The 115,343-nt window shown below is 48.1% G+C and carries 118 protein-coding genes and 1 riboswitch (2 of these 119 running past the window's edge); of the genes, 6 read left to right on the plus strand and 112 right to left on the minus strand.

Annotation, left to right across the window (positions count from 1 at the left end; all coding sequences use genetic code 11):
• From KNQ08_RS06695 to smc, 81 genes are all read right to left on the minus strand, one after another.
• On the minus strand, positions 1 to 19 hold the start of the coding sequence (locus tag KNQ08_RS06695) for a GntR family transcriptional regulator (RefSeq protein WP_023468666.1). 701 nt of this gene lie to the left of the window's left edge; only the first 19 of its 720 coding nucleotides appear in the window; the start codon lies at positions 17 to 19; the stop codon falls past the left edge of the window.
• 222 nt (positions 20 to 241) lie between these two features.
• Positions 242 to 1,255 carry a BMP family lipoprotein gene (locus tag KNQ08_RS06700; protein WP_214723578.1) on the minus strand — a complete coding sequence of 338 codons (1,014 nt, stop codon included), beginning with the start codon at positions 1,253 to 1,255 and terminating at the stop codon, positions 242 to 244.
• Between the two features lie 332 nt (positions 1,256 to 1,587).
• A complete protein-coding gene (locus KNQ08_RS06705) occupies positions 1,588 to 3,735 on the minus strand; it encodes a DNA translocase FtsK (RefSeq protein ID WP_214805145.1) in 2,148 nt (715 codons plus the stop codon).
• A 68-nt stretch (positions 3,736 to 3,803) separates the two neighbouring features.
• Positions 3,804 to 5,468, minus strand: a complete 1,665-nt coding sequence (locus KNQ08_RS06710) for a ribonuclease J (protein ID WP_023468670.1) — start codon at positions 5,466 to 5,468, stop codon at positions 3,804 to 3,806.
• Between the two features lie 153 nt (positions 5,469 to 5,621).
• Positions 5,622 to 6,284: a M15 family metallopeptidase gene (locus KNQ08_RS06715; RefSeq protein WP_251133294.1), complete on the minus strand. Its 663-nt coding sequence runs from the start codon at positions 6,282 to 6,284 to the stop codon at positions 5,622 to 5,624.
• Complete coding sequence (locus KNQ08_RS06720; protein WP_214770670.1) at positions 6,284 to 7,543, minus strand: lipid II:glycine glycyltransferase FemX; 1,260 nt, start codon at positions 7,541 to 7,543, stop codon at positions 6,284 to 6,286. The genes KNQ08_RS06715 and KNQ08_RS06720 overlap by 1 nt, the downstream gene beginning before the upstream one ends.
• Positions 7,540 to 8,988: a UDP-N-acetylmuramoyl-L-alanyl-D-glutamate--2,6-diaminopimelate ligase gene (locus KNQ08_RS06725; RefSeq protein ID WP_483299296.1), complete on the minus strand. Its 1,449-nt coding sequence runs from the start codon at positions 8,986 to 8,988 to the stop codon at positions 7,540 to 7,542. The genes KNQ08_RS06720 and KNQ08_RS06725 overlap by 4 nt, the downstream gene beginning before the upstream one ends.
• A gap of 74 nt (positions 8,989 to 9,062) precedes the next feature.
• Entirely contained in the window at positions 9,063 to 10,295 is a 1,233-nt protein-coding gene (locus KNQ08_RS06730; protein WP_214723586.1) for a M16 family metallopeptidase, read from the minus strand.
• Positions 10,296 to 10,369: 74 nt separating this feature from the next.
• On the minus strand, positions 10,370 to 12,589 hold the full coding sequence (pnp, locus tag KNQ08_RS06735; protein WP_214805146.1) for a polyribonucleotide nucleotidyltransferase: 2,220 nt from the start codon (positions 12,587 to 12,589) through the stop codon (positions 10,370 to 10,372).
• A 138-nt stretch (positions 12,590 to 12,727) separates the two neighbouring features.
• Positions 12,728 to 12,997: a 30S ribosomal protein S15 gene (gene rpsO / locus KNQ08_RS06740; protein ID WP_023468676.1), complete on the minus strand. Its 270-nt coding sequence runs from the start codon at positions 12,995 to 12,997 to the stop codon at positions 12,728 to 12,730.
• Between the two features lie 123 nt (positions 12,998 to 13,120).
• The gene (locus KNQ08_RS06745) at positions 13,121 to 14,050 is read right to left on the minus strand and encodes a bifunctional riboflavin kinase/FAD synthetase (protein WP_214805147.1); all 930 of its coding nucleotides are present in this window, start codon (positions 14,048 to 14,050) and stop codon (positions 13,121 to 13,123) included.
• A 16-nt stretch (positions 14,051 to 14,066) separates the two neighbouring features.
• Positions 14,067 to 14,975, minus strand: coding sequence for a tRNA pseudouridine(55) synthase TruB (truB, locus tag KNQ08_RS06750; protein WP_214805148.1), 909 nt, complete (start codon positions 14,973 to 14,975; stop codon positions 14,067 to 14,069).
• Positions 14,976 to 15,025: 50 nt separating this feature from the next.
• Complete coding sequence (rbfA, locus tag KNQ08_RS06755) at positions 15,026 to 15,367, minus strand: 30S ribosome-binding factor RbfA (protein ID WP_023468679.1); 342 nt, start codon at positions 15,365 to 15,367, stop codon at positions 15,026 to 15,028.
• Positions 15,368 to 15,406: 39 nt separating this feature from the next.
• Positions 15,407 to 17,578 carry a translation initiation factor IF-2 gene (gene infB, locus KNQ08_RS06760; protein ID WP_050677459.1) on the minus strand — a complete coding sequence of 724 codons (2,172 nt, stop codon included), beginning with the start codon at positions 17,576 to 17,578 and terminating at the stop codon, positions 15,407 to 15,409.
• A gap of 15 nt (positions 17,579 to 17,593) precedes the next feature.
• On the minus strand, positions 17,594 to 17,896 hold the full coding sequence (locus KNQ08_RS06770; protein WP_023468681.1) for a YlxQ family RNA-binding protein: 303 nt from the start codon (positions 17,894 to 17,896) through the stop codon (positions 17,594 to 17,596).
• Positions 17,889 to 18,158, minus strand: a complete 270-nt coding sequence (rnpM, locus tag KNQ08_RS06775) for an RNase P modulator RnpM (protein ID WP_023468682.1) — start codon at positions 18,156 to 18,158, stop codon at positions 17,889 to 17,891. Before rnpM ends, KNQ08_RS06770 begins: the two co-directional genes overlap by 8 nt.
• 3 nt (positions 18,159 to 18,161) lie before the next feature.
• Positions 18,162 to 19,271, minus strand: coding sequence for a transcription termination factor NusA (gene nusA / locus KNQ08_RS06780; protein ID WP_058713731.1), 1,110 nt, complete (start codon positions 19,269 to 19,271; stop codon positions 18,162 to 18,164).
• Between the two features lie 17 nt (positions 19,272 to 19,288).
• A complete protein-coding gene (gene rimP, locus KNQ08_RS06785; RefSeq protein ID WP_023468684.1) occupies positions 19,289 to 19,756 on the minus strand; it encodes a ribosome maturation factor RimP in 468 nt (155 codons plus the stop codon).
• 129 nt (positions 19,757 to 19,885) lie between these two features.
• Entirely contained in the window at positions 19,886 to 24,175 is a 4,290-nt protein-coding gene (locus KNQ08_RS06790) for a PolC-type DNA polymerase III (protein WP_483299292.1), read from the minus strand.
• Between the two features lie 129 nt (positions 24,176 to 24,304).
• On the minus strand, positions 24,305 to 26,005 hold the full coding sequence (locus KNQ08_RS06795; RefSeq protein WP_023468686.1) for a proline--tRNA ligase: 1,701 nt from the start codon (positions 26,003 to 26,005) through the stop codon (positions 24,305 to 24,307).
• Positions 26,006 to 26,039: 34 nt separating this feature from the next.
• Complete coding sequence (rseP, locus tag KNQ08_RS06800) at positions 26,040 to 27,281, minus strand: RIP metalloprotease RseP (protein WP_023468687.1); 1,242 nt, start codon at positions 27,279 to 27,281, stop codon at positions 26,040 to 26,042.
• A gap of 14 nt (positions 27,282 to 27,295) precedes the next feature.
• Positions 27,296 to 28,450 (minus strand): 1-deoxy-D-xylulose-5-phosphate reductoisomerase, encoded by a 1,155-nt coding sequence (locus tag KNQ08_RS06805; RefSeq protein WP_050677463.1) that lies wholly within the window; start codon positions 28,448 to 28,450, stop codon positions 27,296 to 27,298.
• A gap of 14 nt (positions 28,451 to 28,464) precedes the next feature.
• Positions 28,465 to 29,265, minus strand: coding sequence for a phosphatidate cytidylyltransferase (locus KNQ08_RS06810; protein WP_029342045.1), 801 nt, complete (start codon positions 29,263 to 29,265; stop codon positions 28,465 to 28,467).
• A gap of 19 nt (positions 29,266 to 29,284) precedes the next feature.
• A complete protein-coding gene (locus KNQ08_RS06815) occupies positions 29,285 to 30,025 on the minus strand; it encodes an undecaprenyl pyrophosphate synthase (RefSeq protein WP_029342046.1) in 741 nt (246 codons plus the stop codon).
• Between the two features lie 79 nt (positions 30,026 to 30,104).
• Positions 30,105 to 30,662 carry a ribosome recycling factor gene (gene frr / locus KNQ08_RS06820; RefSeq protein ID WP_023468691.1) on the minus strand — a complete coding sequence of 186 codons (558 nt, stop codon included), beginning with the start codon at positions 30,660 to 30,662 and terminating at the stop codon, positions 30,105 to 30,107.
• Position 30,663: 1 nt separating this feature from the next.
• Positions 30,664 to 31,383 carry a UMP kinase gene (pyrH, locus tag KNQ08_RS06825; protein ID WP_029342047.1) on the minus strand — a complete coding sequence of 240 codons (720 nt, stop codon included), beginning with the start codon at positions 31,381 to 31,383 and terminating at the stop codon, positions 30,664 to 30,666.
• 111 nt (positions 31,384 to 31,494) lie between these two features.
• Entirely contained in the window at positions 31,495 to 32,376 is an 882-nt protein-coding gene (gene tsf, locus KNQ08_RS06830) for a translation elongation factor Ts (protein WP_023468693.1), read from the minus strand.
• 82 nt (positions 32,377 to 32,458) lie between these two features.
• Entirely contained in the window at positions 32,459 to 33,193 is a 735-nt protein-coding gene (gene rpsB, locus KNQ08_RS06835; RefSeq protein WP_012370721.1) for a 30S ribosomal protein S2, read from the minus strand.
• A 129-nt stretch (positions 33,194 to 33,322) separates the two neighbouring features.
• Positions 33,323 to 33,751 (minus strand): hypothetical protein, encoded by a 429-nt coding sequence (locus tag KNQ08_RS06840; protein ID WP_214770683.1) that lies wholly within the window; start codon positions 33,749 to 33,751, stop codon positions 33,323 to 33,325.
• Between the two features lie 11 nt (positions 33,752 to 33,762).
• Positions 33,763 to 34,536, minus strand: a complete 774-nt coding sequence (locus KNQ08_RS06845) for a FliA/WhiG family RNA polymerase sigma factor (protein WP_214805149.1) — start codon at positions 34,534 to 34,536, stop codon at positions 33,763 to 33,765.
• A 13-nt stretch (positions 34,537 to 34,549) separates the two neighbouring features.
• Positions 34,550 to 35,032, minus strand: coding sequence for a chemotaxis protein CheD (locus KNQ08_RS06850; protein WP_214805150.1), 483 nt, complete (start codon positions 35,030 to 35,032; stop codon positions 34,550 to 34,552).
• Entirely contained in the window at positions 35,025 to 35,633 is a 609-nt protein-coding gene (locus KNQ08_RS06855; protein WP_214805152.1) for a chemotaxis protein CheC, read from the minus strand. The genes KNQ08_RS06850 and KNQ08_RS06855 overlap by 8 nt, the downstream gene beginning before the upstream one ends.
• Entirely contained in the window at positions 35,626 to 36,054 is a 429-nt protein-coding gene (locus KNQ08_RS06860; protein ID WP_029342054.1) for a chemotaxis protein CheW, read from the minus strand. The genes KNQ08_RS06855 and KNQ08_RS06860 overlap by 8 nt, the downstream gene beginning before the upstream one ends.
• Before the next feature lie 11 nt (positions 36,055 to 36,065).
• Positions 36,066 to 38,069, minus strand: a complete 2,004-nt coding sequence (locus KNQ08_RS06865) for a chemotaxis protein CheA (RefSeq protein ID WP_214805154.1) — start codon at positions 38,067 to 38,069, stop codon at positions 36,066 to 36,068.
• A gap of 21 nt (positions 38,070 to 38,090) precedes the next feature.
• A complete protein-coding gene (locus KNQ08_RS06870; RefSeq protein WP_050677468.1) occupies positions 38,091 to 38,945 on the minus strand; it encodes a MinD/ParA family protein in 855 nt (284 codons plus the stop codon).
• Positions 38,942 to 39,985: a flagellar biosynthesis protein FlhF gene (locus KNQ08_RS06875; RefSeq protein ID WP_214805156.1), complete on the minus strand. Its 1,044-nt coding sequence runs from the start codon at positions 39,983 to 39,985 to the stop codon at positions 38,942 to 38,944. The genes KNQ08_RS06870 and KNQ08_RS06875 overlap by 4 nt, the downstream gene beginning before the upstream one ends.
• A gap of 3 nt (positions 39,986 to 39,988) precedes the next feature.
• The gene (gene flhA / locus KNQ08_RS06880) at positions 39,989 to 42,013 is read right to left on the minus strand and encodes a flagellar biosynthesis protein FlhA (protein ID WP_214805158.1); all 2,025 of its coding nucleotides are present in this window, start codon (positions 42,011 to 42,013) and stop codon (positions 39,989 to 39,991) included.
• A gap of 14 nt (positions 42,014 to 42,027) precedes the next feature.
• Positions 42,028 to 43,119 carry a flagellar biosynthesis protein FlhB gene (gene flhB, locus KNQ08_RS06885; RefSeq protein ID WP_029342059.1) on the minus strand — a complete coding sequence of 364 codons (1,092 nt, stop codon included), beginning with the start codon at positions 43,117 to 43,119 and terminating at the stop codon, positions 42,028 to 42,030.
• A 4-nt stretch (positions 43,120 to 43,123) separates the two neighbouring features.
• Positions 43,124 to 43,891 carry a flagellar biosynthetic protein FliR gene (gene fliR / locus KNQ08_RS06890; protein ID WP_029342060.1) on the minus strand — a complete coding sequence of 256 codons (768 nt, stop codon included), beginning with the start codon at positions 43,889 to 43,891 and terminating at the stop codon, positions 43,124 to 43,126.
• Positions 43,888 to 44,160, minus strand: coding sequence for a flagellar biosynthesis protein FliQ (gene fliQ, locus KNQ08_RS06895; RefSeq protein WP_023468705.1), 273 nt, complete (start codon positions 44,158 to 44,160; stop codon positions 43,888 to 43,890). The genes fliR and fliQ overlap by 4 nt, the downstream gene beginning before the upstream one ends.
• An 11-nt stretch (positions 44,161 to 44,171) precedes the next feature.
• Positions 44,172 to 44,840: a flagellar type III secretion system pore protein FliP gene (fliP, locus tag KNQ08_RS06900; RefSeq protein WP_029342061.1), complete on the minus strand. Its 669-nt coding sequence runs from the start codon at positions 44,838 to 44,840 to the stop codon at positions 44,172 to 44,174.
• On the minus strand, positions 44,837 to 45,328 hold the full coding sequence (locus tag KNQ08_RS06905; RefSeq protein WP_050677472.1) for a flagellar biosynthetic protein FliO: 492 nt from the start codon (positions 45,326 to 45,328) through the stop codon (positions 44,837 to 44,839). The genes fliP and KNQ08_RS06905 overlap by 4 nt, the downstream gene beginning before the upstream one ends.
• Positions 45,325 to 45,690 carry a response regulator gene (locus KNQ08_RS06910; RefSeq protein ID WP_029342063.1) on the minus strand — a complete coding sequence of 122 codons (366 nt, stop codon included), beginning with the start codon at positions 45,688 to 45,690 and terminating at the stop codon, positions 45,325 to 45,327. Before KNQ08_RS06910 ends, KNQ08_RS06905 begins: the two co-directional genes overlap by 4 nt.
• A gap of 12 nt (positions 45,691 to 45,702) precedes the next feature.
• Positions 45,703 to 46,842 (minus strand): flagellar motor switch phosphatase FliY, encoded by a 1,140-nt coding sequence (fliY, locus tag KNQ08_RS06915; protein ID WP_214805159.1) that lies wholly within the window; start codon positions 46,840 to 46,842, stop codon positions 45,703 to 45,705.
• 1 nt (position 46,843) lies between these two features.
• A complete protein-coding gene (gene fliM / locus KNQ08_RS06920; protein WP_029342065.1) occupies positions 46,844 to 47,827 on the minus strand; it encodes a flagellar motor switch protein FliM in 984 nt (327 codons plus the stop codon).
• 9 nt (positions 47,828 to 47,836) lie between these two features.
• On the minus strand, positions 47,837 to 48,241 hold the full coding sequence (locus tag KNQ08_RS06925) for a flagellar basal body-associated FliL family protein (protein ID WP_231681733.1): 405 nt from the start codon (positions 48,239 to 48,241) through the stop codon (positions 47,837 to 47,839).
• A gap of 19 nt (positions 48,242 to 48,260) precedes the next feature.
• Positions 48,261 to 48,497: a flagellar FlbD family protein gene (locus KNQ08_RS06930; protein ID WP_029342067.1), complete on the minus strand. Its 237-nt coding sequence runs from the start codon at positions 48,495 to 48,497 to the stop codon at positions 48,261 to 48,263.
• Positions 48,494 to 49,348 (minus strand): flagellar basal body rod protein FlgG, encoded by an 855-nt coding sequence (gene flgG / locus KNQ08_RS06935; protein ID WP_029342068.1) that lies wholly within the window; start codon positions 49,346 to 49,348, stop codon positions 48,494 to 48,496. Before flgG ends, KNQ08_RS06930 begins: the two co-directional genes overlap by 4 nt.
• Positions 49,348 to 49,818 carry a flagellar hook capping FlgD N-terminal domain-containing protein gene (locus KNQ08_RS06940; protein ID WP_047393808.1) on the minus strand — a complete coding sequence of 157 codons (471 nt, stop codon included), beginning with the start codon at positions 49,816 to 49,818 and terminating at the stop codon, positions 49,348 to 49,350. Before KNQ08_RS06940 ends, flgG begins: the two co-directional genes overlap by 1 nt.
• Positions 49,811 to 50,929 (minus strand): flagellar hook-length control protein FliK, encoded by a 1,119-nt coding sequence (locus KNQ08_RS06945; protein WP_133207504.1) that lies wholly within the window; start codon positions 50,927 to 50,929, stop codon positions 49,811 to 49,813. The genes KNQ08_RS06940 and KNQ08_RS06945 overlap by 8 nt, the downstream gene beginning before the upstream one ends.
• Before the next feature lie 13 nt (positions 50,930 to 50,942).
• Entirely contained in the window at positions 50,943 to 51,488 is a 546-nt protein-coding gene (locus KNQ08_RS06950) for a MotE family protein (protein WP_050677477.1), read from the minus strand.
• Complete coding sequence (locus KNQ08_RS06955; protein ID WP_214805160.1) at positions 51,485 to 51,919, minus strand: flagellar export protein FliJ; 435 nt, start codon at positions 51,917 to 51,919, stop codon at positions 51,485 to 51,487. Before KNQ08_RS06955 ends, KNQ08_RS06950 begins: the two co-directional genes overlap by 4 nt.
• Before the next feature lie 12 nt (positions 51,920 to 51,931).
• Complete coding sequence (gene fliI / locus KNQ08_RS06960) at positions 51,932 to 53,245, minus strand: flagellar protein export ATPase FliI (RefSeq protein ID WP_214805161.1); 1,314 nt, start codon at positions 53,243 to 53,245, stop codon at positions 51,932 to 51,934.
• Positions 53,238 to 53,975, minus strand: a complete 738-nt coding sequence (locus KNQ08_RS06965; protein WP_214805162.1) for a FliH/SctL family protein — start codon at positions 53,973 to 53,975, stop codon at positions 53,238 to 53,240. The genes fliI and KNQ08_RS06965 overlap by 8 nt, the downstream gene beginning before the upstream one ends.
• On the minus strand, positions 53,959 to 54,966 hold the full coding sequence (gene fliG, locus KNQ08_RS06970; RefSeq protein WP_050677479.1) for a flagellar motor switch protein FliG: 1,008 nt from the start codon (positions 54,964 to 54,966) through the stop codon (positions 53,959 to 53,961). The genes KNQ08_RS06965 and fliG overlap by 17 nt, the downstream gene beginning before the upstream one ends.
• Before the next feature lie 4 nt (positions 54,967 to 54,970).
• On the minus strand, positions 54,971 to 56,506 hold the full coding sequence (gene fliF / locus KNQ08_RS06975; RefSeq protein ID WP_231925634.1) for a flagellar basal-body MS-ring/collar protein FliF: 1,536 nt from the start codon (positions 56,504 to 56,506) through the stop codon (positions 54,971 to 54,973).
• A gap of 61 nt (positions 56,507 to 56,567) precedes the next feature.
• Positions 56,568 to 56,855 (minus strand): flagellar hook-basal body complex protein FliE, encoded by a 288-nt coding sequence (fliE, locus tag KNQ08_RS06980; protein WP_214723610.1) that lies wholly within the window; start codon positions 56,853 to 56,855, stop codon positions 56,568 to 56,570.
• Between the two features lie 17 nt (positions 56,856 to 56,872).
• Positions 56,873 to 57,271 carry a flagellar basal body rod protein FlgC gene (gene flgC / locus KNQ08_RS06985; RefSeq protein WP_029342078.1) on the minus strand — a complete coding sequence of 133 codons (399 nt, stop codon included), beginning with the start codon at positions 57,269 to 57,271 and terminating at the stop codon, positions 56,873 to 56,875.
• Positions 57,272 to 57,274: 3 nt separating this feature from the next.
• Positions 57,275 to 57,637: a flagellar basal body rod protein FlgB gene (gene flgB, locus KNQ08_RS06990; protein WP_214723611.1), complete on the minus strand. Its 363-nt coding sequence runs from the start codon at positions 57,635 to 57,637 to the stop codon at positions 57,275 to 57,277.
• Positions 57,638 to 57,887: 250 nt separating this feature from the next.
• Positions 57,888 to 58,667: a GTP-sensing pleiotropic transcriptional regulator CodY gene (codY, locus tag KNQ08_RS06995; protein ID WP_023468725.1), complete on the minus strand. Its 780-nt coding sequence runs from the start codon at positions 58,665 to 58,667 to the stop codon at positions 57,888 to 57,890.
• 16 nt (positions 58,668 to 58,683) lie between these two features.
• Complete coding sequence (hslU, locus tag KNQ08_RS07000; RefSeq protein WP_058705424.1) at positions 58,684 to 60,057, minus strand: ATP-dependent protease ATPase subunit HslU; 1,374 nt, start codon at positions 60,055 to 60,057, stop codon at positions 58,684 to 58,686.
• A complete protein-coding gene (gene hslV, locus KNQ08_RS07005) occupies positions 60,050 to 60,601 on the minus strand; it encodes an ATP-dependent protease subunit HslV (RefSeq protein ID WP_023468727.1) in 552 nt (183 codons plus the stop codon). Before hslV ends, hslU begins: the two co-directional genes overlap by 8 nt.
• A gap of 14 nt (positions 60,602 to 60,615) precedes the next feature.
• Entirely contained in the window at positions 60,616 to 61,494 is an 879-nt protein-coding gene (locus KNQ08_RS07010; RefSeq protein WP_023468728.1) for a tyrosine recombinase XerC, read from the minus strand.
• Between the two features lie 172 nt (positions 61,495 to 61,666).
• Positions 61,667 to 62,971, minus strand: coding sequence for an FADH(2)-oxidizing methylenetetrahydrofolate--tRNA-(uracil(54)-C(5))-methyltransferase TrmFO (gene trmFO, locus KNQ08_RS07015; RefSeq protein WP_023468729.1), 1,305 nt, complete (start codon positions 62,969 to 62,971; stop codon positions 61,667 to 61,669).
• A 3-nt stretch (positions 62,972 to 62,974) separates the two neighbouring features.
• Positions 62,975 to 65,071 carry a type I DNA topoisomerase gene (gene topA, locus KNQ08_RS07020; RefSeq protein WP_029342082.1) on the minus strand — a complete coding sequence of 699 codons (2,097 nt, stop codon included), beginning with the start codon at positions 65,069 to 65,071 and terminating at the stop codon, positions 62,975 to 62,977.
• 47 nt (positions 65,072 to 65,118) lie between these two features.
• Positions 65,119 to 65,946, minus strand: a complete 828-nt coding sequence (gene dprA / locus KNQ08_RS07025) for a DNA-processing protein DprA (protein WP_214805163.1) — start codon at positions 65,944 to 65,946, stop codon at positions 65,119 to 65,121.
• 83 nt (positions 65,947 to 66,029) lie between these two features.
• Positions 66,030 to 66,947 (minus strand): succinate--CoA ligase subunit alpha, encoded by a 918-nt coding sequence (gene sucD / locus KNQ08_RS07030; RefSeq protein ID WP_023468731.1) that lies wholly within the window; start codon positions 66,945 to 66,947, stop codon positions 66,030 to 66,032.
• 13 nt (positions 66,948 to 66,960) lie between these two features.
• On the minus strand, positions 66,961 to 68,121 hold the full coding sequence (gene sucC / locus KNQ08_RS07035) for an ADP-forming succinate--CoA ligase subunit beta (protein ID WP_023468732.1): 1,161 nt from the start codon (positions 68,119 to 68,121) through the stop codon (positions 66,961 to 66,963).
• An 87-nt stretch (positions 68,122 to 68,208) separates the two neighbouring features.
• The gene (locus KNQ08_RS07040) at positions 68,209 to 68,469 is read right to left on the minus strand and encodes an EscU/YscU/HrcU family type III secretion system export apparatus switch protein (protein ID WP_214723618.1); all 261 of its coding nucleotides are present in this window, start codon (positions 68,467 to 68,469) and stop codon (positions 68,209 to 68,211) included.
• Positions 68,466 to 69,332 (minus strand): flagellar hook-length control protein FliK, encoded by an 867-nt coding sequence (locus tag KNQ08_RS07045; protein ID WP_214805165.1) that lies wholly within the window; start codon positions 69,330 to 69,332, stop codon positions 68,466 to 68,468. The genes KNQ08_RS07040 and KNQ08_RS07045 overlap by 4 nt, the downstream gene beginning before the upstream one ends.
• Before the next feature lie 12 nt (positions 69,333 to 69,344).
• Positions 69,345 to 70,097 carry a ribonuclease HII gene (locus tag KNQ08_RS07050; protein WP_214805166.1) on the minus strand — a complete coding sequence of 251 codons (753 nt, stop codon included), beginning with the start codon at positions 70,095 to 70,097 and terminating at the stop codon, positions 69,345 to 69,347.
• A gap of 51 nt (positions 70,098 to 70,148) precedes the next feature.
• Positions 70,149 to 71,012, minus strand: a complete 864-nt coding sequence (ylqF, locus tag KNQ08_RS07055; RefSeq protein WP_214723623.1) for a ribosome biogenesis GTPase YlqF — start codon at positions 71,010 to 71,012, stop codon at positions 70,149 to 70,151.
• Positions 71,013 to 71,159: 147 nt separating this feature from the next.
• Positions 71,160 to 71,699: a signal peptidase I gene (gene lepB, locus KNQ08_RS07060; RefSeq protein WP_034786034.1), complete on the minus strand. Its 540-nt coding sequence runs from the start codon at positions 71,697 to 71,699 to the stop codon at positions 71,160 to 71,162.
• Between the two features lie 104 nt (positions 71,700 to 71,803).
• Entirely contained in the window at positions 71,804 to 72,157 is a 354-nt protein-coding gene (rplS, locus tag KNQ08_RS07065; RefSeq protein ID WP_023468738.1) for a 50S ribosomal protein L19, read from the minus strand.
• A 112-nt stretch (positions 72,158 to 72,269) separates the two neighbouring features.
• Positions 72,270 to 72,998, minus strand: a complete 729-nt coding sequence (trmD, locus tag KNQ08_RS07070) for a tRNA (guanosine(37)-N1)-methyltransferase TrmD (RefSeq protein WP_023468739.1) — start codon at positions 72,996 to 72,998, stop codon at positions 72,270 to 72,272.
• Positions 72,995 to 73,504 (minus strand): ribosome maturation factor RimM, encoded by a 510-nt coding sequence (gene rimM, locus KNQ08_RS07075; RefSeq protein ID WP_023468740.1) that lies wholly within the window; start codon positions 73,502 to 73,504, stop codon positions 72,995 to 72,997. Before rimM ends, trmD begins: the two co-directional genes overlap by 4 nt.
• Positions 73,505 to 73,566: 62 nt before the next feature.
• Complete coding sequence (gene rpsP / locus KNQ08_RS07080; protein WP_023468741.1) at positions 73,567 to 73,842, minus strand: 30S ribosomal protein S16; 276 nt, start codon at positions 73,840 to 73,842, stop codon at positions 73,567 to 73,569.
• Positions 73,843 to 73,935: 93 nt separating this feature from the next.
• The gene (gene ffh / locus KNQ08_RS07085) at positions 73,936 to 75,285 is read right to left on the minus strand and encodes a signal recognition particle protein (RefSeq protein WP_023468742.1); all 1,350 of its coding nucleotides are present in this window, start codon (positions 75,283 to 75,285) and stop codon (positions 73,936 to 73,938) included.
• A 12-nt stretch (positions 75,286 to 75,297) separates the two neighbouring features.
• Positions 75,298 to 75,618 (minus strand): putative DNA-binding protein, encoded by a 321-nt coding sequence (locus KNQ08_RS07090; RefSeq protein WP_023468743.1) that lies wholly within the window; start codon positions 75,616 to 75,618, stop codon positions 75,298 to 75,300.
• 99 nt (positions 75,619 to 75,717) lie between these two features.
• Complete coding sequence (ftsY, locus tag KNQ08_RS07095) at positions 75,718 to 76,722, minus strand: signal recognition particle-docking protein FtsY (protein ID WP_023468744.1); 1,005 nt, start codon at positions 76,720 to 76,722, stop codon at positions 75,718 to 75,720.
• Positions 76,719 to 80,282, minus strand: coding sequence for a chromosome segregation protein SMC (smc, locus tag KNQ08_RS07100; RefSeq protein WP_214805167.1), 3,564 nt, complete (start codon positions 80,280 to 80,282; stop codon positions 76,719 to 76,721). The genes ftsY and smc overlap by 4 nt, the downstream gene beginning before the upstream one ends.
• Before the next feature lie 126 nt (positions 80,283 to 80,408).
• Here smc and KNQ08_RS07105 point away from each other — a divergent pair, with 126 nt between their 5' ends.
• Positions 80,409 to 80,609, plus strand: a complete 201-nt coding sequence (locus KNQ08_RS07105) for a DUF1128 family protein (protein ID WP_023468746.1) — start codon at positions 80,409 to 80,411, stop codon at positions 80,607 to 80,609.
• A 70-nt stretch (positions 80,610 to 80,679) separates the two neighbouring features.
• Here KNQ08_RS07105 and rnc read toward each other — a convergent pair whose 3' ends face one another.
• The 11 genes from rnc to KNQ08_RS07160 form a co-directional block, all read right to left on the minus strand.
• Positions 80,680 to 81,450 carry a ribonuclease III gene (gene rnc / locus KNQ08_RS07110; protein WP_023468747.1) on the minus strand — a complete coding sequence of 257 codons (771 nt, stop codon included), beginning with the start codon at positions 81,448 to 81,450 and terminating at the stop codon, positions 80,680 to 80,682.
• A 56-nt stretch (positions 81,451 to 81,506) separates the two neighbouring features.
• Positions 81,507 to 81,746 carry an acyl carrier protein gene (acpP, locus tag KNQ08_RS07115; RefSeq protein WP_029342095.1) on the minus strand — a complete coding sequence of 80 codons (240 nt, stop codon included), beginning with the start codon at positions 81,744 to 81,746 and terminating at the stop codon, positions 81,507 to 81,509.
• A gap of 70 nt (positions 81,747 to 81,816) precedes the next feature.
• Positions 81,817 to 82,548 carry a 3-oxoacyl-[acyl-carrier-protein] reductase gene (fabG, locus tag KNQ08_RS07120; protein ID WP_035396763.1) on the minus strand — a complete coding sequence of 244 codons (732 nt, stop codon included), beginning with the start codon at positions 82,546 to 82,548 and terminating at the stop codon, positions 81,817 to 81,819.
• On the minus strand, positions 82,545 to 83,465 hold the full coding sequence (gene fabD / locus KNQ08_RS07125; RefSeq protein ID WP_035396761.1) for an ACP S-malonyltransferase: 921 nt from the start codon (positions 83,463 to 83,465) through the stop codon (positions 82,545 to 82,547). Before fabD ends, fabG begins: the two co-directional genes overlap by 4 nt.
• A gap of 16 nt (positions 83,466 to 83,481) precedes the next feature.
• Positions 83,482 to 84,477 (minus strand): phosphate acyltransferase PlsX, encoded by a 996-nt coding sequence (plsX, locus tag KNQ08_RS07130; protein WP_050677493.1) that lies wholly within the window; start codon positions 84,475 to 84,477, stop codon positions 83,482 to 83,484.
• Entirely contained in the window at positions 84,474 to 85,043 is a 570-nt protein-coding gene (gene fapR, locus KNQ08_RS07135) for a transcription factor FapR (protein WP_023468752.1), read from the minus strand. Before fapR ends, plsX begins: the two co-directional genes overlap by 4 nt.
• An 85-nt stretch (positions 85,044 to 85,128) precedes the next feature.
• Positions 85,129 to 87,159: an ATP-dependent DNA helicase RecG gene (gene recG / locus KNQ08_RS07140; protein WP_214805168.1), complete on the minus strand. Its 2,031-nt coding sequence runs from the start codon at positions 87,157 to 87,159 to the stop codon at positions 85,129 to 85,131.
• Entirely contained in the window at positions 87,143 to 88,039 is an 897-nt protein-coding gene (sdaAA, locus tag KNQ08_RS07145) for an L-serine ammonia-lyase, iron-sulfur-dependent, subunit alpha (protein WP_023468754.1), read from the minus strand. The genes recG and sdaAA overlap by 17 nt, the downstream gene beginning before the upstream one ends.
• 4 nt (positions 88,040 to 88,043) lie before the next feature.
• Entirely contained in the window at positions 88,044 to 88,706 is a 663-nt protein-coding gene (gene sdaAB / locus KNQ08_RS07150) for an L-serine ammonia-lyase, iron-sulfur-dependent subunit beta (RefSeq protein ID WP_214805169.1), read from the minus strand.
• Positions 88,707 to 88,806: 100 nt separating this feature from the next.
• On the minus strand, positions 88,807 to 90,480 hold the full coding sequence (locus tag KNQ08_RS07155) for a DAK2 domain-containing protein (RefSeq protein ID WP_369815311.1): 1,674 nt from the start codon (positions 90,478 to 90,480) through the stop codon (positions 88,807 to 88,809).
• A gap of 25 nt (positions 90,481 to 90,505) precedes the next feature.
• Positions 90,506 to 90,868 (minus strand): Asp23/Gls24 family envelope stress response protein, encoded by a 363-nt coding sequence (locus tag KNQ08_RS07160; RefSeq protein WP_023468757.1) that lies wholly within the window; start codon positions 90,866 to 90,868, stop codon positions 90,506 to 90,508.
• A gap of 283 nt (positions 90,869 to 91,151) precedes the next feature.
• Here KNQ08_RS07160 and rpmB point away from each other — a divergent pair, with 283 nt between their 5' ends.
• Positions 91,152 to 91,340 carry a 50S ribosomal protein L28 gene (gene rpmB, locus KNQ08_RS07165; protein ID WP_023468758.1) on the plus strand — a complete coding sequence of 63 codons (189 nt, stop codon included), beginning with the start codon at positions 91,152 to 91,154 and terminating at the stop codon, positions 91,338 to 91,340.
• Positions 91,341 to 91,480: 140 nt separating this feature from the next.
• Complete coding sequence (locus KNQ08_RS07170; protein ID WP_214805170.1) at positions 91,481 to 92,884, plus strand: amino acid permease; 1,404 nt, start codon at positions 91,481 to 91,483, stop codon at positions 92,882 to 92,884.
• A gap of 54 nt (positions 92,885 to 92,938) precedes the next feature.
• On the opposite strand, the gene KNQ08_RS07175 is transcribed toward KNQ08_RS07170, so the two are convergent.
• The 12 genes from KNQ08_RS07175 to gmk all read right to left on the minus strand — a co-directional run bounded on the left by KNQ08_RS07175 (position 92,939) and on the right by gmk (position 105,687).
• On the minus strand, positions 92,939 to 93,541 hold the full coding sequence (locus tag KNQ08_RS07175) for a thiamine diphosphokinase (protein WP_050677497.1): 603 nt from the start codon (positions 93,539 to 93,541) through the stop codon (positions 92,939 to 92,941).
• A gap of 1 nt (position 93,542) precedes the next feature.
• The gene (gene thiT, locus KNQ08_RS07180; RefSeq protein WP_195864757.1) at positions 93,543 to 94,103 is read right to left on the minus strand and encodes an energy-coupled thiamine transporter ThiT; all 561 of its coding nucleotides are present in this window, start codon (positions 94,101 to 94,103) and stop codon (positions 93,543 to 93,545) included.
• 61 nt (positions 94,104 to 94,164) lie between these two features.
• A riboswitch (TPP riboswitch) is annotated at positions 94,165 to 94,274 on the minus strand.
• A gap of 22 nt (positions 94,275 to 94,296) precedes the next feature.
• Positions 94,297 to 94,953 carry a ribulose-phosphate 3-epimerase gene (gene rpe, locus KNQ08_RS07185; RefSeq protein WP_029342106.1) on the minus strand — a complete coding sequence of 219 codons (657 nt, stop codon included), beginning with the start codon at positions 94,951 to 94,953 and terminating at the stop codon, positions 94,297 to 94,299.
• A gap of 2 nt (positions 94,954 to 94,955) precedes the next feature.
• Complete coding sequence (gene rsgA, locus KNQ08_RS07190) at positions 94,956 to 95,861, minus strand: ribosome small subunit-dependent GTPase A (RefSeq protein WP_029342107.1); 906 nt, start codon at positions 95,859 to 95,861, stop codon at positions 94,956 to 94,958.
• Positions 95,862 to 95,886: 25 nt separating this feature from the next.
• The gene (pknB, locus tag KNQ08_RS07195) at positions 95,887 to 97,821 is read right to left on the minus strand and encodes a Stk1 family PASTA domain-containing Ser/Thr kinase (protein ID WP_149427608.1); all 1,935 of its coding nucleotides are present in this window, start codon (positions 97,819 to 97,821) and stop codon (positions 95,887 to 95,889) included.
• 2 nt (positions 97,822 to 97,823) lie between these two features.
• Entirely contained in the window at positions 97,824 to 98,558 is a 735-nt protein-coding gene (locus KNQ08_RS07200; protein WP_023468765.1) for a Stp1/IreP family PP2C-type Ser/Thr phosphatase, read from the minus strand.
• Positions 98,559 to 98,576: 18 nt separating this feature from the next.
• Entirely contained in the window at positions 98,577 to 99,908 is a 1,332-nt protein-coding gene (rsmB, locus tag KNQ08_RS07205; RefSeq protein ID WP_214805172.1) for a 16S rRNA (cytosine(967)-C(5))-methyltransferase RsmB, read from the minus strand.
• Entirely contained in the window at positions 99,905 to 101,287 is a 1,383-nt protein-coding gene (fmt, locus tag KNQ08_RS07210; protein WP_050677507.1) for a methionyl-tRNA formyltransferase, read from the minus strand. The genes rsmB and fmt overlap by 4 nt, the downstream gene beginning before the upstream one ends.
• A 9-nt stretch (positions 101,288 to 101,296) precedes the next feature.
• Entirely contained in the window at positions 101,297 to 103,621 is a 2,325-nt protein-coding gene (priA, locus tag KNQ08_RS07215) for a primosomal protein N' (protein ID WP_214723633.1), read from the minus strand.
• The gene (gene coaBC, locus KNQ08_RS07220) at positions 103,618 to 104,808 is read right to left on the minus strand and encodes a bifunctional phosphopantothenoylcysteine decarboxylase/phosphopantothenate--cysteine ligase CoaBC (protein WP_133207524.1); all 1,191 of its coding nucleotides are present in this window, start codon (positions 104,806 to 104,808) and stop codon (positions 103,618 to 103,620) included. The genes priA and coaBC overlap by 4 nt, the downstream gene beginning before the upstream one ends.
• 56 nt (positions 104,809 to 104,864) lie before the next feature.
• Positions 104,865 to 105,068, minus strand: coding sequence for a DNA-directed RNA polymerase subunit omega (gene rpoZ, locus KNQ08_RS07225; RefSeq protein WP_149427612.1), 204 nt, complete (start codon positions 105,066 to 105,068; stop codon positions 104,865 to 104,867).
• A 1-nt stretch (position 105,069) separates the two neighbouring features.
• On the minus strand, positions 105,070 to 105,687 hold the full coding sequence (gmk, locus tag KNQ08_RS07230) for a guanylate kinase (protein WP_174316772.1): 618 nt from the start codon (positions 105,685 to 105,687) through the stop codon (positions 105,070 to 105,072).
• Between the two features lie 169 nt (positions 105,688 to 105,856).
• On the opposite strand from gmk, the gene KNQ08_RS07235 reads away from it, so the two are divergent.
• Positions 105,857 to 107,548: an Rqc2 family fibronectin-binding protein gene (locus tag KNQ08_RS07235; protein ID WP_149427613.1), complete on the plus strand. Its 1,692-nt coding sequence runs from the start codon at positions 105,857 to 105,859 to the stop codon at positions 107,546 to 107,548.
• 63 nt (positions 107,549 to 107,611) lie between these two features.
• On the opposite strand, the gene KNQ08_RS07240 is transcribed toward KNQ08_RS07235, so the two are convergent.
• From KNQ08_RS07240 to KNQ08_RS07255, 4 genes are all read right to left on the minus strand, one after another.
• On the minus strand, positions 107,612 to 108,523 hold the full coding sequence (locus tag KNQ08_RS07240) for an FUSC family protein (RefSeq protein ID WP_058704466.1): 912 nt from the start codon (positions 108,521 to 108,523) through the stop codon (positions 107,612 to 107,614).
• Positions 108,520 to 109,398 (minus strand): DUF4097 family beta strand repeat-containing protein, encoded by an 879-nt coding sequence (locus KNQ08_RS07245; protein WP_353049220.1) that lies wholly within the window; start codon positions 109,396 to 109,398, stop codon positions 108,520 to 108,522. The genes KNQ08_RS07240 and KNQ08_RS07245 overlap by 4 nt, the downstream gene beginning before the upstream one ends.
• A gap of 229 nt (positions 109,399 to 109,627) precedes the next feature.
• The gene (locus KNQ08_RS07250; RefSeq protein ID WP_023468776.1) at positions 109,628 to 110,317 is read right to left on the minus strand and encodes a metal-dependent hydrolase; all 690 of its coding nucleotides are present in this window, start codon (positions 110,315 to 110,317) and stop codon (positions 109,628 to 109,630) included.
• A gap of 19 nt (positions 110,318 to 110,336) precedes the next feature.
• Positions 110,337 to 110,651 carry a winged helix-turn-helix transcriptional regulator gene (locus KNQ08_RS07255; RefSeq protein ID WP_023468777.1) on the minus strand — a complete coding sequence of 105 codons (315 nt, stop codon included), beginning with the start codon at positions 110,649 to 110,651 and terminating at the stop codon, positions 110,337 to 110,339.
• A 104-nt stretch (positions 110,652 to 110,755) separates the two neighbouring features.
• Here KNQ08_RS07255 and KNQ08_RS07260 point away from each other — a divergent pair, with 104 nt between their 5' ends.
• Together KNQ08_RS07260 and KNQ08_RS07265 are read left to right on the plus strand one after the other, a co-directional pair.
• Entirely contained in the window at positions 110,756 to 111,247 is a 492-nt protein-coding gene (locus KNQ08_RS07260) for a lactoylglutathione lyase family protein (protein WP_023468778.1), read from the plus strand.
• A 2-nt stretch (positions 111,248 to 111,249) separates the two neighbouring features.
• Positions 111,250 to 112,221, plus strand: coding sequence for a zinc-binding dehydrogenase (locus tag KNQ08_RS07265; RefSeq protein WP_214805174.1), 972 nt, complete (start codon positions 111,250 to 111,252; stop codon positions 112,219 to 112,221).
• 108 nt (positions 112,222 to 112,329) lie between these two features.
• On the opposite strand, the gene KNQ08_RS07270 is transcribed toward KNQ08_RS07265, so the two are convergent.
• The 4 genes from KNQ08_RS07270 to KNQ08_RS07285 all read right to left on the minus strand — a co-directional run.
• Complete coding sequence (locus KNQ08_RS07270) at positions 112,330 to 113,139, minus strand: GNAT family N-acetyltransferase (protein ID WP_214805176.1); 810 nt, start codon at positions 113,137 to 113,139, stop codon at positions 112,330 to 112,332.
• A gap of 80 nt (positions 113,140 to 113,219) precedes the next feature.
• On the minus strand, positions 113,220 to 113,861 hold the full coding sequence (pyrE, locus tag KNQ08_RS07275) for an orotate phosphoribosyltransferase (protein ID WP_432277382.1): 642 nt from the start codon (positions 113,859 to 113,861) through the stop codon (positions 113,220 to 113,222).
• Complete coding sequence (gene pyrF / locus KNQ08_RS07280) at positions 113,849 to 114,550, minus strand: orotidine-5'-phosphate decarboxylase (protein WP_149427618.1); 702 nt, start codon at positions 114,548 to 114,550, stop codon at positions 113,849 to 113,851. Before pyrF ends, pyrE begins: the two co-directional genes overlap by 13 nt.
• Positions 114,525 to 115,343: the 3' portion of a dihydroorotate dehydrogenase gene (locus KNQ08_RS07285; protein ID WP_214805178.1), read on the minus strand. The gene runs 114 nt beyond the window's last position; only the last 819 of its 933 coding nucleotides appear in the window; its start codon lies off the right edge, out of view; its stop codon occupies positions 114,525 to 114,527. Before KNQ08_RS07285 ends, pyrF begins: the two co-directional genes overlap by 26 nt.

The following is a 115,343-nucleotide window of genomic DNA, read 5'->3' on the forward strand; positions in this document are numbered from 1 at the left end:
GATCTAATTTAATCGACATGACGCATCTCCATCCTCTATCTAGTTGTAACCAGTGCTCAGACTTCTGACGTATGAGAACTCCAGCCAAGATAAGTATATGACGCCCAACACAATCCTGCAATCATTTTGTAACAGGTTAGAAGTCTGACTTCTGGCGCTTTTGTAACCCTTTTCATAACGCAATCAATAATGGAAGAAAATAGGGCATTCTACCTAAGAATGCCCCTTCTTTTTTCAACGCTTATTGCTCAGGTACTTCGATTTTTCCAGAAACGACATCTGATTTTGCTTTCTCAAGCGCAGTCAACGTCTTCTTCGAAATCTTTTCAGATGGTACGATATCAACTCCATCTTCTTTCAGACCATAACGAATCGTTTTGCCGCCCTCGAGTTTACCATCCTTCGCTGCGTTTGCTGTATCTTCGACTGCACGGTCGACACGTTTGATGACAGAAGTTAATGTAACGTCTTCCGGCATACCCTCTTCTTTTTGGTCTCGGTCGACACCGATGACTGAGACGTTTTCACCGTTTTTCTTGCGGTTTTTCGCCTCTGTGAAGACACCGTTTCCTGTACCACCTGCTGCTGGGAAGATGATATCTGCGCCTTTACCATACATTCCAGCTGCGATCGCTTGACCTTTTTCTGGAGCTGCGAAGTCTTCCGCATATTGGACATCGATTTTAATCTTCGGATTGACGGACTTAGCACCTGCTTCGAAACCGGCACGGAAACGCTCGATGACGTCCATCTTCATCCCACCAACGAAACCGATATGATCTTTTTTCGTCTCCATTGCAGCAACGATCCCTGCAAGATATGCTCCTTCATTTTCCTTGAATGTGATCGACGTGACGTTCTTTCCTTCAACGACGTTATCGATGATTGCGAATTGTGTGTCTTTGAATTGATCAGCAACTGTTTTGATATCCTCATTGAACGTGTTCCCGATTCCGAAAACTAAATCTTCTCCCCCACGAGCAAGACGCGATAGATTCGGTTGATAATCTTGTTGCGATTTAGATTGTAGATAAGAGAACCCTTCATTCTTTTGAAGTTTGTTGTCTTTACCGTATGCTTGCAGACCTTCCCAAGCGGATTGGTTGAACGATTTATCATCGATACCACCCTTATCGGCTACCATCGCAACAGAGAATTGATCTTTTTGATCGGCTTTCTCACCTGAACCACCACAAGCAGCAAGACCAACCGTCGCTACTGACATCATCGATACGATTACCTGTTTCTTCTTCATTTCATCCATCTCCTCTGCAATTATGAGAGCGCTTTCATTATCTATTTGTGAAAAAGCTGCTCCCAGCCCTCGTGTTGAAGGTCGGTCACTCATATGACTGAGTATGCCAAAAACACTACTGAAAATCAACAGACGTCTGACAACTATTTTCATGAAAGCGATTTTATTTTTGATGCATTCATTAATTTTTCCAGTCATTTCTATTTATACAAAATCATCATGTCTTTTTTTCATGTATCTCTTCTTTTTTCGAGACATCGGTTCTTATCTATACATTTTCCTAGAAAAGAAAAGGAAGCCTTGGAATATTCCACGACTTCCTTTCTACTCGATTAACGTCCCATGACGCGGCGTGGTTTAGATCCTTCAGATGGACCAATCAGACCGTTTTCTTCTAACGCATCAATAAGACGGGCAGCTCGGTTGTAACCGATGCGGTACTTTCGTTGAATCATCGACGTTGATGCCGTCTCTTGTGTCAGAATGAACTGGACGACCTCATCGTAAAGTGGATCGTCGACCTCTGTTTCGCCCTCTGGTACATCTTTTGGAATCATCGCTTCAACATACTGTGCCTTTTGCTGACTGATGACATGATTGACGACCTTCTCGACTTCTTCGTCCGATAAAAAGGCTCCTTGTACGCGGACCGGTTTGTTCATGCCGTTACCAAGTAACAACATATCTCCTCGTCCGAGCAATTTATCAGCGCCTCCCGTATCAAGAATCGTCCGCGAGTCCGTCGCACTCGATACACTGAATGCGATCCGCGACGGGATATTCGCCTTGATGACACCGGTGATGATGTCAACACTCGGACGCTGCGTCGCAATGACCATATGAATTCCTGCAGCTCGCGCCATTTGTGCAAGTCGCATGATCGCATCTTCGACTTCGTTTGACGCAACCATCATCAAGTCAGCTAACTCATCGACGATGACAACGATGTACGGTAATCGTTGATGCACTTTCTCCTCTGCGTTCATCTTATCAATTAGTGCATTGTAGCCTTCGATGTTGCGCGCTCCGTTTTGACTGAAGATCTCATAACGGCGTTCCATTTCCGAGACGACCTGTTTTAATGCCTGTGCCGCTTTTTTAGGATCGGTGACGACGGGCGCTAAGAGGTGCGGAATGCCGTTGTAGACATTCAATTCGACCATTTTCGGGTCAATCATCATCAAGCGGACTTCATCCGGTCGTGCCCGCATCAATATCGAGACAATCATCCCATTGATACAGACCGATTTACCGGAACCCGTCGAACCGGCAACTAAGACGTGTGGCATCTTATTCAACTTCGCTGTCACCGTCTCACCAGAAATGCTTCGTCCGAGTGCAACGAGCAAACGATCGCTGTCGGATTGGACGCTCTCCGCTCCTAGTACTTCTCGAAGTGATACCATGGCGACTTCACGGTTCGGCACCTCGATTCCAACAGCCGCTTTACCCGGAATCGGTGCTTCGATCCGGATATCTTTTGCGGCTAACGCTAGCGCTAAGTCATCGGCGAGTCCCGTGATTCGACTAAGCTTGATTCCTTGTTTTGGTTCAATCTCGTACTTCGTGACACTTGGTCCGAGATGAATCTTTAAGACTTTTGCTCCGATCCCGAACGACTTTAAGGTTGCAATCAATTTCGTGGCATTGTCCTTCAGTCGTTTGTTCTCGCCGGACAAATCTTTTGATGTCGGTTCTGCTAACAAATCAAGCGACGGCAATTGATAACCGTCTGGTGTCTCTGTCATCGTCAACGGCCCTTGTGTCTCCGCTGCTTGGGGTTCAACGTGATCCGTGAAACCGATGATCGGAACGTCTTGAATGTTGACGGACGGATCTTCTGCTTCTTGTTCCGTTTCGATTGGTTCCTCGACAGTTGCTGGTCGCAACGTCTTCGGTTTTTTCTCACGAACCGGTTTCGATTTCAACTCTTTTTCGACACGAGGACGTGGTGTTCGTTCACGATTGCGAAACTCTTCTGCACGTTCCCGGAGCCCAAGCCACAGCTCACCATAAAACGATGGGCGTAGGATATGAACGGCCGTTCCGATGAAGAACAGACCAATCAAGAAGGCACCCGCGCTCGAAATATAATAAGCTGCGTTTTGATAGAGCCATCCATTGAGAATGCCACGCGGTGCTCCGAGCAATAGATCAATCCAGACGACTGAACCCATCAGTAACATCGACCATGCCCATTTCTGAGCACGCGACGCATTCGAGATGAGTAAAAGTAGCACAGCACCGATTCCACCATATAATAAGGAACCGAACTGACCAATTAACCGCTCTCCTCCATCGGCTAGCGTCAGTCCGACTTTCCCGAACTCCCCGAAAGCGAGAACGAAAGCTAGTAATGAGACGATTGCGATGATGGTCGCATATGTACGATACGCAATCGGCTGACGTTGTTTCTTCGCTGCCGGTCGTTTCCGTGGCGGCGTTTTTTTTCGTATAGGTTTTCGTTTCGTCGTCGCCATACGTCATCCCTCCTGATAAAAAAACGGCTCAGTGGACCAGGTATTGGTCAATCTGAGCCGCTCGTTTGTTAAATCTCCATGATGATCGGAAGAATCATCGGGCGGCGTTTCGTCTGTTCATAGAGATAAGCACTCAGTTTATCTCGAATCAACGACTTCATCTCCGTCCAATCCAATTCTCCGTTTAATTTACCTTGTAGTTGTTTCGCAACGATTCGGTTCGCTTCGTTGATCATATCCTCTGATTCACGCATGTAGACGAATCCGCGAGAGATGATTTCCGGTCCCGAGACGATCGTTTTGTTTTTCCGGCTGATCGTAATGACACAAAGGACGACACCGTCTTGCGATAACAAGCGACGATCACGAAGAACGATGTTTCCGACATCACCCACACCGATTCCGTCGATCAAGACGTTTCCAGCGTTCACTTTGCGTGACATCCGTGCTTTGCGCTTCTCGAACTCAACGACATCCCCATTCTCGATGATGAAGATGTTGTTCGCATTGACGCCAACCGTCTGTGCGAGACGACTGTGTGCCTTTTGCATCCGGAATTCTCCGTGAATCGGTAGGAAGAATTTCGGTTTGATCAAGTTGAGCATCAGCTTCAGATCTTCCGCATGACCGTGACCGGAAACGTGTACTTTCCGTTGGTTGTAAATGACATTCGCACCAGCACGGAATAAGAGATCGATCGTTTTCGAAACCGACTTTTCGTTACCTGGAATCGGCGAAGCCGCAACGACGACCGTATCGTTCAAGCGAATATTGACTTGCTTATGTGCGTTACGCGCCATTCGTGTCAAGGCTGCCATCGGCTCACCTTGCGATCCTGTCGTCAAGATGACGACTTGGTTATCGTCGAGGCGGTTGATGTCAGATAGATCAATCAATGTTTTCTGTTTGAAGCGTAAGTAATTCAGACGCTGTGCCACTTCGACGTTATTGACCATGCTACGACCAACGACCGCTACTTTTCGATTGTTCGCTTCTGCTGCCGCAAACACTTGTTGTAGACGATGAATGTTCGAAGCGAATGAAGCGACGATGACACGACCTGGTGCCTCATAGATGACGTCGTTCAGTTCAGAACCGACGATCGATTCTGATCCAGACATCCCTGGTCGCTCTGCATTCGTTGAGTCAGACAGTAAGCAAAGCACTCCCCGTTGACCAATTGCTGCAATCTTCCCGAAATCCGCCTGTTTTCCATCAACTGGTGTGTAATCGAATTTGAAATCCCCTGTATGGACGATCGCACCTTGAGATGTTTGAATACATACCCCGACTGCATCCGGAATCGAGTGGTTGACCCGGAAGAACGTAATAAAATGACCTGCAACGGTTAATTTCGTCTTGGCATCAATTGGACGAAGATCTGCCTTTTTCAATAAACCGGCTTCTTTTAATTTGTGTTCAATCAAACCGAGCGTCAAACGTGTTCCGTAAACCGGTACTTTTAAGTCACGCAAGACGTAACTGAGTGCCCCGATATGATCCTCGTGACCATGGGTAATGAAAATCCCCTGAATCCGCTCTTTGTTTTCTTTTAAATAACTGATGTCTGGAATGACTTTATCGATTCCAAGCATCTCGTCTCCTGGGAACATTAATCCGGCATCGATGACGAAGATGTCCTCGTCGAGTTCGACGACGTACATGTTCTTCCCGATCTCACCGGCGCCACCAAGAGCAAAGACGCTTACTTTTTCCGTCTTCTTCTTTGACACAACATGACCTCCTATAATTCATATTCACTTTTCGTGAGCCGTCCACTTATCACTATCACTATTCTAGCCGAATTTTCACAATCTGCCAACAATCGGACTAGGAAATCTAAAAAAAACGTCATTCCTGCCACATTACTCCAGGAATGACGTTGATCACGTATTCAACAAATCTTCGACCTCTTCCGTTCGTTTCGCTTTTTCCGAACGGCTTGGACGTTCACCAGCCTTCAGTTCGTCGAGCGAATATCCGAACGTCATCTCAAAATGAGGATAGTCGACGAATCGTTTCCAATCGCCTCCCCATTCGAAACCGAGCGCTTTTCCGATATCCGCGACTTCGCGCCAATCACTTTTCCCTGACCGATTCCCGTCATACTCAAGATCATATGAAATCTGGCCATTCACGAGCTGAACGAAATCGACAGCGAGTCCATAATTATGCATCGATTCACCACCACGTGCATTCGTGACGACTTCACCTGCCTTAGAACGTCCTTGTTCATAAAGCGCATTCTGTTGCTGAATCGAGCGGTATCCTTGCGTAATCTTGATATCGATATTGTAGCAAGAATGCGCCACACGGATCAGATCCTTTGCCCCCGCTTCGACAGCTGGGTGGAGACGCTTCAGGTTCGTCTCGCTTGCATTGATTAAGCGATCTTCTCCCGCTACGTCTCGTGGACAACTATCAATCCCGAGCTCCGGTTGATCCATTAAAATCGTCGGCATCCGATTCATGGATGCCGCAAGAAACAATCCAATCGCAAACATCGTCAATAAAAATACGATCCAACCGAAGATTGTTCCCCGTTTCATCAGCGGCGAAGCTTCTTCCGAAGTTTTTGTAGAATCGGTAACCCAGTCTCAAGCAACAGATAGAGCGGACGATTGAGTACATAATCGAACTCACCGATTTTTTCAATCATCCGGCTGCCCCAACCAGATTTAAAGGCGTAGAGTCCCGCGTAATGATCATCCGGGTCTGTCGAACCACTAACTCCACCGAAGTCATAGGAGAGCGCACCATGTTCTTTCGCATATTGCATCATCGTCCATTGCATCAAGTGGTTCGGCATGAACTCCCGGTACTCGTTCGATGAAGCGCCGTATAAGTAATACGAGCGACGACCAGCAAGCGTCAAAAGACCACCAGACAGGATGATACCGTTTGGATGTTTAGCAGCAATCGTCATCAGTTCTGTCTTCGACTTCTCTGCTTTTTCGATTTGTGCTGTCGTCTGCTCCAAGCGATTGTTTAAGCTTTTTAGCTTCTTCTCGGCCGTCTCTTTCTCGAGCTGACGATGAATTTTCGAGAGTTCCTTGTCAGCTTGAAGTAATAAGGCTTCTGTATTCTCAAGCGCACGAACGACATCGAGTTTCGTCAAAAACAAGACTGCATCACCTTTTGGGTGAAGATGATCGTACAGATTTTCGAAATAATCCAGACCGCGGATTGAAAAACCATCCCTTTCGCCCGTCTCGACCATCAGCTTTGCGAATGTCTTTAGCCCTTCACGATCCGCTTGTTCGCATACGATCCCTTTGCGTTCAGCAAGGCGGACGTTGTAGCGGAACTTCGAATGGAAACCGTCGAAGATCTCTTTTTCTGTCCCTACAAGACTCGTCTCCATCGTAAAGCGTGGTTGCGCGTAGTCAAAACCGCCACCGAAGCCGTTATGTTTGAATCCGAGTCCTTGCATCTCCTGCAACAGACCAGGATATTCTTCCCGCTCGACGTTTGGATCAAATTTAATCGCAATTGCCTTCTGTTGTTTTGCGACACGAATCGCTTCGTCACGAAGGGCGCGAAGTGCGTCCGTATCTGTATAATCGACGACGAAACCGCGCGGTGCATAACAAAGCGTGAACGGTAGCTTCGGTACTTTCTTGAACAAAAGAAGACCAACTCCGGCAATCTCACCGGAAGCCGTTCCGACCGCGATACGTTCATGTGTCCATCCTGTCGCGCTTTTGACTTCTCCCCATGCCGGAAGCTGGAGTAAATCACCTTTGGGATGTGTTTTTACGAATGTTTCAAATTGATCTATGGTTACAACGATTGGTTGATAAGTCACTTCTGTTCCTCCATTTGCCGTATCATCTCTTTGACGATGATTTCCTCATCGAGCGGGAATTTCTCATCCCCAATGATTTGATATTTTTCATGGCCCTTACCGGCTAAGATGACGATATTATCTGGTCGTGCGAGTCGTGCTGCGTAACGCACAGCCTCTTCTCGATCACCGATTTCAACGAACTGATCGTGGGTCATCCCTTTGGCGATACCGGATGTAATCGAATCATATGCTTCATATCGTGGATCATCCGTTGTGATGACAACGGTTCCGGCGTACGTCGAAGCGAGTTCGCCCATTTTTGGTCGTTTCGTCACATCGCGATTTCCACCTGTCCCGATCAGGAAGACGATCTTTTCCTTCGGTACGTCAACGAGTGCTTTCAGACACTGTTCGATGCCGTCAGGAGTATGAGCATAGTCGACATACACGTTATATCCTTCAATCGGCAAGCGTTGCATCCGACCTTTTGCCGGACGGATTGCTGAAATCGCGCCTGCGATCGTTGCTAGATCATATCCGCAAGACAAGAGGATCCCTGTCGCAAGCAACAGATTATAGACGTTGAAGCGACCGATGAAATTCGCCGTGACATCGACTTGTTCTTCCTTGTACAGCATCGTGAACGTCGTTTGTTGAAGCGACTGTTCAATCGCTGTTGCTCGGAGGTCAGCTGCGTTGTCGATGCCGTATGTCATGACACGAGCACCTGTCATCATCTCATACAGCTCACTCGTCGGATCATCCGCATTCAAGACCGCAACTTTCTCTGTCGACAGCCGTTGACCGAGTTGTGCAAACAACAATCCTTTGGCACGCGCATAGTTTTCAAATGTTTTGTGGAAATCAAGGTGATCATGCGTCAGATTTGTGAATCCCGCAACGTCGTAATCGACACCCGTTACCCGACCAAGCTCTAATCCATGTGAAGAAACTTCCATGATGACATCTTGGACATCTTCTTCATGCATCTGATGCAGAAATGCTTGTAACTCGGAGCTTTGTGGTGTCGTATTGCGACTTGGCACGACGCGGTCACCAATCTTGACTTCAACCGTACCGATGATGCCCGTCTTCCGACCAAGGTGCGCTAATATATCACGGACGATCGTCGTCGTCGTCGTTTTCCCATTCGTTCCCGTAATACCAATCATCCGCATCTTTTCAGAAGGATAATCATAGAATTTGCCAGCCAACTCGGCAATGGCACGTGATGTACTACGAACAAGAATGACAGGAATCGACACGTCGACCGGTTGTTCCGCAACGATCGCGACCGCTCCTTGTGCTTCCGCCTGTTTAGCATAGTCGTGTCCATCAACAGTATATCCTTTGATGGCGACGAACAATGTTCCCGGTTTAACATCCCGTGAATCGGTCGTAATGGACGTAACGTCCACTTCTACCATTCGTTCGATTTTTTGCGTCTGTATGACTTGAATCAATTCAGCTAAATTCAACGGTATTCCTTCTTTCTCGACATCGTCATTTCATATGTTTCATCTATTCCGTTCTGCTATCATGCTTCCTCTTCTTCGTCTGCCGGAAGAATATAGGCCTTTGCCGGTTCCTCCGAAAAGATGTGCTCAATCAGCCCTTCGATATCCGATGGACGAATCCGTTCGACATCCGCTAACACTTCTTCAAGTGATGGATGGCGATGTAGATGCAACTCATTTCGGGCGTTTCGATTCATGTGACTCGATGTGCCTTCGTTGCCTAGAATCAGAGAACCTTTCAGCTGTTCAATCCCATCTTCGAGTTCCTTCGTCGATAATCCATCCCGCTTCAAGCGATCAATTTCAGCAGCGAGGACCTGTTCGACCTCTTCGACCGATTCCGGAGACGTGCCGACATAGATCGTGAACGTTCCATGATCGTCAAACGTCGTGTAATAGGAAAAGACTGAATAGGCAAGACCGCGTTCCTCTCGGATTGATTGGAACAAGCGACTCGACATCGTCGCACCGAATGCATTATTGAGTAAGGCGAGGGCAGGCAAACGTGGGTCAGCAGAAGGAATCGCACGGAAATTATAACAAATATGAGCCTGTTCCGTATCCTTTTCCTTGCGAATCACACCATTTTGTAACCTTGGCTCTATCGTCTCGCGTGTCTTCGATCGTGATTCGAGGATCGACATCCGCTCTTGAATCTGCGCAATCAACGCGTCTGAGACGTTTCCGGCAACAGAAATGACGATTTGATCCGGAGCATACGCTTCTTCGAGATACCGCCCGATCATCGCTCGATCAATCCGAAGCACACTCTCTTCCGTTCCAAGAATCGGACGAGCCATGACATCCTCTCCGTAAGCCGCAACAGCTAATAACTCATGGACGAGATCATCTGGTGTGTCATCGTACATTTTAATCTCTTCAATGACGACCTTTTTCTCTTTTTCCAGTTCATCCGCGTCAAACGTCGATTCGAGGAACATATCCGCCAACACGTGAAAGGCTTCTCCTGCATGTTCATCTAATGTCTTGACGTAATAACACGTTTGATCCTTACTCGTGAACGCATTAATATTTCCACCAAGTCGATCAAAATAAACCGCAATCTCTTTTGCCGTATGGCGTTTTGTTCCTTTAAACATCATATGCTCGATGAGATGACTGATCCCATGCTCCTCGATCTGTTCCGTCCGGCTTCCTGCTTGAATGAAGATTCCGGTCGCGACGCTGCGTGCTTCCGGCATTCGTTCAACGATCAGTCGAACTCCGTTGTCTAATTGTATCCGTTCGATCATAGTAATTCCTCCAAATATAGGAAACAAGGTGGCTCTCGTTGCATTCTCTGCACCGTCGAGCCACCTTGGATTCATTAGTTACGACGTGGTGGACGTTGTCCGTCACGTGGTGGGCGTGAACCCTGATCCCGGCGTGGCGGGCGGTTCTCACGCTCTGTCTTTTTCTTTTCTTCATACGCTGCACGATCTTCTTCGCTTAAGCCTTCGACGAGCAGGACTTTGTGCGAGGCGTTGACGCGTCCCTTGTCATCGATTTCTGTGACACGGACTTTTAGCTTATCTCCAAGTTTGACGACATCTTCTGTTTGACCGACACGGTTAAGTCCAAGTTCCGAAATGTGGACGAGTGCGTCTTTTCCTTTGAATAACTCGACGAATGCACCGAATTTCTCAACGCGACGGACTGTTCCATCGAACTCTTCTCCGACGACGACTTCACGGACGATATCTTCGACCAATTGACGGGCACGATCGATGCCAGCTTGATCCGTCGATGCGATGAAGACTGTTCCGTCTTGATCGATATCGATCTTGACGCCTGTCTCATCGATGATACCGTTGATGACTTTACCACCAGGTCCGATGACATCACGGATTTTATCTGGATTGATTTTGAGTGTGACGATTTTTGGCGCGTATTGTGACAATTCGACACGTGGTTCAGCGATGACCGTTTGCATATGCTCAAGAATGTGCAAACGACCAAGACGTGCTTGTTCGAGTGCTTCTTCGAGGATTTGACGCGTGATCCCGCCAATTTTCATATCCATTTGCAGAGCTGTGACACCTTCGTGAGTTCCAGCGACTTTGAAGTCCATATCTCCGAGATGATCTTCCATCCCTTGGATATCTGTCAAGATCGAGTAATTGTCGCCTTCCATGATCAAGCCCATCGCAATACCAGCGACAGGTGCTTTGAGTGGAACACCAGCATCCATCATGGCAAGGATCGAACCACAGATTGAAGCCTGTGATGAAGAACCGTTCGACTCAAGGACTTCCGACACGAGACGAATCGTGTACGGGAAATCGACTTCATTCGGAAGAACTGGTAAGAGTGCGCGTTCTCCAAGTGCCCCGTGACCGATTTCACGACGACCTGGTGCACGCATCGGACGTGCTTCTCCGACTGAGAATGGCGGGAAGTTATAGTGGTGCATGAAACGTTTCTCTTCCTTCAGACCAAGACCATCGATGATTTGAGCGTCACCCGCAACACCGAGTGTCGCAACAGACAAGACTTGCGTCTGACCGCGAGTGAACAAACCTGAACCGTGTGCACGTGGTAAGAGACCGACTTCTGAATCGAGTGGACGGATTTCAGCAAGACCACGACCATCTGGACGGACTTTGTCTTCCGTGATGAGACGACGGACTTCGTCTTTGACGAACTTGTTGAGAACGCCTGATACTTCTGCCAGTTGCTCTGCTGTGACTGACTCGTCAGCTGCATACAACTCGATATATTTTGCGATGACTTCGTTGATGGCAACGTCACGTGCTTGTTTTTCTTCGACTTGAACTGCTTGTGTGACTTCTGCCAATGCTTCTGCTTTCAGGCGATTGACGATTGTCTCATCGAAGCTTGATACCGTGTAGTCGAACTTCTCTTTACCGACTTGTGCGACGATTTCTTCTTGGAACGCGATCATTTCCTTGATGACATCGTGTCCGAGCAAGATCGCTTCAAGCATTGCTTGTTCCGATACTTCCTTCGCACCTGCTTCAACCATGTTGACGGCATGTTTTGTCCCGGCAACTTGAAGGTCGATGTCGCTGACTTCCATTTGCGCTGAAGTCGGGTTCACGACGAACTCTCCGTCGACGCGACCGATCGTCACGCCTGCGATTGGACCGTCGAATGGAATATCCGAGATCGAAAGCGCAATCGAAGCTCCGATCATCGCAGCGACTTCTGGTGAATTGTCAGCATCTGACGAAAGAACCGTCGTCGCGACTTGAACGTCGTGACGGAAACCGTCCGGGAATAGTGGACGGATCGGACGGTCGATCAGACGCGAAGTCAAGATCGCGCTCTCTCCAGGGCGTCCTTCACGTTTGAGGAATCCACCTGGGATTTTCCCTGCCGCATATAATTTTTCTTCATAGTTCACTGTTAATGGGAAGAAATCTAAGTCCTTCGGTTGTTTTGATGCAACGACCGTAGCAAGAACGGCTGTATCGCCGTAACGAATCAATGCTGCTCCGTTCGCTTGTTTTGCTAATTGACCGATTTCAATCGTTAATGGACGTCCACCGAGTTCGGTCGAAAACGTCTGTTTTGTTTGTGACATGCACAAATCTCCTCTCACTGCTATCCGTTTTTTCATTCAAATCTAATTATGTAGGTTCTTGCGCAAAAAGTCCATGAATCGGCAAAAAAAAGAAACAGGAGACGATGCTCCTGCTTCCCTACCTCGTTCTCGTCGGGATTAGCGACGGAGACCAAGACGCTCGATCAACGAACGGTAACGTGCAACATCCTTGTTACGAAGGTATGTGAGCAAGTTACGGCGACGACCGACCATTTTCAAGAGACCACGACGTGAGTGGTGATCCTTTTTGTGTGTACGTAAGTGATCGTTCAAAGTTGTAATCTGTTCAGTTAAAACAGCAACTTGTACTTCCGGCGAACCAGTATCGCCTTGTTTCGTAGCATATGCTTCGATGATTTCGTTTTTACGTTCTTTTGTGAGTGCCATTGTCACTCCACCTCCATCTTATGAATGACCGTATTCCCGAGCATCGGATGGTGAGACCAGATGCCAAGTGAATCGGCTGTACGTGATCGTACTGACCTATCATAACGAACCCTGTCCGTACTGTCAAACGCTTAATCGTGTGTTTGCCTCTTCGCGGTCTCGTGCCAACTGTTCTTTCAATTGATCGATACCGTTGAAGGCTTTTTCATCGCGTAAATAAGCAATCCATTCAAGCGTCAATTCTTGACCGTAAAGATCCTCATCAAAGTCAAGAAGATGCGTCTCGATACTGACCTCTCCTGTCTCATAGAACGTCGGGCGTCTGCCGACGTTCGTCATCGCTTTGAAACGACGACCGTCCGCTAAGCGAACGAATGTCGCATACACACCAAGTTTCGGTATGACGTAGGCGAATTCTGGGCGCATGTTGGCTGTCGGGAAGCCAATTTGTCGACCGCGTGCGTCACCGTGAATGATCGTGCCTTTGATTTGGTAAGGTTCTCCAAGCAAACGTGCAGCCGGTTCGACTTCTCCTGCAGCAAGTAAACGACGAATCCGGGTTGAGCTGATTTTTTCTGCTTCTTCTTGGAACTCTGCTACAACGGTGTGCGTGAACGTGCTCCGACTATGAAAATCAAGCGTCGTCATTTTTCCGGCTCCGAAGCGACCGTAGGAATAATCAAATCCAGCGACGACGTGCTCTGCTCCAGACGCAATCAGATATTCATCGACGAAAGCTTGTGGTGACAATTCCGAGAAAGGAATCGTGAACTCAATGACGTAAACACGATCGACACCAAGACGTTCGATTTTCTCTAATTTTCGTTCAAGCGGCGTGATGTAGCGGACCGGTTCATCCCCTTTACCAAGTACTTGTTTCGGATGTGGATCAAAGGTCATGACAGCCAAAGGAAGGCGACGAGCCTCCGCTTCTTTCTGTGCTGCTGCGATGACTTGCTGATGTCCGAGATGTACACCGTCAAAAAAGCCGAGCGCGATGACAGCAGGGTCTTTTTGAGGCTGTTCCGGATATGTCAAATGTATGATGTCCATGATGCTCTCTCCGATCTTAATCGATTTGTAGCATGACCTCGACGCGTGCTACCTGTTCTTCTGGAAGACGTCGATATAACGCTAAAGGTACGTCTTCTTCATTATAGACAGTAAACAGCTCGAATTCGACTGGAATGCTCGTCAGCTTGGCTCCATTTAAGACACGCTGCGCTGTTGCTGCGTCAACCGTCAATCGTGGCCATTTTTGGATGACGTGTTCGATCGGAAGGACGTGTTGCATCCGTTCTTCGACTGTCTCATACGATTCGAGTGTCTCGAGTGTGACGGTGTCCGTCTCAGCAATCGCACCAGAACCTGTCCGGCGTAAGTCGCTCATGTGTGCCGCATAACCGAGTCGTTCTCCGATTTCGACTGCTAGTGTCCGGATATAGGTCCCTTTTCCACATGCGATATCGAGGCGGAAGCGACAAAGACCATCTTCGAACACGAGGTCTGATGTCCGTTCCAATCGATCGATACGGACGATCCGTGTCGGTCGCTCGACTTCAATCCCTTTTCGTGCATATTCGTATAGTTTCTTCCCGTTCACTTTGACTGCTGAATAATACGGTGGCGTCTGTTCGATCTCTCCTGTCAAGGCGCTCAGAATATCAGCGATTGCCGTTTCAGTAATACTTTCGGGTTCGACCGGTGTTTCACGAACGATCTCTCCGTGTGCATCTTCTGTAGTCGTTGCAAAACCGATCGTCACTTCCGCCGCGTAACGTTTTCCTTCATCCGTGATGAAACGGGCAAGTTTCGTCGCTCGACCGAGACAAATCGGTAAGACACCTGTTACTTCCGGGTCAAGCGTCCCTGTATGTCCGACTTTTTTCGTCTGAAACAAGCGACGTAGACGAAAGACACAATCATGACTCGTCATGCCGGCTGGTTTATCTAGTGGTAATACTCCGATGGGTTCCACGTGATGTCCTCCTTGAAAAAAGGCAACCACACGCGTGGTTGCCTTAGGTGTTAATCTTTGTTCAAATTCCGAAGCAACTCATCAATGCGTGATCCATATTCGACAGAAGAATCGACCTCGAACAATAGTTCAGGTGTTTTCCGCAGACGAATCCGCGATCCGATTTCCTTACGCATGAAGCCTTTTGATTTTTCAAGACCGATGCGCGCATCCTCACGTGCTTTTTCGTCACCGAGGACTGAATAGAAGATCGTCGCTTGTTGCAAGTCTCCTGTCACTTCGACACCTGTGACGGTAATCGGCTTGACGCGTGGATCCTTGACATCCTTGATGAGCAGTTGCGTAATTTCCTTACGCACCTGTTCGGCGACACGATTCGAGCGTAAACTCATGTTTGTTCCCTCCAGTTCGGAAGAATGGATTCCGTTCTGTTACTTCCGTTTGACTTCTTCCATGATGAACGCTTCGATGACATCATCAACTTTTATGTCATCATAACGTTCGATCTTAATACCACACTCGTAACCAGCAGCGACTTCCTTGACATCATCTTTAAAGCGGCGAAGTGTATCGAGTTTTCCTTCGTAGATGACAATGCTGTCACGAACGACACGGACACCTGCATCACGCGTTAACTTACCTTCCGTGACATATCCACCCGCGATCGTACCGACTTTCGATACTTTGATGACATCGCGGACTTCAGCTTGACCGATGATTTTCTCGACGAATTCAGGATCAAGGAGACCTTTCATCGCTTGCTCGATTTCTTCAATCGCGTTATAGATGATCCGGTGAAGACGAATTTCAACCTTCTCCTGATCCGCCATTGATTTCGCGTTACCATCCGGACGAACGTTGAATCCAATGATGATCGCATTTGCTGCCGAGGCGAGGATGACGTCACCTTCCGTGATCGCACCAACACCTGAGTGTACGATGTTAATTTTAACACCTTCGACATCAATTTTCTTCAATGAACCGGCTAAGGCTTCAACTGAACCTTGGACATCACCTTTGATGATGATGTTGAGGTCCTTGACTTCTCCTTCTTTGATGCGGTCGAAGAGATCTTCTAAGCTAACTTTCGCTGAATCGCGACGTTGTGCTTCGATTTCACGTTGGTAACGTGCTTCACCGATTTGGCGTGCTTTTTTCTCATCTTCGAATGCGAAGAATTGATCGCCCGCTTTCGGGACATCGTTTAGACCTGTGATTTCGATTGGCGTCGATGGTCCGACTTCTTTGACACGACGACCGATATCGTTGACCATTGCCCGGATACGACCGAACGTGTGACCGACAACGATCGGGTCACCAACGCGAAGTGTTCCGTGTTGAACGAGAAGTGTAGCGACTGGACCGCGTCCTTTATCGAGTTTCGCCTCGATGACTGTTCCGCGACCGTTCATGTCTGGTGTTGATTTGTATTCTTGAACTTCTGAGACGAGAAGGATCATCTCGAGCAATTCGTCGATGCCGTCTCCTTTAAGAGCTGAAACCGGTACGAAGATCGTATCGCCGCCCCAGTCCTCTGCAACGAGTTCGAACTCTGTCAATTCTTGTTTGACACGGTCAGGGTTCGCACCCTCTTTATCCATCTTGTTGACAGCGACGATGATTGGAACGCCAGCTGCTTTCGCGTGGCTGATCGCTTCTTCCGTCTGCGGCATGACACCGTCATCGGCTGCAACGACGATGATCGCGATATCCGTGACATCTGCTCCACGTGCACGCATCGTCGTGAACGCCGCGTGACCTGGTGTATCAAGGAACGTGATCTTCTTGCCGTCGATCTCAACTTGGTAAGCACCGATGTGCTGCGTGATCCCGCCGGCTTCGCCTGCAGTGACCTTCGTGTTACGGATCGAATCGAGCAATGTCGTTTTACCGTGGTCGACGTGTCCCATGATCGTAACGACCGGTGGACGCTCAGACAATTCGTACTGGTCAAGGTTCAATTCGTATTGATCAAAGTCCGTCTCATCGACTTGGACAGTCTTTTCGACTTCAAAACCAAACTCTGTCGCGAGCAGTTCGACTGTCTCGTCATCAAGATCTTGGTTGATCGTCGCCATGACACCGAGACCCATCAATTTCATGATCAGTTCATTCGGTTTTTTCGCCATTTTTTCAGCGAGTTCACCGACTGTCAAGTTGTCAGAGTATTGAACGACGTTTGCCATCGCCTCTTCTTGCGCCCGGCGAGCTGCTTTCCGTTGACTCGACTTCGAGTTCGGATCCGCTACTTCAAGTTTGCGTGGTTCTGCTTTCTTTTGGTTCGGACGACGTTTGCCGCCACGGTTGTTACGGTTGCCGAATTCTGGGCGTCCGCCTTTGCTGTTACGTGATTGGTTACCTGCTGGTTTGTTTGTACTTCCTGGTCGGTTCGGTTTATTATCTGATTTCACTTGTTTTGGAGCCTCCGTCTTTTGAGCCCGATATTTTTCGGGATTAAATACTTGATCGAGTTGCTGTACTGTCTGTTCATCTAATACTGCCATATGATTCTTGACTGGTTTCTCCAGCTTTTCGAGCTGGGTGATGACCTGCTTACTTGTTACGTTTTGTTCCTTGGCGAATTCGTATACACGTTTACCCAAAGGATCCACCTCCAATTAGTCGTTCGAGAGGAGTTCAGTTAGCTTTTTCGCAAATCCGGCTTCATTGACTGACACGACAACACGCGCATCCTTTCCTAATGCTTGACCGAGAATCGTCCGGTCGGCGACTTCTAGGTAAGGAACCTGATAACTCGTACATTTATCTGTGACTTTCTTACGCGTGGCAGCCCCCGCATCTGCTGCTAAAAGAACAAGCTTCGCTTGTCCTCCTCGTACTTCTTTCAGTACGAGTTCTTCTCCCGTCGTCACTTTTCTAGCTCGATTCGCGAGACCGAGAAGGGATTCCCATTTACTCATTTGTACCTCCCGCGATTTCAAGCAATTCATCGTATAAGGCATCTGTCGTCTTGACCTTCAAATGATGATCAAGCGTCCGTTTTTTCTTCGCCGTCGCAATGACTGCCGCATCTTTCGATAAATAGGCACCTCGCCCATTCATCTTACCATTTAAATCGATGACGACCTCTTGTTCAGGTGTCCGGACGACACGAATTAATTCTTTTTTCGGTTTCATTTCTTGTGTGATGACACACTTACGTAATGGTACCTTTTTTTGCACGAATTATTCCTCGCCTTCGACTTGGACCGCTTCTACTACCGGCTCTTCCGTCGCGAAGACATCTTCGAGATCCATCGCTTCCGCTTCAGACTCGCTCTTGATGTCGATTTTCCATCCTGTCAATTTCGCTGCGAGACGCGCGTTTTGACCACGTTTCCCGATGGCAAGCGACAATTGGAAATCCGGAACGACGACGATTGTCGCTTTCGCTGGTTCGTTGACATAGACCGCAACGACTTGAGCTGGGCTAAGCGCGTTCGCGACATATTCTTTCGGATCATCCGAGTAACGGACGATATCGATTTTTTCCCCGTTTAAATCATTGACGATGCGTTGAACACGCGCCCCTTTTTGTCCGACACATGCACCGACTGGATCGATGTCATCCGCCGCGACTGCGATTTTCGAACGGTCGCCCGCTTCACGCGCCACAGACTTGACTTCGACTTCGCCACTTGAAATCTCTGGTACTTCGATTTCAAAGAGACGTTTTAAGAGACCTGGATGTGTCCGTGATACAAGAATCGATGCCCCTGATCCTTTGACCATTGGATCAACTTTCGTGACGTACACCTTGATGCGATCACGAATCCCGAAACGCTCGTTCGGCATTTGCTCGTGTGTCGTCAAGACAGCTTCGATACCTTCTAGGTTGACGTACAAGTTGCGTGCATCTTGACGCTCGACGATACCTGTCATGATCTCGTCTTCACGATCCGCGAAATGATTGTAGATGCGTTCGCGTTCTGCTTCACGCATTTTTTGTGTGACGATCTGTTTCGCCGTTTGTGCTGCAACACGACCGAAGTCGCCTGGCGTCACTTCGACTTTATGGAAATCGCCGAGTTCATATGTCGGATCGATCTCGTGCGCTTCTTCAAGCGAAAGTTGCTCTTCTGGTTGTGTCAATCGTTCGACGACTTCCTTAAGCGCGAAGACACGGATGTCTCCTGTCTGCTGGTCGAATTCGACCTTTACAGCCTCCGATTCTTTTCCGAAGTTGCGTCGGTACGCTGAAATCAATGCCTGTTCGAGCGCATCGATGATGATGTTCTTGTCAATTTCCTTCTCTTTCGCGATTTGATTGATCGCCTCGAGTAACTGTGGTCCCATCGTTCTCTTCCTTTCCGTCAGAACATTACCGCAAGTCGCGCAAGTGAAATCTTGTCGACCGGTATCTCAATTTTCAATTTTCTTGTTTTGACACGCACTTCGATTTCAAGCATCTCAGGTGTGTACGCGAGCAACGTTCCTTCGAATTCAACCGCATTCTTTACTGGATCGTGCGTTTTGATGTACACATGTTTCCCAATCGCCTTTTCGAAGTCCTCGTCTTTCTTCAGTGGACGTTCCGCTCCTGGACTAGCGACGTCGAGGTAATACGGCTCGTCGATCGGATCATTGTCATTCAATGCTTCCGATAACTGTTCATTGATTTTGACGCAGTCTTCAAGATCTACGCCACCCTCTTTGTCGATGGAGACACGTAGGAACCAATCCGCCCCTTCTTTGACGAATTCAACGTCGACTAGCTCCATCCCCTCTCGTTCGACGATTGGTTTTGCGAGCGCTTCGACCTTTTCCGTTACGTTCGTCATCTTCATCCTCCTTCAAAAAACAAACAAGAAAGGAGCAGGTCCCCCTACTCCTTCCAAGTCGTAGTATAAAAAACATTTCCTCACTCAATATAGCATAGGAAAGCGCTCAAAGCAAGTGTTCCTAAGGGCTTACAAGTCGAACAAGGAGAGCTGATTCTCGTCTGGTAACCCTTCGAGACAGCCTAGGTTATCGAGCGTCTCGATGATCGATTTCGACAATTTAGCGCGTTTTTGGAGGTCTTCCTTCGAGAGGAATTCGCCGCCTTTACGTGCTTCGACGATTTGCTTCGCAGCATTCGTCCCGAGACCTGTCACGGCATTAAACGGTGGTAACAACGTATCCCCATCAATGAGGAATTCCGTTGCACTTGAGCGATAGAGATCGACTTTTTGGAACGTAAAGCCGCGTTCGATCATCTCAAGCGCGATTTCAAGAACCGTGTACAATCCCTTATCCTTCGCCGTCGCTTCGAAACCTTTGTCCTTGATGTCTTGCAAGACTTTCCGAACGGCAGCAGATCCCTTATTCATCGCGCCGATATCAAAGTCACCCGCACGTACCGTAAAGTACGAAGCGTAGTAATACATCGGATGATGGACTTTATAATAGGCAATCCGGACAGCCATCAAGACGTAGGCAGCAGCATGGGCTTTCGGGAACATGTACTTGATTTTCTTACAAGAATCGATATACCAGAGTGGCACATCGTTCTCGATCATCGCCTCTTCCATGTCAATCGAGAGTCCTTTCCCTTTACGGACCGACTCCATGATTTTAAAGGCAAGTGACGGTTCAAGACCGGCGTAGATCAAGTAGACCATGATGTCATCTCGACAACCGATGACATCTTTTAGTTCACACGTTCCGTTGTAGATCAATTCGCTGGCGTTTCCAAGCCAGACATCCGTTCCGTGCGAGAGTCCTGAAATCTGAACGAGCTCTGAGAACGTCGTCGGTTTCGTCTCCTCTAACATTTGGCGAACGAACTTTGTCCCGAACTCCGGAATGCCGAGCGTCCCTGTTTTTGAATCAATCTGTTCCGGCGTTACACCGATCGATTCCGTCGAACTGAAGATTTTCATGACTTCCGGGTCATCGACCGGAATCGTCTTCGGATCTCGTCCTGACAGATCTTGTAGCATCCGGATCATTGTCGGGTCATCGTGACCGAGGATATCGAGTTTGAGTAAGTTATCGTGAATCGAGTGAAAGTCAAAGTGTGTCGTCTTCCATTCAGAACCCATATCGTCTGCCGGATACTGAATCGGACTAATATCGTAAATATCCATATAGTCCGGTACGACGATGATCCCACCCGGGTGTTGTCCGGTCGTCCGTTTGACACCGGTGACACCACTGACGAGACGATCGACTTCCGCATTCCGATACGTCAACTCATTCTCCGACTGATACCCTTTGACGTAGCCATACGCTGTCTTCTCAGCGATCGTTCCGATCGTTCCGGCACGATAGACGTAATCGTCACCGAACAGGACTTTCGTATAGGCGTGTGCTTGTGGCTGGTATTCTCCACTGAAGTTCAAATCGATATCCGGTACTTTATCCCCTTTAAATCCGAGGAACGTCTCGAAAGGAATATCATGACCATCCTTGAACAATGGGACATCACATTTCGAACAGGACTTATCCGGTAAATCGAATCCCGAACCAACGGAACCGTCATCGAAGAACTCCGATTCCTTACAATTCGGACAGACGTAATGCGGTGGCAATGGATTGACTTCCGTGATCTCGGTCATCGTCGCAACGAGACTTGATCCGACCGATCCCCGTGAACCGACCAAATAGCCGTCGTCAAGCGACTTTTTAACGAGTTTATGGGAAATCAGATAGATGACGGCGAATCCGTGACCGATGATCGACTTCAACTCTTTTTCGAGGCGGGCTTCGACGATCTCCGGTAACGTGTCGCCGTAAATCCGGTGCGCCATATCGTACGACAAGTTTCGGACTTCTTCATCTGCCCCTTCGATCTTCGGTGTATAGAGATCCTTTGGAATGATGTCGATGTTCTCGAACTGGTCCGCAACGGCTTGACTGTTCGTGATGACGAGACGTTCCGACACATCTGGTCCGAGGAACTTGAAGTCGTCCATCATTTCCTTCGTTGTCCGGAAGTGCGCCGGTGGCAATTGTTTTCGCATGTTCAGCATGTTCGCTCCACCTTGCGTCCGGATCAAAATCTCCCGGTACGTGGCGTCATGTTGATCGAGGTAATGCACGTTTCCTGTCGCGACTGGTAAGATATCATGTTCTTCCGCGACGCGGATGATCTTTTTAATCAGTTCGCGCAGTTCGAGTTCATTCTGAACGATTTCCCGTTCAATCAAATGACCATACATCGCGGGTGGCTGAATCTCGATGAAATCATAGAACTGCATCACTTTTGCTAAATCTTCGTCCGACTTGTTCAAGGCGGCATCAAACACTTCGCCATTATCGCAAGCTGATCCGATGATCAATCCATCCCGATGCGCGACGAGTTGCGAGCGTGGTGTGCGGACGACACGGTGCACGTGTTTTGTATGAGCAATCGAAATCAATTGGTACAAATTCTTCAAGCCCGTCCGGTTCTTCGCATAGACCGTCGCGTGGTATGGTCGTGCCCGCGAGATATCTTTCCCCATCTCCCGGTTGAGTGAGGCGTGTGTCTTCATGTCGAACATCTCATCCGCCATTTGCAACAACTTAACCATCAAGTAGCCTGTCGCTTCCGCGTCATAAATGGCGCGGTGATGCTGCGTCAATTCGATGTCAAATCGTTTCGCGAGTGTGTTCAATCGGTGGTTTTTTAGCGTCGGCATCAAAACACGGGCTAGCTCAAGCGTATCAATGACTGGCAAGACCGATTCATCGTGTCCACCGGATCGTAGTGTTGCATTCAAGAATCCGATATCGAATGAGGCATTATGGGCAACGAGAATCGAATCGCCGACCCAGTCCATGAATTCCTTGACGACTTGTTCCGGGTCTGGTTTTCCCCGGACCATATCATCGGTGATTCCTGTCAAATCAATCGTCGTCGCCGACAATAGATGCTTCGGATCCGCGAACGCTTCGAACTTATCGATGATATCACCGTCGTGGATCTTGACGGCTGCAAGTTCGATGATCTTGTTGTACATCGCCGATAAACCCGTCGTCTCGACGTCAAAGACAACGAATGTCGCGTCATCTAAGTTACGGTCCACGGGATGATAGGCGACTTGCACCCCGTCATCGACGACATTCGCTTCGATTCCATACAATACCTTGATATCGTTTTTCTTTCCGGCATAGTAGGCATCCGGGAAACTTTGGGCACCCGCGTGATCCGTGATTGCAACAGCAGGATGACCCCATTTCGCCGCGCGTTCGACGTATTTCGTCACGTTCATGACGGCGTCCATCTGGCTCATTTGCGAGTGCGCGTGTAACTCGACACGCTTCTCGCCTGCCCAAGGGTCAGCAGGGGCTTCCATCTTCACTTCTGACAGTTGGGCAATCATCATACAAAGATCGCGCAGGAATGTATCGAACTCAACGCGGCCTGCCGCCTGGATCCACATCCCTTTTTTGATCGCAGAGAGAATCTTGACGTCTGTCTCGTCACGCGCAAACATCTTGACGACAAGGGAGTCTGTATAATCCGTCATCTTAAACGTAAAGATTGTCTTTCCGCTTCGTAATTCACGACTTTCAGCTGAGAAAACGAGACCTCGAATCGCGATCCGTCGTTCCTCGTCTTGGATCGTCTTGATTGGGACAATCTCATCTTGAATCGGTTTCCCGATCCGGATCTCAACTGGTCCTTCATCGTCATCCCGCGACTGTTCCCGTTTGAATTGCAACTCGAGCATCCGTTTTGCTTCTTCCATGTCTTCCTGTTTCACCTGATTTCGCAACGCTTCTTGTTTCGATTCGTTGATTTGAACAATCGGTTCACAGTTGAATTTTGGGAATCCGTAAGCACTATAGAGTAACTGCAATTCCCCACATAAGCTACTTTTTAAGAATCCTGCTTCCGGTTCACTCCGGACTGGAATGAATAACTTCTGTTCTTTGAACTCCGGTAAGACACGTCCGAGTTGTGTCCGCATCGCCGATGAAACGTCGGCGAGATCTTGCACGACATATGGCCAGTAATCATGATATAGGCGTTCGTCTGGTCGACCATCCGCATGTAGAATGATTTTGACTTCGGCGAATTGCTGGTACCGACTTATCAAACGACTCGTAAAAAGTTGATAGACGTTTTGGGGCAAAACGTGTGGCAAGCGAATCTCAAATGTCCAGGTTGCTTTTGCTTTATTGACGCGAAGCTTCTCAAGAACTGCTTCGTTAAAGTATTCTTCAATGATACCATTCGGTAATTCCAAGTCACTCAGCAACAGTGACATGCGTTGTTGTGTATCCACTCGCAATTGTGCTGTCTGATCGCTTCACACCGTGACAGCAACTCCTCCTCCTCTTGCGGATTGCCCAAGGGGCGAATGGGTGTGAGACAAGAAAACAGTCACTTTATGAAAAGTGACCGTCTCCATTCTTTATTCTAAACCTTCATAGAGTGAACGAACAGCCTCAACGACTTGTTCTTGTCCAATTTCTTCTGCATCGCCACCACGACGGGCTTTTAATTCAACGATTCCTTCTGCCGCTTTTTTGCCGACGTTCAAGCGAACCGGTAGACCGATCAAATCCGCATCGGCGAATTTGACGCCTGCTCGTTCTTTTCGGTCGTCAAGCAGGACGCTGAAACCTGCAGCTGTCAACTCTCGGTATAGTGTTTCTCCGAGTTCAAGCTGTTCTGCATTTTTACCATTGACGACAATCAAATGGACATCATATGGTGCGATCGCTTTCGGCCAAATGATCCCGCGCTCATCGTAATGCTGTTCGACGACTGCCGACAATGTCCGCGAGACACCGATGCCGTAACATCCCATGATGAGTGGTTGTGCTTTACCGCCTTCATCGAGGAACGTCGCTCCCATTCCTTCAGAGTAACGTGTTCCGAGTTTGAAAACTTGACCGACTTCGATACCACGTGCGAATTTAACGTTTCCGTTGCCGTCTGGTGACGCGTCACCTTCTTCGACGAAACGCAAGTCCGTATAGTCTGCTTCGAAATCACGGCTTGGGTCGACATGGATGTAATGTGTTTCCGCTTTGTTTGCACCACAGACTGCGTTCGTCAAGGCACGTACCGCGTAATCGGCGACAATCTTCATGTCTGCTCCGATCGGTCCGAGTGTTCCAGGCGTTGAGTGAAGCGCTGCTTCAATCTCTTCGTCGCTCGCCATCGTGATGTCGAGTGCTCCCAGATAGTTTTTCAACTTGATATCGTTGACTTCGTGATCGCCCCGGACGAGTGCCATGACAAGCCCTTGCTCCGTCTTGAAGATGACGGTCTTGATTGATTCGTTTGCTGGTAAATTCAGATGTGCACTGACCGCTTCGATCGTCTTCGCATCTGCCGTATGCACTTCTTCAAGTGCTTCTGGTGCTTTGTCTTGCTTCGGATAGGCATCAATCGACTCTGCCATCTCTAAGTTCGCTGCATAATCCGATTGGTCCGAGTAGACGATCGTGTCTTCACCGATTGCTGCTAACGCATGGAACTCATGTGTTCCACTACCACCGATTGCACCCGAGTCAGCGACGACTGGACGGAACTCAAGACCCACACGTGAGAAAATCCGCGAATACGTATCAAACATGTTTTGATACTCTTCGTCTAAGCTCTCTTGTGACGAATGGAACGAGTATGCATCTTTCATGATGAACTCACGACCGCGTAATAAACCGAAACGTGGGCGACGTTCGTCACGGTATTTCATTTGAATCTGGAAGAGATTGACCGGTAACTTTTTGTACGAGTTCAATTCATCACGAACGATTGAAGTGATCAGTTCCTCGTGCGTCGCTCCGAGCGCGAACCGGCGATCATGACGATCCGTCAAGCGCATTAATTCAGGTCCATAGATATCCCAGCGTCCTGTTTCTTCCCATAGTTCAGCTGGTTGAATTGCTGGCATCAGTAATTCTTGCGCACCCGCTGCCTCTAATTCCTCGCGAATGATCGTCTCGATGTTTGCGAGAACCCGTTTTGCGAGTGGAAGATACGAATAGATCCCAGCGGCATTTTGACGCATGAATCCTGCACGAAGCAAGAGTTGGTGACTGATGGCTTCTGCATCAGATGGTACTTCACGCAACGTTGGCATGAATAGTTTTGATTGTTTCATAATGAGTCACGAACTCCTTTGACTGAGTGATTAATTAAAAGAATTTTTGAATGTCGTTCCAAGTAACGACGAGCATGAGTAACATCAAAAGCGCAAAACCGACGAAGTGAACCAATCCTTCTTTTTGAGGATCGACCGGTTTACCGCGTAAGGCTTCAAGGAAGAGGAACAGCAAGCGTCCTCCGTCAAGTGCTGGAAGTGGCAATAAGTTGAAGACTGCTAAGTTCACGGACAACAATGCAGTCCATGTCAAGAGCATCGAGAACCCACTATCTGCGACCTGATCGGTCATCTTGACGATCCCGACTGGTCCTGATAATTGATCGACGCCAACAACACCGGTCACGAGATCTCCAACAGCTCCGACGATGAGCGTCGACATCCGCCATGTTTCTGAAACGCCCGTTTGTAGTGCTGTTCCGAATGATTTTTCTGTCTCATTCGTAACACCGATGATGCCGACCTTCTGTTCTCCTTGCTGTTGCACTTTTGGCGTGATCTCAGTTGTCGTCTCTTTTCCATCACGCTCATATTTTACTTCTGTCGCTTTCCCAGCACGATCTTGGAATCCAGCACGTAAATCTGTCCATTTTGCTGTATCCTGTCCGTTGACCGAGATAATCCGGTCACCTTCAACAAGTCCTGCTTGATCGGCAGGTGAACCTTTTTGTACTGTTCCGATGACGCTTTCCCCTGTCGGAGAACCATTATATAAGGCAAGACCGAATAAAATGACGAACGCAAGGACAAAGTTCATGAACGGTCCTGCAGCAATCGCAAGGACGCGTTTCCATACGGATTTCGAACCAAATGTGCGGTCATATGGCGCAATTTGTGTCCGTGTCTGACCTTCGACAAGAAATGCTGTCGGTGAGACAGGATAGCGAACCGATGTCTCGTCTTGTAACCCAACGAGTTCGAGTTGACGCAACAAGTCAATCCGCTCGACAGTAACGACTTGATCGACTTGTGGCTGATCCGCATCGAAATAAATCGTCTCGATGACGCCGTCCTTTAACTGTAATCCAACGGTTTGACCTGATTTGATCTCTACGAGTTCAGGTTCTTCACCCGCCATCTTGACGTAACCACCAATCGGCAACAGGCGTACCGTATACAACGTCTCATTCTTAAACACTGAAAAGATCTTCGGTCCAAATCCAATCGCGAATTCCCGACAGAGAATACCTGCCCGCTTCGCCATTACGAGATGACCCCATTCATGGACGGCGACGAGTACACCGAACATCAGCACGATTGAAATAAAGGTCGTCATTACTTATCCCATCCTTAGTTAGCGAATGTAAGAGACGATACGAACTCACGCGCCCATCGATCAGCTTCAAGGATTTGATCCAAAGAAGGCTCCTCGATAAGCTCATGAGCTTGAAGCGCCGCCTCGACGCTCGCTTCGATTTCTAAAAAGCGAATGTCCCCTTTTAAGAAACGGTCCACCGCTTGTTCGTTCGCAGCATTGAGTACTGATGGCATCGATCCGCCGGCTTGACCCGCTTCAAAAGCAAGTCGTAACAACGGATAACGCTCAAATGATGCATCAGCAAAGTGTAAGCGTCCGATTTCCTTTAAGTTTAACCGTTCTCCCCCTTGGATTTCAAGGCGGGACGGATATGTAAGAGCGTACTGAATCGGTTCTCGCATGTCGGGCATACCAAGCTGAGCCATGACGGCCCCATCGTTGAATTCGACCATCGAGTGGATGATGGATTCACGGTGAATGACGACATCGATATCCGCATAGTCGACATCAAATAACCAGTGCGCTTCAATGACTTCGAACCCTTTGTTCATCATCGTCGCGGAATCAATCGTGATTTTTGCTCCCATCGACCAGTTCGGATGCGCTAGTGCTTGTTCGACCGTCACGTCTGCCAGTTCTTCACGTGATTGATCACGGAAGCTCCCACCTGACGCCGTCAAGATGATTTGACGGACATCTTCTCGCCGCTCACCGTTCAAGCATTGGAAAATCGCCGCATGCTCACTATCGACTGGTAAAATCGTCACGTTTTTTTCGCGCGCGAGCTTCATGACAAGGTGCCCTGCCGTGACGAGTGTTTCTTTGTTCGCAAGACCAATCGTCTTACCCGCCTCGATCGCGGCAAGCGTCGGACGTAAGCCGACAGCTCCTACGACCGCTGTAATGACTGTATCGACTTCAGGATGCGTCACGACATCAAGCAATCCTTCTTCACCGATGACGATCGTCGGCTGATAACTCAACTGCTGCTCGAGTTCTTGACGTGTTGTCTCATCTTGAACTCCGACAAGCATCGGTTGCAAACGATTCAACCACGGTACGGCGACCGTCGTGTTGCGACCAAATGCAAAACTCGTCAATTCAAAAAGGTCTGGATTAGCCGCAATGACATCAAGCGTCTGCGTACCAATCGATCCCGTTCCACCGATGATACTGATTTTCTTCATAATGAAGTGCCTCCTCAAGCAAAGATATCGAGTACGACGAGGACCGTAAAGACGATCATCATGCTGTCGAACCGATCCAGAATACCACCATGGCCCGGTAGTAACGTTCCAGAATCCTTCACACCATAATGGCGTTTGTAAGCGGACTGGACCAAGTCACCAAGTTGCCCAACGACGGCAACGATGATGGCAAGGACAATGACTTTCCCAAAACCGACTGTCGGTTCGATACTTTCAAACACGACACCGAGTAAGATGGCAAGTAGCACGCCACCGACTGCCCCTTCAATCGTCTTGTTCGGGCTGATTGACGGCCACAGTTTATTCTTACCAAATCGTTTCCCGACGAAGTACGCCCCTGAATCCGTAAACCAGATTAAGAGAATGATCAAGAGCGACCACGTTAATCCATGTTCGAGTAAGCGGATGTAGGCGAACGATGCAAAACCGACACCGACATAAACCGCAGTCAGCAGTAAAAAGGCGACATCATCGAACGTAAAGACATTTTTCGAAAACACATTCCAAAAGAGACCGATCAATAAAATGATCATTGCCCAAGCGATTGGTGAAAGTCCGATTGGGAGTGTCCGATCGACTGCCTCTTCATAGATACCGACGAATGGTAATAATGTGCCGATCCCGAATAAAATCCGTGGAATGCGCGAACCGCTCCATTGTCGCATCCGGACGAGCTCGGTATAACCGAGAATCGTTAGTATTGCCATAAACGCTAAAAAGGGAAGTCCACCGATGTACAAAAGCGCCAAAAAGATGGCGCCTGCCCATATCCCTGTGATAATCCGAGTTTTCATAAGCTAGTTCCTCATTTAATCAGACGCCGCCAAATCGGCGTGTCCGTTGATTGTAATCTTCAATTGCTGCCAAGAAAGCATCCCGACGGAACTCTGGCCACAAGACATCTGTAAAATAAAACTCTGCGTACGCCGCTTGCCAAAGTAAGAAGTTCGATAACCGTTGTTCGCCACTCGTTCGAATCACGAAATCGACATCGGTTACGGATCCTGTCATTAGCTCGCGCTCGATCGTCTCCGGTGTAATCGCGTCCGGTGACAATGTTCCTGCCTGAACCTGTGCGCCCAGTTTTTGCATGACTTGCACGAGCTCATCGCGTCCTCCATAATTCAGAGCGAAAATCAGACGAAGTCCTGTATTGTGTTGCGTATCCAGTTTCGCTTGTTCCACTGCCTCACGTGTGAAATGAGGGAGGCGTGACACTTCTCCTGCTACCTCGACTTTGACATTTTGCGCGTCTAACTCTTTTAAATCCGACTCTAAAAATTGTGCCGGCAGCTTCATGAGAAAGCTCACTTCTTCTTCCGGACGCGTCCAATTCTCCGTCGAGAAGGCGTATAATGTCAGACTCTTAACGCCGAGTTCATTTGCAACCCGAACAACTTCACGAATCGATTTCATGCCTTCGCGATGTCCCATGATACGCGGAAGTCCGCGTTTTTGTGCCCATCTACCGTTTCCGTCCATGATGATAGCGACGTGTTCAGGTACTCGATCATAGGTTTCGGTTTCTTTCGTCTGATTCAACCATTGAAACATCCGCACTTCCTCCTCTCTCAATTATGAAGAAAGGGACTCTTCGTGTGACAAAGAGTCCCCCCCATGACGATCCGTCGCGTCATACTTCCATGATTTCTTGTTCTTTTTCCGTTGCTGTCTGATCAAGTTGTTTAACGAACTTGTCTGTCAACGTCTGAACATCTTCTGTGTATCCACGCAAATCATCTTCTGTCAATGCACCATCTTTTTCTTGTTTCTTTAACTGCTCGTTCGTATCACGACGAATGTTACGGAGGGCAACCTTACCTTCTTCCGTATACTTCTTGACGAGTTTGACGAGTTCCTTCCGGCGCTCTTCCGTTAGTGGTGGAATCGCAAGACGGATGACCGTACCATCAGATGATGGCGCAAGACCAAGATCAGCACGTTGAATCGCTTTTTCAATCTCGCTGACCATTGATTTATCCCATGGAGTGATCAAGATCAGACGTGCTTCTGGTGTGTTGACGTTCGCTACTTGATTGAGCGGTGTCGGTGAACCGTAGTATTCGACTTGAACAGGATCTAAAATCGCAACGTTCGCACGACCTGCGCGGAGTGTCGCAAGTTCTTTCTTAAGTGAAAGATGTGCTTTTTCCATCCGTTCTTCGGCTTGTTTTAAAATTTCTTTTGACATATTATTTCCCCCTTACGATTGTCCCGATTTCGTCACCGATGACGACACGTTTGATGTTACCTTCTTCCATCAACGAGAAGACGATGAGCGGGATGTCATTGTCCATACAAAGTGAAGTTGCTGTAGAATCCATGACTTGAAGTCCATCCTTTAAGACATCCAAGTAAGAGAGCGTTTCGAACTTCTTCGCTTCTGGATCAACATTCGGGTCAGCTGAGTAGACACCATCAACGTTGTTTTTCGCCATCAAGATGACCTCTGCTTCAATTTCAGCTGCACGAAGAGCAGCTGTCGTATCTGTCGAGAAGTACGGATTCCCTGTACCTGCTGCAAAGATGACGACGCGTCCTTTTTCAAGGTGACGCATCGCACGACGGCGAATGTACGGTTCTGCTACTTGGCGCATCTCGATTGATGTTTGAACACGTGTTTCAACACCTACATCTTCTAAGCTGTCTTGAAGCGCAAGCGAGTTCATGACTGTCGCTAGCATCCCCATATAATCGGCGTTGGCCCGGTCCATCCCAAGTTCTGCACCTGTTTTGCCACGCCAAATGTTTCCAGCTCCGACGACGACCGCTACTTCAACGTTCAATTCAACTAATTCGCGAATCTGTTCCGAGATAGATTTGACGATGACAGGATTGATCCCAAACCCTTGATCTCCTGCGAGCGCTTCTCCGCTCAATTTTAACACAATCCGGTTATATTTCGGTTGCATGACTATGTCCCCCTTGCTAAATTCCGTAAAAAAGGAACACGAACCACTTCCACACGAAAGTGGATTGAAGCATACGTGTTCCTTCTCTTGTCATCAGGATGATCCCGATTCTTATTTTTTAAGTTGGTTCATAACTTCTTCAGCGAAGTTCTCTTCGCGTTTTTCCATACCTTCTCCAACTTCGAAGCGTACGAATGACACGACTTTACCGCCTTTAGATTCTACATATTTACCAACTTTGAAGTCTGGATCTTTGACGAACGTTTGATCGACGAGGCAGATTTCCTCGAAGAACTTGTTCATACGACCAACGATCATTTTTTCAACGATGTTAGCTGGTTTTCCTTCGTTCAACGCTTGCTCAGTGAGGACTTTTTCTTCACGCGCTTTTTCTTCTTCTGTGACAGAAGTACGGTCAACGTAAAGTGGACGTGCTGCTGCGATGTGCATTGCAACGTCTTTTGCAACTGTTTCGTCTGTCGTACCTTCGATAACGACGACTGAACCGATGCGTCCACCCATGTGGAGGTAAGAACCGAAGACTGCGTCATCTGCTTTTGTGAAGAGTGCTACGCGACGGAGTGAGATTTTCTCTCCGATTGTTGAAGCTTCTTCTGAGATGTATGTGTCGATTGTTTTACCTGCTTCGTATTCAGAAGCAAGAGCTGCTTCTGCTGTCTCAGAACCGTTACGGAGAACAGCGTCTGCGATATTTTGAACGAGTGTTTGGAAACGTTCGTTTTTCGCAACGAAGTCTGTTTCTGAGTTGATTTCGACGAGTGCCGCTTTGTTACCGTCAACTGCAACTGCAGTCAACCCTTCAGCAGCGATACGATCGCCTTTTGCTGCTGCTTTAGCGATCCCTTTTTCACGCAAGAAATCTACTGCTGCGTTCATGTCACCGTCAGTTTCAACGAGTGCTTTTTTGCAGTCGAGCATACCTGCACCTGTTTTTTCACGAAGTTCTTTAACCATTGCTGCTGTAATAGCCATTCGATATTCCTCCTTATAACATCCTTAGTTTCAAAAAAAAGGTGATAAAAGGTCGATTCCCTTTATCACCTGGCATCACGAATTACTCAGCGTCTGCTACTACTTCTTCAGTAGTTTCAGGTGCTACGTTATCTTCGCCTTGTTTAACTTCGAGGATTGCGTCAGCCATTTTACCAGTGAGCAATTTGACTGCACGGATCGCATCGTCGTTCGCTGGGATGACGTAGTCGATTTCGTCTGGATCACAGTTAGTATCAACAATCGCAACGATTGGGATGTTGAGTTTGTGTGCTTCTGCAATCGCGATACGCTCTTTGCGTGGGTCAACGATGAAGAGTGCATCCGGAACGCCTGGCATATCTTTGATACCGCCGAGGAATTTCTCAAGACGAGTCATTTCTTTTTTAAGAATGATGACTTCTTTTTTAGGAAGAACTTCGAATGTACCGTTCTCTTCCATTTTTTCGAGTTGTTTCAAACGGTTGATACGTTTTTTGATTGTAGAGAAGTTCGTGAGAGTTCCACCCAACCAACGTTCGTTGATGAAGTATTGACCTGCACGGATCGCTTCTTCTTTCACAGTGTCTTGAGCTTGTTTTTTCGTACCAACGAAAAGAACGTTTCCGCCTTCAGACGCTACTTCACGGATGAAGTTGTATGCTTCGTCTACTTTTTTGACCGTTTTTTGAAGGTCGATGATGTAGATTCCGTTCCGTTCTGTGAAGATGTATTTTGCCATTTTTGGGTTCCAACGGCGTGTTTGGTGACCAAAGTGTACACCAGCTTCTAACAATTGTTTCATCGAGATTACTGCCATGATGAATTCCTCCTTTTGGGTTTTGGATGTCCTCCGCGATGATCGTCTGTCCAGCTAACCTATTAAAGGCACCGCAGCTGGCGATACATGCGTGCGTAATTAACACCGTAGACTAATATAGCATAAAGATTACCGAGGGGCAACCTTCGTTTGATGAGAAAGTTTAGCAATCAAAGCAACCTCGCCCGTCCCCCGATTCAAAGACCGTGCAAGCGTCTCAAGATCCGCTCCTTCTCGTAGCGCCTGCTTGACATCCGTTAACGGTGGTTCTTGTGAAATGGATTGTTCAATTTCGACGGTTTCCGATTTCTCGTAAGTAGCCGCCTCCACCATATGTGGAGACGCATCCGGTACTTGATCAACCTGTTCGTTCGCTACATTTACGGATGTCTCCGTCATGGCGTTGACGTTCTCCATGAAATGTAATAAAACTTGTTCCGTCTCATTCTTTTCACGTTCCAACCGTGTAATTCGGTCTTTGAGCGCTGCCTGCTGGCGAAATAACACCAGCAGCGCATAACAAACTAAAGCAGCTAATAAAATATAAACGACAGTCATAATTCTTCCTTTCACATGGCGACACGATCTGCTAAGTAGGCACTTCCGAGCGCATTCTTCAACTTACGAAGCGCTTTTGAATGGATTTGTGAAATACGGGAAGTCGAGAGCCCGAGGACTTCACCAATTTCAGTAAGCGTCAATTCTTCATAATAGAACAATGAGACGACAAGTTGTTCTTTTTCGGATAACCCTTCGACTTCCTCTGCCAGTTTAGCAATCAACTCCCGCATTAATAACATATCTTCGGGTGTAGCAGTATCTGGATCTAAGTAGGAGACGGTCATCGCCTTTCCCTCATCCTGTAGCGTAACTGCTTCATCGATCGATAATACATTCGCAAAATAACTTTCTGCTAAAGCACCCTTGACCTCGTCCGGTGTCATGTCGACGATGGAAGAGACTTCGTCTATTGTCGGCGTCCGTTGCAACGATTGTTCGAGGATCTCAACGGCTGCCTCGACCCGTTTTGCTTTCTCCCGTAAGGAACGTGGTAACCAATCGATTTTACGAAGCCCATCTAAAATAGCTCCTCGAATCCGAAAGGCGGCATACGTGTCGAATTTATTATTATGATTTTGATCGAATTTTTGAAGCGCATCGTACAATCCCATCATCCCTAAACTTTTTAACTCGTCTCGATCGACACTTTTAGGCAACGTCGCACTTAAACGCTGAACATGGTATTGAACAAGTGGTTCATAATTGTGAAGTAACAGGTCTGCCACCGCAATATCGCGTGTGGTCAGCCATCGATCCCAAAGTTGTTGTAATTCCTCACGCATGACCATTCCTCCTCTAGATTTCCAGCGTCCCGACATTCACCGTCCGGATGACGAGACGCCCTGATTGTGAGTGGAACTCGATCGTTCGTCCATTCGTGCCGCCAACATCTTCGGCAACGAGTGGAATTTTGACTTGTTGAAGCATTGCTTTGACCGCAGCGATGTTTCGCTCACCAATCCGCATTGATTCATGTTCATACTTAAATTGAAACATCTGAGCCCCTCCCGCAATCTTCGCACGTAATCGGATGGCTCCACTTGCTCGTAATTCGCGGGCTACCTCTAAAATTGCCGTATCCGCGAACTTTCCGACTTCAAGCTCCCGATTCCGACTGATCGCTGAATCAGGCAACATGACATGCGCCATACTCGATAACCCTCGTTCCTGGTCATAGATGACGACGCCTACACACGATCCAAGACCCGCCGTCCGTAAAACGACGGGGCGTTTACTGATGGCGTACTCCGCAATCCCAATCCGTACGATTTCATCCATTCAAGTCCACACCCAATCGTTCGAAGACCGTCTGAAAGGCGTTCGCTTCAGGCAACAAAAGTAAATGTCCGGTCAAATCGTTTCCTGCACTAGACAAGTGCGTGTCGATATAGACAGCCATATTGCCTGGAGTGGTAGATTCAAGTAAGGCTACTTCAAGTAACGCACCAACCATATCAAACGCTGATGCAGGAACACTGACATGTAACGATAAATCAAGCCAATCGGAGATAGCCCGAGCATATGCTCCTATTAAAATATTCCCAATTTCTTCCCAAGCAGAAACCCCCATTTCGTGGGAATCGGAAAAAAAGTGGAATTCCGTCTGCATCAATTGGCTCACGAGCTTCTCTGCATCACGAAGTGGCATCAAAAAAAGTAAAGTTGCTTGAATATCGCCAGAAAAACGTAACAATGCACCAGCGGTATATGTTTCCGCCCCTCCACTTCGCTCGATGATCGTCATGAAATCCTCAAGTTCAGCGGAAGGTACCTCGATCTCAATCGGTTGTCCAAGTAAGGTCGAAAGTGCTGTCGCTGCGTGACCAGCTCCAATGTTGCCGACTTCCCGTAAAATGTCCCGTTCGTTTGGATTAAGCATGAACGATATCCTCAAATAAGCGATTCGGTTCAATCAACGAAAACAATTGCTGATCGCCTTTTGCGACTGCAGTCAAATACGAGGCATCCTCCTGCTTTTGTTCACTGAGTGGTTCAATCCGAACATCCGTTGATTCGACGACTTCGTTTGCCCGGTCGACGATGAATCCAGCGTCCCCATGTTCCAAAGTGGCGATGATGATGCGTGTTTCTTCCGTCTCTTCCATTAATTCGAATCCAAGACGGGCACGCAGGTCAATCACGGGGGTGACGACACCTCGCAAATTGATGACTCCTTTGACATAGGATGCAGCGTTCGGAATCCGTGTGATCGGGATGAGCCGTTCGATTGAACGAACAGACTGTACATCAATACCGTATGCATTATCTTCTAATTGAAAAACAACCCATTTTTGTTCCATCTTCGTTCCCCTCACTTCCGTAATAGTGCATTGCTGTCAATGATCAATGCGACTTGTCCGTCTCCAAGAATCGTCGCGCCAGAAATGGCACGGATGCCTTCTAGATAACTACCGAGTGGCTTCATGACGATCTCCTGTTGACCGATCAATTCGGATACGATCAACCCTGCTAATTTTTCGCCACTCCGGACGACGACGACCGAATAGGCTTCTGCCTCATGTTGTGGCAATCCGTAAACTTCATTCAGCGAAATAAGTGGAACCAATTGTCCACGGAAATCAAATACTTTTTCCCGGTGCGCTTGCAGGATTGCCGATTTACGTAAAGATGTCGTCTCGATGATGGCAGTCAGTGGAATTGCATACGTTTCTTGTCCGAGCTCAACGAGCATGGCTGAGATGATCGAAAGCGTCAATGGTAAACTGATACGGAAAATCGTTCCTTCTCCGCGGCGTGTCTCAACGAACACTTCCCCACCTAGTGATTCGATCTTCGATTTGACGACATCGAGACCAACACCACGACCAGACAAGTCCGTGACTTCTTCTGCCGTCGAGAAACCAGGTGCGAATAACAGCATCGAAGCCTCTTCGATCGTTAATTGCATCGCTTCTTCTTCCGTGATCAATCCTTTTTCAATCGCAATCCGTGTGACACGTTCGTGATTGATACCTGCTCCATCATCTTCAATCTCGATGAAGACTCGGTTTCCTGAATGATAGGCACGAAGCGAAAGATTTCCTTCGACCGGTTTATTCGCTAAAATCCGTTCCGCTTTGTTTTCAATTCCATGATCGATCGCATTACGGATCAAGTGAACAAGTGGATCACCAATCTCATCGATGACTGTGCGATCAAGTTCCGTCTCAGCACCCGTAATGTGTAGTTTGATATGTTTTCCGACATCCTTCGAAACGGAACGCACCATTCGTGGGAAGCGGTTGAATACCTGTTCGATCGGCATCATTCGTAACGTTAAAACGAGTGATTGTAATTCGTTCGTGCCCCGTTTGATCCGTTCGACCGTATCTGTCAATTCCGGTGAGCTGACTTCTGCTGCAATACGCTCCAAACGTCCGCGGTCGATGATGAACTCTTCGAACAGATTCATCAAACGATCAATCCGCTCGAGATTGACACGAATCGTTTTCGAAGCGACAGGCACAGATAGATCTGTCTGTTCTGGTGATTCCGGTGAAGCTGTTGGTGCAGGTACTGATGTCGCAACCGGCATTTCCTGTGGAAGGGTAGATGTCGCCACCTCTGCTTCTGGTGTTGCTTCGAACACGTCCATCGTTACTGTTGCGACTTCAGAAACCGAGGCAACCGCCTCTTGAATGACCGATTGCTCTTGTTGCGTCACGAATAAAACAGAGAATGACGTCTCAAAATGTTCTTGCTCCAGTTCATCAGATGTCGGATTCGACAAAATGACATCTCCGAGCTGTTGTAAACGATCAAAGACCATGTAGACACGTGCCGCTTTTAAGATGACGTCTGCTGAAAGTTCGACTTGGACGATATAGGCTTGATAACCGGACGCAATCGATTGTTTGACGACCGCTTCCGAATAGACATCACATTCGAATGTTGATGGTGCAGTTGATGGCGTAACCGAAATAATCTCTTCTTGTTCGGGACGAATGAACTGCTGTAATCGTCTCACTGTTTCCGTGACGTCAAGTTTCCCTTTTCCACCGCGACTGATGTCTTCTACCATCGTTTCCAGTTGCTCAGCAGCAACGAATAGGACATCGATCAACTCAGCTGTAGCGGGTTGTTTCTTTGATCTGACTAAATCAAGGGCGCTCTCCATCTCATGCGTCAAATCAGCGATCGCATCATATCCCATCGTTCCTGCCATCCCTTTTAGCGTATGGGCAGAACGGAAAATTTGATCGATGACCGCTTCATCGTCTAATCGTTCTTCAAAAACCAATAAGCTTGTGTTAATAGCTTGTAAATGCTCCATCGACTCATCGAGGAACAACCCCACATATTCATTTAAGTCCATGACTAATACCCTCCTTTAATCTTAACGGACATGATCTTTTCGTTTTTTCAGACGATGTAACAATCGATCTAAAAACTTCCGTTCTTTGACTTGTACACCTGTTAGAGACGTCGTGATATGGTCGAGTCGCCAACTGACGTCACTCGTTCGATCCATTAAGTAAAATGGCATCTGTGCCTTGACTGCTTTGACGACTGTCGGATCTTCCGGCAAAAAACCGGTAAAGCGCAGTGGCTTTTGTAAAAATTGTTGGCTGACGAGCGCTAGTCGATCAAACGTTTCAAGTGCTTCTCCACCATTCGTCGCCCGATTGACGACGACGGAAATCGGGAGATCCGTCGCATGATGATGTGCCAGTTTGACGAACGCATAACCGTCCATGATTGAAGTCGGCTCTGGCGTGACAATCAACCAGGCTTCGTCTGCACTACTAATAAAATCGAACGTCTGATGATTGGCGCCAGCTCCTAAATCGAGCAACACAAAATCATACTCATAGAAAAATTGGAATTCCCGCAGTAGGAACACGACATCCTCCTTCGTCAGATTCGTCAGTTCCGCAAATCCACTCCCGCCATGAATGAAATGAAGGGATGGAGACTGTTCAACGATTGCGTGCTGGAGTGATTCTCGTCGTTTGACGCATTCCATCAAGGATGACTTCGATGATTTACCGAATAGAATACCGATGTTCGCCATCCCGATATCAAGATCAATCAAGAGTACTCGTTTTTCTTGTAACGATAGTGCCACGCCAAGATTCACCGCGACATTCGTTTTTCCGACGCCACCTTTTCCACTCACGATGGCAATCGTCTTCGTTTCCTTGACGGTCACTTTTGATCGTAAGACACGTGCTTGATCTTCTCGCATCATCTCATCCCTCTCTCGACGATCATTCGGGATAAATCATCCGCCGTAGCGAACGTGATGTCTTCTGGCACTTCTTGCCCCGTGGTCACGCAATAGATTGGTAACTCCGTCTCTGTCATAAGTCCAAACATCGACCACAGTTCACTTGTTTCATCTGCTTTCGAAAAAACGATCCCTGATAAGGGAATCTTACTGAAACGATCGTGGATCTGTAATAAATCTCGATATTTCGATGTCAAACTAAGAACTAAAAATACATCCGTATCCTCAAAGTCATGACGACTTCGTAATTGCTCTACATATGCTTCGTCAAGGAAATTCCGTCCCGCTGTATCGACAAGTACGATGTCGCATGACGTTAGCGCCTGCTTCGCTCGTTCGAAATCTTCCAAGTCGTATGCAACATGAATCGGAATACCTAATATATCGGCATATGTTTTCAGTTGCTCAATCGCCGAGATTCGGTATGTATCGGTTGTGATGAGACCGACTCGTTGATTTTTGATGAGCGTATGATGCGCAGCCAGTTTAGCGATGGTTGTCGTCTTTCCGACGCCAGTTGGTCCCGTTAACATGACATAACGTGCAGTCGACGGCGTCACACGCAATTCCGACTTCACTTCTTCCGTCAAGAGATCGGTTAATTCCGTTTGCTGCGTTTGATAGTACGCAGTTAGAAATCGCTCATGCAATCGCTCGGACACCTGTTGTAACGCTGGTTCTGCCAACAGCGGCGCATAATGTCGCAATTCTTTTGGCAATGGTCGTTCGCCGACCGTAACGATCGTCGGACGCACGGGGATCGGTTGGATGGTTTCCACAATGTCCTTCCGACTGGTTGCTTGCTTCGAGACGATCGGTTCGTTCGACACATGTTCATCCACCGATGCAACCAGTTCCACTTTTTTCTTCGCAAATAAGCCAAAGAATCCGCCCACTTTGATATGGCGAGTATTTAATATGATGGCATCGTTACCGAGTTCGCGTTTGATGCGTTCCATGGCTTCGCTAACGGAATCCGCCGTGACTTTTTTGACTATCATCGCTTAAATCACCCCAATACTCTTAACTTCAATCGTCGGCATTAATTCGTTATAAGACAAAATCGGAATATCTGGAAAATACCGTTCTGTCAATTGACGGACGAACATCCGGATACTCGGAGAAGTCAGGATGATTGGATGTGCGCCATATCGTTCAAATTCCATTGCTCGTTCTTGCAACGTCTCAATGAAACGTGTCGCCTTTTCCGGATCAAGCGCTAAATAATTTCCGAACTCCGTCTTTTGGATGGCCGACTGGATATCCAGTTCCATCTCACTCGAGACCGTCACGACATGCAAGACATCTCCTTGCATGACCTGTTCCGTAATTTGACGCGATAAGGATTGACGGACATATTCAGCAAGTAGTTCGCTGTCTTTCGTCACCGCCGCATAGTCCGCGAGTGTTTCGAAAATCAATGGTAGGTTTCGAATCGAGACTTTTTCTTTTAATAATTGAACGAATACTTTTTGAAGTTCACCAATCGATAACAGTTGTGGTGTTACTTCCTCGACCAAAATCGGATGCGATTCCTTCAAATGATCAACCAACTGTTTCGTCTCTTCTCGTCCGAGTAATTCAGCGGCATGTTTCTTCAAGAGCTCCGTTAAATGTGTCGCGACGACGGAAGGTGGATCAACGACCGTATAGCCTGACATCTCTGCTCGGCTCCGTGTCTGTTCGTCAATCCAAAGTGCCGGCATACCGAAAGCCGGTTCAACCGTCTCGATGCCTCGAATTTCTGGATCATCGACACCCGGGCTCATCGCTAAATAATGATCCAGTAATAGCTCACCACTTGCCATCTCACTTCCACGAATCTTGATTCGATACTGGTTCGGTGATAGCTGCAGGTGATCACGAATCCGAACGGTCGGTAGAACGAATCCAAGTTCGAGTGCTAGCTGCCGACGAATCATGACGACACGATCGAGTAAATCGCCACCTTGCGCTTCATCAGCGAGTGGAATCAAACCGTAACCGAATTCAAATTCAATCGTATCGACATTCAGTAAGGAAATGACCGATTCACTCGAACGCAAGTTTTCGCTCGGCGCTTCCTCAACAGCGACCTCTTCTTGCATCGTCTTCGTCGTCTGCTTCATTCGCCAAGCGAAGAAGCCAAATAACGCTGCAATCGGCATCGTGACGTAATCGGGAATCGCTGTGAATAGTCCGAGTAAGAAGATTGCTCCAGCCGCGATTCCGACAAGTAATGGCGTCCGTGTCAATTGACCGATGACATCCTCACCAAGGTTTCCGTCGGATGTCGAGCGCGTGACGATGATCCCGGTCGCAACCGAAATCAAAAGTGCTGGAATCTGACTGACGAGACCGTCCCCGACTGTCAGTAACGTATATAGTTCGACTGAATCCGCTATCGGTAAGCCTTGTTGGACGACACCGATGATCATCCCGAAGATCAAGTTGATGATGACGATAATAATGCCTGCGATCGCATCTCCTTTAACGAACTTCGAGGCCCCGTCCATCGCCCCATAAAAGTCTGCTTCCGATTGGATTTTTTGACGACGAGTCCGGGCTTGTAATTCGTCAATCATACCGGAGTTCAGGTCGGCGTCGATTGCCATCTGTTTTCCGGGCATCGCGTCAAGCGTAAAACGTGCCGACACTTCCGAGACTCGTTCCGAACCTTTCGTGATGACGAGAAACTGGATCAAGACGAGAATCAAGAAGACGACGAAACCGACGAGCGGCTTACCGCCGACGACAAAGCTACCGAAAGCCTCGATAACTTCGCCACCATTTCCGTTTGATAGGATCGCCCGTGTCGTCGAGACGTTAAGTGCCAGACGAAATAGAGTCACGATCAATAACAACGTCGGAAATACAGAAAACTCAAGTGCCTCTTTGGCATTCATCGCAACGAGTAATACCATCAAAGCAATTAAGATATTGATGATGATTAAAAAATCGAGCATGATAGCGGGCAGTGGAATGACGAGCATGAAGACGATCATGATGACGCCTAGCAGAACCGTTAAATCTCGTGTTGATATACTCATGATGCTTCATCCTTTCATTTTGCTTGTTTCAGTTGATAGACAAAGGCGAGTGTTTCAGCGAGCGCCTGATAGAACGTTTCATCCACTGCCATACCAATCTCTGTTTGAGCGAACAACGCCCGCGCCAGCGGACGATTTTCAACAATCGGGACATCAGCTGCTGTCGCCTTCTCCCGAATCCGGAACGCGACAGCATCTACGCCTTTTGCAACGACGATCGGTGCCATGTGTTTTCCGTCATCGTATTGGATCGCTACCGCATAATGGGTCGGGTTCGTGATGACGACGTCGGCATTCGGTATTTCTTGCATCATCCGCCGCATCGCCATCTCCCGTTGTTGTTGTTTAATCTTTCCTTTGATTTGAGGGTCACCTTCCGTGTTCTTATGCTCATCCTTTAAATCCTGTTTACTCATTCGAATCGACTTTTCAAAATCAAATTTTTGATAAGCGAAGTCCAGAATGGCTAACGCGATCAAGGCGATACTGACCGACAAACCGAGCAAAAATGTTAAATGACCAATGATAGCTAACGCATCGCCGATTGGTTCCGAGGTCAGCCTCGAAATCTCGACCTTGTTATTCCAAAGAACAGTGCCACTCGTGACACCGATGACTAACAGTTTAAAAACGGATTTCAAAAACTCGACGAGTGCTTTAACGCTAACGATCCGTTTGACGCCTTGAAGCGGATTGATCCGGTCCAGCTTCGGCTGAATCGCCTCACCACTTAAGAGCACACCAATCTGAACGAAGTTTCCAAGGATCCCGATGACGACCGCTGTTAAAAAGAAGGGGGCGACTAAAATCCCCATTTGTATCAGCATCTCGACTAAAATCTGTTCAATTCGTCCCTCTTCGACGGCTTGCAGAACTTGACTTGCACTGAGACCATCTTGTAGGACGAGTACGAATCGCCGTCCTAGAAATGGACCGAAAAAATAGAGAACAAGAAACATCGCGAATAACATAAAACTGCTTGTTAAATCTGCTGATTTTGCGACCTGTCCCTTTTTACGCGAGTCATCCCGCTTTCGAGGTGTCGCTTTTTCCGTCTTCTCACCAGCGAAGTACTGAAGATCAAGGCGTAATCGATATGAATGCATGTCCTTAACCTCCTAGTAATCGAATGGCGTCTGCAAGTACATCTTGCAACAATGGAACGAATCGACCGATTCCTGTGATCGTCGCTCCTGCTAATAAAAACAGAATCGCGTATCCCATTAACAGTTTGACGGAAAAACCAATCGCAAAAATGTTGAACTGGGGTGCCGTTTTCGCTAAGAAACCGAGTGCGAGATCCACTAAAAAGAGTGAAACGACAAGTGGCATCGCCATTTGTAAGGCAGTCAACATCGCAAGTCCGACGACACGGATGACAAGACTCATTCCTGCGTCGCCTGATACCGCAATCAGACTGCCCGGCGGAAAGATCTGAAAACTCGTGTAGATGCCGTCCAGTAAAATGAGATGCATATCAGAAGCGAGCAGGACGAGTAACGTCAGCATGTAATAAAATCGTCCGACGATTGGTGACTGTCCGCCAAACATCGGATCATAAGCGGAAGCCATCGCAAGACCCATCTGTAAATCAATGATCGAACCCGCAATTTGTGGGGCGTATAATAAAAAACTGGCAAGTAAGCCAAGAGCTAGACCCACTAAGACTTCCGTTCCCATCCGAAAGAAAAAATCGAAGTCTTCTACACGAACGTCCGTCTTCACGGCGTAACTCGCAAAGTAAGCAAGACCCGCCGCAAGTGCTAATTTATGTTGCGCTGGTAATTGTCTTGATGAAAACAAAGGCGCCGCAACGAGAAAACCGACGATCCGTCCAAAGACGAGCAGAAAAACACTCAGGAAAGAAAGTAATGTCATTTTCGGGAAACCTCAGCGATTTGTTTGAATAGATCAATCGTAAAGGTCTGTAACTCCTGCATAATCCAAGGTCCAAAGAAGACGAGTGCTAAAAACACGGCAACGATCTTTGGAACAAACGATAACGTCTGTTCCTGAATCTGCGTCGTCGCCTGCAAAATACTGACGAGCAGACCGACGACGAGCGAGACGAGTAACAAGGGGGCCGATACTTTGAGTAATGTCCAGACAGCAGAACTCGCCAACTGAATAATCATTTCTTGAGTCATCTTTTCTCCCCCTAACGCATACTGACGAGCAGTGATTCAACAATCAGGTGCCAGCCATCGACTAAAATAAATAACAGCAATTTAAACGGTAACGCAATCATGACTGGCGGTAACATCATCATTCCCATCGACATCAAAACACTCGAGACGACCATGTCGATGACAAGGAAAGGAATGAAGATCATGAAGCCGATTTGGAAGGCTGTCTTCAATTCACTAATCGCATATGCTGGAACGAGTGCGACGAGTGGAATATCTTCAATCTTTTCCGGTTTTTCATAATTACCGTATTTTAAGAATAGTTCTAAATCATTCGTTCGCGTGTGCTTCGACATGAAGCGTTTCATCGTATCTCCTGCTTTATCAAACGCTTCATCTTGACTAATTTTATCAGCCATGTATGGTTTTAAAGCCGTCGTGTTTAATTCCGATATGACGGGCGACATGACGAAAAGCGTAATGAATAAGGCCAGTCCGACGAGTAGCTGGTTCGGCGGCGTCTGTTGTGTTCCGAGAGCCGAACGGACGAACGACAACACGACGACGACACGCGTGAAACAAGTCATTAAGATTAGTAACGAGGGCGCCAGTGATAACAACGTCAGTAATACGAGCAGTTTAATCGATGTTGCTGTTCCTGACGGAGTATCGAGTGAGATCAGGTTTTCAATCGTATTCATGAGCGCCCTCGATTCTTCTGCAGTTGCTCGAGTTGTTGTTTGAACGTCTCAAGAAATGGTGAAGGTGCTGATTTCGAAGATGACTCTTCAAGATCCGTCGGTTCGTATCCCTCTAAATCGTCCAGCGTGTCTAAGAGTTGTACGTTCTCCCCAACACCGACGACATAAATCTTATCCTGCACTTTCACTAACTGAACCGATCGATCCTTACCAAGTGGTACACCACCTAGATGGGTCAAACGTCCGGAATGTCTGACGCCTCGCGTCCGCTCGTGAATAAAACGTGTCACGAGGATGAATCCGCCGATCAAGACGACGAGAACGACGACTCCTTTAAAGATGGTCAATGCCATGGAAGGACTCTCATCGACTTGCTGAGTCGTCGGTGCATCGTTCTTGGTTGGATTTAATTTTTCTTCGACCGTTTCAGCCTGTACAGGAAATGTCAGCAGAAACAGAAGACAAATCAGCAAAGTCACTTTTTTCATGACGAGACAGTTTTCGAGACCGCTTCAAGCACACGATCGGCTTGGAACGGTTTGACGATGAAATCTTTTGCACCTGCTTGAATCGCGTCGATGACCATCGACTGTTGCCCCATCGCTGAACACATGATGACTTTAGCGGCAGGATTGAATGCTTTGATTTCTTTAAGCGCAGAGATTCCGTCCATCTCAGGCATCGTAATGTCTAGCGTGACGAGGTCTGGTGTCAATTCCTTATACTTCGTGACCGCTTCGCGTCCGTTTTCTGCTTCACCGACGACATCATAGCCGTTCTTCGATAGAATTTCCTTGATCATCATCCGCATGAAAGCGGCGTCGTCTACGATTAATACTTTTGCACTCATATTAGTTCCTCCTTAGAACATCCGAAGACGTTCTTTTGTATTTACGATTTCCGTAATGCGTACACCGAAGTTCTCTTCGATGACGACCACTTCACCCGTTGCGATCAATGTATTGTTGACAAGAACGTCAACTGGTTCCCCTGCCAGTTTATCCAGCTCGATGACAGAACCTTGTGTTAATTCCAATATGTCACGAACGGAGCGGCGTGTCCGTCCTAACTCAACCGTGACGTTCAACGGAACATCATATAACATTCCGATATTCCCTGGCGTGCCCTCTACTTCCATCTCACCTAACTGACTAAATTGAACTGGACTGACACCGACTGGCGTTGCTTTCGGTTCAGGTGGTGGGACGACCGTTCGTTGTTCCATTGCTGGTGCCGGTGTCGGTTGCGCTTGTGGTTGTGGTTGTGGTTGTTCTGGTTGCGCTTGTGCCGTTGCTTGTGGTGCAGGTTCTGCTTGTTGGGTCGTACTCGCGCTAAAGAGTTTTTGAATCAATTGTTTCGAGAAATCCAGTGGTGCTAATTGAACGATTTTTGAATCAATCATCGTGCCAATCTTCAAATCAAACTCGATGATGACCATGTTCTCCCAAAGAGAAAAGCTATCGACGATGCTCTTATCTTGTGAAAAATCAAAAATTTCAACAGCAGGTGGTGAGATATCGATTCGCATGGAGAACACTGTCGACATCGAAGTCGCAGCAGCTCCCATCATCTGATTCATCGCTTCCTGTACAGCAGATAGAGCAATCGGATCCATCTCAAGCGATTCATCAATGACACCATCGCCTCCCATCATCAGGTTCGCGATGACAGAAGCATCTCGCTGTGTCAGGATCAGGACATTTTCTCCTTTAAATCCTTCTGTATAGCCGACACGCAACGCGACGTGCGGAATCGGATAACGACTTCGTAATTCTTCCATCGAAATCATCCGAACATGTGGTGTCGTGATTTCTACTTTTTGATTCAACAATGCCGATAAGGCCGTTGCTGAATTCCCAAGTGAGATGTTTCCGACTTCCCCTAGCGCATCGATTTCCATATCATCTAATATTTCCTCTGCGTCCGAATCTTGCGGTTCATCGTTTGATGGCGTTCCGCGTAACAACGCATCGATTTCATCTTGCGAAAGCATATCGCTCATGTTATTCCTCCTCAATTCGTTGTAAGACTTGCAAAGCGAGGTGTTTCCCGTTTAGTCCCGGTCGGGCTTTGAACATCTTCCGGTCATCGACGAATACATCGACGGCATCCGAGGCTCGCGTCTTCAGGGATAAACAATCGCCTACTTCGAGGTGTAACAATTCACCAAACGATAGCTCTGTTTGGCCGAGCACTGCTTTTAAATCGACGACGGAACTCATCAACTGCGTTTGCATGTGTTCAGACTCTTGATTATCTGCTGTCGTTCGCTTTTCTTGTTGCATCCAATAATGACTTGATAATTTCGGAAGAACGGATTCAAGGGTCACGAACGGCAAACAGACATTCAACGTACCGCTCACTTCTCCAACCGTTACGTAAATCGATACGAGGATGACCGTCTCATTCGGAGAAACGAGCTGTAGAAACTGCGGATTGATTTCTAAATCGTCGTACTCCGCCTCGACTTCCGTCACCGACTCCCAAGCGGCGCCATATTGGACGAAGGCACGTTTGAACAATTGTGTCAGAATACGCGTCTCGATTTCCGTCAAATTTTCAATCTTGTTCATCCCTTCACCCGGTCCTCCAAGTAATCGATCGAGCATCGCATAAGCAATGTTCGGATTGACTTCGAACAAGACTTTTCCATCAAGCGGATGAAGGTTCACAAGATTGATCAATGTCATGTTCGGAATAGAATGAATGAATTCATCGTACGGGAGTTGCTCGACTGTATTGACCGTGAACTGGACGTACGTCCGAAGTTGTGCAGAAAAATGCGTCGTCAACACTCGGGCGAACTGTTCATGGATACGCGTCAAATTCCGTAATTGATCTTTTGAGAAGCGAAGCGCTCGTTTAAAGTCATAGACTTTGACACGGCGCTGCTCCTCTTGGCTTCGGATTTCCTCGACTTCCATATCTCCGCTTGAAATGGCTGATAGCAAGGCATCGATTTCATGTTGGGATAATACTTCGCTCATGCTGCCACCTCACTGGATGATTTTTTTCGTCGTATAGACACGCTGTACATCACCTTCTTGGATGAGCTTCTTGAACTGCATCCGTAACCGTTCTTCGAGCTTCTCCATATCCGCTTTTGAGTCTAAGTCCGACTTTTTCATCGCAGATAAATCACCTAAGATGATGTTATTAATTTGAAACTTTCGTAATTCTAAATCATCACGCGTTGCTTGATCGTCCGTAACGATCGTGAATTGGACATTCAAGAACCGTTCGTCTGCGATGTTCGTCGTCAAGTCGTCTGTCTGAAGACTTCGTGCATCAAGTTCTTCACCCGTCGGCTGTTCGACTTTTGCTTCTGTCGTATCATTAGCTAAAAAGTAATTCATGATCATATAACCTGCCCCAACCATCAGTGCTGCGACAATGATCATGATTAAAGGGATTTTTAGTTTACTCTTCTTCTTTTCCTCGGCCATCTTCGAGCCTCCTTACACTGTTCAAGCCCGCTAATCCGATTTGTTGATAAAAAGCGATTGCGATTGCCTTGACCTCTTCTATTGATTCCTTCACGACATAAATCTGTCCGCCAACAAGTTGAATCGTCGTATCCGGAGTGGAACGGACAGATTCAATCAGAATAGCGTTTAGTACGAGTGGTGCATTACGTAATGTCGTTAGCGTAATCATCGTTTCAGGTTGACCAATTCCTCAAGAACTTGGTCAGAAGTCGTAATGATTCGCGTATTCGCTTGGAAACCACGTTGGGCAATGATCATCTCCGTGAATTCTTCTGATAAATCGACGTTTGACATTTCGAGCGTTCCAGATGTCAATTGACCCATTCCGTTCAAGCTCGGTGTTCCAAGTACTGGCTCACCTGAGTTTTGCGACGCTGCGAACACGTTGACACCTGATTTTTCTAAACCACCTGGGTTAGCAAAGTTCGCGATCGTGATATAACCGACGTTTTGTAATGCTCCTGTCGTATCGACGTAAGTGACGAGACCGTCTTTACCGATTGATAAGTTACGTGCATCCGTTGGTACTTTTAGTTTTTGGAATCCTGCGCCACCTGCTTCCGGAAGGGGTACCGGTGGTGTCTCGCCATCTGCAATTGCTTGAGAGTCACTACCAATCAAATAGTTTCCGTCGCCGGTAACCAAGTTTCCTTCAAGATCGGTATAGAAGTTACCTGAACGGGTATAACGAATCCCTTCCGCCGTGACGACTTGGAAAAATCCTTCCCCAGAAATCCCGACATCGAGGACGCGACCCGTATTTTGAAGCGCACCTTGGTTATACACATTATCGACTGTTGACATCGATGCTCCGAGACCGACCTGTTTTGGGTTCGTTCCACCGACATTGCCACCAGCACCGGATGATGAACCAACCGATTGGCTGACGAGATCCTTAAACGTCACCCGTCCTTTTTTATAACCGAACGTGTTGACGTTCGCGATGTTATTCCCGACGACATCCAGTTTCGTCTGGAAGTTCTTAAGCCCACTGATTCCTGAATACATTGAACGTAACATTATTTTTCCTCCTTTGATTGAATCTGCGTCAACTCGTATACACTAATCTGTTTTCCGTTCGATAGTTCGGCCATGATATCCAGCCCATCCCGTTTTACACTAACGACACTGGCTGTCTCTTCGACGGTCGTCGTCTGTTCTGCTCCAGAAGCATCGGTCGTCTTTGACTCGGCTTCATAACTGACGTTCTTACCAATCAGATTGCTGTAGGATAATAACGCCGTCGCATGTTGGTTCAAGACCATCGTGTCCATCGTCTTCCCGATTGCTTGCATCTGTTCAAGTGAAGAAAACTGCGCCATCTGAGCAATGAAATCCTTATCTTCCATCGGTGCCGTCGGGTCCTGATTCGACAGCTGGGCAATCAGAATTTTCATGAACATATCTTTATCCATTGCTTTATTCGTCGGTACTTGTGACTTTTCAGGAAGCTGGTATGAAGTACCCTCTGTTTTGATTGCATCAGTCATCGTCTTCCTCCTCTTCTTCCTCTACTGGAGCGGGTGTTTCTTGATAAGGGGACTCATGCTCCTGCTGATCTCGTGTGAAGGACTGTTGAAACTCCCGTGCACTAGATGCGATCATCCCCGTCTCGATCTTCACGACCGGCGTCTGCTGGTGTAAAGCTGTCTGCAATTTTCCGAGTTGTTGCTCGATCGATTGTTTCGCTTGTTCAGTACTCGCAAACAGTTTGATGGTCAATGCCCCCTCCTTACGATCGAGTTGAACGACGACCTCTCCAAGCTGCTCTGGATAAAGACGAATCGACAATCGAGTTGACCCGTCAGCACCTTTTAAGAACGGTGCCTGTTGAAGTGCAGCTTCAATCCGTTGTTGAATCTGTTCTGGTACGGGTAGCGGCACTGGACGAATCGTTTGCAACGGGGTACCCTTGTAAATCGGCATGCTCATTGGAGTCAGCGCGGCTTTTCCTTCTGGATCAACGGGCATGGTCGCTTTTCGCATGAGTGAAGCGAATGCCAACGGAAGCGGTGTCTTTCCTTTTGCCTGCTCAGCTACAGCTACAGTGTCCGACTTGAGCGCTTCGACAATAGGACCAGTTTGCGGGAGCGTCTGTTTCACAGGCAACGCGGAAATGTCTCCTTCAATCGTAGTAAGTAATGGTTGTTTTAAGTTGTTCGTATGATGATCTTTCATTTTGATCGTATCGTTCGTTACTGTCTGCAAGACGACTTGCTGAAGCAATGGTGGCAATTGATCGAACTGATTTTTCGCCTGCTCGACATTTCCCTCAAGCAATTGTTTGACGAACGCTAGTAATTGTTCCATTTTCTTCGGTTCTTGTTTTAACGCCTCTACTTCCGGTTGTTTCAGTAAAGAGAGAAGATCGTCCGGTTGATCTACGAGTTCTTGTATCCAATCCGGTAATAGTGGTGTCTCCACTTTCGTCTCGAGTGCTGTCAAATCAGCTGAGACCGGTGACGATGACGTTGTTGGTAACTTCGTCAGATAATCCAGTAACGAAGCAAATTGACCACCAACCGTGGTCATCTCTCCTTTTTTCCCTGTTCCAGTATTCAAGTTCGGGGAGGATGATTGTATTACTTCCGTCATGTTCATCTGGCTTCCCTCCTTACTTCGTCGCGAGTAGCTGTGTTAAGGCCGCCGCTTTTTTAGCATCCATCTTGGCAATGATCGCCGCCTGTTGTTCCGCATCGATGTCCTCGATGATCGGTACGACTTCTGTCGGACTGAGTTCGTTTAAGATGAGCGCAGCATCCTTTGGTGCCATTTCAGCATAGACATCTGTCACAGATGCTGCTTTTTTCTTCGTCGTCTTCGTTTGATCCGTCGTCGCGGGCGTCGGTGTTTGTTTTAAACGATCCCGTTCTGCAATCAAACGTTCGACTTCCTGTTCTTTAGCTTTTAAAGTATCCGATTGTTCCTTGCTTTGATTGCGTAGTTTCTTGATTTCTTGATTCGCTACTTTCAGACGACGTTCGAGTTCTGCTGACGGATTTGCTTGATTCGTAGTCGTTTTTTCCGTTGCGAACGGTAAGGATAGCAATGGACGTCCATTCGCATAATTTAATACGAAATAAGCTGTCAGCAAGATTAAAATCAAAGGGATGATCAATAAAGGTAAGATCCATCCTTTTGACGTTTTATTTTCACTCATATCATCCGTCCTCTTCCAAACTGTAACAATGCCAGTTCATCTAATTGATTTTGTTCCGTCAATGCCTCGATTCGTTTCGTTTCAACCGTATGATTCTCTTGCAGACGACTAAACTTCTTCTCCTCGATCAACGCTCGTTCAAGTGCTTCCTGTGTGCGTTCATAGCGATTTTTCGATTGTGTCACGTACAGTTGTTGCCGTTCGATTTCTTGCTTCACGACATCTCGAGCCCGCTCCCGATATTGCGAAGACGTTAATTCGACGATGCCAATCTCATCTTGCGCTTTCAGAAAGGATTCATATCGGACGAGCAGATGGTATAGTTTTTCGACTTCAATCTCATATTGTTTTTTATGAAGGTTCAATTCTTTTGCGACGCGATCTTTCTCTGCTTCAGCCAAAGGAATGATTCGTTCATAAATCGTCTTCATCTTCCGTCCTCCTTACTGAATCGTTGCCATGAGTTGCTGACAATCTTTTTCGAAGTCACTGTCTTCATGGATTTGTTGTTTTAAAAAACGGATCAGCTCCGGATATTTATCAACGGCACGATCAATTTCTGGGTTCGTCCCTTTTTTGTAGGCACCGATATTGATTAAGTCTTCCGAATCAAGATACGTCGATAACAGCTGGCGAAATGCGACGGCAGCTGTCTTTTGTTCAGCAGTCGTAATTTGATTCATGACACGACTGATGGATCGTAAGACATGAATCGCCGGAAACTGTCCTTTGTTCGCAAGATTACGATCAAGAACGAAATGACCATCTAAGATCCCTCGTACAGCGTCAGCAATCGGTTCATTCATGTCGTCTCCATCGACGAGCACAGTATAAAAAGCCGTAATCGACCCATCTTGCGTTTTCCCGCTACGTTCGAGTAACTGAGGAAGAAGAGCAAAAACGCTTGGTGTATATCCTTTTGACGCAGGCGGTTCACCTGTCGCAAGACCAATTTCTCGTTGTGCCATCGCAAAACGTGTGACAGAGTCCATCATCAAGACCACATTCTTACCCTGATCCCGAAAGTGTTCAGCGATAGCTGTTGCCGTATAGGCGCCTTTTAGACGAACAAGTGGCGGTTGATCACTTGTCGCTACGACCAAGATGGAGCGTTTCATTCCTTCTTCACCGAGTTCTGCCTCCACGAATTCCTTGACTTCGCGTCCTCGTTCACCAATCAAGGCAATGACGTTGATGTCTGCTGTAGATCGTTTTGCAATCATACCGAGTAGTGTCGACTTCCCAACTCCTGATCCTGCAAATAAACCAACGCGTTGCCCTTGACCGACTGTTAGTAGCCCATCGATGGCACGGATGCCCGTCGAGAGAACATCACTGATACGAGGTCGCTCCAACGGACTAGGTGGTTTACGAACGATTGATGTCGTACGTAAATTTTCTAATGACTCCCCATCCAGTGGTCTCCCTAGACCATCGAGCACCTTACCGATCAGTTCATCCCCTACAGGGACGTGGAGTGGTTTTCCTGTCGCAAGAACGATCGAGCCTGGAGCAATCGATGTCGTTTCACCGTACGGCATAAGTAGGACGTGACCTTCTCTAAAACCGACGACTTCCGCTTCAATCGTCTGCCGTTGTTGAATTTGGATCAAACAACGCTCGCCGATTGCGACAGCCGTTGGTCCACGTGATTCAATCATCAATCCAATCACTTGTACGACCTTTCCGGAATGCTGAACGAGTTCTTCCGGACGAATTTCTCGAACTGCGGCTTGAATCGCATTTACGTTAAACATGATGTAAAACCTCTTTGATTTTGGTTTGTAGGGCTTCAAAGCCACTTGTCAAACCACCTGTGATTGCTCCATTCTCCGAGTCGATCCGATAATCGCGTGCTTTAAGCGCTGGATCAAATCGTAATTGAATCGTCGCATTAGCACCTAGAACACCTTGGAGCTGCTCTTCAAGCAGAACGACCCGTTCAAAATCCGCTGGTGAAGCGTAGATAATGATCTTTTCACGATCTCGGAACTGAATGATCAACTGATGTAATAATTGGTATAATGCCTCTTCTTCTTCATCGTGTAACTGCTCTAGAAACTGATGCGTCACCTGGAGTCCAAGAACACACAATTCATGCTCCAATCGCATCAATCGCTCTTGATTTTGCTCTTCGATTCGTGCAGTAAACGTATTTGTCGTTGCGATTTGCTCTTCGAACGTTGCTTGTCCTTCCGCACGTCCTGTTTCAAATCCAGCCTGGTGTCCTTCTTTATATCCTCGTTGACGTGCTTCCTCTAATGCCTGAAGACGCTCTTGTTCAAACTCACGCTGACGCTGTTCAAACTCTAGAACCATCGTCTGGCGAAGACGTTCTAGTTCAGCGTGACCTTCTGCCATCCGCTCTTCATAGAACGTATCTGGAACGATTGCCGATTCTTCCTGAGCATTTCGGACTTGAACGAGTGTTCGTTCCTGTCGTTCAATCACAGCTTGTCTTTTGATGACGTTAGACAACAATATCATCTCCTCCACCACGAGCCACGACGATCTCACCCATGTCTTCTAAGCGGCGGATGATTCCGACGATTCGACTTTGCGCTTCTTCGACGTCTCGGAGACGAACAGGACCCATGAATTCCATATCCTCTTTGAACGATTCGACCATCCGTTGTGACATGTTGCGGTAGACCATATCCTTGACGTCGTCTGACGATACTTTGAGTGCCAACAGTAGATCTTCGTTCGATACTTCGCGAATGATGCGCTGAATCGCCCGTGCATCGAGCGTGACGATATCTTCGAAGACGAACATCCGTTTTTTGATCTCTTCTGCGAGTTCCGGATCCTGAATCTCGAGCGTATCGAGGATCGTTCGTTCCGTTGTCCGGTCGACCCCGTTCAATACTTGAACGACCGCCTCGATACCGCCAGACTGCGCAAAATCTTGCATACCTGCTTGTGACAGATTCCGTTCGAGAATTTGCTCTACTTCGCTAATGATCTCCGGGTTCATTCTGTCCATCGTCGCAATCCGCCGTGCTACATCGGATTGTGCTTCTGCCGGTAGCTCCGAGAGAATCTGTCCTGATTTGGCAGGATCAAGATGGGCAAGAACAAGCGCGATTGTTTGCGGATGTTCATTTTGAATGAAGTTCAATAGCTGTTTTGGGTCTGCCTTTCGTGCAAACTCAAACGGTCGGACTTGTAACGTCGATGTCAGGCGATAGATGAGTTCCATCGCCTTTTCTTCACCTAGCGCCTTCTCAAGAACCGATTTAGCAAACCCAATTCCACCTTGAGTGATGTAGTTTTGCGCCATCGCTAGTTCATGAAACTCATCGAGAACGACTAACTTATCTTCTGGGTCGACTCGTTTCATACTTGAGATTTGAAGGGTCAACCATTCCATCTCTTCTTCCGATAAATGTTTATATACACTGGCAGCGACTTCAGGACCTAACGAAATCATGAGAATCGCAGCCTTTTCCCGACTGTTCATTTCTAGCTTCTTCATCTCATCAATCCTCCGCTAACCAAGTACGTAATAATTTCGCAAACTCATCCGGATTGGATTCAGCGAGTTTTTCAAGCTGTTTGCGTTTGACTGCACCATCGCTCGTATCTTCTGTTGATAATTCCGGAATTTCCGTCTCAATCGGTGTCCATTCCTCAAGTTCTTCGATTTCATTCGCTCTCCGTCGACGCATGAGGAGGATGACTGCTCCAATGACGAGGATTGCCGCTCCACCAAGGGCGAACCAAACCCACATCGGTGTTGCCGTCGTCGTTTTCGTCGCTGCCGTCGTTTCCGCGAACGGTCGAGACATGACAACGACCTTATTGGCAAGTTCTGCATCCGTCAGCGTTGCTTTCGCATCTGTCTTCGTTAATGATGTCCGGATGATAGAGTACATCATCGTCTGTAAGTCAGTTTGTAGTTGTGGATCGATCTGATTCTGACCTTTTGGTGGCTCGACGATGATTTGAATTCCTAAATCACGAATCTCGTAAGGAGCTCCTGTGATTTGTTTTGTGATTCGATTGACTTCATAGTTGATGATATCGTGTGTTTTCTCACTCGTATCACCCGTCGTTCCAGTACCCGCCGGGAAATTCGTCGTCTCATTTTGCCCCGTACCTGCTGTACCAGCATTTGCAGATCCTGTATACGCTTCTGCTACTTTTTCAGCAGACGTGACGATCCCTTCGATTTTATCGGGATCTACTGGCTCAACAAGCTTTTGTTCTTCCTGACGTTTCGTGACATCGACATCTGCCGTGACTGAAACGAGTGCTTTTTGTGGACCGAGAACGACAGATAGCATCTGCTGAATCTGCTTGCGTAAATCGTTTTCCGTCGTTTTCTTCAGCGCCATCGGATCGGTTCCACCCGCCGTTTGCGTAGCAGATCCTGGCTCGTAATACGTAAAATACTGATCCATGATCGTAATGTTTTCTTCTTTAAGGTTCGGAATACTCTTTGCAATCAAATGATACAACCCTTGAACCGTCTGATTGTTAAGATTACTCCCCGCGCTAGAAGTCAAGACGACAGAAACCGTTGAAGATTCCTTTTCATCAGATAGAAAAACACTCTTCTCCGGGAGAGTGATCATGACTTTTGCTGACTCGATCCCATTAACTTGTGTGATCAAGTTTTCAAGTTCCGTCTGCATCGTATCGCGTTCGAGAATGTTCATTTCTTTATCCGTCGTTCCGAATCCAGCGTTTTCACTGAAGAAGGAATAGTCGATTTGACCGGATTTTGGTATACCAGCCGTCGCTAATTCGACTTTTAAGTTTTCAACGTTTGCTTCTGGAACAAGTATCGTCACGCCATTTGCTTCAGTGACGACTTCCGATGCGATTCCATCTTCATTTAGCTTTTCCGTCACTTGCCCCGCCTCTTGAGGGGATAGCTTCGAATAAAGAGGCGTCATTGTTGGTTTAGATAACCAGATGATCGCAACAATCAACGCCGCTAAAACGACGACGATGATTCCTAAAATCGTCGCCTTCTTCGCAAGTGACCATTCTTTCCATGTCGTATTCATTGCTCCCAATCGAGCTTTTAAACGTTCGTTCATTCAACATCTCCCACGCTTTCCTTAACAGTCACAGTTGCATACGCATCATTTCTTGGTATGCTTCGATGCCTTTGTTACGGACTTCAAGGGCGAGTTGCATAGAAAGCGATGCTTCTTCTGTTTTAATCATGATGTTATGTAGATCCGTCGTCTTTCCTGTCGCGAGATCGACGCGCGCTTGAGATGAGGCATGTTGCGTTGCATTCAGTCCGTTCATCGCCTCGCTGAGCACCTCACTAAAATCACTTGGTGTCGTCTTAGCGACTGTCTGCATGGGTAGTACCATCTGCATGTTTTGAATTGGTTGAATTGCCATCTCTTCATCTCCTCTACTTATTTACCAATCTCCATCGCTTTGACGAGCATCGCTTTTGTCGCGTTCAAAGCCGTTACGTTCGCTTCGTAAGAGCGTGTCGCGCCCATCATGTCGACCATTTCTTTTAAGATATCGACATTAGGCATCTTGACGTACCCGAGTTCATCCGCATCTGGATGCGTCGGATTATATTCTAATTTGAATGGTTCAGGATCCTTTTTCAATTCACTGACCGTGACACCATTGGCGGTCTCTTTTAACACAGCGAGTTTTCTCGCATACGGTTGCCACTGTCCATTGACGAGCTCACCTCGTGTCGTTTGAGCATTCGCGATGTTCGCCGAGACTGTATCGAGCCGCAAACGCTGGGCAGTTAAACCGGACGCAGACGTATGAAATCCGTTGAACATACTCATCGATTACTTTCCTCCTCGGATAACAGACTGGATGCCAGAGAATTTACGATTCAACTGTTCGACCAACGCCTCGTACTCAATTTGATTGCGTGATAATTCAGACATCTCAAGGTCGATATCAACACCGTTTCCATCGTTGCGCATCGTATTCGGTCGATCAACGATGCTACCAGAAGTTCCAATCGTTGCGTGTCGTTTTAAACTCATTTTCATCTCTGAATCGAGCACATCTCCAAACGTGACTCGCTTTGCCTTATACCCGGGCGTATCGACATTCGCGATGTTTTTAGCGATGACTTCCTGTGCCATGACCGTTCGATTGACAGCTTGTGTCATTAAATTATAGTCAGACCCTAACCAATTCATCTTCTTTCCTCCACTCGTGGAAACTATATTCAAAATCACGACAAAAAGTAAGTCGTTAGTAACATATCTGAAATAATTGAAACAAATAGGTCAATGTTTGAAAAGAAGTTTTTTGAAAAATAGGGTAATGAGATGTTAATATTCTGTTTTTTATTCCCTTTTCTTATAAAAATGATAAATAATACCTAGTCAAACAAAAAAGACCTAGTGCTTAACTAGGTCTTCTCTCTATAAGCAGCAATTCCCTTTTTTAGTTCGATTTAATTCGTTCTAATTCATATAGGAAATTATCGTTTAAGATTTTGATGTATGTCCCTTTCATCCCGAGCGAACGTGACTCGATGACTCCTGCACTTTCGAGCTTACGAAGCGCATTGACGATGACGGAACGCGTGATACCGACGCGATCGGCAATCTTTGAAGCGACGAGTAATCCTTCATTTCCTTCCAGCTCTTCGAAGATATGCTCAATCGCTTCAAGTTCTGAATAAGACAATGAATTGATCGCCATCTGAACGACCGCTTTCTTGCGTGCTTTATCTTCCGCCTCATGAGCCTTTTCACGAAGGATCTCCATCCCGACGACTGTCGCACCATACTCCGCAAGCACGAGGTCTTCTTCGTTGAAGTCTTCTACCATACGACCGAGAACAAGTGTACCAAGGCGTTCGCCACCACCGATGATTGGTACGATCGTCGTCTTTGACGTTTCGAACGTATCACGGTTATCGACCGGGAATGCCGTATGTTCGCTATCGATGGCAATGTTTGCTGTTGTTTCAGTGACGTTAAATAATTTTTTCGTATAATCTTCCGGGAATTGACGTTCTTCTAAGAAACCACGGACCCGGTCATTTTCGATTTGTTGCTTGATTGCGATACCTAGTAACTTACCGCGCCGACTTACGATGAATGTGTTCGATTCCATGACTTCGCTGAGTCGATCAGCCATGACCTTGAAATCAACATGTGTGCTCGCTTCTTGTTGTAACATCGTATTCAGCTTCCGCGTTTTCGCCAATAAATTCATTTTTTCTTCCTCCACTTTATAAGATGAACTGACTTAAGTCTCGATCATCCGCTACTTTTCCAACTCGATCCGTCACGTATTGTGGCGTGATCGTTACATCCGTCTCCGGCATGTCTGCTGCTTCGAAGGATAATTCCTCAAGGACCCGCTCCATGATTGTATACAAGCGTCGCGCTCCGATATTATCCGTCTCATCGTTCACTTGTGCAGCAATCCGTGCGATTTCACGAATGGCTTCTTCTGTAAAGGTGACATGAACGTGTTCTGCCCCTAATAATGCTTTATATTGTTTGAGTAATGCTTGATTCGGTTCAGTTAAAATCTTAACAAAGTCATCTTCTGTCAAACTGTCGAGTTCGACACGGATCGGAAAACGACCTTGGAGTTCAGGAATCAGATCAGATGGTTTTGCCATATGGAATGCACCCGCAGCGATGAACAAGATGTGATCCGTCTTGACTGGACCATATTTCGTAACGATCGTCGATCCTTCAACAATCGGTAAGATGTCTCGCTGAACACCTTCTCGTGAAACACCAGCTGAGTCATGTCCTTTTGTCGCAATCTTATCGATCTCATCGACGAAGATGATACCCATCTGTTCTGCACGGCGGACAGCTTCGTCATGGACTTCGTTCAAGTCAAGCAATCGTTCTGCTTCTTCCGCTGTTAAAATCGGACGTGCTTCCTTGACTGTAAGCTGACGCTTCTTCGTTTTCTTCGGCATAACTTGTCCGAGCATATCCTGAAGATTCGCAAGCCCCTCCATACCTTGTTGCCCAGAGAATAAATCCACTTGACGTTCTTCGACATCGACCTCGATCATTCGATCCTCGAGTTGCCCCGTCAGCAATTGCTGACGAAGTAACGAACGGTCGGCTGTCGCTTCCGATGTATCTGGCTCTTGTTGCTTTTGGTTACCACCGAACAACATTTCAAACGGATTCGTTCCACCACCAAGACCAGATGACGATTTTTTACCAGACAACGCATCAACGATTCGTTCGTTCGCCACTGCTTCCGCTCGATCCTTAAGCGCTTCTTTTTTCTCATCTTTGACAAGACGTAGAGACGCTTCCACGAGATCCCGCACCATTGACTCCACATCACGACCGACGTACCCTACTTCCGTGAACTTCGTCGCTTCGATTTTGACGAACGGCGCACGGACGAGTTTCGCGAGGCGTCGCGCAATTTCAGTCTTTCCGACTCCGGTCGGTCCGATCATCAGGATATTCTTCGGTGTGACTTCATCCCGCATCGATGCATCGAGTAGTTGTCGACGGTACCGATTACGTAAAGCAATCGCCACCGCACGTTTAGCATCCGCTTGTCCGATGACATGTTCATTTAACTTCTCGACGATTTGTCTTGGCGTCAATTCATGCATGGTCATTGCCTCCGATCGTTTCTAGGATGATTTGATCGTTCGTAAAGACACAGAGTTCACCAGCCGTCTCAAGAGCTGCGCGGGCGATCTCCTCTGCTGTGAGATGACTTGCGTGTCGAGCTAACGCGCGACCTGCTGCAAGCGCATAATTACCACCTGAACCGATTGCGAGAATGCCGTCATCCGGTTCGATGACTTCCCCGTTTCCGGATACAAGTAAGAGATGTGTTCCATCCATGACGAGTAAGAGTGCTTCTAGTTGACGCAACATCTTATCGCCTCGCCATTCCTTCGCCAGCTCAACTGCTGCCCGTTGTAAGTTCCCGTTATACATTTCAAGCTTCGCTTCGAATTTTTCAAAGAGTGTGAACGCGTCCGCGACACTTCCAGCAAATCCGGCAATGACTTTGCCACCATAGAGGCGCCGTACTTTTTTCGCACTTTTCTTCATGATGACTTGGTTTCCGAAAGTCACCTGTCCGTCTCCGCTCATCGCGGATTGTCCGTTATGTTGAATCGCAAAAATCGTCGTTGCATGAAACATCAATGTTTCCTCCCTTAGGCACGAGGATGTGCTTGTTGATAAACATGTCGTAAGCGTTCCGTCGTTACGTGTGTATACTGACCAGTCGTCGACAGCGATGCGTGTCCAAGTAACTCCTGGACCGCTCGCAAATCGGCGCCTCTTTCCAGTAAATCTGTCGCGAAACTATGACGAAGCGCATGTGGTGTCACATGTTTCCCAACGAGTTGTTCCCCTTTTTTCATGATTTTCCGAATCGCATCCGTCGTCAATCGACGCCCTGAATGAGACAAGAACAACGCTTGCTCATGACCTGCGACTGGATCTCGTGATGGTAAGTACAGTTCTAATGCATCTTTAGCAAAGGTTCCAATCGGTGCGATGCGTTCCTTCCCACCTTTTCCATACACATGGACGTAGGAGTGATCAGTCGCGAGATCACGAAGATCTAGTTGAACGACCTCGCTGACCCGCATACCCGTCGCATATAAAAGTTCTACTAACGCCACATTCCGGTTACCAAGCGTATCACTCGATCGAAAGGCATCGAGGAAACGTTCATATTCCGTTGGGACGAGGAATGTCGGAAGTCCTTGTTGTCGTTTTGGTGCTTTTAATCCATCGAATGGATTAGGCTCATCGGTGTCACGTGTCAAAAAACGACCAAATTGTTTGAGGCAGGAAACTTTTTGTGCAATCGTCGCCCGCGCCAGCTCCTGATCGTAAAGAGCATACAAATAACGCCGTGCACTTGCCAATTCAATCGATCGTAACTGATGATCGCGGCAAAAAGCGGCGTATTGTCGAAGTGTTTGATCATAAGAGCGACCTGTATTCGGAGATAATTGACGTTCAATATGAACATACCGCATGAAATCTTCTAGCAGTCGCTCAAAAGCAGTGTCTATCCCCATGAATGCGCCCCCTTCTGACCATTTCATTCTCGAATCGCCCTTAGCATAGCACAGACCAAGTAGTCTGACAATAGACCAAAAACCGAAAAATTAACGAAATTATCACGCTTTTATGACAAATTAAGAAATGGGGAGAAAGAGCGCTGAATCACGCCTTTCTCCCCATCAACAATCACATATCCGTGAAATCTTTGATTGCTTCAAGTGCTCGCTCTGCGTAGAGCGCATACTTCTCAGGTTTTTTCATCCGAACCGGATGACCGACGAGTGCTGGTACCAATCCGAAGTTGGCATTCATTGGCTGGAAGTTCTTCCCTTCCGTCGTCGTGATATAGTGCGACATCGCACCCATCATCGTTTCCTGCGGGAACGTAACCGGTTCCGCCTCATTGACGAGACGTGCCGCGTTGATTCCTGCCGTTAAGCCGGACGCTGCTGACTCGACGTACCCTTCGACACCTGTCATTTGACCAGCAAAGAACAAGTCGTCACGTGTACGTGTCTGATACGTTGGCTTTAACAAATTCGGTGAGTTGACGAACGTGTTACGGTGCATGACACCATAACGGACGATTTCTGCATTCTCAAGACCAGGAATCAAGCGAATGATCCGCTTTTGTTCGCCCCATTTCAAATGTGTCTGGAAGCCGACAAGGTTGAACAATGTTCCAGCTGAGTTATCCTGACGCAATTGAACGACAGCATATGGTCGTTTGCCTGTCTTCGGATCTTCAAGTCCGACTGGCTTCATTGGTCCGAACAAGAGTGTTTTCGGTCCGCGAGAAGCGAGAACTTCAAATGGCATACAGCCCTCGAAGTAAATCTCTTTTTCAAATTCCTTCAGTGGAACGACTTCCGCATTGATCAGCTCATCATAGAAGAGCTGGAATTCTTCTTCCGTCATTGGACAATTCAAGTAGGCAGCTTCACCTTTATCATATCGTGATTTCAGGTAAACCTTCTCACGATCGATCGTGTCTCCATCGAGAATCGGTGCCGCTGCATCGAAGAAGTATAGGTAATCTTCACCTGTGAATTGTTTAAGTGATTCCGATAATGCCGCACTCGTCAACGGACCCGTCGCGACGATCGTCGGACCATCTGGAATCGCTTCGATTTCTTCATGATGGACTGTAACGTTCGGGTGGTTTTTCAACGTTTCCGTCACATATCCTGCGAAGTCATGCCGATCGACAGCAAGTGCTCCACCTGCTGGAACGCTCGCTAAGTCTGCTGCTTTCATGATCAAGGAATCGAGCTGACGCATCTCTTCCTTTAAGACACCAACTGCGTTCGTTAACTGGTTCGCTCGAAGTGAGTTCGAACAGACGAGTTCAGCGAATTGGTCTGTATGGTGCGCGGGTGTCTGTTTGACAGGCCGCATTTCATATAAATCTACTTGTACGCCGCGTTTTGCAAGTTGCCATGCTGCTTCAGAACCTGCAAGTCCCGCGCCGATTACCGTTACACGTTTCAACGGTCATTCCTCCTCTTGCTCCTGATCGATGCGTGTTTCATGATGTCCACAAGATGTACATTCTACTTTCACACCGTTCTTGATTTTCTTTTGTACCATCATACTACTACATACCGGACATGGTTCTTCGACCGGTTTATCCCATGAGACGAACTCACACTCCGGATAGTTCGAACAACCGTAGAACAAACGTCCTTTTTTACTACGACGTTCGACGATGTCGCCCGTTCCACATGTCGGACACTTCACACCGATCTCGACTTGGATCGGTTTCGTGTTACGACACTCTGGGAAGTTCGAGCACGCCATGAACTTGCCATAACGCCCCATCTTGATGACCATCGGATGACCACAGACTTCACAATCTTCTCCAGCCGGTTCATCTTTGATTTCAATCTTCTCGATTTCTGCTTCTGCTCGTGTCAGACGTTTTGCAAAGGACTTATAGATTGGATCGACGACTTCCGTCCACTGCATGTCACCTTTTTCGATCGCATCGAGTAAAGCTTCCATGTCTGCCGTGAACTGGACAGTGATGAACTCTTGGAAATAGTCGCTGATCATATCGATGACGAGTTCACCGAGTTCCGTTGGTAAGAATTTCTTCTCTTCAAGCGTCACGTAACCCCGTTTTTGAATCGTATCGAGCGTCGGCGCATACGTCGACGGACGACCGATACCGAGCTCTTCCATCGCCCGGACAAGACGTGCTTCCGTATAACGTGGCGGTGGTTGTGTGAAGTGTTGTTTCGGTTCGATTGCTGATTGTTTCAACTCTTCCCCTTCATCGAGTGGAGGAAGTAGTCCTTCCTTGACGTCTGAAACCGCCTCATCGTCCGTATCTTCGATGTAGACCTTCATGAAGCCCGGGAATTTAACGGTCGACCCGTTCGCACGGAACGTGACGTCGTTCGAGACGAGATCGATTTTGACAGTATCGAGAATCGCTGGCGCCATCTGGCTTGCGACGAACCGTTCCCAAATTAGTTTATATAAGCGGAACTGATCACGCGATAAATACGATTTGACGAGTTGTGGCTCGCGCATCGTCGAAGTCGGACGAACCGCTTCGTGTGCATCTTGTGAGTTCGCTGATTTCTTTTCTTTACGTTTCTCGCTTGCGATGTATTCTTTTCCGTACGCCTGCTCAATGAACCCGTGTGCTTCGAGATTCGCCGAATCTGACGTCCGTGTCGAATCGGTACGCATATACGTAATCAAACCGACTGTACCTTCTTTTCCAATTTCGATTCCTTCGTATAGCTGTTGTGCGATCATCATCGTCTTCTTCGCTCGGAAGTTCAGCTTACGTGCTGCCTCCTGTTGCAAAGAACTCGTCGTAAACGGTAACGCCGGATTCCGTTTCCGCTCTTTTTTCGTGACGGAATCAACTGTAAAGTCTTCTGAGAGTTGATTCAAGATTTGATCGACTTCTTCTTGCGAATGAAGTTCACGCTTCTTGCCATCGACTCCGTAGAAGTTCGCTTCGAGCTTTTCACCGTTTGCATCGAGTTCGAGTTTGATCGTCCAGTATTCTTCAGGCATGAACGCATTGATTTCTTGTTCACGATCGATGATCATCTTGACGGCAACGGATTGAACGCGTCCCGCAGATAACCCTTTTTTAATCTTCTTCCATAATAACGGACTCATGCTGTAACCAACAAGGCGGTCCAAGATACGACGGGCTTGCTGCGCATCGACAAGATCATAGTTGAGCTTGCGTGGTCGCTTGAACGAATCCTTGATGGCATCTTTCGTGATTTCATTGAAGACGACGCGGCACTCCGTTGATTCATCAACGCCTAATGCTTTAGCTAAATGCCATGCGATCGCTTCCCCTTCACGGTCGGGGTCGGCTGCGAGATAGATTTTTTGTGCTTTTTTCGCAGCTGTCTTGAGTTCTTTTAAGACCGGACCTTTACCACGGATCGTGATATATTTCGGTTCATAGTCATGTTCGACGTCGACTCCCATTTGGCTTTTCGGCAAGTCAATGACGTGCCCCATCGACGCTTTCACGGTATAGTTGGATCCGAGATAACGTTTAATGGTTTTTGCCTTAGCGGGTGACTCGACGATTACTAGATATTTTGCCATTGCAATCGCTCCCTATTAGAGGCGTACTCGTATTTTAATCTCACTTATCATAGTAGTCTCGATTCCCATTTGTCAACGTTCAGCCGAATACTTTTTGAAACTTCTTCCGGATCAAGGAGTGGAATCGCTCCTTCTGCGATCAATTGATTCGTTCCGGTAAAGAACGATTCCGTGGGACAACCCGGCAAACAATAGACATCTTTTCCTTGGTCAAGCGCATGACTGGCAGTATTCATCGTACCGCTTCGTTTCGCCGCTTCGACGATGATCAACGATGAAGATAATCCAGCAATGATCCGGTTCCGTTCTAGAAATTGAAATTTTTGAATAGGAGTTCCAGGTGGATATTCAGAGAGAAGAAGACCGTTCGAGAGGATGCGTTCAAAAAGAGAAGCATGGGAAGTAGGATATAGACGATCAAGTCCTCCTGCAAGAACCGCAATCGTTGTCTGCTGATGTTTTAAGGACAAGCGATGGACGAGGGCATCGATACCATAGGCACCTCCGGAAACGGTGGCGAGATCTGGATGAAAGAAGGGTTGCAAGAAACGCATGCGGGAAAGATGGTGCGGTGAGGGGGTTCGACTACCGATGATACTGACGCGTGGAAGTGTTAGGCGGGACGGATCACCGCGGTAAAAGAGGGCATAGACCGGTTGAGGGATCGTCAGTAACACAGTCGGAAACAGTGGATCTCCTTTGACTAGAATCGACTCTTCGATCCAATCAAGCTGTAATGCTTGTTCATACCGTTTTCGAAGACGCGTCGAAACGGGTAATTCATGACTTGGAACGATTCCAAATTGCTCAATCAATCGGACGATCGTGTAGGGTACCTGACACATGGCGAAGCGGATATACAGTTCACGTTTCATGAGATCAGCGCTCCTTATTTAAGCTTCTTATTTATATAGAAGAAAGCCGTCCTGATTTGATCAGGACAGCTCCTTTTTTTGATTTATTTGACTGTGCTGTTCGTCACGCACTCGTCATAGATCCCTGCTTCTTTGATGACACGGATTAACGTCTCACCAATGACAGCTGGTGTTTCTGCCACTTCGATTCCGTTTGCACGGAGTGTCTTGATTTTTTCAGCAGCTGTTCCTTTACCGCCAGAGATGATCGCACCTGCGTGACCCATCCGTTTGCCGGCAGGAGCTGTTTGACCACCGATGAAACCAATGACTGGTTTCGTCATGTTCGCTTTGACCCACTCAGCCGCTTCTTCTTCAGCTGTTCCACCGATTTCCCCTAACATGATAACGGCTTTTGTTTCTGGATCTTCGTTGAATGCTTTGAGCGTATCGATGAAGTCCGTTCCGTTGACCGGGTCGCCCCCGATACCAACAGCTGTCGATTGACCGATACCAGCAGTCGTCAATTGATGGACAGCTTCATATGTCAAAGTCCCAGAACGTGAGACGATACCGACATGACCTGGTGTATGGATATATCCTGGCATGATACCAAGTTTCGCGACACCTGGAGTGATGACGCCCGGGCAGTTCGGTCCGATGAGACGAACTGGTTTGCCTTCGAGGTAACGTTTTACTTTGACCATATCAAGAACTGGAATACCTTCCGTGATACAGATGATCAGCGCGATGTTCGCATCTGCTGCTTCCATGATTGCATCCGCTGCGAATGCTGGTGGTACGTAGATGATCGATGCGTTCGCACCCGTTTTTTCGACCGCTTGTGCGACCGTATCAAAGACAGGAACACCACCGAGTACTTCCGTACCGCCTTTTCCTGGTGTGACACCGCCTACGAGGTTTGTGCCGTAGTCGATCATCTGTTCACCGTGGAACATCCCTTGGTTACCAGTAATCCCTTGAATAATGACTTTCGTCGATTCGTTCACCCAAATACTCATCTTTAGCTCCCCCTTACTTCACGAGCGCAGCGATTTTTTCTGCGCCGTCTGCCATTGATGTAGCTGCTGTAATCGCTAGACCTGAATCTTTGAGAATTTGTTTCCCTGCATCAACGTTCGTCCCTTCAAGACGAACGACGAGTGGCAATTCGAGACCGACTTCTTTTGTCGCCGCAACGATACCTTCTGCGATGACGTCACATTTCATGATTCCACCGAAGATGTTGACGAAAATCCCTTTGACGTTCTCATCCGACAAGATCAGTTTAAAGGCTTCTGTTACTTTTTCCTTCGTCGCACCACCACCGACATCGAGGAAGTTCGCAGGATCACCACTGAAGTGTTTGATGATATCCATCGTTGCCATGGCAAGACCAGCACCATTGACGAGGCAACCGATGTTTCCATCGAGCGCGATATAGTTCAAATCACTCTTTGATGCTTCGACTTCGCGTGGATCTTCTTCTGTTTCATCACGTAACGCCACGATGTCCGCATGACGATACAATGCATTTGAGTCGAAGTTCAACTTCGCATCCAGTGCGAGGACTTCGCCATCCTTCGTCGTAACAAGTGGGTTGATTTCTGCGATCGAACAATCCTTGTCGACGAAGAAGTTATAGAGTTTCGTGACCATACCGACGAACTTGTTGACGAGCTTCACAGGAACACCCATTGCGAACGCAAGTTTACGCGCTTGGAATCCTTGAAGACCAACTGCAGGATCGACGACTTCTTTGATGATTTTTTCTGGTGTCGCTTCCGCCACCTCTTCGATGTCCATACCACCTTCACTTGATCCCATGATGACGACACGTCCTGTCACACGATCAAGTACGATTCCAAGATAGTATTCTTTGTCAATCGCACACCCTTCTTCGACGAGAAGACGTTGAACGACTTTTCCTTCTGGACCTGTTTGGTGCGTGACGAGCGTTTTGCCGAGTAACTCCGTCGCATATTCCTTCACTTCTTCTTGCGATTTCGCAAGCTTGACGCCACCTGCTTTACCGCGTCCCCCCGCGTGAATTTGAGCTTTGACGACTTTGATCGGGCCTGACAATTGTTCTGATGCATCGACCGCCTCTTCGACGGTGAAGGCTGCGATTCCGTTTGGTACGGGTACACCGTACGAACGAAGTAATTCTTTTGCCTGATACTCATGTACATTCATGAAAAAATCCCCCTTAACCCCTTTAGTTTCGGCTCTTTCATTGTAGTTAAAATTGGAAGCGCTGTCTATCGTTATCGACCGAAAGCTTTATTTTTTCAGAAGTTCATCTTGATCGAGACGATATAAAAAGGCGAATAACTCAGCGATGACACCGTATAATTCTTCCGGAATCTGTTCTGATACTTGAACAGCATCTAGTAACGTCATCAATGTTTCGTCCTGCCGGATCGGAATATCATGTTTTAATGCCTCTTCTAAAATCCGTTCTGCGATGTGTTCCGATCCCTTAGCAACGACTTTTGGGGCATGCATCTGTTCTTCGTATGATAGAGCTATTGCTTTTTTCATATATGAAGATCCACCCTTCCGTTACGCGTTGAGATATCATGCGGTACGCGCTCTTTCGTCTGTTCGACCCAATCGAATCGCGTCAATGCATAGCCTTGTTCCTCAAGACGAGTCTGAATTTGCGGTGTGTAGGCTTGCATGAACGTATTGACGTGCGCATTTGGATGAAAGACGGAAATCGAAACATTCCGGTCTGCGATCAAGACGTCGACAGCGACCTCACCGAGCGTCGGTAATTGAAGATATAGGACGACGCGGGCATGATTTGGATCAAACGTCCGTTCGAACGGTGCTTCCATCATGAGATCAACATCTTCGAATGGTCCAAATTGAGGTAATTGAAATAAATAGACTCCTTTCCCTGCTTCGTTCGTTGCTTGGACGAGTTGTTGCGCTAAAATCTGATCACTCGTCTTTCGATCAAGCGTTCGACCTGTCTCGTCACCCTTTGCCAGTTGAACGAGTTCGGTAAGGGCGTGTTTTAACTGCTTCGCTTCTCCTTCCGTCACCGGTTGACCAATTTGCCTTAGGAGTTCCCGTGTTTCCGCAGTCGGTACCGTCTGGCGTTGTAAAAAGGAGTCGAGTAACTGGGGGAGAGCCGACTTTTGCGGAACAGACTCGGTCGAGATGATTTTTAAAACCGGTTGTCCCTCTGCTGAAACGACTTGAAAGCGATACATGTTCCCTTCTTTTAATTCAGCCGTCGTCCCTGCCGTCAAGACGCGTTGACCGACTTGGAGTTCCATTAATCCGTCCGGCAACAGCTTCAATACTTTACCGACGATGTTTGCTCCTTCCCGTAACGATAGGTTCGCATGATCGATGATTTTAAATGGAAGTAAGGCACGATGTTCGATTTGCATGCTCGATTCCTCCTAAAGACGTTCTTTGACAGGACGGAATGTTTTCCGGTGAATCGGTGTGACGCCCAGTGTATCGAGCGCTTGTAAATGTATCGGTGTTCCGTAACCTGCGTGTGTTTCAAATCCATATCCCGGATACTCGATTGCGTATTGTTCCATCATCGCATCTCGTGTCTCTTTCGCAACGACACTTGCAGCAGCAATGGAGACACTTCGCGCATCTCCTTTGATAAGAGAGAGTTGTGGTGTATCGTCGTCGAGTGTCATCGCATCGACAAGTAAGGCATCCGGTCGTAATTGGTGTACTGCGTCTTGCATCGCCCGTTTCGACGCCTGATAGATATTGATTTCGTCGATTTCAGCCGGTTCGATGATGCCGATCGCAATCTCAGCAACTTCTTGCAGATGCTTAAGTGCCGCTTGCCGCTGTACTTTACTCATCTGTTTTGAATCCGTTAGTCCTGGATGATAGAATCCGTCTGGTAAGATGACCGCTACTGCGACGACCGGACCAGCTAGTGGACCTCGCCCGACTTCGTCCACTCCTGCAATTCGAACGTATCCTTGCTGACGATACTCGTCTTCAAATGCGAGTCGTTCCTTGAAATCGATCCGTTGCTGCTCTTCGTGCGCAAATCGTCGTTCTGTCTGACGAAACAGTGTATGCACCCCTTTTCGCGTATCTGACGCCAGTTCCTGCTTTAACTGAATAAATTCTTCTAATGTTGCTTTTTGCAATCGTTCTTTTAATTCTGCTATCTTCATACATCCTGCTCCTTTGAAAAAAACTTGGACATCAAAAGATGTCCAAGTCCGTTATGCATGCGTTTCCCACTCTTCAACCGTTTCAAGCGTCACTCGACCTAGCTTTTCCGTTCGTAGTTCATGCAGGAGCATTTCGCTCGTCCGCTCGAAATCGACATAGCCACCTGAGACGAAACCACGTTTTTTACCGATTGCTTCGAGTACATCAACCGCTTCTCCCGATACTTCGTCGAGACGATAGCGCTCACGCAATTGCTCCGGATACCTTGTCTTTAGCTCACGAAGGGCAAATAGCGCGATATCGTCGATGTTTAAGATATCATCCTTGATCGCTCCTGTCGCTGCTAACCGATACCCGACGACTTGATCGTCGAACTTCGGCCAGAGGATACCTGGTGTATCGAGTAATTCCATCTCACCTGTCTTCATTTTGATCCATTGCTGGCGTTTCGTCACACCCGGACGGTCACCGGTGATTGCGATGTTCCGACCAGCGAGACGATTGATGAGCGTCGATTTCCCAACGTTTGGAATACCGATGATCAAGGCACGGATTGCACTCGGATTCCGACCTTTTTCTCGCATCCGTGCATGCTTTTCTTTCATTAAACGTAACGCACCTTCATGGATTTGATTCAATCCTTTGTTATGCTTCGCGTCAACCGCGACGACATCGACACCATCTGCTCGTAATGCGTTCATCCATTGTTCTGTCAATCGTTTATCCGCCATGTCTGCCTTATTGAGGACGATCAGTCGCGGCTTACCTGCCGTAATCTGTTCGACCATCGGGTTACGGCTCGACATCGGAAGACGTGCATCGACGAGTTCGATCACCACATCGATCAACTTTAATTTTTCTGTGACTTCCCGACGTGCTTTGGCCATGTGACCGGGGAACCATTGAATCGTCATATCCTTCACCTCGTTCATATATTCCTGGACTTCTTGCTGATCATACGATACATGAAAAAACATCCACTCCCTAGTATACGCAACTTAAGACAAGAAAAGAAGATGAGCTGCTTACTTTTAACGGCAAGCGTCTCATCTTCTTTCGTTTTAATCGACAGAGCGTACATCATTGAATGGATAGAAGACGAAGTTCGTCGTTCCGACGATTTGTTCTTCATCCACGAAACCGATATCACGACTATCTTTTGAATTTTGACGATTGTCTCCCATGACGAATACTTTCCCTTTTGGAACAGTCGTCTCTCCTGTTCGCTCTTCAAGCGTGAAGTCTTCCGTCAATGGCACACCACTCATCTGGGCTTTGTATTCTTTCAGATACGGTTCGGCGACCTTCTTATCGTTGACATACAACGTATCGTCTTTGTAATACATCGTATCTCCCGGAACAGCGATGACCCGTTTGATGTAGTCTCGCGTTTCCGTTGCATGGAAGACGACGATATCGCCTCTTTCTGGTTCATTAAAATAGTACGGGACCTTATTGACGATCATTCGATCCGCATTGTGTAAGGTTGGCATCATCGATTCCCCATCAACGATGACGGGTACGAACAGAAACGTTCGAATGATGAACGCGATGACGAGCGCTACGACGAGCGCCTTTACCCAACTGAATAACTCCTTCACGAATTCCACTCCCTTGATTAACGCAATTTCTTCCTAAGGACTAGTATACGCATAAACTGCAAAAAAAAGAAGCTTGTCCGGAGACAAGCCACTTTTTCACATGATTAACGACGAATTTCTTTAATACGCGCCGCTTTACCACGAAGGTTACGGAGGTAGTAAAGTTTCGCACGACGGACTTTACCGTAACGAACGACTTCGATTTGTGCAACACGTGGTGAGTGGAGCGGGAAAGCACGCTCAACGCCAACTCCGTAAGAAATTTTACGGACTGTGAATGTTTCACTGATGCCGCCACCGTGACGTTTGATGACTACGCCTTCGAAGAGCTGAATACGCTCACGCGTACCCTCGACGACTTTAACGTGTACACGGACTGTATCCCCAGGACGGAACGCAGGGACGTCTGACTTGATTTGTTCTTGTGTAAGTTCACGGAACAATTGTTGTGTGTTCATGAATGATTTCTCCTTTTTTCACCAATGTTCTTATCTTCATATGCTTCAAGCATCCGACAGCGGAACATCGTTAATGGGTGGCTTTTGCCACATGTTTTAACTTATCATAGATTCAGTCGTTTGACAATCCTGAAATCGAGTCTAAATAACGTTGATCTTCATCCGTTAACGATGCATCCACTAGAAGATCAGGGCGCCGCTCATATGTCCGCTTCAGCGACTGTTCCCGTCGCCATTTTTCAATCCGGGCATGGTTGCCTGATAACAAGACATCGGGTACTCGGTACCCTTTATATTCTGCCGGGCGTGTATAGTGCGGGTATTCGAGAAGTCCCGTCGAGAAGGAATCATCTTCGTGACTCGCAGACGCACCGAGGACGTCCGGTAAGAGGCGAACGACGGCGTCGATCATCGTCATCGCAGCGAGTTCTCCTCCCGTCAAGACGAAGTCTCCGAGCGAGACCTCATCCGTCACCAACTGATCATGGATTCGCTGATCAAACCCTTCATAGTGACCACATAAGAAGACGAGTTCTTCTTCGTTTGCCCACTCTTCCGCCATTCGTTGCGAAAACCGTTTACCGGTCGGTGTCATGACGATGATTCGTCGTTTTCGTTCCGGTAGACTTGCCATCGCATCGAAGACGGGTTGAGGTGTCAACAGCATGCCGGCTCCTCCGCCATACGGATAATCATCGACCTTACCATGTCGATTCGTTGAAAAGTCTCGAAAATTGATGGTTTCGAGTATGACGTGTTGATCGTCTTGCGCTCGCTTGACGATCGAATGATCAAGCGCTGAAAACATCTCTGGAAACAGCGTCAATACACGGATGTTCATTCCTCGATCAGTCCCGGAAGCGGCGTGATCTGAATACGTTTCTGTTCGACGTCGACGGAAGCGACGACTTGCTCGATATACGGGATCAGGACATCTTTTTTTCCGTCACGTTTGATCGTCCAGACGTCATTTGCGCCCGTTTCGAGAATGTCGGATACGACTCCGATTTTCGTCTCACCGTCATAAACCGTACAACCGATGATCTCATGATAGTAAAATTCATGCTCGTCTAAGTCCTGTAAGTCTTCTGCGTGGACATAGAGTTTCAATCCTTTGTACTTCTCGACGTCATTGATATGATGCATGCCTTTGAACGTCACCATGATGAATTGTTTATGCTTTCGGTAGCCACTGATCGTTACCGGTGTATACGTGCCTTCAGAGCCGAGAAAGACTTCTTTTCCGACCTTAAAGCGTTCTTCCGGGAAATCCGTGCTTGCGAGTAACTTCAATTCCCCTTTTAGACCGTGCGTGTTGGCGATTTTCGCAATTTCCAACCATTCCATTCGTTTCACTTCCTTTCTTGAATTAAAAAAAGGAGGTAAGCTTTCGCTCACCTCCTAACGTCTTACTTCGCGAGTTTCGCGTTGTGGAATTTCTCCATGATACCAGCTTGTGAGAAGAGGTTACGAACTGTGTCCGAAGGTTTAGCACCTTCAGAGAGCCATTTAAGAGCTAGCTCTTCGTTGATTTTAACTTCTGCTTCTGGTTTAGCAACTGGATTGTAGTATCCGATTTGCTCGATGAAACGACCATCACGTGGTGCACGTGAGTCTGCTACTACCACACGGTAGAAAGGTGATTTTTTTGCGCCCATGCGCTTAAGACGAATTTTAACTGCCATTCGTAAGTCCCTCCAAATAATAAATGATTTTTTCGTTTAGTCAAATTGACAACTTCATTAGTATACAACGTTACAGCAAAAGAGAAAAGACTTTTAAAAGAATGGAAGGCCAAAGCCTTTCTTTTTCCCTTTGCCCATCTGTCCGGAAAATTGTTTCATCATTTTCCGCATGTCTTCGAACTGTTTAATGAGGCGGTTGACTTCTTGGATACTGCGTCCGCTACCGCGGGCAATCCGCTTCCGACGGCTCGCATTCAAGATTTCAGGTTCAGTCCGCTCTCGTTTTGTCATCGATTGGATGATCGCTTCGACATACACGAGTTGCTTCTCATCGATTTGGGCGTTTTTCAACCCCTTCATCTTCCCTTTACCTGCCCCAGGGATCATTCCCAACAATTCGTCGAGTGGACCCATCTGTTTCACTTGCTGCAACTGCTCGATGAAATCATCGAATGTAAACGATGCATCGCGCATTTTGCTTTCTAACTCTTTGGCACGCGTAGCGTCCATTTGTGACTCTGCTTTTTCAATCAGTGTCAGCATGTCTCCCATGCCTAGAATCCGAGACGCCATCCGCTCGGGATAGAATGGTTCGATGGCATCGAGCTTCTCTCCAAGACCGACGAACTTAATCGGTGCTCCGGTGACTGCCTTGATGGAGAGTGCTGCACCACCTCGCGTATCTCCGTCGAGCTTCGTCAGAACGACTCCCGTTACGCCAAGCTTCTCGTTGAAGCTCTCTGCGACGTTGACGGCATCCTGACCCGTCATCGAATCGACGACAAGGAAGATTTCATGCGGTTTGGCGATCTCCTTGACATCAACGAGTTCCTGCATCAGTTCCTCATCGACGTGTAAGCGACCTGCCGTATCGATCAACACGATATCGTGATGATGCTCTTTTGCATAATCGAGTGCACCGGTAACGATTTCTTGTGGACTAACCTGATCTCCCATCGAGAAGACCGGTAACTCCAATTGTTTACCAAGTGTCTCTAATTGTTTGATTGCTGCCGGACGATAAATATCCGCCGCAACAAGCAAAGGACTACGATTATGTTTTTTACGTAAATGATTGGCAAGTTTACCCGTTGTCGTTGTTTTACCTGCCCCTTGCAGACCCGTCATCATGATGACGGTCGGAGGACGGTTCGCAAGCGTCAACGGTGACACTTCTGCACCCATCAGATTCGTCAATTCGTCATGGACGATTTTGACGACTTGTTGCCCTGGCGTCAATGACGTCATGACATCCTGACCGACGGCGCGTTCCTTTACATCATTTACGAATTGTTTGACGACCTTGAAGTTGACGTCGGCTTCGAGTAGCGCTAAGCGAACTTCGCGCATCATCTCTTTGACGTCTGCTTCAGAAATCTTACCTTTACCTCGCATTTTAGCGAGACTGGCTTGAAGCCGTTCCGATAATCCTTCGAATGCCATTAAGAATGCCTCCTACTCTAATTGCTCCAATGTCTCAATGATCACTAGGGCTTCACCCGGAAGGTCGCATTGCTTCAGCTGATCGAGTAACTGCTTTCGCCGTTCGTGTTTCTTGAACAGCGATAGTCGTTCTTCATACTGCTCGAGCATGGCTTCCGTGCGTTTTATGTTGTCGTAGACTGCTTGTCGGCTGACTTCAAACTCATCGGCGATCTCACCTAAGGAAAAGTCATCTAAGTAATAGAGTGACATGTAATTCCGTTGTTTTGGCGTCAAAAGCTCCTGATAAAAGTCAATCAGATAATTCATCCGGTTCGTTTTATCAAGTGTCATTCGAGCACCTCCGCAATGTTAAGTGAAATTCCTTTACAGATAGTATAGTACAGCCCTCACAGTGTGTTGTCAAGTTTTTTTCTTTACATGAAACGTCGCTTATTCCGCGCTTTCTTCCGTGTCGACGTTTTCTTTTTCTTCAAAGACATCGCCGAACAGTCCATATACGAATTGTTCTGCGTCAAATGGTTGTAAATCATCGATTTTTTCACCGAGACCCACGAACTTCACCGGTAGATTCAGCTCGTTCTTGATCGCAAGAACAATCCCACCTTTTGCTGTGCCGTCAAGTTTCGTTAAAACGATTCCGCTAACGTTCGTCGCTTGTTTGAAGGCTTTTGCCTGCACCATCGCGTTTTGTCCTGTTGTTGCGTCAAGTGCTAGTAACACTTCATGGGGTGCGCCTGGAATCTCACGTTCAATGACGCGTTTGACCTTTTCGAGCTCGTTCATCAAATTGACCTTGTTTTGTAGGCGTCCCGCCGTATCACAAATCAGGACGTCGACCTTACGTGCTTTCGCTGCTTGGACGGCGTCATAAACGACAGCAGCCGGATCGGAGCCTTCGCCTTGACGAATGACCGGTACACCGGAGCGTTCGCCCCAGACTTGCAGTTGATCGATCGCACCAGCCCGGAACGTATCTCCCGCTGCTAACATGACGCTCTTACCTTCTTGTTTTAATCGGTTCGCAAGTTTCCCGATCGTTGTCGTCTTACCGACCCCGTTGACACCAACGAAGAGGATGACATTCAGCTCATGATCAAGATCAAGGGCTGTCTCTTCTTCTTCGACTAACATGTTCGCGACGACTTCAACGAGGACATCCCGGACTTGTTTTGGATCCTTGACGTTACGTCGTTTGACTTCTGTCTTTAATTCTTCGACCAAATCCATCGTTGTCGTCACACCGACGTCTGCTTGGATCAACACTTCTTCTAACTCTTCGAAAAAGTCTTCATCGACTTCACGGAAGCGGTAGACGAGATCATTGACGGCACTCGCTAATCCGTCGCGTGTCTTCGTCAAGCCTTCCGTAAATTTAGTCGTGACTTCTTGTGTCGAAGTCGTCAAGCGGTCTTTCAGTTTTTTAAAGAAACTCATCGTTTAATCTCCTTTGGTTCTTCACTTAATGTACGTCGTGCCTCTTCTAGTTTAACGGATAACACTTCAGATATCCCGTTTTGCTGCATCGTGACGCCGTAAAGGACATCTGCCGCCTCCATCGTTCCTTTCCGATGGGTGATGATGACGAACTGTGTCTCGCGTGCTAGCTGATGGACGAACTCGCCGAATCGCGCGACGTTCGCTTCGTCAAGCGCCGCCTCGACCTCATCGAGGACACAGAACGGGACAGGACGTGTCTTTAGAATCGCAAATAATAAGGCGATTGCTGTCAAAGCACGCTCTCCACCGGACAAGAGCGACAAATTCTGCAGCTTCTTACCAGGCGGTTTGGCAACGATATCAATTCCACTCGTCAACAGATCACTCGGGTCAACGAGGACTAGATCGGCTTCACCGCCCCCGAATAACTCGCGGAATGTTTCCCGGAAGTGTTCTCGGACAGCATCATACGTTTGACGGAACAATCGAATGACTTCTCGGTCCATCTCTTCGATGACGCCATAGAGATCGGTTTTAGCAGCGACGAGATCATCCCGTTGCGCGGATAGGAACGTAAACCGTTCATCGACCTCTGCGAATTCCTCAATCGCACCGATGTTGACGATGCCGATTTCTTCGAGTTGGCGTTTGAGCAGATGAATTTCCTCTTTTGCCTCTTCATACGATAAATCAAGTGGTGCAATCAGTTCGAGCAGTAATCCCATCTCTTCCAGCATTTCTTGTCTTGTCTCAAGACGCGTGCTCGTTTTCCCTTGCGAGAGTCGTAGCTGCTCGAGTGCCTGTTTCGTCGTTTGTTGATCGTCCTTCGTCTTCGCTTCGCGGATCCGGATCAAGCGCAGGGATTCTGCTTGTACTTGAATCCGTTGCCCGATCGCGACGAGTTCGGTCTCGACCTGTTGTTGTTCCTGTTCCTGTTCGCGCTGTTCCGCGTGCAAGGCATCGATTTTCGCTTCGTCGAATCCTTCGAGGACATGACGCAAGTCACGGCGTTTATGACCACGTTCAAGCTTCGCGTGACTGACCTGTTCCGTCAGGCGTTCGATCTCTTGCGTAAGCTGCGCTTGTTTCATTTGAATCGTCCGCTCTTCGAGAACTGCTTCTGCTTGTTCCTTCTTCAGTTCGTCCATCGTGACGGCACCACGGGCTTGCGCATCCTTGAGACGATCTAAGGCTTGTCTGAGCTCCGTTTGACGCTCCGTCCATTTTGCGATATCGACTTCCGACGTCTCGATGATCCGACGTGCTTCCTGTTCTTGTTCGAGTACACGTGCCATCTGTCGATCTTCAACTGATAATTCAGACGTCATGACAGCAAGATGACGGTTCGCATCTGCTAACGTATCGCGCGATTGTTCGAGTTGTCCTTGTAATGCTTGAATCGTTTCTGTCCGCGTCCGAGCAGTAGCATCAAGAGTCTGGATCGCCGCTCTCAGATCTTCCAAGCGGCGCATCTGCTCTCGAATGACCGCTTGCCCGCGCGTCAGTCCCTCTTTTAACTCATCAAGCTCGCGCGATTGACTGAACAATGGTGTGCCTTTTTTCCGACTTCCGCCAGTCATCGTACCGCCGACGTTGACGACATCTCCTTCGAGCGTGACGAGACGATAGCGATGTCCTGTCGAACGGGCGATTTGGTTCGCCTGTTCGAGTGACTCGACGACGAGTGTCGTACCGAGCAAGTTCATCTTTAATTTCGTCAACGTCTCGTCTGTCGTCACGAGATCACTTGCGATCCCGACGAACCCAGACATTCCACCGACTTGTTCTCGTACTGAACGATTGACTTCGCGTGCTTGGAGTGAGGCGAGCGGCATGAACGTCGCTCGACCGGCATTTAACCGCCGAAGCTCCTGGATCAGACGACGTCCTGTCGCATCGGTATCAACGACGATGTTTTGCATTGCCCCACCAAGCGCTGTCTCGATTGCCGCTTCAAACCGCGCCGGAACCGAAATCAACTCCGCGACCGCTCCGTAAATACCTGGGTGCTGATCTCGTTGTTTTAAAATCGTCTTCACGGCACCGAAATAACCGCTATAGTCGGCTTTGACGGATTCAAGGAATTCAATCCGGTCTTCCGTCTTATGCCGACGTCGCTCTAAATCCGCAACGGACTGTTCGACTTGTCGTAACGCATGTTGTTGTTCATTTCGTGCTGCAAGTGCCGTCGTCTCTTCTTCCGTTGCTTGGTCCAACTTCGTCCGGATCGAAGCGACATCCGCCTCTAGTCGAGCGACGTCTTCCTCGAGTTGACGACGCGTCGATTGTTTCGTACCGCTGTCCGCCGTAAATGAACGTTGTTGTTCTTCTGCCTGCATGAGATCTTGCTTCGCCCGATTATAGGCATTATTCGTCGCAGCTAATCGACTCGCCACTTCAAAGGCTTCCGAACGTAATACTTCGGCTTCCTTATCGAAATCACGATCGGTTTGTGTCAGCGCTTGATCGGCTCGTTCCCGTTCAGCTGTGATCCGCTTTGCTTCCTGATCGACTTCTGCTTGGCGTTCCTGTAAAGCGGTCAGTTCGAGTTCCAGTTCCTTGACGCGTTCTTCGACGACGGCAACCTCTTGTTCGAGTCGCTCTTTCGTCTCGGTCCCGTGTTTTTCACGCTCTTTCGCTAGGTTAAGGGCACCTTGGATCTCAACAAGTCGCGTCGAGACATGTCGAAGTTGCTCCTGCAACGCGTTTTCTTGTTGTCGTTCTTCTTCGAGCGTCGATTCTTGATTTTCTCGGGACAAGACGGTCTCTTCGTAAGTCGTCTTTTGAGACGCAAGGCGTTCTTCACATTGTGCGATGTCACGCGCTAGTGTTTCGAGCTCCGTCTGATACGTCGTGATTTCATGCGCCAAGATACCACGCTCGAGGACATCATGCCGTTCTCGAGCGACGAGATACTCTTTCGCGAGCGCCGCTTGTTCACGTAACGGCTCGATTCGTCCGCCAAGTTCATATAAAATATCATCGACACGCGATAGATTCGCTTCCGTATCACTTAATTTCCGCTCGGCTTGCTTCTTGCGATGACGATACTTCAAGACGCCTGCTGCTTCCTCGATGACAGCACGGCGTTCTTCCGGTTTACCGGAGATGACTTGTTCAACTCGCCCTTGTCCGATGATTGCAAAAGCATCACGCGACAAGCCTGTGTCCATGAACAGATCAAGGACATCCTTCAGGCGACATGGTTTTTTATTTAAAAAATAATCGCTGTCTCCGTTGCGGCTGACACGCCGCGTGACACTGATTTCCTGATACGGCAACGCAACCGTTCCTGACTCGTTGTCTAAGACGAGCGTCACCTCGGCAAATTGTTTCCGGTGTTCAGACAGACTGCCGGCAAAAATGACGTCTTCCATCTTCGCCCCGCGCAGTGACTTCGCAGATTGTTCTCCGAGCACCCAACGGACAGCGTCCGATATATTTGATTTCCCACTTCCGTTCGGTCCGACGACTGCCGTGACACCCGGAAGGAATTCTAATTCAGTTCGACTGGCAAATGATTTGAAGCCATTGATTTCAATTCGTTTTAAGTACATCTTGATCACCCGTATGTTTAAATTTCTTTTGAATTTCTTTCAGTTTACCATAGCCGAAACGCTAGCAACATGATAGGTTTTAAGGTAGTATCACGCGAAACAAGAAGAAGAGGAGCGAATAACACGATGACGATTGAACAAATGATTGAAGCGATCTTAGATAAATTGAATATCATCAACAAAGGGGTCATTAAAGCAGAACAGTTCGATGGCTCAAAAAATGAGGACTTAAAAGAGATTTATGAGTTCGTCATGATGCGAGACTCGCTATCACTTGCAGAGGTCGACGCGATCGTCGACGAACTGAAATCCCTTAAGACTGTTTAATCGAGTAAGCACCACACGATAAAGGCCGATCATCTCTCACGCATTCGAGAGATGGTCGGCCTTTTGTTGCTTAAAACTGTTTCTTTAATTCAAGTAAGGCTTGTTTTGCCGCCTGTTGTTCTGCCTCTTTTTTCGAACGGCCAGTCCCGATCCCTTCAAGCTCATCCGCGACTTGGACACGCGAGATAAATTCCCGACTATGCGCCGGACCGCGCTCCTCGATGATTTCATACTCGATGACACCTAAACCGACACGCTGAATCGCTTCCTGTAATTGACTCTTGAAATCTGTCTGTTCTTCAAAAAAGCCTGTCGCCACTTTCGGAAAAACCGCTTCGGCGAGGAATCGTTCGGCTGCTTCGATGCCTTGGTCAAGATACAAGGCGCCAATGAAGGATTCGAAGACATCCGCAAGTAAGGCTGGACGATTCCGACCACCGGTCAGTTCTTCCCCCTTACCTAACAGAATCATATCGGAAAACTGATAGTGATTCGCAAATTGGACGAGTGACGGTTCACAGACGATTGCCGCTCGCAATTTCGTTAATTCCCCCTCGGAACGTTCCGGGTAGTGTTCGAATAGATAGCGTGACACCGTCAACTCTAAGACCGCGTCCCCTAAAAATTCTAGGCGTTCGTTATCCCCTTCAGACTCGCGTTGTTCATTGACGAACGAAGAGTGCGTGAAGGCTTGTTTTAATAGCTCGACATTAGAAAACGTGATATTCAGGCGCTCTTGTAACGCTTCGAATTTCTGCTCGATTTGAGCGAGCGTCCGAGCATCCTTGCGTCGTTTTACATAGGGTCCTTTTCGGACACGACGTCCTTTTTGATTCGTCATAGTTCCTCCTAAACAGCTAAAGCCCACCGCAAATTGCGGTGGGTCAGCTTCAATGATCAGACTTGTGTTTCGATGTAGTTGACGACATCGCCGACAGTCTTCAAGTTTTCTGCTTGCTCATCTTCGATCGTGATTTCGAACTTGTCTTCTAAGTCCATGACGAGTTCCATGACTTCGAGAGAGTCAGCACCGAGGTCGTCTTTGAACGATTTATCAAGTGTGATTTCACTTTGTTCTTTTCCTAATTTTTCTGCGATTGCTTCTTGTACGTCTACTAAGATTTGTTCTTTTGTCATTTTAAAATCCCTCCATGAGTTGAGTATATAAGATGATTGCCGATTTGGCAAAGTACTACCGTTAGTTGTGTTACATCGTCATGCCGCCATCGACGGCAAGAGTTTGTCCTGTGATGTATCGCGCTTCATCTGAAGCGATGAAACTGACGAGTGAAGCAATATCGTCGGTTTGACCGAAGCGTTTCAACGGAATTTGCCCGAGTGACAGGTTCCGCTGTTCTTCTGTCAATTCGTCCGTCATGTCCGTTTCGATGAATCCTGGACAGATGGCATTGACTGTGACGCCTTTACTAGCGAGTTCACGTGCGACGGATTTCGTCAGCCCAATCAGACCCGCTTTCGCTGCGACATAGTTCGCTTGCCCTGGATTTCCGGAAATACCGACGACTGATGCGATGTTGATGATACGACCGCTTGTTTTTAACAACGGACGTGTCGCGGCTTGTGTGACGAGAAACGCCCCTTTCAGGTTCGTATCGATGACAGCATCGAAATCCGCTTCCTTCATACGCATCAGCAAACCATCACGCGTGATGCCGGCATTATTGACGACACAATCCAGTTGACCGAATGTGTCGATCGTCTGTTTGATCATCTGTTTGACAGCATCTGCTTCAGCGACATTCGCTTGAATCGCGAGTGCCTCTCCGCCTGCTTCCTTGATTTCACGGACGACAGCTTCCGCCTTGTCCGTGCTTCCTGCATAGTTGACGACGACACGGAAACCATCTGTTGCCAATCGCTTCGCGATGGCAGCTCCGATGCCGCGTGACGCGCCAGTGACGAGTGCTACTTTACTCAACGAATTCCCTCCGCTTCCAATTGCTCAAGTGTCGTGATGCTGATGATCTTCGCATCTTTTTTGATTCGTTTCACGAGACCGCTCAACGGAGATGATGGACCGAACTCGATGAATGTATCCGCACCTTCTTCGATCAGACGCTCGACGCATGATTCGAATCGAACCGGTGAGTAGAGCTGCTGAACGAGCAAACGAATCAATTCGTCTGGTTGATCGTGGAACGCACTGTCGACGTTCGAGATGAATTTCGTCTTCGCCGCTTCAAACGGTGACGAAACAAGAATGTCTTCGAATCGTGGTGCGAATGGTGTCATGAGTGACGAATGGAACGCACCTGAGACATCAAGCGGTAAGACACGTTTTGCTCCGAGCTCTTTTAACTTCGCTGTAGCGGATTCGACCGCTGCGATTTGTCCGGAGATGACGAATTGCCCGGGACAGTTGTAGTTGGCGATCTGGACGATCTCTCCCGTTGCCGCAATCGATTCGACCGCGTGATGGGCTGCCTCGACATCATTCATGCCGATGACCGCCGCCATCGTTCCACCCGTGACTTGATTCATGAGTTTTCCGCGTTCTCGGACGAGATAGACGGCTTCAGACGGTGTGATGACAGAAGCTGCGACGAGCGCACTATATTCTCCAACACTGTGTCCGAGTACGAAATCAGGTGTATGTCCTTGTGCTGCGTACTGCTGTGCGAGTAATGCACTGTGTGCGACGATGGCTGGTTGAGCGATGTCCGTCGCTTTCAATTCATCCTTCGTCCCTGTCGTCATCAGCGTCGTCAGATCCAGACCAATTCGCGTTCCGAGGTCAGCGAGTGCTTGGCGTGTCTCGTCTTGCGTGATGAGCGTCTGTCCCATTCCAGGGGTTTGTGACCCTTGTCCCGGAAACATCCAAACTGTTTTCCCCATCTCGTCTCACTCCTTCTTAACGTGCTTCTGTTGCTTTCGCTTGAACGATTTTGGCAACGACTTCTTGTTCGACCATCTTCTCAGCTTGAACGAGCGCTCGGCTGAAGGCGTAGGCATTACTTGAACCATGCGCCTTAATGACCGGAGCCGCTATGCCGAATAGTCCGGCACCGCCATATTCTTCATAAGCGAGCAACTGCTTCATTTTTTTCAACTTCGGTTTTAGTACGAGAGCGGCTAGCTTTGATGTCCAAGAGCTCATGAATTGTTCTTTCATGACACCCATGATCATACTGGCAGCCCCTTCTGTACTCTTAAGTAACGTATTGCCGGCAAAACCTTCCGTGACGATGACATCGACGTCACCGCTCATCGCTTCTCTCGCCTCGACGTTCCCAACGAAATGAATCGGTGCTGTCTCAAGTAGCGGATACGTTTCCTTCGTCAGTGCATTCCCTTTACCGGCTTCTGATCCGATATTCAGGAGTCCGACTTTTGGACGTGTGATGCCGCGAACTTGTTCTGCGTAGACAGACCCCATGATGGCATAATCGAGCAAATGCTCTGCCTTCGCATCCGGGTTGGCGCCAACATCTAAGATGACGACACCTTTCCCATTACGTGTCGGGAAAGTCGGGGCCAGTGCAGGACGGTCAACTCCTTCGATTCGACCGATGACGAACAATCCGGCAGTCATGAGCGCTCCCGTGTTGCCTGCTGAAATCAAGGCATCTGCCTCTCCTGATTTCACCAGGTTTGCAGCCACAACGAGTGAGCTATCTTTCTTGCGGCGAATCGCACGTACCGGTTCATCTTCTCCGGTGATGACGGATGCCGCGTGGACGATCGTCACGCGCGGATCCTCGATTGTGTATGAGCGTAATTTCAACTCATCTCCGACTAGTCGGATATCGATGTTTTCGTTTGGACGTTCTGCCAAATAGGCAACGACCCCTTCTACGATGGCACGGGGTGCGTGGTCGCCCCCCATAGCGTCAACTGCTAAAATCATTTCGATTCCTCCTTGCTACTTCGATACACCGTGAACTCACCGATGAAGACACATTCTTCACCGACATAACTCTCCACCGTGATGTCAGAACGACCATCTTGACGATGGGAACTGACGAATGCCTTCGCAACGACGCGTTCTCCGACGTGAACGGAGCGTGTGAACTGAACGTTCGCACGTGTCGTCAACGCGAGTTCATCGTCGATGAGCGCAATCGCAAGCGAGTTTGCCTGCGCGAACAAAATATGTCCGCGGGCGATCGCATTCCGACTAAACGCATGTTCCGGCAAAATCTCAAGGATCGAGATCGCAGATGTATCGAGTTTCAGGTCAATCATATCACCAATGACTTCATTTTCAGTCAACGTACGCACATCATCCAGCCGTTCGGTCGCGACGTGTTTAATTCGCTCCCGTAATTCCGGAATCTTTAATTCCATCCGGTCGAGACGAATCGTCTGGATACTGACACGGAATCGTGTCGCCAGCGCTTCATCCGTGATGAACGGATTTTGCTCGATCGTCTGTAATAATTCTTGTTGTCTCTCTTTTTTAGGTACCCGCATGTATGTTCCTCCCACAAGAAGGATGACCACTATTATTACCTGGTACTAACAGTAGTATATATCCCTTGTTGTTCACTTTCAAGTATTATTCGATTCTTTCTCCTTCAAGTAGCCCTTGTCGTTCGATATAGTCACGCAAGACATCGTATTCCGGCGCTTGCCAAAAGGCGTCCGATCGCAGTAAGCGGACTGCATCTTGTCGCGCAGTTTCCATGACTTGTATATCAAGCGCCGGATCGGTCAAGACGAAGCGCGGTAATCCACTTTGTTCGGTACCGAAGAAATTTCCGGCTCCGCGCAGTTTTAAATCCTTTTCCGCTAGCTTGAAGCCATCGTTCGTCTCCGTCATTGTCTTGATCCGTTCTTTTCCCGTATCGGAAGAGGGATCGGCGATTAGAATACAGTAAGACTGGGCATCGCCTCGACCGACGCGTCCTCTTAATTGGTGTAATTGCGCAAGACCGAAGCGTTCTGCATCATGAATGACGATGATCGATGCATTCGGAACGTTCACACCGACCTCGACGACCGTCGTCGAAACAAGGATTTGAACGGTATTCTCCTTGAATGCCTGCATGACCTCGTCTTTTTCTGAAGAAGTCAAGCGCCCATGCATCAAACCGACATGATAGGGCTTGAACCGCTCAGTCAATGTCGCATGTAATTCGATCGCATTTTGAACTTCGAGTGATTCGGATTCCTCGATCAATGGCGTGATGACGTAGGCTTGTCGACCTTGCGACAATTCTTTCTCGACGAACCCGAAAACGCGTTCCATCTGTTGCGGTTTCGCCCAGTAGGTCTCGATTTCCTTTCGTCCCGCCGGCATCTCATCGATGATCGAAACATCCATATCTCCAAAGACCGATATCGCAAGCGTACGCGGAATCGGTGTCGCTGTCATATATAATACATCTGCCTGTTCAGCTTTCGCACGCAATCGTTTCCGTTGTTCGACACCGAAGCGATGTTGTTCATCGGTGATGACGAGGTGTAATGCCTTGAACTGGACGGTGTCTTGAATCAGCGCATGTGTTCCGACCAAGACGTCGATCTCTCCTGTTGCGAGGGCTTCGAGCAAGTGTGCACGCGCTTTCCCTTTAACGGAACTCGTCAGTAAACCGACCCGAATCCCAAGTGGTTCAAGCAATGGGGCGAGCGACGCTGCATGCTGTTCCGCTAAAATTTCGGTCGGCACCATCAAGGCGCCTTGTTTTCCGGCACGAACCGTCGCGAACAAGGCGATGGCAGCGATGACGGTCTTCCCGCTTCCGACATCCCCTTGCAGCAACCGATTCATTCGTTCGCCGCGACCGATGTCGTCTAGGATCTCTTTTGTCACACGTTGCTGGGCACCTGTCAGCGGAAACGGCAGGCTCTTGATGAAATTGGCAATATCCGTTTCATGTAAAGGCAAGGCAATCCCTTGACCTTTCCGTCGTCCAAGACGTAACGCCTGTAATTTCAGTTGGAAATAGAGGCACTCCTCGTAGACATAACTGCGACGAGCAGCCGTTAACTCTTGTCGATTCGTTGGGAAATGAAGCGACTTTAACATCGTCATCCGGTCTTGTAACCGGTATGTCTTCCGGATACTATCCGGGATCCGTTCAGCTAATGCCTCAGTCTCCTTGAACGCCAAGTCGACGACGCGTCGGAACGTCTTCATCCGCATGTCACCCCGTAGCGAGTAGATCGGTGTCAATTCGCCTTCGATTGCTCCAAATTGCAATTCCGTCGCAGAGATCGTCATCCGGTGTAAGTCCCACTTGCCACTGACCGTCACTTCTGCCCCAAGTTGCAATTGGTCTTTGTAGAATGCCCGGTTGAACATCGTTACGGTCACACTATACCGTTCTTCGACGAGCAAACGGAACGTCAAACGGTTCTTTCCTTTTCCGTAATAGCGCACAAGTGGTTCAGATTGGACTTGACCCGTGAACTTGACTTTATCCTCATGGATTGCTTCCGTTAGACTTCCCGTCACGAAGTCGTCATAACGAAACGGGACGTGCTCGAGCACGTCCGCAACGGTGAGAATATTCATCTCTTCTAGTTTTTTCGCCAAATCCCGTCCGACACCTTTTAATGTCTTGACGTCACGTGATGGATTCATTCGATAACTCTCCGAAGATTTTTGCTTCGAGCCAGCGACCAGTCGGCGTATTCGCGAGTCCACCTTTTGCTGTCTCGCGAAGCGCAGACGGCATCATCTGACCAATCTCATGCATGGCTGAGATGACTTCATCACACGGAATCCGTGACGTGATTCCAGCGAGTGCCATGTCGGCAGCGACAACAGCATTCGCCCCACCCATCGCATTGCGTTTCACGCATGGCACTTCGACGAGTCCTGCAACAGGATCACAGACGAGTCCAAGCATGTTCTTCAGCGCGATCGCAAAAGCATGCGCTGACTGATCCGGTGTTCCGCCCGCCATCTCAACGATGGCAGCTGCTGCCATCGCTGTTGCCGAACCGACTTCTGCTTGACAGCCACCAGCCGCTCCGGAAATCGATGCATTGTTCGCGACGACGAAACCAAACGCACCGGATGTGAACAAGAAGCGTAACATCTGCTCACGCGTTGGGTTTAACCGATCTTTGACAGCAAATAGTGTACCTGGTACGACGCCGGCACTCCCTGCCGTTGGTGTCGCACAAATTTTTCCCATCGCAGCATTGACTTCATTCGTTCCGATTGCCTTACTAACGGCGTCCAGTAATAAATCACCGGATAATCCTTTACCTGAAGCACGGTACCGTTGAAGCAAGACAGCATCCCCACCGGTCAGTCCTGTCACCGACTGGACACCGTCACCATCAAGTGAACGAGCGACTGCTTCTTCCATCACTTGCAGGTTTCGTTCCATCATCGCATAGACTTCATCTCGCTCTAAATGACGAACCGTCATCTCTTGCTCGATCATGACTTCCGAAATCGGAATATTTCGTTCCGTCGCGATGGCGACGAGTTCTTTTACGGATTTAAACATGTCTTCACTCTCCCATCATGACGGCACGCTCGACTTGAGGTAACCGATCGATTTCTTCCAACACTTCTGCCGTTATCCGGTCATCAATCTCAATTGCCATAAGTGCTTGTTTTCCTTTTTCATGCCGTGACACTTCCATATGCCCGATATTGATTTCGTAATCAGCCAAAATGCTCGTCACGGCTGCAATCGCACCAAAGCGGTCATGGTGTAAGACGACGAGTGCCGGTCCCCCACCGGACAAACGAAGCGGTACATCATTTAATTCCGTGATTTCAATCGTTCCCCCACCAATTGAAATACCAACCAATTCAAACTCTTCTACTCCATTCGTCAAATGGACACGAGCCGTATTCGGATGATCCGTCAACGCCTCACTCGTCTCGAAATGAATCTCAATCCCTTTCGACTTCGCGATATCGATCGATTGTGGAATCCGGTCGTCAAACGTATCGTATCCGAGAACACCGCCGATGATGGCGACATCCGTTCCATGTCCACGATACGTATCCGCGAATGAACCGTAAAACGTGATGTGGATGACAGTAGGCGTTTCCCCGAATAATTTACCCGCCATCAATCCAATCCGTGCAGCCCCTGCTGTATGCGAGCTCGATGGACCAACCATGACTGGTCCGATGATGTCAAAGACGCTACGATATTTCATTTCTTTTCCCCTCTCTATGAAACAAACGAAATCCCACCTCTATTATCGCAGATGGTGGGATTCGTGAAAAGGCTAGTCGCCCTTTTTCAGTATGATGGTTTTATTCGACGCTTAAAATGTACGAATAAAGTGGTTGTTTGCCGTCGTGGACTTCCACTTCAGCATCCGGATTGACCGATTCGATGTACGCGACGAGTGCGTCAACTTCTTCTGTTGAGACGCCTTCACCGTAAAGAACCGTGATGATTTCGTCGTCCTCAGTGACGAGTGTATCGACGAGTTTCTTGACTGCACCAAGACTTGAAGCGTCCGTAGCGACGATTTGTTTTTCAGCAATCGCCATATGGTCGTCCTTCTTGATTTCTACACCATCGATGTTCGTATCACGTACGGCATATGTGACTTGTCCCGACTTAACGGCTGCAATCGCATCTGCCATGTGCGCTTCGTTCTCTTCGACAGTCGCTTCTGGATTATAGACGATTGTTGCTGCTAAACCTTGTGGAACTGTTTTTGATTTCACGACCGTCACACCACAATTCGCAACAGATGCTGCTTGTTCAGCGGCCATGATGATGTTCGAGTTGTTTGGATAGACATAAACGTGTTCAGCGTGTGCATCCTCGATCGCCTTAACGATATCTTCCGTCGACGGGTTCATCGTTTGTCCGCCTTCGATGACGACACTGACACCGAGTGATTTAAAGAGTTCGCTGATTCCTTCACCCATTGCGACTGTCACGAGGGCTGCTTTCGCTTTTGCCTTCGGTGCAGCGACTGGAGTGACTTGGTTCGCACCTTCTTCTTCAAGGATCGTCGAGTGTTGTTGACGCATGTTTTCAATCTTAACAGCGACGAGTTCACCGAAACGTTGTCCTTTTGTGATGACTTCTCCTGGTGTTTCAACGTGGACATGAACTTTAAGGAGTTCTTCATCCGCTACGACGAGCAATGAATCACCGAATTCCGCTAATTCGTTACGGAAGTCTTCTTCGCTGAATGGTGCATTCGCAAGCTTGTCATCTTGGAAACGAACCATGATTTCCGTACAGTAACCGTAATGGATTTCTTCTGTCGACATGAAGCTTTGAGCCGTTTTATGATGCTCTGCTTCGACGAGTGCTTCCATGACAGGCGCATGCGGTTTGTCGAGTTCTTTTCCTTCGAGTGTTGCGAGGAATCCTTCATAGATACAGACGAGACCTTGACCACCAGAGTCAACGACACCGACTTCTTTTAATACCGGAAGAAGTTCTGGTGTTCCGTCGAGCGATACTTTCGAAGCTTCGACGAGTTGACGCATCAACTCTAAGAAATCCGTCGTCGTCTCAGATTGTGCGATAGCAGCGACAGCTGTTTCACGGGCAACCGTCAAGATTGTTCCTTCAACCGGTTTCATGACTGCTTTGTATGCTGTATCGACACCTTTTTGTAACGCATCTGCGAATTCCTTCGTATCAATCGTTGTTTTGCCTTCGATTGATTTCGAGAATCCACGGAACAATTGACTTAAGATGACGCCAGAGTTTCCGCGCGCCCCCATCAATAATCCACGTGCGAAGACGTTCGCGACTTCCGATACAGAATCCGAAGTTGATTTACCTGCTTCTTTTGCACCTGAAGTCATCGTCAAATTCATGTTCGTTCCCGTATCACCATCTGGCACAGGGAAGACGTTCAATGAATCGACGAAATCTGCATTTTGATAGAGATTCGCCGCGCCATTTTGAATCATCTTGACTAACTGCGCTCCTGTTAAACGATCTACACTCACTAAAGTTTCCTCCTCTATTCCCGCCTTAGACATTCGTCAAGCGGACTCCTTGGACAAAGATGTTCACAGATGTCACGTCAAGACCTAGTGCCTGACTGAGCGTGTATTTCACGCGACTCTGTACGTTGTTCGCCACCTCTGAGATTTTCGTTCCATAGCTTACGATGATATGCATATCGATATGGACCTGCTCTGAAGCCTGTCGAACGATGACACCGCGTGCAAAGTTCTCACGTTTTAAGAGTTCAGCAAGACCATCCTTGATTTGAGACTGGGATGCCATACCAACGACACCAAAACATTCCATTGCTGCGCCGCCCGCAAGTTGCGCGACGACATCATTATCTACATCAATCTTTCCATAGGTCGTTTTCATCTCGATCGCCACCTGAGTAGCCCCCTTTGAATATTGTATTCTTCTCATAATTCTACTATAAGGACCTACTATTGAAAAGTCGCCGTACTGACTATACAATGAATAAGTGAAAAATAGTAGCGGTCAAATGAACTTTTACCATCATCCTCATCCATTATTTTAAATTTCGAGGTTGTCTGTCAAGTTTTTTTCTTGTCAGCTACTTTTTTTATGTTGCAACCGCCCTGACACCATGCTAAGATAGCAAAGTGTCTATTAGGACGAACGCAAAACAACATAAAAGGAGGCGGAACGCATGGCACGTAAATGCTACGTTACTGGGAAATCGCCAAAGTCGGGTAACAACCGTTCACACGCATTGAACAAAACAAAACGTACTTGGGGAGTCAACGTACAAAAAGTACGTATCCTCGTCGACGGTAAGCCGAAAAAGGTTTGGGTTTCAGCTCGAGCTCTTAAATCAGGTAAAGTCGAACGCGTATAAGGCGCAACCACCGGATGGGAATCTTCCCTTCCGGTTTTTTTATGCCCTCATTTATTTTTCTCATAAACTAATTGTCGCTTTTATTGAAAACGCTTACAATAGGAACGTACTTTATTTTGTCAGAATTGGGGGAAGTCATCATGCAACTCAAACGAGAGATGACGAGTCGACACCTGTTCATGATTTCACTCGGCGGAATCATCGGAACAGGCTTATTTTTAGGGTCAGGATTAACGATTTCACAAGCAGGACCTCTCGGGGCGGTCCTCAGTTACATCGTGGGTGGGACCATCATGTATCTGACGATGTTATGTCTAGGAGAATTAGCGGTCTATCTGCCGGTCTCGGGGTCATTTCAGACCTATACGACCCGCTTCATCGGACCAGGGGTCGGCTTTGCCGTCGGTTGGATTTATTGGCTCGGCTGGGCCGTGACGGTCGCACTCGAAATTACAGCTGCCGGCAGTTTGATGGACCGCTGGTTTCCGAACGTACCCGTTGTCGTCTGGTGTACCGTCTTTACGGTCTTGCTGTTCGGTCTGAATGCCGTCTCCGCCAAAGCATTCGGTGAAGCTGAATTCTGGTTCTCGAGTTTGAAGGTCCTCGCGATCCTGTTCTTCATCATTCTAGGTGGCGCTGCTTGGTTCGGCTGGTTACCGATGGAAGCAGATCGCCCAACATCGTTATTCGCGAACTTTACGGCAAGCGGTTGGTTTCCAAACGGGATTCTCGGTGTCTTGACGACGATGATTGCCGTCAACTTCGCCTTCCAAGGAACGGAATTGATCGGTGTTGCGGCTGGGGAATCCGACACGCCCGAAAAATCGATTCCAAAAGCCATCCGCAATACAGTCTGGCGGACGTTCATCTTCTTCGTCTTATCGATTACGATCGTTGGTGCATTAATTCCGTATGAAACAGCTGGCGGAGTCAGCAGTCCGTTCATCATGGTCTTTGATGCGATTGGTATTCCGTACGCTGCTGATTTGATGAACATCGTCGTCTTGACGGCACTATTGTCCGTCGGAAACTCCGGATTATATGCGGCGACTCGGATGTTATGGGCGATGGCGCAAGAAGGGATGATTTCAAAGAAATTATCTTACGTCAATGCACGTGGTGTGCCGATGCGCGCTTTACTCTTTACGATGATGTTTGCGATGTTATCGCTCCTGACCGCGTTTTTCGCAGAGGATACCGTCTTCATTTGGCTCTTGTCCTTAGCCGGACTTGGCGCTCAAGTCGGCTGGATTTCCATCTCTGCTTCTCAGCTCGCGTTTCGTCGTCAGTTCGTCCGAAACGGACACGATTTATCCGAACTGAAATTCAAGACACCACTCTATCCGGTGTTACCACTGATTTCGCTGACGTTAAACGTCGTCGTCCTCGTCAGTCTTGCGTTTCAAGCGGATCAACGAATCGCTCTATACATCGGTGTTCCTTTCTTCCTCGTCATGTGGGGAAGTTATCATCTCTTCGTCAAAGGAAAACATCTATCCGCCCAAAGCGACATCCGTGTCGCCCCTTCTCAACTCGAAGAATAATTTCATACAAAAAGAGGCCGTGGATTTGTCCACGGCCTCTTTCATATGATTGTTCTATTCCTTAAGCGTCCGCATCATCAATAGTTCTCCTTGGTGGAGCTCTACTTTCGCTTCTGACGCACGCCATTCATTACTAACGGTCAAGGAACCTCCGACGGGTACGGGATGTGCATCGAGTGGATATTTGACTCCGGATAAGCTTAAAGTCGATGGTACGAGTGGAATGAAAGAAAGATAATGATAGCTCCCTGCTTCGACTGCATACGTTCCCTCAGCCAAGTATCGCACCTCTTCTCGTTTCGTCACGAGTCTGGTCTCTGGATATCGCTTCAACAGGTACACATTTTGGACGGTCATGTCGAGCCGCCCACCTGTCGCCCCGATGATGATGGTATCCTCAAACCGTTTCATCTCTGATGCTGTACGAAGTGCCAGTTCGAGATCCGTCTCATCTTTCTCGGCCGGATGAACGATTGCCCCTTCTGGTACATAACCAAGCGAATCAAAATCACCAATCGTCAGGTCGCATGTCAGCCCAAACGATTCAATCGTCTGAACACCACCATCGACACCGACGATAAAATCACCCGGCTGACAAAACGTCCGTAAATCCGGCACTTCTTCTTGTGGACCGGCACAGACGAGAATCGCCCGCATCTCAGACGCCTCGTGCCGAATAACGTAGTAAGCGTGGTGCAGTCGTGAATAAAATTCCTGCTACGATTCCACATAAAATGTACGAAGGAACCATATACGTTGCATTATAGACGAAAGAGTACTCCACGACTGGACCTTTTGCATACTTGGCAAAAAATACGATTCCGCTGATGACATGACAGATATAACGGAGCCCTGCTCCTAATAACGTCGCAAGGAGAACGAACGCCATCAAGCTTTTCTTTTGTCCATTGCGCGCGGCTAGTCTGACTTGACGCGCGAACAGACCACTTAATCCGACGACACCATACGCAATCGTATAGTCAAGCATCGGTTGAACGATCGTCAAGACTTGTGGGGCAAACATCAATTGAATCGTACCAACAAGTGCTCCCGTGACGACACCTCCGACGACACCGTGGCGAAATGCCATGACGAAGATCGGTAACATCGCTAAGCTGATCGAGCCACCTTGTGGCATTTTGAATGGAATCAGTAAATCAAAGACGACTCCGAGACTGGCGAAGATGGCAATTTCCATCATCATTTGTAACCGTTTCATGCTATTTTTCCTCCTTCATTGTACGAGAGGACGCAAAAAGGCAGTACGACGAACGCCGTACTGCCTGCGTGCGCCACATCCCTACGTCCGTTTGAACGGAACAGGTTCGAAGGGTTAAAGTCTAAAAGACTCCTCTCAGCCGCTTTTCAAGCGACACCCCTTGCGGTCATCATATTTCGTTTTCTCGTTCTTATTATACGGCAGCCCCTTGACGAATGCTAGTAATCGCTTCCGCATAATCTGGTGCATTGTAGATTGCCGATCCAGCGACGAGAACGTTCGCACCGTTATCGATGCAAAGCTTTGCCGTTTCCGGATTAACGCCACCGTCAATCTCGATTTCAAATGTCAGCCCACGATCTGCTTTCATTTGCGCGAGTGCTGCGAGTTTCGGCATGACACGCTCGATGAAGGCTTGTCCACCAAAGCCCGGATTGACCGTCATCAATAATACCATATCGACATCCTCAAGGACGTGTTCAATCGTTGATAATGGCGTATGGGGATTCAAGACGACCCCTGCCTTTGCACCCGCTGCTTTGATTTGTTGCAAGACACGATGGACATGATTCGTCGCTTCGACGTGGAACGTCACGATGTCTGCCCCTGCCTTGACGAAATCTTCAACGAAACGTTCTGGCTGGTCGATCATCAAATGGACATCGAGAATCATATCCGTCTTTTGACGTAAACTGCTAAGCACAGGTAATCCAAACGAGATGTTCGGTACGAACTGACCGTCCATGACATCGAAATGGATATAGTCCGCGCCTGCTGCTTCGACTGCTTTGACATCACGCTCGAGATTCGCAAAATCTGCTGATAAGATAGATGGTGCAATTTTAATCATCTTCAATACCTCCGGGCTCGATTCTTGATTTCGTCTATAAACATACCATAGTTCTCATAACGAGAGGACATGATTTCTTGAGCTTCGACTGCTTCCTTGACGGCACAACCGGGTTCATTCAAATGCAAGCAACCTCGGTATTTACAATCGTCTTGTACAGCCACGAATTCAGGGAAACTCCACCGTACATCCTCGATTTCCATATCATACGGAAAATCGAGGTTCGAGAAACCTGGCGTATCGGCAATCAATCCTTCGGCAAGCGGCATCAATGTGACGTGGCGCGTCGTATGACGTCCGCGTCCGAGTGATTTCGAGATCGCACTTGTTTCTAAATCAAGAGAGGGTTCCAGTGCATTGAGCAATGAACTTTTCCCGACACCGGATTGTCCGGCGAGAACGCTCGTTTTTCCAGCAAGTAACGGACGGACTTGCTCAATACCTGCCAACGTCTCACTTGATGTCTCGATGACCGTATACCCAATCTTCCGGTAAGCGGCAATCGCCTCTCGGACAGCCGGTCCTTTAACATCGTCCAGCAAATCCATCTTCGTCAATAGGATGACGGGTTGAATTTCCTTCGCTTCGATCAAAACGAGAAATCGGTCGAGCAAGTGCGCTGAAAAATCAGGTTCTGCCGCCGAGACGACGAGCAATGCCTGGTCGATATTCGCGACTGGAGGGCGTACTAAAAAGTTGTCCCGCTCCTTCACTTCGAGAATATATCCTGTCTCACTTTCGATATGAAGAACGACCTCGTCTCCGACGACTGGACTGATGCCGCGTTTTCGGAAATTCCCTCTTGCCCGTGAACGTACCTCTCCTTCTGGTGTCATGACATCATAAAAGCCACCCTGCAGACGTATGATCGTTCCTTCTCGATTCTCTTCGATGCGTTGTTCCGTCATCCTATGCACTCCTTTTTCATCACATTCATTGTGCGTCTTTTGCTTGATTGTACGTGATGGTTTTTGAACGATACACCGTATCGTCTTTATAGATCGTAATTTTTCCTTCTTCTCCTGGATCAATCGTCACCGGCACGTCGAATGTCTCATCTTGATCAATCGATTCCTCGATGACGGTCCGCTTCCCTTTCGCGTCTTCCGTCTCAATCCGGATGACTTGTTTCGGTGGTTCCTCGTCCTCGTTCTCGCTGACCGCATCATAGACGACCTTTTCAGGGAACGTTGCCGTCACCGTTTTTTCTTCCTCACCTTTTGAGATGAACACCGTCACGGAGTCGTTCGGTTCGACTTGTGCTCCTGCTTGCGGGAATTGACGAATGACTTGATCGAGCTTGACGTCACTTGAAAATTCTTGTTCAAACGTGCCGTCGAGACCCATTTCATCGAGATACGCTTTTGCTTCATCACTCGATAAGTTCGTCAAATCTTTCAATTCAAAGGACGAAGTTCCTTCTGAGACAGTGATTGTAATCGTCTGTTCTTTTGCAATCACTTCCGTCCCAGCAGAGATCGATTGCCGGATCACATTACCTCGCTCGATTTCATCCGACTTTTCACGTTCGACCTCGACTTTAGCGAATCCAGCCTCTTTTAATGTGGCGATCGCCTCTTTTTCAGCGTCATCTGTCACATCCGGTACTTCGACCGGCGCACTACCTGTAGAGACGACCAAGTTGACTGTCGAGCCTTTCTTGACTTGTGCGTTTTCACGCGGTGTCTGACTGATGACATCGCCTTCCTCGACTGTATCGCTATTTCGTTCTGTCGTCTCAACAACGAATCCTAGTTTCTCAAGCTTCGTTTCCGCTTCGTCTCCATCCGTCTTGACGACAGATGGTACGGTGACCGTTGGATCTGGCCACATCGCAAACGTCGTAGCTGCACCACCTAGCAATATGAGCAATAAGAGGACGATCCACCAACGTTTTTTCTTTTTCTTTTCCGGTGTTTTCGGTTGAACGGTCGTGACGGCGGGTGATTCTGGTTCCGCTTTTGATTCTTCTGGCACTTGTACAGGCGATAAGACCATCGTTTTTTCCAGCTCATCCTCTTCTGCACCTCGGATACCTTCGCTTGCTCGTTCGTCAGACAACGCCGTCACCATATCTGCCTTAAATGCTGCGACGGACTGTTGACGGTCATGCGGTGCTTTTGCGAGCGCCTGCATGATACAGTTCTCAAGCGCTTGTGGCACTTTCGGATTCAAGACGGATGGGCGACGCGGTGTATCTTGCAGATGCTTTAAAGCAATCGCAACCGGTGAATCACCTTCGAACGGGACTTGTCCTGTCACAAGTTCGTATAAGACAGCACCAAGTGAATAGATATCCGACTTCTCATCCGCAAATTTACCTTTTGCTTGTTCCGGTGAAAAGTAATGGACGGACCCAAGGACGGACATCGTATGCGTCAGCGTCGCATTCGACATCGCCACAGCGATTCCGAAATCCGTTACTTTGACGGTACCATCCTCTCGAATCAACATGTTTTGCGGTTTGATATCGCGATGGATAATTCGGTGTGCATGGGCGTGATCGATCGCATCACAAATTTGAGCGATGATATCGACGGCCTGCGGCACAGGTAATGCTTGATTTTCACAAAATGTCTTTAATGTCATACCATCGATATACTCCATGACGATGTAATAGATGGCATCTTCTTCGCCTACATCATAGACGGCAACGATGTTTGGATGATTCAAGCTGGTAGCAGCATGAGCTTCACGTTCGAATCGACGAATGAACTGTTCGTCATGCGAAAATTCGGTCCGTAAAATCTTAATGGCAACATGACGCTTTAAAATCTCATCATAGGCTTGATAGACATTCGCCATCCCGCCACTTCCAACTAGCCGTTCTATGCGGTAGCGGTCATTTAATCGATCTCCGTATCGCATATTCAGACCCTCTTTCTTTCTTTGAACCGGATGGCGGCAATCGTAATATTATCCGCGCCTCCTCGAGCATTCGCTTCTTTCACCAATCGTCCGACGATCTCATCAAGCGGCTCATCCTGTAAGATGATCTGTTCGATGACATCATCTGGCACTTCATCGGTCAACCCGTCACTACAGACGAGGACGAGGTCATAGTCTGGAGCATCTCTGACTTGAATGTCGACTTCGACCGTTTCGTTCGAGCCGACCGACCGTGTGATGACATTCTTACGTGGATGATTTTCGACTTCCTCATCCGAAAGTTCCCCCATTTGTCGTAACATGTTGACGTAAGAATGATCATCCGTCAATTGTTTTAACGCCGTACCTTCAAGGGCATAGACCCTACTATCTCCAACATGACCGATGACGAGCAAATCTTCGACCCAGCATACGCAGGCAATGGTCGTTCCGACGATTGCAAGTTGCTCGTCTTTTGAAAACTGAAGAATCCGGGCATTTGCCTCGGCTACACGTTGTTCTATCCATTCAGACAATTCCATCGGACGATTTGGCATGAGTGAAAAGGATGCTTCAAATACCTCGCGAACGATCGCACTTGCGATATCGCCAGCAGCATGACCTCCCATACCGTCCGCAACGACGGCAAGACCACGTTCAGCGTTCCCGACGAGTAATACCGTATCCTCATTTTTAGTCCTGACTTTCCCAGTAGTCGAAAGGTGAGCTAACTCCATGACAGTCCTCCGTTCGTGTCAATCTTCTCGTTTTTTAAACGCGGCAATATAGAAGCCGTCCGTTCCGACTGTCGTCGGTAACAACTTGAGTTCTGCTCGATCCCCGATCAGATGTCGCACGGATTCCGGCATCCGTGCCGCGAAGGATGTATCAAATTCAAATCCTTGATCGAGAATGAACGCTGTCTGGTCCTCGTTCTCAGTCGGATCAATCGTACAAGTCGAATAGACAAAGGTTCCACCCTTTTTAACGAGTGGTAAGACAGATGTCAGAATATCTCGTTGAATTTTCGGGAGTTGCTCGAGTTGTTCCGCGCGTTTCGTCCATTTGATATCTGGTTTTCTCCGAATGACACCGAGTCCTGAACAAGGTGCGTCGACAAGAATCCGATCAAACGATTCTACTTCAAAGCGGTCTCCTGCTTTACGAGCATCTAACGCTTCTGCTTGAACAGTCGTAAGACCTAATCGTGTCGCTTGCTGTTCAATCAATTTAATCTTATGTGGATGAAGATCAAGTGCCTGTAGTGTTCCCGTCGTCAAACCTTCAGCAATATGCATCGCTTTCCCACCAGGTGCGGCACAGCTGTCAAGTACATGATCAGATGTTTCTGCACCGAGTGCACGGGCGACGAGCATTGAGCTCTCATCCTGCAGAGAAAGATACCCACGGTCAATCAGATCCGTTTTTTGAACGCTTCCTCGTTCGATTTCGAGACCGTCTGGCGCGACCGTAGATGGTTTTGCCGTCACACCTTGGTCGAGTAGAAGCTCGATCGCTTCCTCTCGCGTCGTCTTCGTCCGATTGATGCGAACCGTGACCGGTGCAGGTGTGTTATTCAATTGACAGATTTGAAGCGTTTCTTCCGGACCAAACAGTTCAATCCAGCGTTCGACGAGCCACTGCGGATGACTCGTTTCGATGCTGATTCGTTTTGCAACAGGCTCAATCTCAGCGAAACGAGGCATTCCCGCCCGTAATACATTCCGGAGCACTCCGTTGACGACTTTCGAGACGTGGACTTTCCCACGTTTTTTAGCAATCTCGACAGCTTCATGGATGACGGCATGATCCGGTACACGATCAAGATAAAACAATTGATACACACTCATCCGTAACAACGGACGCATGAACGGATCAAGTTTTTTCTGTTTCGCTAGATACGGCTCCAAAATATAATCCAGTGTCAATTCACGACTGAGCGTCCCGTAGACGAGTTCCGTGAACAAGCCGACATCTGTTGCTGAGATAGCACGCTTTTCAAGCATCTGATGGACGGTGATTGTCGAGAAGGCACCACCTTGACCAATTTTCATCAGTGTCGTTACTGCTGCGTCACGTACATTCATGCGTTCTCACCTACTTGTTGTCCGAGTTCAAGCGATTGACCGATCCCGCGCATGAACGTAGCACCGTCCATCCGTTTTTTTCCGGACGGCTGTAAGTCGATCAGCTTCAAAGCTGTCTCCGAACCTGTCGCGATGACGGGACCATCCGCTTCTAAAGCGATGATTTCGCCTGGTCGTCCCGTTCCTTTGACTTTCGTCGCGAAAAAGACTTTCAATCGGTCATCACCAAGCATCGTATACGTACTTGGGAAAGGATTCATTCCTCGGATTTGATCATAGAGTGTCTCACCCGGTAACGTAAAATCAAGTCGTTCCCGCTCGCGTGAGATGTTCGGCGCAAACGTCGCTTCTGCCTCATCTTGCGCTTCCGGTGTCAATTCACCTGCGAACAGACGTGGTAAGGTCTCAAGCAATAGTCGCGCTCCTGCGTCCGCTAACTTTTCAAACATCGTTCCGACTGTATCGTTCTCTTCGATCGGAACAATGATTTTTGACAACATATCACCCGCGTCAAGTCGATCGACCATATACATGATCGTCACGCCTGTCTCTTTTTCTCCATCGATGATTGCTTGATGAATCGGTGCACCGCCACGATATTTCGGTAGGAGTGACGCATGGACGTTGATCGCCCCAAAGCGTGGTGCTTCCAAAATAGCTGTCGGTACAATCTGACCGTAAGCTGCCGTGATAATGAGATCTGGTTTTAAATCAAGGACGTCCTGATAGTCTTCACGAATCCGTTTCGGTTGCAACACAGGAATATCGTGTTCCATCGCGACGAGTTTCACAGGTGTCGGTTTGACTTCCCGTTTTCGTCCGACCGGCTTATCTGGTTGCGATACGACACCGACGACGTCATACCCAGCATCGATCACTTCACGCAGTGTCCCTGCCGCAAACTCAGGTGTCCCCATGAAGACGACGCGCGGTTTTTCTTGCTCGACAAGTTTATCCGTGAACAGGACACCGTCTAAATGATCCATCTCGTGCTGGATGGCACGTGCAAAAAAGCCGTTTGCCTTGATTTTGACCGTCCGCCCGAGACGATCTTGAGACTTGACGACGATGCGGTCGAACCGTTCGACCGGTCCGAAAATGCCTGGCATGCTGAGGCATCCTTCGTCATCGATTTGTGAACCATCGGCTTCGATGATTTCCGGATTGATCAGCTCGATCGGTCCTGTCTCATCATCCGTATGGACGACAGCTACACGGATCGGTTGATTGATTTGCGGTGCCGCTAAGCCGACACCATCATATTCGTACATCGTATCGAACATCCGGTCGATCATCTTACCGAGTTTTTTATCGAACTTCGTGACAGGTTCACATACCTGTCGTAATACATCATTTGGTACTTCTACTACTTTATACATACAGACACCTCACATGAATACAAATGGATTCAAGTCGATCGCGACTTGTGTTTTTGATTTTTGACGAGGGGCTAAGATATCACGGAGATGTGTCCGGACATCTTCCTGCCCTTTATGTTTAATTAAGACCTGTTGTCGGTACATATTCTTCAGTCGAGCAAGTGGCGCATCGAACGGTCCATTGACGACTAAATCCTCCGATTCGAAAGCCCGCAGCTCAGAAGCAATCTGTTGCGCTTCTGCTTGTGCTTCGAGTGGATGTGTCGCTGAGACCGTGATCAAGCCAAGGAACCAGAATGGAGGGTGTCCCCCGAGTTTGCGCAACTGCATCTCCCGCTTATAGAACGTTTCGTAATCATGCTGTTTCGCCGTCTGAATGACGTAGTGCTCAGGATTATAGGTCTGGATGATCGACTGTCCGGCGAGTTGCCCCCGCCCGGCACGACCCGACACTTGCGTGATCAACTGGAACGTTCGCTCACTTGCCCGAAAATCCGGAATACCGAGCGTCGCATCAGCAGCGAGCACCCCTACGAGCGTGACATTTGGAAAGTCGAGACCTTTTGCAATCATCTGTGTTCCGAGAAGAATGTTCCCTTCCTTACGCTCGAAGGCATCGAGTAACTTCTCGTGTGCGCCTTTACGAGACGTCGTATCTTGATCCATCCGAATAATCCGTGCTTCCGGAATCAAATGCGCCAACTCTTCCTCGATCTTTTGCGTCCCCGTTCCGAACTGACGAATCTTCGTCGATTCACAGGACGGACAAGTTTTCGGCATCGCCGCCTCGAATCCACAATAGTGGCACTTCAAGCGATCTTCATGTTGATGATACGTTAAATTGACGGCACAATGCGGACATTGAAGCGTCTCCCCGCAATCCCGACATAAGACGAATGTCGTGTACCCACGACGGTTCAAAAGTAATACCGTCTGTTCCCCACGCTCGATTCGTTCTTTGATGCCTTCGACGAGCGCGAGGCTGAACGGAGTACGATTGCCCCGTTCAAGTTCCTTACGCATATCAACGATGTCGACCGGAGGCAGTTCCCCACCGAATCGTTCGCGAAGCGGTAAGTAACGATAGACCCCTTTTTGTGCCCGCGCATACGTCTCAAGTAATGGAGTTGCACTTCCGAGCACGACGGGACAACGATGATAGGCCGCTCGCCATTTTGCAACATCACGCGTATGATAGCGCGGATTCTCTTCTTGTTTATAGGTTGTTTCATGTTCTTCATCGAGAATGATGATTCCGATATTCGTCAGCGGCGCAAACACGGCGGACCGTGCACCGACGACGACATCGACCTCGCCTTGAGCGATTTTGCGCCACTCATCATACTTTTCTCCGAGCGATAGACCGCTATGCAGGACAGCGACCCGTTCTCCGAAACGACGTTTGAACCGTTTGACCATCATCGGTGTCAGACTGATTTCTGGAACGAGCAAGATCGCTTGTCTACCGCGTTCGAGTTGTGCATGAATCGATTCAAGATAGACTTCCGTCTTACCGCTTCCTGTTACGCCATGTAACAAAAACGTTCCGGTCTCAGCTTCAGCCGTAATCGCCGAGACAGCTTCCTGTTGCTTTTCCGTCAAAGAGGACGGCACAAAGATGTCTTGGACGAGATGTTCGTAAGGATTTCGCCGTACATCAATCGTCTCGACTTCAATGATGCTTTTTTTCTCGAGGGCGTTCAACGTCGCGCTCGTTGCGCCCGTCGCCTGCTTGATTTCACTCCAAAGCGCATTCGGAAATTCTTGGATATACGCATACAGTGCCGCTTGTTGACTCGCTTGTTTCGTAAAAGTTGCCTGTTCCTCTAGGAGACGAATACGTTTATCCGTCTTTGACGTCTTTTTCTCGCGAATGACCGGTTGAAGCGTCACGTCAGCTTGTTTCGCCGCTGTTAAGATGATTTGTTGGACTTCCGTTGGTAATTGACTCATTTTCTTACCATGATATGCCCGAAGTGGGCCCGACTCGACTATGACCAGTTTATCATAACTCACCTTCAACGCAGCCGGCAGCATCGCAAGCAGTGCCGTCGCCTGAAAACACAATGTCGTTTCTGATAGATAAGCCGACAGCTCGAGTAATTCTTGCGTATAGGTCGGCGTCTCATCTAAGACACGAACGATCGATTTGACGTTCGTCAAATCAGAGGTTGCTTTCGTTCCGACGACGATCCCAAGCAACGCACGTGGACCGAACGGAACCTCTACGCGCATTCCGGGAACAATCAGCTCCTGCCAGAGTGCCGGCACGGCATAATCAAAAGGACGATCGACGGTGGCCGCTGCGACATCGACGATGACTTCAGCTATCATGCCAATGCCTCCGCAAATTGGCGCATGAGCGATTTGGCGAGCGTCGATTTCAATTGTTGATCGTATCGCGTGACGGAATCATTCTTCCCAAAAACGACGACCTCATTTTCGTCGCTGACAAATCCGATGTCAGAACGAGAGACATCATTCGCGACGATGAAATCCGCCTTCTTTCGGACGAGTTTCTGTTTCGCGAACGTCTCGACGTCCGTCGTCTCCGCTGCAAATCCAACTAATACCTGATGTTCTTTCTGCTCACCGAGCGTCTTCAGAATATCCGTCGTCTCCTCGAGTTCAATCCGCAATGGTCCGTGAATTTTCTTCTGCTTCTGATCGTACTGGACAGACGGTCGATAGTCAGCTACGGCAGCGGACATGATGACGATGTCTTGCGTCTCATAGTCACGTAACATGGCTTCGAGCATCTCTTCTCCCGACTCGACGGCAATCGTTTCGACGCCAGCCGGTAGTCCGATCCGAAGTGGCCCGTGTACGAGCGTGACATCTGCTCCTGCGTCTCTTGCTGCTTCCGCAAGTGCAATGCCTGTCTTTCCTGAAGAGTCATTCGTCAAATAACGGACCGGATCAATCCGTTCAACGGTCGGGCCTGCACTGATCAAGACTTTTCGCCCGGCTAGATACTTATCTTCAAAGAAGGTTGAGAGTGTTGCGACTAAGTCTTCCGGTTCGGGTAAACGACCTTTCCCGACCCAACCACATGCGAGATTTCCGACTCCCGGTGCAATCACCTGGACACCGTCCTGCTTGAGTTGTTCGATATTGCGAACTGTCGCCGGATGTTCGAGCATGTTGACATTCATCGCCGGTGCGACGATGACGGGACACGTTGCTGCAAGGATCGTCGTCGTAATGAAGTCATCTGCGATCCCGTGCGCGAGTTTTGCAATCAAGTTCGCGGTTGCTGGTGCGACGACGATTAAATCCGCTTCGTCCGCTAAATCGATATGGGCGATTTTTGACGGATCATGCTCGATGAAGACATTGTCATAGACTGCTTTTCGCGTCAGTGCCTCAAACGTCGTCTTACCGACGAATTGTTGCGCATTACGCGTCATCGCGACTTGAACGTGTGCGCCTGCTTGAACGAGTTTGGAAGCGAGTGCTGCTGATTTATAGGAAGCGATTCCACCGCCGACACACAGTAGGATGTTTCGGTTGGTTAACATGTAGGTATCCTCCTTATTGAAAAAAACAGCCACGATGACAAGTGGCTGCTTCAAAATTAGTCTTGCGGTTGGTTCGTGACGGTTACTTCTTCGAAATAAAGCTCTTCTAAAGCTTTCCCGACCGGTTTATGCGATTTTGGGTTCATGACTTTCACGCGTTTCCCGTCTTGGATTTGACGCGCACGCTTAGCGGCAACTGTAACGATCGTATATTTCGATGGTACTTTCTTTTGAAGCTTATCAACTGATGGATATAACATATCACTTAACCTCCATGGCTTTTTTATATAGGGACGCGACACGTTCCCGACTGCAATGTTCCGCTGTGACGATTGCTTGAATACGATCACAGGCTTTATGAATTTCGTCGTTCGTCACGACATAGTCATACGCATCCATCATCTCGATCTCTTCTTTAGCGACGAGCAGACGTTGCTTAATGACTTCCTCCGATTCCGTTCCACGCCCTACGAGGCGGTTCCGCAATTCTTGGAGGCTTGGAGGTGCAAGGAATAAGAAGACAGCTTCAGGAAAATGTTCTTTGACCTGCATGGCCCCTTGAACTTCGATTTCGAGAATGACGTCTTTTCCTTCATCTAGGATCTGGTTCACCCATTCAACTGGTGTTCCATAATAGTTTCCTACGAATTCAGCATATTCCAAGAGTTGATTGTTCGCAATCATCTCTTCGAATTCTTCACGCGATTTAAAGAAGTAATGAACACCATCTACTTCTCCTTCGCGCGGTTGGCGCGTCGTACAGGATACCGAGTAATGCAGATCATTATCCTGATCTTCGCGCAAGGCACGACAGACCGTTCCCTTTCCGACACCACTTGGACCAGATAATACGAGTAATAAGCCACGCTCTTTGAAAATCACTTCAAAACCCCTCCATCTCACAAACTTCACATTGTTTCATATTAGCAGTAGAGACGGGAAGTTCGCAAGTCATCTTTTTTTAGCTCGACTGCTTTATCATACCATAACGATGCCATTTCTGTTACCTTTAGAAAGTGAGAACGAAATCAAGAAAGAAGGTAATCGTATGGCTTTTGACGGATTGATGACGACACGTGTCGTCGAAGAACTCCAACCACTCGTCGGAGGACGGATCAATAAGGTATACCAGCCTTATACATTGGATTTAGTATTCCAGGTCCGGGCTGAGCGAAAAAACGTATTGTTGCTCGCCTCTGCGAATGCCATGTATGCACGGATGCACATTACGTCGGAAGCGGTCAGCAACCCGAGTGAACCCCCACTCTTCTGTATGATGCTCCGCAAACATGTCGAAGGTGGGTTCATCGAATCAATTGAACAACTCGAACGTGACCGAATCATCGTCTTACGCGTCCGGTCTCGGAACGAACTCGGTGATGAGGAAGCGAAAAAAATCTATGTCGAGTTGATGGGACGTCACTCGAACATCATTTTGACCGATGGACAAGATAAGATCCTCGATGCGATCAAACACTTGCCACTCAGTCAAAATACCTTCCGGACGATCATGCCAGGGGTGACATACCAGCTTCCGCCGGCACAGGATAAAGTGGATCCGCTCACGGGAGATATCGAAAAGACACTCCACCGGATTGACTGGAACGCCGGTAAACTAGATCGACAGTTACTTGGTCTCTTCAGTGGTCTGTCTCCACAAATTGCAAAGGAAGTCGTCACACGGGCAGGTCTTGCCAACCGGACGAATCTTGCATCTGCCTTTCAAGATGTCCTGAAGGAACTCGATGGTCCTTATGTCTTACAACGGATGGAAGGTGGTAAGGAACGCTTCGCACCGGTCCGGCTAACGGAAGGATCCATCATCGACGAGAAGACGTTCGAGACGAGTGGTCAAGTCCTCGACGCCTTCTTCCATCAAAAAGCAAACCGCGATCGCGTCAAACAACAAGCAGCCGATCTCGAACGGTTCATCAAGAGCGAGTACGATAAGAATATCTTAAAGCGCTCAAAACTCGAAAAAGATTTAGAAGCGACGTTACGGATGGATGAATGGAAACATAAAGGGGAACTGCTGACGACCTATCTTTATCAGCTCGAACGCGGGATGAAGGAAGCGACCGTCGTCGATTACTATGATCCAGATGGTGCTGAGATCACGATCACGCTTGATCCTCGTTTCTCGCCGAATGAGAACGCGCAACGTTATTACAAACGGTATAACAAATTAAAAACCGCCAAAGTCGAAGTCGCGCGTCAGCTCGAGAAGAACCAAGCTGAGATTGCGTACTTCGAAGGCTTACTTGCGCAACTCGATGTCGCATCCCCGGAAGACATCCGGGAAATGCGCGAGGAACTCGTCGAAGAAGGTTATCTGCGCGAACGACAAAAGAAGAAAAAGAAACCGCAGCTCCCACAACTCGAAGAATACCGTTCTTCGACTGGTCTTCCATTCTTCGTCGGAAAGAACAATAAACAAAATGATTACGCGACGTTCAAGTTCGGACGCAGGTCCGATACGTGGTTACACACGAAGGATATCCCGGGATCACACGTCATCATTCAAAGTGATGCACCGGACGAGACGACGTTGAAGGAAGCAGCGATCGTCGCGGCTTATTTCTCGAAAGCACGTGAGTCGAGCCAAGTTCCGGTCGACTTCACGGAACTACGTTATGTCAAAAAACCGAGTGGTGCAAAGCCCGGATTCGTCATCTACACGGATCAAACGACTCTTTACGTCACACCTGATCCAGATGTCGTCCAATCCTTACGTCAATGATGCTACACAAAAAAGCGCTGTTTTTCCTAAATGTCACTTAGGAGAAACAGCGCTTTTTCATCTTCACTTCATTTTTTCTAACTGTTCCCGGTAATCGAGTAAATGCCCATGGATGATATCCTTCGCCTCGCTTAATTCTTGATCGAATGAGAACATCGCCTGTTTTCGTTCGTGAGAGAAGATGACATCGTAATGATGGCTGAGTAAGAAATCAATTTCCTGACCGAGCGTCTTTTCCTGTTCTTCTGTCATCGGGATATCCCGATGACTGGCAATGCTTTCAAGCAAGACGAGCAACTTGTCTTCAAGATCGACAAGCTCCTTCAGTCGAATGAACGCTTCACTTTGACCGCTCGCCACTAATGGATATTTTTGATCCTCTTGAAGCATCAACATCATTTCCTCATGTTTGAGGATTTGTTTACGGACGGCAAGCAAGCGTCCATCATCTTGCACAAGGCTTCGCCAATCTTCCATCAACTGTTGCGTCGTTTTTTTGACGAGTAACAGTAAGCGGTCTTCATAATGTGGTGGGAAGACGATGTAATTGACGAGGACGGCAGATAATACCCCAACGACAGTCAACAACGACCGTGATAAGGCATAGTGGACGTAGTCAGCGGTCGGGCTCTCGAACATCAAGACGATCGCAAAAGCAGCGAATGTCGACATATCCGTTCGTCCAATCATCGAATTGAGGACGAGCGAGACGACGACGGCGAGTCCGATCGTCAGTGGATTGGCACCAAGTGTCGCAACGATCGCGAGTCCACACATCAGTCCGAGTACCGTTCCGAAAATTCGATTGAAAACGATTTTAAATGAACGATGGATCGTCGGTTGCATCGCAACGATGGCTGCGACAGCCCCCATTCCTGAATAAATACCGAATACATACCAAGAGATGCTGAGTGCAAGAGCTACCGCGATACCGGTCTTGATCGTTCGAAGTCCAATCCGAAACTTTAATTTCACTCGAGCGTCACCTGCCCGACTTCACTATTGACTGTCACTTCCGGTTTTTCTTGTTTCGACAGTTCATAAATCGTCTCATCCTTATTCTTTTGTTTCGTATATCGGTCAGAGGCTTTAATATCGCCTCCCGTGTCAATCGTAATCGTACCGGCTGATTTATCTGGTTTTAGCTTCGTCGCGCCGTCAATCGTTGTGACATCAAGACTCAATTTCGCCATATAGTCTGCCAGCGAGACACTTTCGCCTGTCACCTGCGCATGGACGGCGTCCATTTCCTTGACGGAAATCGCACGTGTAGCATTCAGTGTAATCTCATCACCTTTTACTTTATCGAGACTCATCGCTTCTCCGTCCATCTCGATCGTTTTTGCGTAGATGCCCATTCCTTTAAGTGTTCCAGCATCGACATCGACACGGTTCATATAACTTGGTAGTCCCACTTGAATCGTATAGTCTGCTGTTTTTTCGCTCGGACGATTGCCAAGTCGAGATAGCCAACCATCTCGTCCTGTCACCGTCACCGTATTCGTCGATGTACTGATTTTCAGTCGTTTGCCACTCGACGCACTATCGACGAGCTTGATTTGGACGTTTCCATCTGTGCTTCGAACGAATTGTACCGTTGCGTGCGGCGCCTCGATGGCGAGAGATTTATAGCGATTCGTCGTTTTGAATGTTTCGCCTCGTGATAACAATTCCGTTGAGACGAGCAATGTGATCGAATAGATGACGACAAGTCCGAGAATGACACCACCGTATAAATAAAGCGGTCGCTTCACTGGTCCTTTTTCTCCAATCCGGTTCAACCGTGCATCCATCTTTTGTTTTTGTTTATTTTTTAAGCGTGTGAACGACGATTGTTTTCGTTTCCGCACACTCCTACTGTTATGCTCTTCCATATCAGCCCCTCCATCTCATGTCTACCATTATTCCGAATATCTGAATCGGCTGTCAACAGCCCCCTTCTTATCATAGAAGAAGTTCACCGTTTCGCCATCGGGCGGAAGAAGGAAGCGTCATCGGATGAACCACTGACATTCCAGAAGAATAATCGACAAAAAGGAGAGGAACATTGACGTTTCCTCTCCTTTGCTTAAGAACGGATTATAATTCGAGTGACTCGCCGATTGCGAGCGGATGACCAGTTTGACCTTGCGCTTCAATCTTTTCACAGAATGCGTTCGCATCTTGTTTGATTAAATCAAATGTATCGTAGTGGATTGGTACGACGGCTTTCGCTTGCAACATATCTGCAGCGATCAACGCATCATCCGGACCCATCGTGAAGTTATCACCGATCGGTAAGAAGGCTAAATCGATTTCGTGATGGGCGCCATAAAGGGCTAAATCCCCGAACAGTGCCGTATCGCCTGCATGATAGATTTCCTTTCCTTCGATCGTCAGCAAGAATCCAGCCGGCATCCCCATGTACGTAATCGTCTGTTTTTCCTCATCGATGATACTTGATGAATGGAATGCCTGTGTCATCTTCACTTTACCAAACGGGAATTCAAACTGTCCGCCGAGATTCATCGGATGAACGTTGAGGCCTTTGAAACTCAGATACGTCGCCAGTTCATGAGTAGCAATGATTGTAGCTCCCGTGGCTTTTGCGATACGTTCCGCATCAAGCATATGATCGGCATGGGCATGGGTTAACAAAATAAAATCTGCCTTGACGTCATCTGGATTCGTCGTCGCTTTTTCGTTACCGCTAAAGAATGGATCGATGACGAGATGATGCCCGTTCGTCTCGATTGTTACTGTCGATTGTCCGTGATAAGTCAATTTCATGAGTGTCACTGCCTCTCGTTTAGGATTCGGATAATTGATTCCCTTCCCCCCACGCGCATAAACCTTTCATGGCCGGTTGCAGTGTAAATGCCGCTTCTGTCAATTTGTATTCGACGTGTAAGACGGCTTCATCATACTCAATCCGCTCGATCATTCCGAGACGTTCGAGTTCTTTTAATTGATCCGTCAAGACTTTCCGAGAAATCCCGGGAATGGCACGTTGTAACTCTAAAAAACGTTTCGGACCGTTCTCTAACGTGCAATATAATTGTGGACGCCATTTTCCGCCGATGATGGCGAGCGCCCGATTGACCGGAAATTGTTCTGTCGACATGTTGTTCTCTCCTCCACAGTAGTTACTTCAAAGTGCGTACTATGCAATCGAGTGTAGCGTAAGTTAGAGTATGCGTAAATCATTTTGCAAAAGGAGTGTTAAGCATGACGTATCCACGTAATTTTTCGCACATCGGTCTTTCTGTACCGAATCTCGACGAAGCCGTCCGTTTTTATCAAGAGGTGATGGGTTGGTATATCATCATGGAACCATCTGATGTCCTCGAAGATGACTCTGCCATCGGTGTCATGTGTACGGATGTCTTTGGTGCAGGATGGAACAAGTTCCGAATTGCTCACATGGCGACAGGTGACCGCATCGGAATCGAGTTGTTCGAGTTCCCTAACAATGAACAACCCGAAAATAACTTCGAATTCTGGAAAACAGGCATCTTCCATTATGCGATCCAAGATCCAGACGTCGAAGGACTCGTTGAAAAAATCGTTGCCCATGGTGGTAAACAACGGATGCCAATCCGCGAATACTATCCGGGAGACAAGCCGTATCGAATGGTCTACTGTGAGGACCCATTCGGTAACCTCGTCGAAATCTACTCTCACTCGTATGAACTCACCTATTCGGAAGGAGCGTATTAAACATGAAAGCATGGTTAAATCACTCAGGTACAGCCATTGATCAATGGACATTCGAAGAGGTCGAGACACCGACGCCAGGAGAAGGTCAAGCCTTGATTCGTGTCAAGACCGTCGCGCTGAATCCTGTCGACTATAAGGCGACCAACAATCCAGCTTGGACGTTCCCGCATATTCCGGGCGTCGATCTAGCTGGTGTCGTCGAACAAATCGGTCCCGGCGCAGAAGTGAAAATCGGCGATCGTGTAGCGATTCATACGAACCTGCAACGCGATGGCGCTTTTGCTGAATATGCACTCGTCGATACACGTGCCCTCGCCCTGATTCCGGAAGACGTCTCATTCGCTGAAGCCGCTGCGATTCTTTGCGCAGGAATGACTGCCTATGAAGCCATCGTTCAGAAGATGAACACGACAGGGAAAGAAACGATCCTTATCCATGCTGGTGCAGGTGGTGTTGGTGGCATCGGCATTCAACTCGCGAAACGCCTGGGTCTTAAGGTCGCGACGACTGCTTCGACGGAAAATCATGAGTGGGTCAAGCGACTCGGTGCCGATCTTGCCATCGACTACAAAAAAGAAAATGTAACGGATGTCATCCGCGATTGGACGAACGGTCGCGGCGCTGACTTGATTTTCAATACGGTCGGTCGAGATGAAGCAACAGCGGATCTCGGACGTCTTGCCTTCTCGGGGCAACTTGCATTCATCGCCGGTGGTCCCGATCAGTCGGTCGTCAAGCCGTTCACGCTCTCCCCTTCGATTCATGAAGTGGCACTCGCGGCTGCTTATGCCAGCGAAGATGACCGTGCCATCCGAAACCTCGGTCATATGGCAAGCGAGTTATTAAAACTCGTCGCAGCAAAAGAACTCGATCCACTCGTCACAGAAGAGATTCCAGCAGTAGACATCGTCAAAGGATTGCAACGTCTATCTGAACGCCACGTCCGTGGTAAAATCATCGCTACATTCAATTGATTTCTCAGTTTGACATGAAACAGCCGATCGTCCTTAGATAACAGGATGATCGGCTGTTGTTGTACATATCAATGTCTAGACATGTCCAAGAAATAAGTGGCTCGATATTCATCGATAGCGGTCTTGTTTCTTGATATGTAAGGATCGTCCGACTAACTCGAAACCGACATGCTGATAGATCTTATTCGCTGTCTGGTTCGACCAATCGGTGTAGAGCGTCACGACCGGATAAGACTTTAGTAGATGTTCAGATAGTTTGGCGACGAGATAAGAGGCATACCCATTTCCACGCAGTTCTTTCGGCGTATAGACGTACGAAATCGTAATCCCAGTTTGCGTCGGACGCGTCGCTGCTGCCATCGCGACAAGCGTATCTCCACGAAACAGTCCGAACAAGCTTCCTTGGTGGATGTGTCGCGTCATCGACTGATGGAGTTGCGTAAGCTGTCGCTCAGAAGGTCGCGTTTCAACTTCATATAAAAATCCGGACGCAAACGCTAAGGCTTGCTGTCTTTCATCGTCCGAAATCGGTCGAAAGACGACATTTTTCGGAACCTGCGGCATCTCGACCTTCGTCAATGCATACATCCCCTGTTCCATATGTACCTCATACATGGAATGTGGGAGTAACAGCGGCGCTAAGATAGCCTGTTCTCCGACGAATCCTGGACTATCCAGAATTCGCGCAAGCTTTCGGATTCCTTCTTGCGAGAACACATCCCCTGCGACGATGGCTTGCTCCGGTATCGTTTGCAATATGATGAGACGATGATCGCCTTCTTGTGCCGTTGCCATCAAGAGCGGTTCATCCCCACGTTCTAATATGCCAAGAATCAACTGATGGGTATCCGGACGTTCAAGCAAAAACGGGAGGACGACCTTTTTGAACTGTTCATAATCACGATAATGCGTCACCATAGTCGACGACCTCCTTTATTTTTCTAGTGTACCAAAACATTCACTAGAAATCGTAGGTCGTCCGACGGAATCTATCGATTTTAGACGTTCGCTGTAAAACGTTCGCTCCAAGCGACTGGATCTTTCGACCAATCCGCTAACTGTTTTTGCTCTTCTATAGTAATATCGCCTTGTTGTTGTGCGGTTTCGAGTAACGCTTCGAACGTCAGTAATGCATCCGCTTCAATCTTTGCGTCGCGGAGATTATTTGACAAGCGCTCCATTCCGTACGAGAAGATCGCTTGAATGCGAATGACATCTGCTCCCTTCGCTTGCAGAGCTTCCGCCGCTTCGATCGCAGACATCCCTGTCGATAATAAGTCTTCGATGACGACGACACGTTGTCCAGGTTGAATGACACCTTCGATTTGATTCCCTTTACCGTGTTTCTTATTCCCACTACGTACGTAGACCATCGGTAATCCTAACCGTTCTGCGACGAATGCTGCATGCGGAATGCCTGCCGTCGCAGTTCCAGCAATCACATCGACTGCAAGTCCCTTCACTTTCTCAGCGAGTGCATCGGCAATCAAGGAACGAACTGACGGGTACGAGAGCGTCAAGCGATTATCACAATAGATCGGTGAACGAAGTCCACTCGCCCATGTGTATGGATCGTTTGGCGATAAGGTGACGGCTTCAATACGGAGTAACGCACTAGCGATTGGATTTACCATGAGAATTGCCCCTTCCATTGTTCAAGTAACATGTGATAGACCTGTTCTGGATGTTCAGCACGCGTAATCGGACGACCGATGACTAAATCCGACGCTCCATTTTGACGAGCATCAAGAACGGTCGCGACCCGCTTTTGATCATCCGCTTGACTGTTCGTCGGACGAATGCCGGGTGTGACGAACCGAAAATCTGCTCGACAGGCTGGAACTAATTCTGGAAGATCGAGTGCTGAACAGACGATACCATCTAGTCCTGCTGCTTCTGCGAGTTGCGCATACGCACGAACGACAGTCGGCATCGCTCCTTCAATCTTTAAATTGCGTAACATCGCTTCATCCGTCGATGTCAACTGAGTCACGCCAATCAGTTGTGTCTCGGCGTTCGTCTCACGCAGTCCTTCTCGCGCCGCGATCATCATCTCTTTTCCACCAGCAACATGGACGTTCGTCAGTTCGACGCCTAGCTGTCCGATGACCCGCATCGTCCGGCGCGCCGTTTCTGGAATGTCGTGGACTTTGACATCGAGGAACACCGCGTGTCCACGCTCGACGAGTTTACGGACGAACGTTCCGCCTGCTGCATAAAATAATTCCATCCCGATTTTAACAGCAGGTCGTGTCGCTTCAAACCGTTCGAGAAACGAAAAGACTTCTGCTTCGGTCGGAAAATCAAGCGCGATGTAAAGTTGATTCATATGCTTTCCCCCTGATGTCTAAAATATGATCGATGCCAAGTTCGTTCATCCGTTCTGGTAACTGCTGAATCAATTCTTGACAGATGTATGGATTGACGAAGTTTGCGGTACCGACGGCAACAGCCGAAGCCCCGGCGTAAATCATTTCGAGGACATCATCGACCTCCATCACGCCACCCATGCCGATGATCGGGATCGAGACGACTTGCGCGACATCATGAATCATCCGAATCGCAACCGGTTTGATCGACGGACCGGATAATCCACCGATACGGTTCGCAAGGATCGGCTGTCCCGTCCGGACATCGATTCGCATCCCAACGAGTGTATTGATCATCGTCAGTCCGTCTGCGCCCGCTGCTTCGACGGCACGCGCCATCTCAACGATCGAGGTGACGTTCGGTGATAGTTTGACGTAGACCGGTTTAGTCGAGACTCGTTTGACGCGTCGGGTCAACTCAGCGGCAAGCAACGGATCCGTTCCGAACTGGATTCCACCCGATTTGACGTTCGGACAGGAAATATTTAATTCCAGTGCATGAACGCCAGGATGCTGACTCATTTTTTCTGCGACGAGCTCATATTCTTCCGGTGTCGAACCCGCGACATTGGCGATGATCGCCGTATCGAACGTCTCGAGAAAAGGCAATTTATTCGTTAGGATACCATCGACACCCGGGTTTTGGAGTCCGATTGCATTCAACATCCCCATCCCACTCTCTGCGACACGCGGCGTCGGGTTTCCGTAACGTTCTTCCCCCGTCGCTGCTTTAATCATGATCGCCCCAAGCTC

Origin of the sequence: Exiguobacterium sp. s46 (genome assembly GCF_018618875.1) — a bacterium.
GTDB lineage: Bacteria > Bacillota > Bacilli > Exiguobacteriales > Exiguobacteriaceae > Exiguobacterium_A > Exiguobacterium_A abrahamii.

Bases quoted from the DNA above. Each gene is read 5' to 3' on its own strand.
- KNQ08_RS06700 (WP_214723578.1), bottom strand. From the start codon at position 1,255: ATGAAGAAGAAACAGGTAATCGTATCGATGATGTCAGTAGCGACGGTT.
- KNQ08_RS06705 (WP_214805145.1), bottom strand. From the start codon at position 3,735: ATGGCGACGACGAAACGAAAACCTATACGAAAAAAAACGCCGCCACGG.
- KNQ08_RS06715 (WP_251133294.1), bottom strand. From the start codon at position 6,284: ATGAAACGGGGAACAATCTTCGGTTGGATCGTATTTTTATTGACGATG.
- KNQ08_RS06730 (WP_214723586.1), bottom strand. From the start codon at position 10,295: ATGATCGAACGGATACAATTAGACAACGGAGTTCGACTGATCGTTGAA.
- pnp (WP_214805146.1), bottom strand. From the start codon at position 12,589: ATGTCACAAACAAAACAGACGTTTTCGACCGAACTCGGTGGACGTCCA.
- rpsO (WP_023468676.1), bottom strand. From the start codon at position 12,997: ATGGCACTCACAAAAGAACGTAAAAACGAAATCATCGAAGCATATGCT.
- KNQ08_RS06745 (WP_214805147.1), bottom strand. From the start codon at position 14,050: ATGGACATCATACATTTGACATATCCGGAACAGCCTCAAAAAGACCCT.
- rbfA (WP_023468679.1), bottom strand. From the start codon at position 15,367: ATGAGTTTACGCTCGAATCGTGTCGCCGAACAGGTGCGTAAGGAAATT.
- KNQ08_RS06770 (WP_023468681.1), bottom strand. From the start codon at position 17,896: ATGAGTAAATGGGAATCCCTTCTCGGTCTCGCGAATCGAGCTAGAAAA.
- nusA (WP_058713731.1), bottom strand. From the start codon at position 19,271: ATGGGACCACAGTTACTCGAGGCGATCAATCAAATCGCGAAAGAGAAG.
- rimP (WP_023468684.1), bottom strand. From the start codon at position 19,756: ATGACGAACGTAACGGAAAAGGTCGAAGCGCTCGCAAAACCAATCGTC.
- KNQ08_RS06795 (WP_023468686.1), bottom strand. From the start codon at position 26,005: ATGAAACAATCAAAACTATTCATGCCAACGTTGCGTGAAGTACCATCT.
- rseP (WP_023468687.1), bottom strand. From the start codon at position 27,281: ATGACGACCTTTATTTCAATCGTGCTGATGTTCGGTGTACTCGTCGCC.
- KNQ08_RS06805 (WP_050677463.1), bottom strand. From the start codon at position 28,450: ATGAAGAAAATCAGTATCATCGGTGGAACGGGATCGATTGGTACGCAG.
- KNQ08_RS06810 (WP_029342045.1), bottom strand. From the start codon at position 29,265: ATGAAAACTCGGATTATCACAGGGATATGGGCAGGCGCCATCTTTTTG.
- KNQ08_RS06815 (WP_029342046.1), bottom strand. From the start codon at position 30,025: ATGTTTCAATGGTTGAATCAGACGAAAGAAACCGAAACCTATGATCGA.
- frr (WP_023468691.1), bottom strand. From the start codon at position 30,662: ATGTCAAAAGAAATTTTAAAACAAGCCGAAGAACGGATGGAAAAAGCA.
- pyrH (WP_029342047.1), bottom strand. From the start codon at position 31,383: ATGCAACCGAAATATAACCGGATTGTGTTAAAATTGAGCGGAGAAGCG.
- tsf (WP_023468693.1), bottom strand. From the start codon at position 32,376: ATGGCTATTACAGCAGCAATGGTTAAAGAACTTCGTGAAAAAACAGGT.
- rpsB (WP_012370721.1), bottom strand. From the start codon at position 33,193: ATGGCAGTAATCTCGATGAAACAATTGTTAGAAGCTGGTGTACACTTT.
- KNQ08_RS06840 (WP_214770683.1), bottom strand. From the start codon at position 33,751: ATGACTGTCGTTTATATTTTATTAGCTGCTTTAGTTTGTTATGCGCTG.
- KNQ08_RS06845 (WP_214805149.1), bottom strand. From the start codon at position 34,536: ATGCGTGAGGAATTACAACAACTTTGGGATCGATGGCTGACCACACGC.
- KNQ08_RS06850 (WP_214805150.1), bottom strand. From the start codon at position 35,032: ATGGATGAAATCGTACGGATTGGGATTGCGGAGTACGCCATCAGTAAA.
- KNQ08_RS06855 (WP_214805152.1), bottom strand. From the start codon at position 35,633: ATGCTTAATCCAAACGAACGGGACATTTTACGGGAAGTCGGCAACATT.
- KNQ08_RS06860 (WP_029342054.1), bottom strand. From the start codon at position 36,054: ATGGAACAAAAATGGGTTGTTTTTCAATTAGAAGATAATGCATACGGT.
- KNQ08_RS06865 (WP_214805154.1), bottom strand. From the start codon at position 38,069: ATGGACTTAAATGAATATGTGGGGTTGTTCCTCGATGAGTCGATGGAG.
- KNQ08_RS06870 (WP_050677468.1), bottom strand. From the start codon at position 38,945: ATGATGCGAGAAGATCAAGCACGTGTCTTACGATCAAAAGTGACCGTC.
- KNQ08_RS06875 (WP_214805156.1), bottom strand. From the start codon at position 39,985: ATGATAGTCAAAAAAGTCACGGCGGATTCCGTTAGCGAAGCCATGGAA.
- flhA (WP_214805158.1), bottom strand. From the start codon at position 42,013: ATGAGTATATCAACACGAGATTTAACGGTTCTGCTAGGCGTCATCATG.
- flhB (WP_029342059.1), bottom strand. From the start codon at position 43,119: ATGCATTCATATCGATTACGCCTTGATCTTCAGTACTTCGCTGGTGAG.
- fliR (WP_029342060.1), bottom strand. From the start codon at position 43,891: ATGACATTACTTTCTTTCCTGAGTGTTTTTCTGCTCGTCTTTGGACGG.
- fliQ (WP_023468705.1), bottom strand. From the start codon at position 44,160: ATGACTCAAGAAATGATTATTCAGTTGGCGAGTTCTGCTGTCTGGACA.
- fliP (WP_029342061.1), bottom strand. From the start codon at position 44,840: ATGAATACGATTGAAAACCTGATCTCACTCGATACTCCGTCAGGAACA.
- KNQ08_RS06905 (WP_050677472.1), bottom strand. From the start codon at position 45,328: ATGAAAAAAGTGACTTTGCTGATTTGTCTTCTGTTTCTGCTGACATTT.
- KNQ08_RS06910 (WP_029342063.1), bottom strand. From the start codon at position 45,690: ATGAGTGCAAAAGTATTAATCGTAGACGACGCCGCTTTCATGCGGATG.
- fliY (WP_214805159.1), bottom strand. From the start codon at position 46,842: ATGAGCGATATGCTTTCGCAAGATGAAATCGATGCGTTGTTACGCGGA.
- fliM (WP_029342065.1), bottom strand. From the start codon at position 47,827: ATGAGCGAAGTATTATCCCAACATGAAATCGATGCCTTGCTATCAGCC.
- KNQ08_RS06925 (WP_231681733.1), bottom strand. From the start codon at position 48,241: ATGATCATTGTCGCAGCACTGATGGTTGGGGCAGGTTATATGATCATG.
- KNQ08_RS06930 (WP_029342067.1), bottom strand. From the start codon at position 48,497: ATGATTACGCTAACGACATTACGTAATGCACCACTCGTACTAAACGCT.
- flgG (WP_029342068.1), bottom strand. From the start codon at position 49,348: ATGTTACGTTCAATGTATTCAGGAATCAGTGGGCTTAAGAACTTCCAG.
- KNQ08_RS06940 (WP_047393808.1), bottom strand. From the start codon at position 49,818: ATGACTGATGCAATCAAAACAGAGGGTACTTCATACCAGCTTCCTGAA.
- KNQ08_RS06945 (WP_133207504.1), bottom strand. From the start codon at position 50,929: ATGAACATGACGGAAGTAATACAATCATCCTCCCCGAACTTGAATACT.
- KNQ08_RS06950 (WP_050677477.1), bottom strand. From the start codon at position 51,488: ATGAGTGAAAATAAAACGTCAAAAGGATGGATCTTACCTTTATTGATC.
- KNQ08_RS06955 (WP_214805160.1), bottom strand. From the start codon at position 51,919: ATGAAGACGATTTATGAACGAATCATTCCTTTGGCTGAAGCAGAGAAA.
- fliI (WP_214805161.1), bottom strand. From the start codon at position 53,245: ATGTTTAACGTAAATGCGATTCAAGCCGCAGTTCGAGAAATTCGTCCG.
- KNQ08_RS06965 (WP_214805162.1), bottom strand. From the start codon at position 53,975: ATGATATTGTTGTCTAACGTCATCAAAAGACAAGCTGTGATTGAACGA.
- fliG (WP_050677479.1), bottom strand. From the start codon at position 54,966: ATGAAGAAGCTAGAAATGAACAGTCGGGAAAAGGCTGCGATTCTCATG.
- fliF (WP_231925634.1), bottom strand. From the start codon at position 56,506: ATGAATACGACATGGAAAGAATGGTCACTTGCGAAGAAGGCGACGATT.
- fliE (WP_214723610.1), bottom strand. From the start codon at position 56,855: ATGGCAATTCAACCAATTCAAAACATGCAGATGGTACTACCCATGCAG.
- flgC (WP_029342078.1), bottom strand. From the start codon at position 57,271: ATGAGTATGTTCAACGGATTTCATACGTCTGCGTCCGGTTTAACTGCC.
- flgB (WP_214723611.1), bottom strand. From the start codon at position 57,637: ATGAATTGGTTAGGGTCTGACTATAATTTAATGACACAAGCTGTCAAT.
- codY (WP_023468725.1), bottom strand. From the start codon at position 58,667: ATGAATTTATTGGCGAAAACGCGGAAGCTGAATACGATGTTACAACAA.
- hslU (WP_058705424.1), bottom strand. From the start codon at position 60,057: ATGCATGAATTGACGCCAAGACAAATCGTCGAGAAGTTAAATGAACAT.
- hslV (WP_023468727.1), bottom strand. From the start codon at position 60,601: ATGTTTCATGCAACGACGATTTTTGCGATTCAACATAACGGACAATCC.
- KNQ08_RS07010 (WP_023468728.1), bottom strand. From the start codon at position 61,494: ATGGGGATAGACACTGCTTTTGAGCGACTGCTAGAAGATTTCATGCGG.
- topA (WP_029342082.1), bottom strand. From the start codon at position 65,071: ATGGCAAAATATCTAGTAATCGTCGAGTCACCCGCTAAGGCAAAAACC.
- dprA (WP_214805163.1), bottom strand. From the start codon at position 65,946: ATGAAACGTGAACTGTATATCCGCTTCGCCATGTGTCAGGTACCCTAC.
- sucD (WP_023468731.1), bottom strand. From the start codon at position 66,947: ATGAGTATTTGGGTGAACGAATCGACGAAAGTCATTATTCAAGGGATT.
- sucC (WP_023468732.1), bottom strand. From the start codon at position 68,121: ATGAATGTACATGAGTATCAGGCAAAAGAATTACTTCGTTCGTACGGT.
- KNQ08_RS07040 (WP_214723618.1), bottom strand. From the start codon at position 68,469: ATGAAAAAAGCAATAGCTCTATCATACGAAGAACAGATGCATGCCCCA.
- KNQ08_RS07045 (WP_214805165.1), bottom strand. From the start codon at position 69,332: ATGCAAATCGAACATCGTGCCTTACTTCCATTTAAAATCATCGATCAT.
- KNQ08_RS07050 (WP_214805166.1), bottom strand. From the start codon at position 70,097: ATGAAGATAGCAGAATTAAAAGAACGATTGCAAAAAGCAACATTAGAA.
- ylqF (WP_214723623.1), bottom strand. From the start codon at position 71,012: ATGACGATTCAATGGTTCCCCGGTCACATGGCCAAAGCACGTCGGGAA.
- rplS (WP_023468738.1), bottom strand. From the start codon at position 72,157: ATGAACACACAACAATTGTTCCGTGAACTTACACAAGAACAAATCAAG.
- trmD (WP_023468739.1), bottom strand. From the start codon at position 72,998: ATGAACATCCGTGTATTGACGCTGTTTCCAGAGATGTTTTCAGCGCTT.
- rimM (WP_023468740.1), bottom strand. From the start codon at position 73,504: ATGGAATGGTTGGAAATTGCGAAAATCGCCAACACGCACGGTCTAAAA.
- rpsP (WP_023468741.1), bottom strand. From the start codon at position 73,842: ATGGCAGTTAAAATTCGTCTTAAGCGCATGGGCGCAAAAAAATCACCT.
- ffh (WP_023468742.1), bottom strand. From the start codon at position 75,285: ATGGCATTCGAAGGATTATCGGAACGGCTTCAAGCCAGTCTCGCTAAA.
- KNQ08_RS07090 (WP_023468743.1), bottom strand. From the start codon at position 75,618: ATGACACTTGATAAAACGAACCGGATGAATTATCTGATTGACTTTTAT.
- ftsY (WP_023468744.1), bottom strand. From the start codon at position 76,722: ATGAGTTTCTTTAAAAAACTGAAAGACCGCTTGACGACTTCGACACAA.
- smc (WP_214805167.1), bottom strand. From the start codon at position 80,282: ATGTACTTAAAACGAATTGAAATCAATGGCTTCAAATCATTTGCCAGT.
- KNQ08_RS07105 (WP_023468746.1), top strand. From the start codon at position 80,409: ATGACGATTGAACAAATGATTGAAGCGATCTTAGATAAATTGAATATC.
- rnc (WP_023468747.1), bottom strand. From the start codon at position 81,450: ATGACGAATCAAAAAGGACGTCGTGTCCGAAAAGGACCCTATGTAAAA.
- acpP (WP_029342095.1), bottom strand. From the start codon at position 81,746: ATGACAAAAGAACAAATCTTAGTAGACGTACAAGAAGCAATCGCAGAA.
- fabD (WP_035396761.1), bottom strand. From the start codon at position 83,465: ATGGGGAAAACAGTTTGGATGTTTCCGGGACAAGGGTCACAAACCCCT.
- plsX (WP_050677493.1), bottom strand. From the start codon at position 84,477: ATGATTTTAGCAGTTGACGCTATGGGGGGCGACCACGCACCCCGTGCC.
- fapR (WP_023468752.1), bottom strand. From the start codon at position 85,043: ATGCGGGTACCTAAAAAAGAGAGACAACAAGAATTATTACAGACGATC.
- recG (WP_214805168.1), bottom strand. From the start codon at position 87,159: ATGAATCCATCACGTGACGTCAAGACATTAAAAGGTGTCGGACGGGAT.
- sdaAA (WP_023468754.1), bottom strand. From the start codon at position 88,039: ATGTTTAAATCCGTAAAAGAACTCGTCGCCATCGCGACGGAACGAAAT.
- sdaAB (WP_214805169.1), bottom strand. From the start codon at position 88,706: ATGAAATATCGTAGCGTCTTTGACATCATCGGACCAGTCATGGTTGGT.
- rpmB (WP_023468758.1), top strand. From the start codon at position 91,152: ATGGCACGTAAATGCTACGTTACTGGGAAATCGCCAAAGTCGGGTAAC.
- KNQ08_RS07170 (WP_214805170.1), top strand. From the start codon at position 91,481: ATGCAACTCAAACGAGAGATGACGAGTCGACACCTGTTCATGATTTCA.
- KNQ08_RS07175 (WP_050677497.1), bottom strand. From the start codon at position 93,541: ATGCGGGCGATTCTCGTCTGTGCCGGTCCACAAGAAGAAGTGCCGGAT.
- thiT (WP_195864757.1), bottom strand. From the start codon at position 94,103: ATGAAACGGTTACAAATGATGATGGAAATTGCCATCTTCGCCAGTCTC.
- rpe (WP_029342106.1), bottom strand. From the start codon at position 94,953: ATGATTAAAATTGCACCATCTATCTTATCAGCAGATTTTGCGAATCTC.
- rsgA (WP_029342107.1), bottom strand. From the start codon at position 95,861: ATGACGGAACAACGCATCGAAGAGAATCGAGAAGGAACGATCATACGT.
- pknB (WP_149427608.1), bottom strand. From the start codon at position 97,821: ATGCGATACGGAGATCGATTAAATGACCGCTACCGCATAGAACGGCTA.
- KNQ08_RS07200 (WP_023468765.1), bottom strand. From the start codon at position 98,558: ATGGAGTTAGCTCACCTTTCGACTACTGGGAAAGTCAGGACTAAAAAT.
- rsmB (WP_214805172.1), bottom strand. From the start codon at position 99,908: ATGAATGTACGTGACGCAGCAGTAACGACACTGATGAAAATTGGTCAA.
- fmt (WP_050677507.1), bottom strand. From the start codon at position 101,287: ATGTATAAAGTAGTAGAAGTACCAAATGATGTATTACGACAGGTATGT.
- priA (WP_214723633.1), bottom strand. From the start codon at position 103,621: ATGATAGCTGAAGTCATCGTCGATGTCGCAGCGGCCACCGTCGATCGT.
- coaBC (WP_133207524.1), bottom strand. From the start codon at position 104,808: ATGTTAACCAACCGAAACATCCTACTGTGTGTCGGCGGTGGAATCGCT.
- rpoZ (WP_149427612.1), bottom strand. From the start codon at position 105,068: ATGTTATATCCATCAGTTGATAAGCTTCAAAAGAAAGTACCATCGAAA.
- KNQ08_RS07235 (WP_149427613.1), top strand. From the start codon at position 105,857: ATGGCTTTTGACGGATTGATGACGACACGTGTCGTCGAAGAACTCCAA.
- KNQ08_RS07250 (WP_023468776.1), bottom strand. From the start codon at position 110,317: ATGAAATTGACTTATCACGGACAATCGACAGTAACAATCGAGACGAAC.
- KNQ08_RS07255 (WP_023468777.1), bottom strand. From the start codon at position 110,651: ATGTCGACAGAACAATTTCCGGTCAATCGGGCGCTCGCCATCATCGGC.
- KNQ08_RS07260 (WP_023468778.1), top strand. From the start codon at position 110,756: ATGACGTATCCACGTAATTTTTCGCACATCGGTCTTTCTGTACCGAAT.
- KNQ08_RS07265 (WP_214805174.1), top strand. From the start codon at position 111,250: ATGAAAGCATGGTTAAATCACTCAGGTACAGCCATTGATCAATGGACA.
- KNQ08_RS07270 (WP_214805176.1), bottom strand. From the start codon at position 113,139: ATGGTGACGCATTATCGTGATTATGAACAGTTCAAAAAGGTCGTCCTC.
- pyrF (WP_149427618.1), bottom strand. From the start codon at position 114,550: ATGAATCAACTTTACATCGCGCTTGATTTTCCGACCGAAGCAGAAGTC.